This window comes from Streptomyces colonosanans (genome assembly GCF_001866645.1).
GTDB lineage: Bacteria > Actinomycetota > Actinomycetes > Streptomycetales > Streptomycetaceae > Streptomyces > Streptomyces colonosanans.
This window is the reverse complement of the sequence record NZ_MLYP01000039.1, coordinates 1-115,343: the sequence shown is the minus strand read 5'-3', so window position 1 is coordinate 115,343 and position 115,343 is coordinate 1. Positions and strand designations below refer to the sequence as shown.

At 68.8% G+C, this 115,343-nt stretch carries 103 protein-coding genes, 3 tRNA genes and 1 pseudogene (1 of these 107 running past the window's edge); 65 read left to right on the top strand and 42 right to left on the bottom strand.

Annotated features, from left to right (window positions below; translation table 11 throughout):
• A protein-coding gene (locus tag BIV24_RS14500) for a DUF5326 family protein (RefSeq protein WP_071366705.1) crosses the window boundary here: on the bottom strand, positions 1-152 show its 5' portion. 61 nt of this gene lie to the left of the window's left edge; only the first 152 of its 213 coding nucleotides appear in the window; the start codon lies at positions 150-152; its stop codon lies beyond the left edge, outside the window.
• Between the two features lie 164 nt (positions 153-316).
• Entirely contained in the window at positions 317-634 is a 318-nt protein-coding gene (locus tag BIV24_RS14495; RefSeq protein WP_071366704.1) for a cupin domain-containing protein, read from the bottom strand.
• A gap of 60 nt (positions 635-694) precedes the next feature.
• Between BIV24_RS14495 and BIV24_RS14490 the strand changes: the two genes are divergently transcribed.
• The 5 genes from BIV24_RS14490 (at position 695) to BIV24_RS14470 (ending at position 4,539) form a co-directional block, all read left to right on the top strand.
• Positions 695-1,075 (top strand): phage holin family protein, encoded by a 381-nt coding sequence (locus BIV24_RS14490; RefSeq protein ID WP_071366703.1) that lies wholly within the window; start codon positions 695-697, stop codon positions 1,073-1,075.
• Between the two features lie 13 nt (positions 1,076-1,088).
• A complete protein-coding gene (locus tag BIV24_RS14485; protein ID WP_071366702.1) occupies positions 1,089-1,583 on the top strand; it encodes a low molecular weight protein-tyrosine-phosphatase in 495 nt (164 codons plus the stop codon).
• Positions 1,580-2,734, top strand: a complete 1,155-nt coding sequence (locus tag BIV24_RS14480) for a cystathionine gamma-lyase (RefSeq protein WP_071366701.1) — start codon at positions 1,580-1,582, stop codon at positions 2,732-2,734. Before BIV24_RS14485 ends, BIV24_RS14480 begins: the two co-directional genes overlap by 4 nt.
• A gap of 258 nt (positions 2,735-2,992) precedes the next feature.
• Positions 2,993-3,898, top strand: coding sequence for a LysR family transcriptional regulator (locus tag BIV24_RS14475; protein WP_071366700.1), 906 nt, complete (start codon positions 2,993-2,995; stop codon positions 3,896-3,898).
• A 158-nt stretch (positions 3,899-4,056) separates the two neighbouring features.
• Positions 4,057-4,539 (top strand): NUDIX domain-containing protein, encoded by a 483-nt coding sequence (locus BIV24_RS14470; protein WP_071366699.1) that lies wholly within the window; start codon positions 4,057-4,059, stop codon positions 4,537-4,539.
• A gap of 163 nt (positions 4,540-4,702) precedes the next feature.
• Here BIV24_RS14470 and BIV24_RS14465 read toward each other — a convergent pair whose 3' ends face one another.
• A complete protein-coding gene (locus BIV24_RS14465; protein ID WP_071366698.1) occupies positions 4,703-5,344 on the bottom strand; it encodes an HAD family hydrolase in 642 nt (213 codons plus the stop codon).
• A gap of 216 nt (positions 5,345-5,560) precedes the next feature.
• On the opposite strand from BIV24_RS14465, the gene BIV24_RS14460 reads away from it, so the two are divergent.
• Together BIV24_RS14460 and BIV24_RS14455 are read left to right on the top strand one after the other, a co-directional pair.
• On the top strand, positions 5,561-6,427 hold the full coding sequence (locus BIV24_RS14460) for a GNAT family N-acetyltransferase (RefSeq protein WP_071366697.1): 867 nt from the start codon (positions 5,561-5,563) through the stop codon (positions 6,425-6,427).
• Positions 6,428-6,666: 239 nt separating this feature from the next.
• The gene (locus tag BIV24_RS14455; protein ID WP_071366696.1) at positions 6,667-7,119 is read left to right on the top strand and encodes a GNAT family N-acetyltransferase; all 453 of its coding nucleotides are present in this window, start codon (positions 6,667-6,669) and stop codon (positions 7,117-7,119) included.
• A 63-nt stretch (positions 7,120-7,182) separates the two neighbouring features.
• On the opposite strand, the gene BIV24_RS14450 is transcribed toward BIV24_RS14455, so the two are convergent.
• Together BIV24_RS14450 and dnaB are read right to left on the bottom strand one after the other, a co-directional pair.
• On the bottom strand, positions 7,183-8,568 hold the full coding sequence (locus BIV24_RS14450) for a serine hydrolase domain-containing protein (RefSeq protein ID WP_071366695.1): 1,386 nt from the start codon (positions 8,566-8,568) through the stop codon (positions 7,183-7,185).
• A gap of 72 nt (positions 8,569-8,640) precedes the next feature.
• On the bottom strand, positions 8,641-10,116 hold the full coding sequence (gene dnaB, locus BIV24_RS14445; protein WP_071366694.1) for a replicative DNA helicase: 1,476 nt from the start codon (positions 10,114-10,116) through the stop codon (positions 8,641-8,643).
• Positions 10,117-10,564: 448 nt separating this feature from the next.
• Between dnaB and BIV24_RS14440 the strand changes: the two genes are divergently transcribed.
• Complete coding sequence (locus tag BIV24_RS14440; protein ID WP_071366826.1) at positions 10,565-11,902, top strand: MATE family efflux transporter; 1,338 nt, start codon at positions 10,565-10,567, stop codon at positions 11,900-11,902.
• A 144-nt stretch (positions 11,903-12,046) separates the two neighbouring features.
• Here the strand turns inward: BIV24_RS14440 and rplI are convergent, their stop codons facing one another.
• From rplI to rpsF, 4 genes are all read right to left on the bottom strand, one after another.
• The gene (gene rplI, locus BIV24_RS14435) at positions 12,047-12,493 is read right to left on the bottom strand and encodes a 50S ribosomal protein L9 (RefSeq protein ID WP_071366693.1); all 447 of its coding nucleotides are present in this window, start codon (positions 12,491-12,493) and stop codon (positions 12,047-12,049) included.
• Between the two features lie 18 nt (positions 12,494-12,511).
• Positions 12,512-12,748 (bottom strand): 30S ribosomal protein S18, encoded by a 237-nt coding sequence (gene rpsR / locus BIV24_RS14430; RefSeq protein WP_003949403.1) that lies wholly within the window; start codon positions 12,746-12,748, stop codon positions 12,512-12,514.
• An 82-nt stretch (positions 12,749-12,830) separates the two neighbouring features.
• A complete protein-coding gene (locus BIV24_RS14425; RefSeq protein WP_071366692.1) occupies positions 12,831-13,412 on the bottom strand; it encodes a single-stranded DNA-binding protein in 582 nt (193 codons plus the stop codon).
• A gap of 76 nt (positions 13,413-13,488) precedes the next feature.
• A complete protein-coding gene (gene rpsF / locus BIV24_RS14420; protein WP_014673750.1) occupies positions 13,489-13,779 on the bottom strand; it encodes a 30S ribosomal protein S6 in 291 nt (96 codons plus the stop codon).
• A gap of 264 nt (positions 13,780-14,043) precedes the next feature.
• Between rpsF and BIV24_RS14415 the strand changes: the two genes are divergently transcribed.
• From BIV24_RS14415 to BIV24_RS14405, 3 genes are all read left to right on the top strand, one after another.
• Positions 14,044-14,358, top strand: a complete 315-nt coding sequence (locus BIV24_RS14415; protein ID WP_071366691.1) for a hypothetical protein — start codon at positions 14,044-14,046, stop codon at positions 14,356-14,358.
• 162 nt (positions 14,359-14,520) lie between these two features.
• Positions 14,521-15,639 carry a peptidoglycan bridge formation glycyltransferase FemX gene (gene femX / locus BIV24_RS14410; protein WP_071366690.1) on the top strand — a complete coding sequence of 373 codons (1,119 nt, stop codon included), beginning with the start codon at positions 14,521-14,523 and terminating at the stop codon, positions 15,637-15,639.
• 130 nt (positions 15,640-15,769) lie between these two features.
• Positions 15,770-16,801 (top strand): alanine racemase, encoded by a 1,032-nt coding sequence (locus BIV24_RS14405; RefSeq protein WP_071366689.1) that lies wholly within the window; start codon positions 15,770-15,772, stop codon positions 16,799-16,801.
• A gap of 82 nt (positions 16,802-16,883) precedes the next feature.
• Here the strand turns inward: BIV24_RS14405 and BIV24_RS14400 are convergent, their stop codons facing one another.
• Both BIV24_RS14400 and BIV24_RS14395 read right to left on the bottom strand, forming a co-directional pair.
• On the bottom strand, positions 16,884-18,392 hold the full coding sequence (locus BIV24_RS14400; protein WP_071366688.1) for a glycosyltransferase family 87 protein: 1,509 nt from the start codon (positions 18,390-18,392) through the stop codon (positions 16,884-16,886).
• Between the two features lie 129 nt (positions 18,393-18,521).
• On the bottom strand, positions 18,522-21,233 hold the full coding sequence (locus BIV24_RS14395; protein WP_071366687.1) for a transglycosylase domain-containing protein: 2,712 nt from the start codon (positions 21,231-21,233) through the stop codon (positions 18,522-18,524).
• Between the two features lie 375 nt (positions 21,234-21,608).
• On the opposite strand from BIV24_RS14395, the gene BIV24_RS14390 reads away from it, so the two are divergent.
• The 4 genes from BIV24_RS14390 to BIV24_RS14375 all read left to right on the top strand — a co-directional run bounded on the left by BIV24_RS14390 (position 21,609) and on the right by BIV24_RS14375 (position 25,369).
• Positions 21,609-22,289 carry a PadR family transcriptional regulator gene (locus BIV24_RS14390; RefSeq protein ID WP_071366686.1) on the top strand — a complete coding sequence of 227 codons (681 nt, stop codon included), beginning with the start codon at positions 21,609-21,611 and terminating at the stop codon, positions 22,287-22,289.
• 44 nt (positions 22,290-22,333) lie between these two features.
• Positions 22,334-23,416 carry an inositol-3-phosphate synthase gene (locus BIV24_RS14385; RefSeq protein WP_071366685.1) on the top strand — a complete coding sequence of 361 codons (1,083 nt, stop codon included), beginning with the start codon at positions 22,334-22,336 and terminating at the stop codon, positions 23,414-23,416.
• A 77-nt stretch (positions 23,417-23,493) separates the two neighbouring features.
• Entirely contained in the window at positions 23,494-24,756 is a 1,263-nt protein-coding gene (locus BIV24_RS14380; RefSeq protein WP_071366684.1) for an MFS transporter, read from the top strand.
• A 118-nt stretch (positions 24,757-24,874) separates the two neighbouring features.
• Complete coding sequence (locus tag BIV24_RS14375) at positions 24,875-25,369, top strand: LppU/SCO3897 family protein (protein WP_071366683.1); 495 nt, start codon at positions 24,875-24,877, stop codon at positions 25,367-25,369.
• Between the two features lie 104 nt (positions 25,370-25,473).
• On the opposite strand, the gene BIV24_RS14370 is transcribed toward BIV24_RS14375, so the two are convergent.
• Positions 25,474-26,943, bottom strand: coding sequence for a CCA tRNA nucleotidyltransferase (locus BIV24_RS14370; RefSeq protein ID WP_079168260.1), 1,470 nt, complete (start codon positions 26,941-26,943; stop codon positions 25,474-25,476).
• Positions 26,944-27,184: 241 nt separating this feature from the next.
• Here BIV24_RS14370 and BIV24_RS14365 point away from each other — a divergent pair, with 241 nt between their 5' ends.
• The 7 genes from BIV24_RS14365 (at position 27,185) to trxA (ending at position 36,979) form a co-directional block, all read left to right on the top strand.
• Positions 27,185-29,626 carry a DUF6049 family protein gene (locus BIV24_RS14365; protein WP_071366681.1) on the top strand — a complete coding sequence of 814 codons (2,442 nt, stop codon included), beginning with the start codon at positions 27,185-27,187 and terminating at the stop codon, positions 29,624-29,626.
• 46 nt (positions 29,627-29,672) lie between these two features.
• Positions 29,673-31,955 carry a murein biosynthesis integral membrane protein MurJ gene (gene murJ, locus BIV24_RS14360; protein WP_071366680.1) on the top strand — a complete coding sequence of 761 codons (2,283 nt, stop codon included), beginning with the start codon at positions 29,673-29,675 and terminating at the stop codon, positions 31,953-31,955.
• A gap of 117 nt (positions 31,956-32,072) precedes the next feature.
• Positions 32,073-33,791 (top strand): protein kinase family protein, encoded by a 1,719-nt coding sequence (locus BIV24_RS14355; RefSeq protein ID WP_071366679.1) that lies wholly within the window; start codon positions 32,073-32,075, stop codon positions 33,789-33,791.
• Positions 33,792-33,817: 26 nt separating this feature from the next.
• Positions 33,818-34,528 carry an RNA polymerase sigma factor SigM gene (sigM, locus tag BIV24_RS14350; protein ID WP_071366678.1) on the top strand — a complete coding sequence of 237 codons (711 nt, stop codon included), beginning with the start codon at positions 33,818-33,820 and terminating at the stop codon, positions 34,526-34,528.
• Complete coding sequence (locus tag BIV24_RS14345; protein ID WP_071366677.1) at positions 34,525-35,466, top strand: anti-sigma factor family protein; 942 nt, start codon at positions 34,525-34,527, stop codon at positions 35,464-35,466. Before sigM ends, BIV24_RS14345 begins: the two co-directional genes overlap by 4 nt.
• A gap of 176 nt (positions 35,467-35,642) precedes the next feature.
• Complete coding sequence (gene trxB, locus BIV24_RS14340; RefSeq protein WP_071366676.1) at positions 35,643-36,614, top strand: thioredoxin-disulfide reductase; 972 nt, start codon at positions 35,643-35,645, stop codon at positions 36,612-36,614.
• 32 nt (positions 36,615-36,646) lie between these two features.
• Entirely contained in the window at positions 36,647-36,979 is a 333-nt protein-coding gene (trxA, locus tag BIV24_RS14335; RefSeq protein ID WP_071366675.1) for a thioredoxin, read from the top strand.
• A gap of 100 nt (positions 36,980-37,079) precedes the next feature.
• Here the strand turns inward: trxA and BIV24_RS14330 are convergent, their stop codons facing one another.
• The 9 genes from BIV24_RS14330 to rpmH all read right to left on the bottom strand — a co-directional run bounded on the left by BIV24_RS14330 (position 37,080) and on the right by rpmH (position 44,098).
• On the bottom strand, positions 37,080-37,697 hold the full coding sequence (locus BIV24_RS14330; protein WP_071366674.1) for a GNAT family N-acetyltransferase: 618 nt from the start codon (positions 37,695-37,697) through the stop codon (positions 37,080-37,082).
• A 313-nt stretch (positions 37,698-38,010) separates the two neighbouring features.
• A complete protein-coding gene (locus tag BIV24_RS14325; protein ID WP_071366673.1) occupies positions 38,011-39,099 on the bottom strand; it encodes a ParB/RepB/Spo0J family partition protein in 1,089 nt (362 codons plus the stop codon).
• Positions 39,096-40,169 (bottom strand): ParA family protein, encoded by a 1,074-nt coding sequence (locus BIV24_RS14320; protein WP_079168270.1) that lies wholly within the window; start codon positions 40,167-40,169, stop codon positions 39,096-39,098. The genes BIV24_RS14325 and BIV24_RS14320 overlap by 4 nt, the downstream gene beginning before the upstream one ends.
• A 359-nt stretch (positions 40,170-40,528) precedes the next feature.
• Positions 40,529-41,245 (bottom strand): 16S rRNA (guanine(527)-N(7))-methyltransferase RsmG, encoded by a 717-nt coding sequence (gene rsmG / locus BIV24_RS14315; RefSeq protein WP_071366671.1) that lies wholly within the window; start codon positions 41,243-41,245, stop codon positions 40,529-40,531.
• 157 nt (positions 41,246-41,402) lie between these two features.
• Entirely contained in the window at positions 41,403-41,915 is a 513-nt protein-coding gene (locus BIV24_RS14310; protein ID WP_071366670.1) for a Jag family protein, read from the bottom strand.
• Between the two features lie 15 nt (positions 41,916-41,930).
• Complete coding sequence (yidC, locus tag BIV24_RS14305) at positions 41,931-43,214, bottom strand: membrane protein insertase YidC (protein WP_071366669.1); 1,284 nt, start codon at positions 43,212-43,214, stop codon at positions 41,931-41,933.
• 3 nt (positions 43,215-43,217) lie between these two features.
• A complete protein-coding gene (yidD, locus tag BIV24_RS14300) occupies positions 43,218-43,571 on the bottom strand; it encodes a membrane protein insertion efficiency factor YidD (RefSeq protein WP_071366668.1) in 354 nt (117 codons plus the stop codon).
• Complete coding sequence (rnpA, locus tag BIV24_RS31895) at positions 43,568-43,942, bottom strand: ribonuclease P protein component (RefSeq protein WP_079168259.1); 375 nt, start codon at positions 43,940-43,942, stop codon at positions 43,568-43,570. The genes yidD and rnpA overlap by 4 nt, the downstream gene beginning before the upstream one ends.
• An 18-nt stretch (positions 43,943-43,960) precedes the next feature.
• A complete protein-coding gene (gene rpmH, locus BIV24_RS14295) occupies positions 43,961-44,098 on the bottom strand; it encodes a 50S ribosomal protein L34 (RefSeq protein WP_003956500.1) in 138 nt (45 codons plus the stop codon).
• A 424-nt stretch (positions 44,099-44,522) separates the two neighbouring features.
• Here rpmH and dnaA point away from each other — a divergent pair, with 424 nt between their 5' ends.
• From dnaA to BIV24_RS34395, 10 genes are all read left to right on the top strand, one after another.
• The gene (gene dnaA / locus BIV24_RS14290; protein ID WP_071366667.1) at positions 44,523-46,364 is read left to right on the top strand and encodes a chromosomal replication initiator protein DnaA; all 1,842 of its coding nucleotides are present in this window, start codon (positions 44,523-44,525) and stop codon (positions 46,362-46,364) included.
• Between the two features lie 1,259 nt (positions 46,365-47,623).
• Complete coding sequence (gene dnaN, locus BIV24_RS14285) at positions 47,624-48,754, top strand: DNA polymerase III subunit beta (RefSeq protein ID WP_071366666.1); 1,131 nt, start codon at positions 47,624-47,626, stop codon at positions 48,752-48,754.
• A gap of 93 nt (positions 48,755-48,847) precedes the next feature.
• Positions 48,848-49,804, top strand: coding sequence for a phosphogluconate dehydrogenase (NAD(+)-dependent, decarboxylating) (gnd, locus tag BIV24_RS14280; RefSeq protein ID WP_483883272.1), 957 nt, complete (start codon positions 48,848-48,850; stop codon positions 49,802-49,804).
• A gap of 51 nt (positions 49,805-49,855) precedes the next feature.
• A complete protein-coding gene (gene recF, locus BIV24_RS14275; protein WP_071366664.1) occupies positions 49,856-50,977 on the top strand; it encodes a DNA replication/repair protein RecF in 1,122 nt (373 codons plus the stop codon).
• Positions 50,974-51,507, top strand: coding sequence for a DciA family protein (locus BIV24_RS14270; RefSeq protein ID WP_071366663.1), 534 nt, complete (start codon positions 50,974-50,976; stop codon positions 51,505-51,507). The genes recF and BIV24_RS14270 overlap by 4 nt, the downstream gene beginning before the upstream one ends.
• Before the next feature lie 362 nt (positions 51,508-51,869).
• Entirely contained in the window at positions 51,870-53,954 is a 2,085-nt protein-coding gene (gene gyrB, locus BIV24_RS14265; RefSeq protein WP_071366662.1) for a DNA topoisomerase (ATP-hydrolyzing) subunit B, read from the top strand.
• Positions 53,955-53,997: 43 nt separating this feature from the next.
• Positions 53,998-56,595 carry a DNA gyrase subunit A gene (gene gyrA / locus BIV24_RS14260; protein ID WP_071366661.1) on the top strand — a complete coding sequence of 866 codons (2,598 nt, stop codon included), beginning with the start codon at positions 53,998-54,000 and terminating at the stop codon, positions 56,593-56,595.
• Positions 56,596-56,614: 19 nt separating this feature from the next.
• Positions 56,615-57,337 (top strand): DUF3566 domain-containing protein, encoded by a 723-nt coding sequence (locus BIV24_RS14255; RefSeq protein WP_079168258.1) that lies wholly within the window; start codon positions 56,615-56,617, stop codon positions 57,335-57,337.
• 187 nt (positions 57,338-57,524) lie between these two features.
• Positions 57,525-57,598 (top strand) — tRNA-Ile (locus BIV24_RS14250).
• A 271-nt stretch (positions 57,599-57,869) separates the two neighbouring features.
• The gene (locus BIV24_RS34395; RefSeq protein ID WP_177198719.1) at positions 57,870-58,046 is read left to right on the top strand and encodes a hypothetical protein; all 177 of its coding nucleotides are present in this window, start codon (positions 57,870-57,872) and stop codon (positions 58,044-58,046) included.
• 250 nt (positions 58,047-58,296) lie between these two features.
• On the opposite strand, the gene BIV24_RS14240 is transcribed toward BIV24_RS34395, so the two are convergent.
• Complete coding sequence (locus tag BIV24_RS14240) at positions 58,297-58,665, bottom strand: DUF6344 domain-containing protein (RefSeq protein WP_071366659.1); 369 nt, start codon at positions 58,663-58,665, stop codon at positions 58,297-58,299.
• Between the two features lie 349 nt (positions 58,666-59,014).
• On the opposite strand from BIV24_RS14240, the gene BIV24_RS31885 reads away from it, so the two are divergent.
• Positions 59,015-59,143, top strand: a complete 129-nt coding sequence (locus BIV24_RS31885; RefSeq protein WP_003999697.1) for a DLW-39 family protein — start codon at positions 59,015-59,017, stop codon at positions 59,141-59,143.
• A 437-nt stretch (positions 59,144-59,580) separates the two neighbouring features.
• On the opposite strand, the gene BIV24_RS14235 is transcribed toward BIV24_RS31885, so the two are convergent.
• The gene (locus tag BIV24_RS14235) at positions 59,581-60,129 is read right to left on the bottom strand and encodes a DNA-binding protein (protein ID WP_071366658.1); all 549 of its coding nucleotides are present in this window, start codon (positions 60,127-60,129) and stop codon (positions 59,581-59,583) included.
• A gap of 180 nt (positions 60,130-60,309) precedes the next feature.
• On the opposite strand from BIV24_RS14235, the gene BIV24_RS14230 reads away from it, so the two are divergent.
• Positions 60,310-60,382: transfer RNA gene (locus tag BIV24_RS14230), tRNA-Ala, on the top strand.
• A 442-nt stretch (positions 60,383-60,824) separates the two neighbouring features.
• On the opposite strand, the gene BIV24_RS14225 is transcribed toward BIV24_RS14230, so the two are convergent.
• Positions 60,825-61,523 carry a DUF5324 family protein gene (locus BIV24_RS14225; RefSeq protein WP_071366657.1) on the bottom strand — a complete coding sequence of 233 codons (699 nt, stop codon included), beginning with the start codon at positions 61,521-61,523 and terminating at the stop codon, positions 60,825-60,827.
• A 459-nt stretch (positions 61,524-61,982) separates the two neighbouring features.
• Here BIV24_RS14225 and BIV24_RS14220 point away from each other — a divergent pair, with 459 nt between their 5' ends.
• Positions 61,983-62,516 (top strand): peptidylprolyl isomerase, encoded by a 534-nt coding sequence (locus BIV24_RS14220; protein WP_071366656.1) that lies wholly within the window; start codon positions 61,983-61,985, stop codon positions 62,514-62,516.
• 96 nt (positions 62,517-62,612) lie between these two features.
• Entirely contained in the window at positions 62,613-63,524 is a 912-nt protein-coding gene (locus BIV24_RS14215) for a rhomboid family intramembrane serine protease (RefSeq protein ID WP_071366655.1), read from the top strand.
• 295 nt (positions 63,525-63,819) lie between these two features.
• Here BIV24_RS14215 and crgA read toward each other — a convergent pair whose 3' ends face one another.
• A complete protein-coding gene (gene crgA / locus BIV24_RS14210; RefSeq protein ID WP_071366654.1) occupies positions 63,820-64,074 on the bottom strand; it encodes a cell division protein CrgA in 255 nt (84 codons plus the stop codon).
• A gap of 228 nt (positions 64,075-64,302) precedes the next feature.
• On the opposite strand from crgA, the gene BIV24_RS14205 reads away from it, so the two are divergent.
• From BIV24_RS14205 to BIV24_RS14190, 6 genes and pseudogenes are all read left to right on the top strand, one after another.
• The gene (locus BIV24_RS14205) at positions 64,303-65,019 is read left to right on the top strand and encodes a DUF881 domain-containing protein (RefSeq protein ID WP_071366653.1); all 717 of its coding nucleotides are present in this window, start codon (positions 64,303-64,305) and stop codon (positions 65,017-65,019) included.
• 12 nt (positions 65,020-65,031) lie between these two features.
• Positions 65,032-65,300, top strand: a pseudogene (locus BIV24_RS35370) (sortase family protein); the annotation flags it as partial.
• A 52-nt stretch (positions 65,301-65,352) separates the two neighbouring features.
• The gene (locus BIV24_RS31880) at positions 65,353-65,514 is read left to right on the top strand and encodes a hypothetical protein (protein ID WP_177198717.1); all 162 of its coding nucleotides are present in this window, start codon (positions 65,353-65,355) and stop codon (positions 65,512-65,514) included.
• The gene (locus tag BIV24_RS14200) at positions 65,511-66,185 is read left to right on the top strand and encodes an aminodeoxychorismate/anthranilate synthase component II (protein WP_071366652.1); all 675 of its coding nucleotides are present in this window, start codon (positions 65,511-65,513) and stop codon (positions 66,183-66,185) included. Before BIV24_RS31880 ends, BIV24_RS14200 begins: the two co-directional genes overlap by 4 nt.
• Positions 66,182-67,375 (top strand): class E sortase, encoded by a 1,194-nt coding sequence (locus BIV24_RS14195; RefSeq protein ID WP_071366651.1) that lies wholly within the window; start codon positions 66,182-66,184, stop codon positions 67,373-67,375. The genes BIV24_RS14200 and BIV24_RS14195 overlap by 4 nt, the downstream gene beginning before the upstream one ends.
• A gap of 45 nt (positions 67,376-67,420) precedes the next feature.
• Positions 67,421-68,185 (top strand): class E sortase, encoded by a 765-nt coding sequence (locus BIV24_RS14190; protein ID WP_071366650.1) that lies wholly within the window; start codon positions 67,421-67,423, stop codon positions 68,183-68,185.
• Positions 68,186-68,621: 436 nt separating this feature from the next.
• Here the strand turns inward: BIV24_RS14190 and pknB are convergent, their stop codons facing one another.
• From pknB to BIV24_RS14160, 6 genes are all read right to left on the bottom strand, one after another.
• Positions 68,622-70,577 carry a Stk1 family PASTA domain-containing Ser/Thr kinase gene (pknB, locus tag BIV24_RS14185; RefSeq protein ID WP_071366649.1) on the bottom strand — a complete coding sequence of 652 codons (1,956 nt, stop codon included), beginning with the start codon at positions 70,575-70,577 and terminating at the stop codon, positions 68,622-68,624.
• A 170-nt stretch (positions 70,578-70,747) separates the two neighbouring features.
• Positions 70,748-72,232: a peptidoglycan D,D-transpeptidase FtsI family protein gene (locus BIV24_RS14180; RefSeq protein ID WP_071366648.1), complete on the bottom strand. Its 1,485-nt coding sequence runs from the start codon at positions 72,230-72,232 to the stop codon at positions 70,748-70,750.
• The gene (locus BIV24_RS14175) at positions 72,229-73,674 is read right to left on the bottom strand and encodes an FtsW/RodA/SpoVE family cell cycle protein (RefSeq protein WP_071366647.1); all 1,446 of its coding nucleotides are present in this window, start codon (positions 73,672-73,674) and stop codon (positions 72,229-72,231) included. Before BIV24_RS14175 ends, BIV24_RS14180 begins: the two co-directional genes overlap by 4 nt.
• Positions 73,675-73,701: 27 nt before the next feature.
• The gene (locus tag BIV24_RS14170) at positions 73,702-75,189 is read right to left on the bottom strand and encodes a Stp1/IreP family PP2C-type Ser/Thr phosphatase (RefSeq protein WP_245766805.1); all 1,488 of its coding nucleotides are present in this window, start codon (positions 75,187-75,189) and stop codon (positions 73,702-73,704) included.
• Between the two features lie 120 nt (positions 75,190-75,309).
• Entirely contained in the window at positions 75,310-75,834 is a 525-nt protein-coding gene (locus BIV24_RS14165; protein WP_071366645.1) for an FHA domain-containing protein FhaB/FipA, read from the bottom strand.
• Positions 75,835-75,844: 10 nt separating this feature from the next.
• On the bottom strand, positions 75,845-76,681 hold the full coding sequence (locus tag BIV24_RS14160; protein WP_071366644.1) for an FHA domain-containing protein: 837 nt from the start codon (positions 76,679-76,681) through the stop codon (positions 75,845-75,847).
• Positions 76,682-77,279: 598 nt separating this feature from the next.
• Here BIV24_RS14160 and BIV24_RS14155 point away from each other — a divergent pair.
• From BIV24_RS14155 to BIV24_RS14145, 3 genes are all read left to right on the top strand, one after another.
• Positions 77,280-77,363, top strand: a tRNA-Leu gene (locus tag BIV24_RS14155).
• 970 nt (positions 77,364-78,333) lie between these two features.
• Positions 78,334-79,218 carry a J domain-containing protein gene (locus BIV24_RS14150; RefSeq protein ID WP_071366824.1) on the top strand — a complete coding sequence of 295 codons (885 nt, stop codon included), beginning with the start codon at positions 78,334-78,336 and terminating at the stop codon, positions 79,216-79,218.
• Positions 79,219-79,300: 82 nt separating this feature from the next.
• On the top strand, positions 79,301-79,630 hold the full coding sequence (locus BIV24_RS14145) for a rhodanese-like domain-containing protein (RefSeq protein ID WP_071366643.1): 330 nt from the start codon (positions 79,301-79,303) through the stop codon (positions 79,628-79,630).
• Between the two features lie 217 nt (positions 79,631-79,847).
• On the opposite strand, the gene BIV24_RS14140 is transcribed toward BIV24_RS14145, so the two are convergent.
• From BIV24_RS14140 to paaA, 5 genes are read right to left on the bottom strand one after another with little or no spacing between them, the layout of a single operon-like run.
• Positions 79,848-80,909, bottom strand: coding sequence for a 2Fe-2S iron-sulfur cluster-binding protein (locus BIV24_RS14140; protein WP_071366642.1), 1,062 nt, complete (start codon positions 80,907-80,909; stop codon positions 79,848-79,850).
• Entirely contained in the window at positions 80,909-81,451 is a 543-nt protein-coding gene (gene paaD, locus BIV24_RS14135) for a 1,2-phenylacetyl-CoA epoxidase subunit PaaD (protein ID WP_071366641.1), read from the bottom strand. The genes BIV24_RS14140 and paaD overlap by 1 nt, the downstream gene beginning before the upstream one ends.
• On the bottom strand, positions 81,445-82,164 hold the full coding sequence (paaC, locus tag BIV24_RS14130) for a 1,2-phenylacetyl-CoA epoxidase subunit PaaC (RefSeq protein WP_071366640.1): 720 nt from the start codon (positions 82,162-82,164) through the stop codon (positions 81,445-81,447). Before paaC ends, paaD begins: the two co-directional genes overlap by 7 nt.
• Entirely contained in the window at positions 82,161-82,448 is a 288-nt protein-coding gene (gene paaB / locus BIV24_RS14125) for a 1,2-phenylacetyl-CoA epoxidase subunit PaaB (RefSeq protein WP_071366639.1), read from the bottom strand. Before paaB ends, paaC begins: the two co-directional genes overlap by 4 nt.
• Positions 82,449-82,450: 2 nt before the next feature.
• Positions 82,451-83,506, bottom strand: a complete 1,056-nt coding sequence (paaA, locus tag BIV24_RS14120; protein ID WP_245766804.1) for a 1,2-phenylacetyl-CoA epoxidase subunit PaaA — start codon at positions 83,504-83,506, stop codon at positions 82,451-82,453.
• A 290-nt stretch (positions 83,507-83,796) separates the two neighbouring features.
• On the opposite strand from paaA, the gene BIV24_RS14115 reads away from it, so the two are divergent.
• The 3 genes from BIV24_RS14115 (at position 83,797) to BIV24_RS14105 (ending at position 86,778) form a co-directional block, all read left to right on the top strand.
• Positions 83,797-84,663: a DUF5819 family protein gene (locus BIV24_RS14115; RefSeq protein ID WP_071366638.1), complete on the top strand. Its 867-nt coding sequence runs from the start codon at positions 83,797-83,799 to the stop codon at positions 84,661-84,663.
• Positions 84,663-85,886 carry an HTTM domain-containing protein gene (locus BIV24_RS14110; RefSeq protein ID WP_071366823.1) on the top strand — a complete coding sequence of 408 codons (1,224 nt, stop codon included), beginning with the start codon at positions 84,663-84,665 and terminating at the stop codon, positions 85,884-85,886. Before BIV24_RS14115 ends, BIV24_RS14110 begins: the two co-directional genes overlap by 1 nt.
• A gap of 124 nt (positions 85,887-86,010) precedes the next feature.
• A complete protein-coding gene (locus BIV24_RS14105; RefSeq protein ID WP_071366637.1) occupies positions 86,011-86,778 on the top strand; it encodes a TrmH family RNA methyltransferase in 768 nt (255 codons plus the stop codon).
• 7 nt (positions 86,779-86,785) lie between these two features.
• On the opposite strand, the gene paaN is transcribed toward BIV24_RS14105, so the two are convergent.
• Positions 86,786-88,477, bottom strand: coding sequence for a phenylacetic acid degradation protein PaaN (gene paaN, locus BIV24_RS14100; protein ID WP_071366636.1), 1,692 nt, complete (start codon positions 88,475-88,477; stop codon positions 86,786-86,788).
• A 148-nt stretch (positions 88,478-88,625) separates the two neighbouring features.
• Between paaN and BIV24_RS14095 the strand changes: the two genes are divergently transcribed.
• A complete protein-coding gene (locus BIV24_RS14095; protein WP_071366635.1) occupies positions 88,626-90,140 on the top strand; it encodes a 3-hydroxyacyl-CoA dehydrogenase in 1,515 nt (504 codons plus the stop codon).
• Positions 90,137-90,727, top strand: coding sequence for a TetR/AcrR family transcriptional regulator (locus BIV24_RS14090; RefSeq protein WP_071366634.1), 591 nt, complete (start codon positions 90,137-90,139; stop codon positions 90,725-90,727). Before BIV24_RS14095 ends, BIV24_RS14090 begins: the two co-directional genes overlap by 4 nt.
• 24 nt (positions 90,728-90,751) lie before the next feature.
• On the opposite strand, the gene BIV24_RS14085 is transcribed toward BIV24_RS14090, so the two are convergent.
• Positions 90,752-91,237, bottom strand: a complete 486-nt coding sequence (locus BIV24_RS14085; RefSeq protein WP_071366633.1) for an Lrp/AsnC family transcriptional regulator — start codon at positions 91,235-91,237, stop codon at positions 90,752-90,754.
• A gap of 189 nt (positions 91,238-91,426) precedes the next feature.
• Here BIV24_RS14085 and pdhA (BIV24_RS14080) point away from each other — a divergent pair, with 189 nt between their 5' ends.
• From pdhA (BIV24_RS14080) to BIV24_RS14050, 7 genes are all read left to right on the top strand, one after another.
• Positions 91,427-92,572, top strand: a complete 1,146-nt coding sequence (pdhA, locus tag BIV24_RS14080) for a pyruvate dehydrogenase (acetyl-transferring) E1 component subunit alpha (protein WP_071366632.1) — start codon at positions 91,427-91,429, stop codon at positions 92,570-92,572.
• Positions 92,569-93,573, top strand: a complete 1,005-nt coding sequence (locus tag BIV24_RS14075) for an alpha-ketoacid dehydrogenase subunit beta (RefSeq protein ID WP_071366631.1) — start codon at positions 92,569-92,571, stop codon at positions 93,571-93,573. Before pdhA (BIV24_RS14080) ends, BIV24_RS14075 begins: the two co-directional genes overlap by 4 nt.
• A complete protein-coding gene (locus BIV24_RS14070) occupies positions 93,573-95,087 on the top strand; it encodes a dihydrolipoamide acetyltransferase family protein (protein ID WP_071366822.1) in 1,515 nt (504 codons plus the stop codon). The genes BIV24_RS14075 and BIV24_RS14070 overlap by 1 nt, the downstream gene beginning before the upstream one ends.
• 96 nt (positions 95,088-95,183) lie before the next feature.
• Positions 95,184-96,116 (top strand): NTP transferase domain-containing protein, encoded by a 933-nt coding sequence (locus BIV24_RS14065; protein ID WP_071366630.1) that lies wholly within the window; start codon positions 95,184-95,186, stop codon positions 96,114-96,116.
• Positions 96,113-97,600 carry a molybdopterin molybdotransferase MoeA gene (locus BIV24_RS14060; protein WP_079168256.1) on the top strand — a complete coding sequence of 496 codons (1,488 nt, stop codon included), beginning with the start codon at positions 96,113-96,115 and terminating at the stop codon, positions 97,598-97,600. The genes BIV24_RS14065 and BIV24_RS14060 overlap by 4 nt, the downstream gene beginning before the upstream one ends.
• Before the next feature lie 36 nt (positions 97,601-97,636).
• On the top strand, positions 97,637-98,734 hold the full coding sequence (locus BIV24_RS14055; RefSeq protein WP_071366629.1) for a potassium channel family protein: 1,098 nt from the start codon (positions 97,637-97,639) through the stop codon (positions 98,732-98,734).
• Between the two features lie 54 nt (positions 98,735-98,788).
• Positions 98,789-99,769 carry an NAD(P)H-quinone oxidoreductase gene (locus tag BIV24_RS14050; protein WP_071366628.1) on the top strand — a complete coding sequence of 327 codons (981 nt, stop codon included), beginning with the start codon at positions 98,789-98,791 and terminating at the stop codon, positions 99,767-99,769.
• A 56-nt stretch (positions 99,770-99,825) separates the two neighbouring features.
• On the opposite strand, the gene BIV24_RS34390 is transcribed toward BIV24_RS14050, so the two are convergent.
• Positions 99,826-100,650: a hypothetical protein gene (locus BIV24_RS34390; RefSeq protein ID WP_177198716.1), complete on the bottom strand. Its 825-nt coding sequence runs from the start codon at positions 100,648-100,650 to the stop codon at positions 99,826-99,828.
• Between the two features lie 528 nt (positions 100,651-101,178).
• Here BIV24_RS34390 and BIV24_RS14030 point away from each other — a divergent pair.
• Entirely contained in the window at positions 101,179-101,724 is a 546-nt protein-coding gene (locus tag BIV24_RS14030) for a bacterial proteasome activator family protein (protein ID WP_071366624.1), read from the top strand.
• Positions 101,725-102,125: 401 nt separating this feature from the next.
• On the opposite strand, the gene BIV24_RS14025 is transcribed toward BIV24_RS14030, so the two are convergent.
• Positions 102,126-103,754, bottom strand: a complete 1,629-nt coding sequence (locus tag BIV24_RS14025; RefSeq protein WP_071366623.1) for a protein kinase domain-containing protein — start codon at positions 103,752-103,754, stop codon at positions 102,126-102,128.
• Between the two features lie 378 nt (positions 103,755-104,132).
• On the opposite strand from BIV24_RS14025, the gene BIV24_RS14020 reads away from it, so the two are divergent.
• From BIV24_RS14020 to BIV24_RS14005, 4 genes are all read left to right on the top strand, one after another.
• A complete protein-coding gene (locus tag BIV24_RS14020) occupies positions 104,133-105,710 on the top strand; it encodes a protein kinase domain-containing protein (protein ID WP_071366622.1) in 1,578 nt (525 codons plus the stop codon).
• A gap of 691 nt (positions 105,711-106,401) precedes the next feature.
• The gene (pdhA, locus tag BIV24_RS14015; RefSeq protein ID WP_071366621.1) at positions 106,402-107,616 is read left to right on the top strand and encodes a pyruvate dehydrogenase (acetyl-transferring) E1 component subunit alpha; all 1,215 of its coding nucleotides are present in this window, start codon (positions 106,402-106,404) and stop codon (positions 107,614-107,616) included.
• 1 nt (position 107,617) lies between these two features.
• On the top strand, positions 107,618-108,595 hold the full coding sequence (locus BIV24_RS14010) for an alpha-ketoacid dehydrogenase subunit beta (RefSeq protein WP_071366620.1): 978 nt from the start codon (positions 107,618-107,620) through the stop codon (positions 108,593-108,595).
• 10 nt (positions 108,596-108,605) lie between these two features.
• Positions 108,606-110,000 (top strand): dihydrolipoamide acetyltransferase family protein, encoded by a 1,395-nt coding sequence (locus BIV24_RS14005; RefSeq protein ID WP_071366619.1) that lies wholly within the window; start codon positions 108,606-108,608, stop codon positions 109,998-110,000.
• Between the two features lie 81 nt (positions 110,001-110,081).
• Here the strand turns inward: BIV24_RS14005 and BIV24_RS14000 are convergent, their stop codons facing one another.
• Complete coding sequence (locus BIV24_RS14000; protein ID WP_071366618.1) at positions 110,082-110,975, bottom strand: D-alanyl-D-alanine carboxypeptidase family protein; 894 nt, start codon at positions 110,973-110,975, stop codon at positions 110,082-110,084.
• 205 nt (positions 110,976-111,180) lie between these two features.
• On the opposite strand from BIV24_RS14000, the gene BIV24_RS13995 reads away from it, so the two are divergent.
• Together BIV24_RS13995 and BIV24_RS13990 are read left to right on the top strand one after the other, a co-directional pair.
• Entirely contained in the window at positions 111,181-111,864 is a 684-nt protein-coding gene (locus tag BIV24_RS13995) for a GntR family transcriptional regulator (protein WP_071366617.1), read from the top strand.
• Positions 111,861-113,165: an MFS transporter gene (locus BIV24_RS13990; RefSeq protein ID WP_071366616.1), complete on the top strand. Its 1,305-nt coding sequence runs from the start codon at positions 111,861-111,863 to the stop codon at positions 113,163-113,165. The genes BIV24_RS13995 and BIV24_RS13990 overlap by 4 nt, the downstream gene beginning before the upstream one ends.
• Positions 113,166-113,393: 228 nt before the next feature.
• On the opposite strand, the gene BIV24_RS13985 is transcribed toward BIV24_RS13990, so the two are convergent.
• The gene (locus BIV24_RS13985) at positions 113,394-114,212 is read right to left on the bottom strand and encodes a carbon-nitrogen family hydrolase (protein WP_071366615.1); all 819 of its coding nucleotides are present in this window, start codon (positions 114,210-114,212) and stop codon (positions 113,394-113,396) included.
• A 179-nt stretch (positions 114,213-114,391) separates the two neighbouring features.
• Here BIV24_RS13985 and BIV24_RS13980 point away from each other — a divergent pair, with 179 nt between their 5' ends.
• A complete protein-coding gene (locus tag BIV24_RS13980) occupies positions 114,392-115,216 on the top strand; it encodes a maleylpyruvate isomerase family mycothiol-dependent enzyme (RefSeq protein ID WP_071366614.1) in 825 nt (274 codons plus the stop codon).
• Positions 115,217-115,343: the final 127 nt, after the last annotated feature.

The window sequence follows — 115,343 nt, the reverse complement described above, 5'->3', positions numbered from 1 at the left end:
CCGACCAGCGCGACGAAGAGCAGTGCCTTGAAGAGGAGGCTGACGACGAAGCCGATAATGCTCGCTATGACGCCACCGAACACGACGAGGGCGATGACCGGCACCGCGACCCACTTCACCCACCACGGCAAACCCGCGAAGATCTCTCGCATCGCTTAGTCCTTGTCTCTCCGCCCGTCGCCCCGCGTCCCGTTCGGGGGCTCTGCTCCGGGCCCGATGTCCTGCCTTCGATGCTAGGGCCGCCGAGGGGCGGAACGGATCCCCCACACCCCTTGTCCTCCCCTGATCGTCCCCCTAGGGAACCCCGAGACGGGCCTCAGTTCTCGGGCGGAGAGAACACCACCAGAACCCTCAAGTCCTCAGTGATGTGGTGGAACTTGTGGGTGACCCCGGCGGGCACGTAGACGACGCTGCCGCGCGCCACCTGGGTGGTCTCCATACCGACGGTGATCGCGGCGCGACCGCTGACGACGAAGTACACCTCGTCCTGCTGGTGGGGCTTCTGGGGGTCCAGGGCACCCGCGTCGAGTGCATATAGACCCACCGACATGTTCCGCTCCCGCAGAAACTGCAGGTAGGCACCGTCATTGGCGGCTCGCTCCGCCTCCAGTTCGTCCAGTCGGAATGCCTTCATCGCCCTTGTTCCGCCCTTGCTCGCTACTGCCCGGTGATCCCGTCTGCCACGATCAGACACATGAAGAATTTCGTAGTCAAGACGATCGCCAACGCGGGGGCTCTGGCCGTCGCCGTCGGGCTGCTCGACAAGATCACTCTGACGGGTTCCAGCACCGGCAAGAAGGTCGGCACCCTGATCGTCGTCGCGTTGCTCTTCGGCTTGGTGAACTTTCTGGTCAAGCCGATCGTGAAGGTTCTGACCTTCCCGCTGTTCATCCTGACACTCGGCCTGATAACCCTGGTCGTCAACGCCCTGATGCTGCTGCTCACTTCATGGGCGGCGAGCAAGCTGGACCTGAGCTTCCATGTCGAAGGCTTCTGGACCGCCATGGTGGGCGGCCTGATCGTCTCGATCGTCTCCTGGGCCCTGAACGTCGTCCTGCCGGACGACAAGGATTGATCGAGTGAGCCGTATGTCCTATCGGATCTGCTTCGTCTGCACCGGCAACATCTGCCGCTCCCCGATGGCCGAGTCGGTCTTCCGCGCGCGCGTCGAGGAGGCCGGTCTCGACGACCTGGTCGAGGTCGACAGCGCCGGCACGGGCGGCTGGCACGAGGGGGACGGCGCCGATCCGCGTACCGTAGCCGTCCTCGAGGAGAACGGCTACGACAGCAATCACATCGCACGACAGTTTGCGTCCTCCTGGTTCTCCCGTCTCGACCTCGTGATCGCCCTCGACTCCGGCCATCTCAAGGCCCTGCGCCGCCTGGCACCCTGCCCGAAGGACGCGGCGAAGGTCCGGCTCCTGCGCTCGTACGACCTCACCGCCACCGACGACGACCTCGACGTTCCCGACCCGTATTACGGAGGGATGGACGGTTTCGAGGAATGTCTTGAGATGGTGGAGGCGGCGAGCATCGGCCTGATAGCCGCGGTGCAGGACCACGTGGAAGGACGGGCAGCATGACGGCAGCGGATTTCGACGCCTCCGGCGCGGGGCCCGGTGACGGCACGCGCGCGGTGAGGGCGGGGCTGCCCGAGCCGGCCAAGTACGAGCCGACACTGCCGGGTCCCGTCTTCGCCGCGCACTACCACCTGCCCGGCGAGCCGACGGGTCCGTACACCTACGGCCGTGATGAGAACCCCACCTGGACCCATCTGGAGCGCGCCATCGGTGAGCTCGAGGCACCCGGCCAGGACGGGGTCGAAACGCTCGCCTTCGCCTCCGGCATGGCCGCGATCTCGGCGGTCCTCTTCTCCCAGCTGCGCGCCGGCGACACCGTTGTGCTGCCCGACGACGGCTACCAGGTACTGCCTCTGGTCCGCGAGCAACTGACCGCGTACGGCATCGAGGTGCGCACCGCGCCGACCGGCGCCGACGCTCAGCTCGGCGTCCTCGAGGGTGCGAAGCTGCTGTGGATCGAGACCCCCTCGAACCCCGGACTGGACGTCTGCGACGTGCGGCGGCTCGCTGCCGCGGCGCACGCGCAGGGCACCCTGGTCACCGTCGACAACACCCTGGCCACGCCGTTCGGCCAGCGGCCGCTGGAGCTGGGCGCCGACTTCTCCGTGGCCAGCGGCACCAAGATGCTCACCGGGCACGGGGACCTTCTGCTCGGCTACGTGGTGTCCCGGAACGCCAGGCCGATGGCCTCCGTACGGCGCTGGCGCAAAATCGTCGGGGCGATCCCGGGGCCCATGGAGGCCTGGCTCGCGCACCGCTCGCTGGCCACGCTCCAACTGCGTGCCGACCGGCAGACCGCCAACGCGCTCGCTGTCGCGAAGGCGCTGCGCGGTCGGCCCGAGGTGAGCGGGCTGCGGTATCCGGGGCTGCCCGACGATCCCTCCCACAAGATCGCTGCGCAGCAGATGCGCCGCTTCGGGTGCGTGGTGTCGTTCGCGTTGCCCACACGCGCACATGCCGACCGTTTCCTGAACGCGCTACGCATCGTCGACGATGCGACGAGTTTCGGAGGGGTGCGGTCCACCGCCGAGCGGCGTGGGCGCTGGGGCGGTGACGCGGTGCCGGAAGGCTTCATCCGCCTCTCGGCGGGCGCCGAGGACCCCGAGGACCTGGTGGCCGATGTGCTGCGCGCGCTCGACGAGTCGGCGGAATGACAGGCCCTGAGCCATGGCCACCGCTTGGGGCCTGCACCTCCGGCGCAACGGTCCTCTGGCCCTGAGATCATTGCTTCGGACAGCGGGCGGTCCGAGCCTCCCCCCTCGTGGCTCGGACCGCCCCGGTTCCGCGCGCGAAGAACCGTGCACCCAAGGCTAGTTGACTCTGTGTCAGTGTCCAATCACAGTAGCGACAGAGACCTATCGACTTATTTATAGTTGAGCACGGCCGGGGGTGCGGGGAGGGGAGGAAGCGCCATGGACGTGGCCCTGTTGCGCACCTTCGTGACCGTGCACCGGGCCGGTTCCTTCACGCGTGCCGCGGCGCTGCTCGGCCTCTCGCAGCCGGCCGTCACCTCCCAGATCCGTACCTTGGAACGGCAGCTGGGCCGCCCTCTCTTCCTGCGCCGGGCCCGCGGGGTGACCCCCACGACCATCGGCGACGAACTCGCGCACAAGGCAGCGCCCCATCTCGACGCCCTTGTGGAAATCGCCGAGACGGAACTCGATGAGCACGCTTCGCTGCGCACCCTCCATCTCGCAGGCCCGCCCGAGTTCACCGCCGAGCGCGCCCTGCCCGCCCTTGCGGAGCTGACCGACGATGACGGCCAGGGGCTCGCCCTGCGCGCCTCTTTCGGGAACGCCGACGAAACGCTGGAAGGGCTCGCCGCCGGGCACCATGACCTGGCCATCACCACGGCTCGGCCGCATGGCGCCCTGCTCACCGCGACCCCGCTCTGCGACGAGGAGCACGTCCTGGTCGCCGCTCCGCGCTGGGCTTCCCGCATCGGTCCCGGCGGGCTGCGCCGTAAGGGCGCACACGCGCTGGAGAGCTTCCCGTTGGTCGAGGTGCACGAGTCACTGCCGTTCGTCGCCCGCTACTGGGCGTCCGTCTTCGACTCCCGCCCGACCGCCGTCGGCACCGTCGTCGTCCCCGATCTGCGTGCGGTCCTCGCCTGCGCCGCCACTGGTGCGGGGCTGGCCGTGCTGCCGCGTTATCTCTGCGCCCTCGCGCTGGAGCGTGGCGAAGTGGTGGCCCTCCATGAACCGGCGATACCTCCGTTGAGGACGTACTTCCTCGTGGTCCGCACCGGCACGATGGCCATGCCGCACATCGCACGGGCGCACGAGTGGCTGCTGCGGACGGCGGCGGACTGGGGCTGATCGCCGGCTGAGGGCCGCGGCGCTGCGGACCGGCTTCCGGCCGATGTCCACGGCGAGGGAAGGTGCACCATGAGGCGAAACCCGGAATTCACTCCGGGTTCGATGCCGTGTGGGGTGTGCCATGTTTCACGTGGAACAAGCTGGGCCACATTTCACCCATGACCGTTCGCCCCGTGGTCAAGCGCACCGCCCGCGCCATCCTGCTCGACGGTGACGACCTGATTCTGATCAAGCGGACCAAGCCCGGCGTCGATCCCTACTGGCTCACACCGGGGGGAGGGGTCGAGCCGTCGGACACGACCGTTGTCGACGCGCTCCACCGCGAAGTGCACGAGGAACTCGGCGCCAAGATCACTGATGTGGTGCCCTGCTTCGTGGACACCGTCGAGCACATCGGCGCGGACCGCGGCGCGACCGGCGTGAAGGTCCAGCACTTCTTCGTCTGCCGCCTCGAGTCCATGGACGAACGCCTGCGGCACGGCCCGGAGGTGGAAGAGCCCACCGGCGAGTACGAGATCGTGCGAGTGCCCTTCACCCGGGTCGGCATCGCATCCGTCCATCTCGTTCCCCTGTCACTGCGGCACTACCTCGACGGGAACATCGAAGGCGTGCGGGCCATGCACGCGCCCGACCTGGGCTGACCCCGGACGAGGGCCTTCCCTATGAGCCCCGGGCCCCGACCCCCGGCAGCAACCAGTCCCTCCACCACGGTGGCTGCGCCGCTCACCAACCGAGAGATCGTCGTGTACGCGCGCACCCGGGCAGCCTCAGTCTCCTTGCCCCAGAGCGCGGAGGCATACGTACTCAACGCGCCGATGAGGCGCTCACGACCAGTTCATAGGCCTCCCACAGATCCCGCCCGACGTAGGAGTGAGTCACGCGGTCCGCCAGGTACTGGTCCGCATCGACCGCGACGGATACCGGAACTGCGTTGAACAGGTCCTTGTCCGACAGCGAGTCGCCGTAGGCGACGCAGTCGGCGCGCCCGACGCCGAACTTCGTGCACAGTCCGTCTGCAATCCGCACCTTGGCGGCGGCACTGAGGATCCCCGCCGGATCCACCGGTTCTGTGAAGGGCAGTGCGGGAAAGCGCGATCCGTACGCCGCATGCGCGCCCCACTGCGTCAGCCGCTCCACGAAGAAGGAGGGGGAGAGCGAGATAACGGCACAGTAGTCACCGTTCTCGCGGATCGCTGTCCACACATCCTCGATCCGGGACAGCCAGGGGGCCGCCGTGAAGGCCGCCTCCACATGCGCGTCCGTGAGCTGCGCCCACAGGGCGCGCACCTGTCTCGCATACTCCGGGGGGCCGATGCGGCCGGCCGCGATCGCCCGGTCCAGCGCCACGGCCTCGGCCTCCAGACCGAGTTGCCGTGAGATCTCCACCGGCGCGGACGTCCCGTGCAGCAACGTTCCGTCCAGATCGAAGAGATGAAGCCTCGTCATGTGCGAGGAGGCTAGTGCCCCAACAGGGGGGCACTCCTCCAGGCTCGGGATGTAGGACATGCCCAGGCCCCTGATCGGACACGCTCAAGCTGCTCGCTGTTTCACGTGGAACATCTGTCCCCCTGCTCTGCGGCAACACATGACATGGCCAAAAGGCGGTACGTCGGTCCGCAAACGAGTGGACGCCAGTGCCTCCGGTCGGACAGCCTGACCTGCGTGTCGACACCTTCCCTCGCTGCTCTGCCCATCCGCCGTCTGACGCCCCGCGATCTCAGCGCCTGCGCCGACCTGTCCGAGGACCGGGGCTGGCCCCGCGAGCAGCACAAGTGGGGGCTGCTCCTTGCCGCGGGGAAGGGCTACGGTATCGACGACCCCGAAGGCGGCCTTGTCACCGCCTGTGTCGTGACCGAGTACGGGTCCCGGTACCGTCCGGAACTGGGGGGCATCGGCATGGTGCTCGTCGCCGAACGGCATGCCCGTCAGGGCGTCGGCCGCAGGCTGATGCGGCATGTGGTGGCGGAGATGGCCGCCACCCCCCTCACGCTGTACGCGACGCCGTACGGCCGTCCCCTGTACGAGGAACTCGGCTTCAAGGTCATTGGCAGTTCCGAGATGGTGCGTGGGCACTTCACGGCGGGTGGACCGCATCCCGCCGTCGCCACCCGCACGGCCACCGCCGAGGACCTTGCCACCCTCGTCCGGCTCGACGCGGAGGTCTTCGGCGTCGATCGCACGCATATGATCACGCGACTGCCCGCCTTCGCCGACGAGTTGCGTGTCGCCGAAGAGGACGGGCGCATCATTGGGTACGCGGCCGCCTGGCCCAACATGGACACCCATGTCGTGGGCCCGCTCATCGCTCGCGACACGGAGACGGCGAAGGCACTCGTCGCGTCCCTGGCCGCCCATACCAACCGCCCATTGCGCACCGACGTCGATACACGGCACGAGGATCTGCTGACATGGCTGAAGGACCACGGGCTCCTCTCCGTCGGCTTCAACGCGGTAATGACGTATGGCATCCCGGACCTGCCCGGTGACTGGACGCGGCGCTTCGCTCCGCTGACGGTGGCGGCGGGCTGACCCCCACCGCCACGACGGCCGCGTCGTCCCCGCAATGCCGGAGACACGCGGCCGGCTCAGCCGGCAAGTGGCAACATCCCGCAGTGGTGGGACTCGACGACCGCGAAGAAGCCCGAGCCGGAGTTATTGGTCCGTGTGGTCGAGCCCGGAACGGGCCTGCCTCGCGTCCTGTCCGGGAGGGCCGTACAACCCGGACGCTGCCCGTGCACAGGTAGCACATGCCCGCGTAGGGTGCGGACATGGGAGATCTTGAGATACGCCCCGCCGTCGCGGATGACGTCCCGGCGATCGTCGCCATGCTCGCCGACGACCCTCTCGGCGCCCAGCGCGAGTCCCCGGACGACCTGACGCCGTACCTGAGGGCGCTGGAGAGGCTGAGCGGCGATCCGAACCAGCATCTCGTGGTCGCCGTACGCGAGGGACGTATCGTCGGCACCCTCCAGCTCACGGTCATCCCAGGACTGTCCCGCAAGGGTGCGACCCGCTCGATCATCGAGGGCGTACGCATCCACGCGGACGAGCGCGGTGGCGGCCTCGGAACGCGGCTCATCGAGTGGGCGATCGACGAATCCCGGCGCCAGGACTGTCAATTGGTCCAGCTGACCTCCGACGCCACACGCACCGACGCCCACCGCTTCTATGAGCGCCTGGGCTTCGAGGCGTCGCACGTGGGTTTCAAGCGGTCACTCTGAGACCATTCACGAACAAAAGGGCATGTTTCACGTGAAACATGCCCCTTCCGGCAGCGACAGGGGCTATCGGATTCCGCTCCACCCTTCCGGGTCCACGCCACCGGGCACAGGAGCCCCTTCGTCGTACGGCTGACGTGTGAACACGAACGACCCCAGGTCCAGATGACTTACGGAGCCGTCGGGCCGCCGTACGGCCTTCAGAAGCTCCCCCGCGTAGTAGCCGTCGAGCCCCGTCCAGGTGCCATCTCCGTTGGGTCGCAGGCGGGAGCGACGGCCCACACCGGACAGTGGCTCCAAAGAAACCCCCCCGTCTGCCGTCAGCCGCAGTGCGACGCCCTGCGTCCCCCAGTACCACTGCCCCGCCAGCTCCAGCACCGCCTGATCCACATCAGGCAGCGGCCGCCACGGTTGGGGGATCCGGGGTTCCGCCTCGGCCACGATGCCGACGAGATCGGCGGCGACGGCGGAGAGCACGGGCCCGGAGGTGCAATTGGCCAATACGACGGCCGCCACATCGTCCTCGACGCTGAAGCTGAGGCTCGCGAGAAAGCCGGGCAGGGAGCCGGTGTGCCCGACCAGGAGGCGACCGTCCCGGTACCGTGTCTCCAGACCGAGGCAGTAGGCGTAACCGGCCGCCACATCCGCGGCCTCGGGCGGCGCGGCGGGCGTGCGCATCTCCTGGACGGACTCCGCGCTCAGGACCCGGTCGCCACCCCGCGAGAGGAAGATGGCGAAGCGGGCCAGGTCAGCCGTGGTCGACCACAGCTGACCGGCGGGTGCCATCCTCCCCAGATCCTCGGCAGGCTCCGGCAGCATCACATCCGCCCACGGATGCACGGCCCAGCCGCCGACATGCGGAGCCTGCGGTCGGACACTCGTGCGATGCAACCCCAGGGGTTCAAGCACCTCACGCAACAGAACGTCCTCCCAGGGAGCCCCGCGGACCTCCTCGACCAGCGCGCCCAGGAGCGTATAGCCGGGGTTGGAGTAGTGGAACCTGCGACCAACCGGGTGCCGCAGGGGCTGCTCGCCCAGCACGTCCGAGAGTTCGGGGCGCAAGGTGCCGGGCGTGCGCTCCCACCACGGCGCGGGCGACTCGGCTGCCAATCCGCCCGTATGCGCGAGGAGTTCGGCGATGGTGGCCTCCCCCGCCCCGGTGCCGGGCAGATGCTTCTCCAGGGGGTCACCGAGGTCCAGGAGGCCCTCGTCGCGCAGCCTCAGCACGAGGACCGCAGTGAAGGTCTTGGTGATCGAGCCGATCCGGTACTGCACGTTCTCGTCCGGCGCATGTCCGTCCACGCAGGTACGGGAACCGTGCCACACCGTCTGCCCGTCCCGGACGACCGCCGCCACCAGCGACGGCGCCCGTCCCTCGGTCTGTGCTACGGCGATGCGATGCAGCAGGGCCCGGCGCGTGGCCGGAAGCAGCTCTTCCTGAGATGTCGTCATGGGCCCAGTCCACCCGACCACGCATCTCACGTCGAGCCTATTCTCTGGGCGCCACTGCCCCGGGAACACCGGTCAGGTCTGCGCCATGTCCACGAAGCGTGAGTAGTGGCCCTGGAAGGCGACTGTGATCGTCGCCGTCGGGCCGTTTCGGTGCTTTCCGACGATGATGTCCGCCTCGCCCGCGCGCGGCGACTCCTTCTCGTACGCGTCCTCACGGTGCAGCAGGATCACCATGTCCGCGTCCTGCTCGATCGAACCCGACTCACGCAGATCGGACACCATGGGCTTCTTGTCCGTGCGCTGCTCTGGGCCTCGGTTGAGCTGCGAGAGCGCGATCACCGGCAGCTCCAGCTCCTTGGCCAGCAGCTTCAGGTTCCGGGACATCTCGGAGACTTCTTGCTGCCGGCTCTCGGACCGCTTGGAGCCGGATTGCATGAGCTGCAGATAGTCGATGACGACCAGCTTCAGGTCGTTGCGCTGTTTGAGGCGGCGGCACTTGGCACGAATCTCCATCATCGACAGGTTCGGCGAGTCGTCGATGTAGAGCGGAGCGGCCGACACATCCGGCATGCGGCGTGCGAGCCGGGTCCAGTCCTCGTCCGTCATCGTGCCGGACCGCATGTGGTGCAGGGCCACCCGCGCCTCGGCGGACAACAGGCGCATCGCGATCTCATTGCGGCCCATTTCGAGCGAGAAGATCACACTCGGCAGGTTGTGCTTGATGGAGGCCGCCCGTGCGAAGTCCAGGGCCAGTGTCGACTTACCCATGGCGGGGCGGGCCGCAATAATGATCATCTGACCGGGATGCAGGCCGTTGGTGAGCTGGTCGAGATCGGTGAAGCCGGTCGGCACACCGGTCATCTCCCCCGATCGCGAGCCGATCGCCTCGATCTCGTCGAGCGCCCCCTCCATGATCTCGCTGAGCGGCAGATAGTCCTCGGCCGTGCGCTGTTCGGTGACCGCGAAGATCTCGGACTGGGCGCTGTTGACGATCTCGTCGATATCGCCGTCGGCCGCATACCCCATCTGGGTGATGCGTGTCCCCGCCTCGACCAGGCGGCGCAGCACCGCGCGCTCGTGCACGATCTGCGCGTAGTACTCCGCGTTCGCCGCGGTCGGGACCGTCTGCACCAGCGTGTGCAGATACGAGGCTCCGCCGACCTTCGTGATCTCGCCGCGCTTGGTCAGCTCGGCGGCAACCGTGATGGGGTCGGCCGGCTCGCCCTTCGCGTACAGGTCGAGGATCGCCTGGTAGATCGTCTCGTGCGCGGGCCGGTAGAAGTCGTGGCCCTTGAGGATCTCCACGACGTCGGCAATCGCGTCCTTGGAAAGGAGCATGCCACCGAGAACGGACTGCTCCGCGTCGAGGTCCTGCGGCGGGACACGCTCGAAGGAGGAGCCCGCCCCGTCCCATGCCTCGCTGTCCCGGCCGCGGTCGTGCTGCTCGTCGCGACTTTGGCCGCCCTCGTGGCGTCGGCGGGAGGCGGGTACACGACCGCTGGGACCGCTATCGGCCCACGGGTCGTCCAAGGGCTCGGAAATGCTCACCGGGCCACCTCCTCCCGTCCGCCTGAGCGGACTTCGTCGTGCACCTCGTTTTTAGGGCACGACACTGACAAAGTGCGAGTCCCAGCTCCGGTTCAGACGCATGGTGTTGCACGTTCTCCAAGGGCGCGCGCGGAGCGGGCGCCGGACCACGTTAGGCCTGTCGGCACCGTCAGCCAATCTGGTTATCCACAGGGCATGTGGACGACGGCCCCTACACTGTGGACAACTCCGCAAAACCTGTGCACGACACGGTGGACAGCCCTGTGAACAAGCCCTCAGACACCTCACTGAATCGACTCTGACCTGCTCTTTTCCCATCCACTGGCTGTGCAGAAGAAAAACTTCCCCAGCAGGATCAAGATCGTCACGATTGGTGCGCAGCGCCGCACAGAAGTAAGGGGCTCAGTGGTGTTGCATCTCTTACTTGTGGACGGTTAGATTGGCGGTCATGACACAGGCTCCCGCGACACCCCGCGCCTTCCGACGCCGGCACGACCGGGAGATCGTCGCACTGGCCGTTCCGGCCTTCGGCGCACTCGTCGCAGAGCCCCTCTTCCTGATGGCCGACAGCGCAATCGTCGGCCACCTCGGCACCGCGCAACTGGCCGGGCTCGCGGTCGCCTCGGCACTCTTGACCACCGCCGTGAGCGTCTTCGTCTTCCTCGCGTACGCCACCACGGCCGCGGTCGCCCGCCGGGTCGGCGCGGACGATCTGCGGGCCGCCCTCCGCCAGGGGATGGACGGCATCTGGCTGGCGCTTCTGCTCGGAGCGGCCGTTATCGCCGTCGTCCTACCCACGGCGCCCGGAATCGTGGACCTCTTCGGCGCCTCACAGACCGCCGCCCCATACGCGACGACGTATCTGCGGATCTCGGCACTCGGCATCCCCGCAATGCTCGTCGTGCTCGCCGCGACTGGTGTCCTACGCGGCCTGCAGGACACGAGGACACCGCTGTACGTAGCCGTCGCGGGCTTCGTCGTGAACGCAGCCCTCAATGCGGGCCTTGTCTACGGCGTCGGCCTGGGCATCGCCGGTTCCGCCTGGGGCACCGTCATCGCCCAGTGCGGCATGGCCGCCGTGTACCTGTACGTCGTCGTCCGCGGTGCCCGCCGCCACGGCGCCTCACTTCGCCCGGACCTAGCTGGGATACGTGCCTGCGCACAGGCGGGAACTCCCCTGTTGGTCCGCACGCTCTCGCTGCGGGCGATCCTGATGATCGCCACCGCTGTCGCCGCCAGGCTCGGGGACGCGGACATCGCAGCCCATCAGGTCGCCCTGTCGCTGTGGAACCTGCTCGCCTTCGCCCTGGACGCGATCGCTATCGCCGGTCAGGCCATCATCGGGCGCTATCTCGGCGCGGACGACCCTCAGGGTGCCCGCGCAGCGTGTCACCGCATGGTCCAGTGGGGCTTCATCGCCGGGGTCGTGCTCGGACTTCTGGTTCTCATGGCCCGCCCGCTGTTCCTGCCCCTGTTCACCAGCGACGCGACCGTCCACCGTGCGGCCCTGCCCGCCCTGATGCTCGTGGCCCTCGGGCAGCCCATCTGCGGCATCGTCTTCGTCCTGGACGGTGTCTTGATGGGGGCCGGGGATGGGCCGTATCTGGCCTGGGCGATGTTGCTGACGCTGGCGGTCTTCGCTCCCGTAGCTTTGCTCGTTCCGGTCCTCGGTGGTGGACTGACCGCCGTGTGGGCAGCGATGACGCTGATGATGACCGTACGGATGCTCACGCTGTGGCTGCGCACCCGCTCGGGCCGCTGGCTCGTAACGGGCGCGACGCGCTGACGGACCGACGGCCTCGGCTCGGCTCCGCGCCGTTTCACGTGAAACACCACGTCAGTGAAACGGCACGCATGACTGCCACTCACGAAGAAGGGCCGTACCCCTCGGGTACGACCCTTCTCTCAGCTGTTCAAGCCAAGCGCGGCGTCAGGCCGCGACGACCTCGACGTTGACCTTGGCGGCAACCTCAGGGTGCAGACGCACGGACGTCTCGTGAGAGCCCAGCGTCTTGATCGGCGCGCCCAGCTCAATGCGCCGCTTGTCGACCTCGGGGCCACCGGAGGCCTTGATCGCCGAGGCGATGTCGGCCGGGGTGACGGAACCGAACAGACGGCCGGCGTCGCCGGAGCGGACGGCCAGACGGACCTTCACGCCCTCGAGCTGGGCCTTGATCTGGTTGGCCTGCTCGATGGTCTGGATCTCGTGGATCTTGCGAGCACGACGGATCTGCGCGACGTCCTTCTCGCCACCCTTGGTCCAGCGGATCGCGAACTTCCGCGGGATCAGGTAGTTGCGAGCGTAACCGTCCTTGACGTCAACGACGTCGCCCGCGGCACCGAGGCCGGAAACCTCGTGGGTGAGGATGATCTTCATGAGTCGGTCACCCTTCCCTTAGCGCGCGGTGGAGGTGTAGGGCAGCAGCGCCATCTCACGGCTGTTCTTGACAGCCGTGGCGACGTCACGCTGGTGCTGCGTGCAGTTGCCGGTCACGCGGCGGGCACGGATCTTGCCGCGGTCGGAAATGAACTTCCGCAGCATGTTCGTGTCCTTGTAGTCCACGTACGTGACCTTGTCCTTGCAGAAAGCGCAGACCTTCTTCTTCGGCTTGCGCACAGGCGGCTTCGCCATGGTGTTTCTCCTGTGTGATCAAGAAGTTTGGGTAACGACCCACCCTCGACCCGGCCGGTCCGAAAGGACCCGGCGCCGAGGCCTAGAAGGGGGGCTCGTCCGAGTAGCCGCCGCCACCGCCGGAGCCACCGCCGGAGCCACCGCCCCAGCCACCGCCCTGCTGGCCGCCGGCCGGAGCGCCGGACGCCCACGGGTCGTCGGCCGGAGCACCGCCGCCCTGCTGGCCGCCACCGGGGCCACCGCCCCAGCCGCCGCCCTGCTGGCCGCCCCCGCCGCCGTAACCGCCCTGGCCACCGCGACCGGAGGTCTTGGTGACCTTGGCCGTGGCGTTACGCAGGCTCGCGCCGACCTCGTCGACGTCGAGCTCGAAGACCGTACGCTTGACGCCCTCCCGGTCCTCGTAGGACCGCTGCTTCAGCCGGCCCTGCACGATGACGCGCATGCCTCGCTGGAGCGACTCGGCGACGTTCTCCGCCGCCTGACGCCAGACCGAGCAGGTCAGGAAGAGGCTCTCGCCGTCCTTCCACTCGTTCGTCTGACGGTCGAAGGTGCGGGGAGTGGACGCGACGCGGAACTTCGCGACCGCCGCACCGGACGGGGTGAAGCGCAGCTCGGGGTCATCGACAAGATTGCCGACGACCGTGATGACGGTCTCGCCTGCCATGGGGGAACCTCTCGGCGGGTTTGCTGCTGGCTGCTTGTGCTGCTACTCGAATCCCGAGATCAGCTGAGCGGAGGGCTCAGTGGGTCTCGGGGCGGAGGACCTTGGTCCGGAGGACCGACTCGTTCAGGTTCATCTGGCGGTCGAGCTCCTTGACGACCGCAGGCTCGGCCTGCAGGTCGATGACCGAGTAGATGCCCTCGGGCTTCTTCTTGATCTCGTACGCGAGACGACGACGGCCCCAGGTGTCGACCTTCTCGACCTTTCCGCCACCGTCACGGACGACAGAAAGGAAGTTCTCGATCAGCGGGGAGACAGCGCGCTCCTCGAGATCGGGGTCGAGGATGACCATCACCTCGTAGTGACGCATGTGGAACCCACCTCCTTTGGACTCAGCGGCCACGGTCGTTCCGTGGCAGGAGGGTTGTGATGCGTACGCAACGGTATCGGCCGCCACTGACAATCGGGGGCCAGTCGACGGATTCCCCGGCTCAGCCTGGGCAGACACCGGTGCAGACGGTACAGAGTACCTGCACACGAGCTTCCGGTTGAAATCCGGCCGTGAGGCCCGTCAATCTGTACACATCGGGTGTGTACGGCGCTACGATGCGCCGCCTTCCGCAGGAGGTGCCCCATGGCACAGGTATTGCGACCCAACACCACCGGATCCCTCTTCGCCACGGACGGCAAGGCCCATCCCCTCCAGACCACCCTGCTCGTGGTGACCCTGGTGCTGGGGGTCACGGCCTTTGTCACGGCGATGATCGGCGGCCTGCATCTGATCAGCTCCTGGACCGGCCTGGTGGGGATCTTCACCGGCGCGTACGGACAGCTCGTCTCCGTCACGACCCGTGAGCGCTTCGGATTGATCCTGGGGCTCGGGGCCTCCGCCATCGGCTTCTTCCTCGGCATGGCCAACGGCGGCCTCTTCGGAGGGATCATCGGCTGACCCGTCAGGTCGCCAGCCGGGCCCACGGGGTCCGCCGGAAGACCTGACGGGCCCACAGGTCCCATACGGCCAGACGGGGCGCTCACAGGGCGCAGTAGGCTTCGGCGCGAGAGCCGGAGCCCCTGTACCCATGGGGACACACCAGCCCGAGGAGCGCCCCGAATGAGCCTGACCCTGAGGACGATCAGCCGCGAGCAGCATCTGGCGTACATCCAGAGCCTGCCGGCGGCGAGCCACATGCAGGTCCCGGCCTGGGCGGACGTCAAGGCGGAGTGGCGCTCCGAGAGCCTCGGTTGGTTCGACAGGAACGGCCAACTGGTGGGCGTCGGACTGGTCCTCTACCGCCAGCTGCCCAAGATCAAGCGCTACCTCGCGTACCTCCCCGAGGGTCCGGTCATCAACTGGTTCGCACCGAACCTGGACGACTGGATCCAGCCGATGCTCGCTCACCTCAAGCAGCAGGGCGCCTTCTCCGTGAAGATGGGACCGCCGGTGATCATCCGGCGCTGGGAGGCCAGCTCCATCAAGCAGGGCATCCAGAACCCGGACGTGAAGCGCCTGCGCGACATCGAGGCGGACTTCATCGAGCCGCGCGCCTTCGAGGTGGCCGACAAGCTGCGCCGTATGGGCTGGCAGCAGGGCGAGGACGGCGGCGCCGGCTTCGGCGACGTCCAGCCCCGCTACGTCTACCAGGTACCGCTCGCGAACCGCTCCCTGGAAGAGGTCCACAAGAACTTCAACCAGCTGTGGCGCCGCAACATCAAGAAGGCCGAGAAGGCCGGTGTCGAGGTGGTCCAGGGCGGCTACCACGACCTCGAGGAATGGCAGCGGCTGTACGAAATCACGGCCGTGCGCGACCACTTCCGGCCTCGCCCGTTGTCGTACTTCCAGCGCATGTGGACGGCCCTCAACACCGAGGACCCCAACCGCATGCGCCTCTACTTCGCCCGGCACAACGGAGTGAACCTGTCGGCGGCGACCATGCTGGTCGTCGGCGGACACGTCTGGTACTCCTACGGCGCCTCCGACAACATCGGCCGTGAGGTACGGCCCTCGAACGCCATGCAGTGGCGGATGCTGCGCGACGCCTACGCGCTCGGCGCCACCGTCTACGACCTGCGCGGCATCTCCGACTCGCTGGACGAGACCGACCACCTCTTCGGCCTGATCCAGTTCAAGGTGGGCACGGGCGGACAGGCCGCCGAGTACCTCGGCGAGTGGGACTTCCCGCTCAACAAGCTGCTTCACAAGGCGCTCGACATCTACATGTCCCGCCGCTGACCCCGCCGCAGGCCCGTGCCGGGCCGATCAGAAGACAGCCTGGCACCGCCCCGTCGGCCCGACGGATCCGTCACAATTCCTCTCAGACCCCCGACACACCGCAGTCACGAGAAAGGTTCCGGGACCGGCCATGGCGCTCACGCTCTACGTCGACACCGCGCGCTGGCGAGCACACCACAAGCATGTGCAGGAGCAGTTCCCGGGGCTCGTCCCGGTCTGCAAGGGCAACGGCTACGGCTTCGGCCACGAGCGGCTGGCGGAGGAGGCCACGCGCCTGGGCGCGGACGTCCTCGCCGTGGGCACGACGTACGAGGCAGCCCGCATCAAGGACTGGTTCAGCGGCGACCTGCTGGTGCTGACGCCGTTCCGCCGGGGTGAGGAGCCCGTGCCGCTGCCCGACCGTGTCATCCGCTCGGTGTCGTCCATCGACGGCATCTACGGGCTCGTGGGCGCCCGGGTGGTCATCGAGGTGATGTCCTCCATGAAGCGGCACGGCGTGAGCGAGCAGGAACTGGCGCAGCTGCACGCCGCCATAGAGAATGTCCGCCTCGAGGGCTTCGCCATCCACCTGCCGCTGGACCGCACCGACGGCTCCGACGCCGTCGAGGAGGTCATCGGCTGGATGGACCGGCTGCGCGCGGCCCGGCTGCCGCTGCACACGATGTTCGTCAGCCACCTCAAGGCCGAGGAACTGGTCCGGCTCCAGCAGCAGTTCCCGCAGACGCGTTTCCGCGCCCGCATCGGCACCCGGCTGTGGCTGGGGGACCATGAGGCCACCGAGTACCGCGGGGCCGTCCTGGACGTCACGCGCGTCTCCAAGGGCGACCGCTTCGGCTACCGGCAGCAGAAGGCGGCTTCCGACGGGTTCCTGGTCGTCGTGGCGGGCGGAACGTCGCACGGAGTGGGCCTGGAGGCCCCCAAGGCCCTCCACGGCGTCATGCCCCGCGCCAAGGGTGTCGCCCGGGCCGGCCTCGCGACGGTGAACCGGAACCTGTCGCCGTTCGTCTGGGCTGGCAAGCAGCGCTGGTTCGCCGAGCCGCCGCACATGCAGGTCTCGATCCTCTTCGTACCGGCGGACGCCACCGAGCCGACGGTCGGCGACGAGCTGGTGGCGCATCTGCGCCATACCACCACACAGTTCGACCGGCTCGTCGACTGCTGAGCCCGGGGCGTAAGCGCGAAAGGCCGTACACAGCACCCGTGTAGGGCCTTTCGCCGGCCGCCGTCCGGTCAGCTCTGTTCGCTCAGAGCGAATCGTTCTCCGTGGGCTCTGTGCCGCGGCTGCCCCAGTCCACCTGCGGCCCGTCGACGTGTGCCGCGTGCCGCGGCGGATGGGCGGCGGCGCCCAGCACGAAGGCGTCCGGCGCACCGTCCAGCACCCCGCCGGACGGGTCGTCGTCACCGGCCCGCCGCACCACGTCCCGTTCCGGCATGAAGATGTCGCGTACGACGACGGCACACAGGTAGAGCGTCCCCAGCAGATGGACGGCGATGGCGACTTGATAACCGTCCGTCGGCAGGCCCTTGTGAGCGTCCCCGCTGGTCGTGTACGCGAGATACATCCAGATCCCCAGGAAGTACGCAACCTCGCAGGCCTGCCAGATCAGGAAGTCCCGCCAGCGCGGCCGCGCAAGCGCAGCCAGGGGAACCAGCCACAGCACGTACTGCGGCGAGTAGACCTTGTTGGTGAGGATGAACACCGCGACGATCAGAAACGCGAGTTGCGCGAAACGCGGGCGGCGCGGCGCCGTCAGCGTGAGCGCGGCGATACCGACACAGGCGGCCACCATCATGATCATCGCGCAGGTGTTGGCGGTGTCCGGGGTGATCTCGATGTCGAACCAGCGCGAGATGAACAGGAAGACCGAGCCGAAGTCGACCCCGCGTTCCCTGCTGAAGCTGTAGAACTTCACCCAGCCCTCGGGAGCGAGCCACATCACGGGCAGGTTGACCACCAGCCATGAGCCGACGGCGCCCAGAAACGCGGTCCCGTACTCCCGCCACTTGCCCGCCCGCCAGCACAGCACGAGGAGCGGCCCAAGCACCAGGAACGGGTAGAACTTGGCGGCCGTGGCAAGCCCGACCAGGATGCCGAAGGCGAGGGCCCGACCACGTGACCACATAAGCATCGCGGCGGCCAGCAGGGCCACGGCGAGCAGGTCCCAGTTGATGGTGGCCGTCAGCACGAAGGCGGGTGCGAGGGCGACCAGAAGGCCGTCCCAGGGGCGCCGACGGTGAGTGCGCGCGGTACACACGGCGATGACCGCGGCGCACACCATGAGCATCCCGGCATTGACCATCCAGTACATCTGCTCACGGCCCTGGAGGGCACCGCTGCCCGGGGTCAGCCAGGAGGCGACCTCCATGAACACACCGGTGAGCACCGGATACTCGAGGTAGTTCATGTCGCCGGGGAGCTTGTCGAAGTAGGGCACGAGCCCGTCGGCGAAACCACGTCCCTGGTAGAGGTGCGGGATGTCCGAGTAGCACGCGTGCGTGTACTGGGAACTGGCTCCGAAGAACCAGCCGCTGTCGTAGCACGGCAGCTTCTGAACCATCCCCAAGGCGAACATGCCGATCGCTACGAGCGCCACGATCCGCACGGGGGTCCACCAGGACGTCCCGAGCAGTACGCGTCGCCCGACAGGGCCACCGATCAGCTCGCTGCCGGCCGCGGCGACCTCGTCCTCCCTGGTCGGCCGCACGGAATCCGGCTCGTGCACGCTCGCTCGCATCGTCTCTGCACTGGGCATGAGGCTCATCCTGCCGCATCCACCCGGGGGAACGCCGAGGGCCGCCATACCTGATTGGTATGACGGCCCTTCTGTAGTCGATGTTTCACGTGAAACGGAGCGTTTCACATGAAACACGCTCGATAACAGCTATCCGAGCGGAGGGAAGCCCCCTCCGGTGCCATTGCCCTTGCCGCCGTTGCCATTGCCCCGGCTGCCTCCCTGGCTGGTCGTATCAGTCGGCAAGGGGGTCACATCGCCGGTTCCACCGGTTCCACCGGTTCCACCGGGTCCACCAGGTCCACCAGTGCCGCCGTTGCCGCCGTTGCCGCCGTTGCCGCCGTTGCCGTTGCCGCCGTTGCCACAGTTCCAGCCGAAGTAACCACAGCTGTCACTCGGCGACGGCGAGGGCGAGGTGGTCTCCTTGCTCGGCGACGAGCTCGGTGTCGGGCTCGTCTCCTGGCTCGGGGTGGCCGACTGCGAGGGTGGCGGGCTGGGGCGGGCGTTGACGACCTTGCCGATGGGCTGCGGGGTCGGGAACGCCTCCACCGGCATGCCCTGCATCGCCTCGGACATGTAGTCGCGCCAGATCTCTGCCGGGAACGAGGCGCCGTGGATCTTCTCCTGGCCACCCGTTCCGAACATCGACAGGAACTTCTTGTTCTTCGCGTCCGCGTTGTCGTCCATCCGGAACATGCCGATCGCGGTGGACAGCTGCCGGGTGTAGCCGACGAACCACGCGGATTTGTTTTCGTCGGTGGTACCGGTCTTGCCGGCCACATCGCGGCCGGGAAGCTGGGCGTGGGTACCTGTGCCCTTCTCGACCACGGTCTTCAGGATGTCCGTGACGTTGTCGGCGACCGCCGGCTCGAAGGCCTGTGTGGGCTTGGCCTTGTGTGTGAAGACCGTCCCGTCCTTGCTGGTGACCTTCTCGACGGAGTACGGCTCGTTCTGCTTGCCGCTGGTCGCGAAGGTGGCGTACGCGCCGGCCATGCGGATCGCGCTGGGGTCGGAGATACCGATGGAGAACGCCGGGTAGGTGGCACCGGTCAGCTGTTCGTTCTTCAGGCCGGCCTCGATCGCAGCCTCCTTGACCTTGTCCAGGCCGACGTCCATGCCCAGCTGCACGAAGGCGGAGTTCACGGACTCCCTCATGGCCTCACGAAGGTCGATCTGGTAGTCCGGCGGGGGGCCGACGGAATCGCCGCCGTCATTGGTCTGCAGCCACTCCTCGCCCTTCTCGTTCTTCCAGACCTCCCCGTTGTACTTCTTGATCTTGAGCTTGTTCTTGCCGCTGAACAGGCTCTTGGGGGAGACGATCGTGCGCTGGTCCAGCGACTGCTCCACTCCGAGGTCGGGGTCACGGACACCCCACTTCATCGCCGCTGCGAGCACGAACGGCTTGAACGTCGAACCGACCTGGGCGCCAGTCACGTCGGCGTTGCTGGTGAAGTGCTTGGTCGCGTCCTCGCCGCCGTAGATGGCCTTGATGGCACCCGTATCCGTGTCCACCGAGGCCCCGCCGAACTGGACGAACTTGTCGGTCCTCGGGTGCTCATTGGGCTTGATGCTGGTCTTCTGGACCTTCTTGACCGCAGCCTCGAGCGCGTCGACCTTCTTCTTGTCGAAGGTCGTGTAGATCGAGTACCCACCCCGCTGCAGATCGTCGGCGGTGATATCCGTGTTGTGGATCACGTAACCCTTGGCGAGGTCGACGAGATAGCCGACCTGGCCGCTCAGACGGCCGTTCGACCGCGGGTTCTGAATCTTGGGCAGAGTGGTGTGCTTCGCCCGCTCCTGGGGGCTCAGATGGCCGTACTGGACCATCTTGTCGAGGGTGTCCTGCATCTGGCGCGTGGCCCGCCGCGTGTTGGCCTCCGGTGTGGCGGCGGGGTCGACGGAGGTCGCACCCGCCGGGTCGTAGTACACGGGACTCTTGAGCGTCGCCGCCAGAAGGGCACACTCGCCCGGGTTGAGGTCGGTGGCTTCCTTGCCGAAGTAGGCGTGCGCAGCCGCCTGTAGGCCGTAGGCCCCGCGGCCGTAGTACGCGGAGTTCAGGTACCCGGCCATGATCTGTTCCTTGGGGACCTTGGCGCCCACCTTGATCGAGACGAAGATCTCCTTGAACTTCCGTGAGATCGTCTGCGACTGGTCGTTCAACATCGCGTTTTTGACGTACTGCTGGGTGATGGTGGAACCACCCTGTGTCTCGCCGCCGCTGGCCATGTTGAAGAAGGCCCGCGCGATGCCCTTGGGGTCGATACCGCTGTCGGTCTCGAAGGTCTTGTTCTCCTGCGAGATGACGGCGTATCGCATCTCCTTGGGGATCTGGGAGTAGTTGATGTTCTGCCGGTTGACCTCACCACCGGTGGAGACCATCGGGGAGCCGTCGGACCAGTAGAAGACGTTGTTCTGCGCGGTCGCCGTCTTGTCGACGTCCGGGACGCTCACCATGGCGTACCCGATGCCCGCGACCGCCACGAGGCTTCCTATGAAGCCGACGAACAGCCCCGTCACCAGCTTCCAGGAGGGCAACCAGCGCCCGACTCCGTACTTGCCCGCGCGCGGGTAGTCGATGAAGCGCTTGACGGGAGGGGCACCCCGCCCTCTGCCCTGCCCGCGCCCGCGGTCGACTCCGTCGGTCGCTCTGCGCCGACCGCCTCCATTTCTCTGTGTTGCCCGCCGGGCCGCGGCGCGGCCACCGTACGGGCGGTCCTCACCTCCCGCTTCGTAGGAATCGGCAGGTGACCCAGTGGCGCCTCGCGGGGCCGCACGGCGACCGGAGGGCGCCGACTGGCCGCGTCGGGCAGCGGCACGTCCGCCTCCCTGCGGCTGCGGCGGTTTGCGACGGTGCTCGCTCATCGAACGACTACTCCTCGGGCAGGCGCATCCTCGCGCGCCTGGAAACGGCGGCTGGCTTCCGGTCCCCCCGATGTACGGATGCGGTCGCCTTGGCATTCACCCGTACTGCACCGGGGACGAGGACGTTCCCAGGCGCCACTCCGGTTCCCGGTGGTGTGCATGGCGCACAGACTACGCACCGTCAAAACTCACCTAGCCCCGAACTTCACCTTAAAAAGGGCAACTTGCTTCCTACGAATCAGTGATGTGACCCCGTTCACCGTGCAACCTCTTGTCGCGCCGGGAGGTGCGTTCTATCGTCTTGATGTATCGAGTCGATACATCAGCTCGGCATAAAGACCGTGCGGACGAGACAGCGGCAGGAAGGAGGCGGACATGAACCGGCGTTCCGGGATCCTCGAGTTCGCCGTCCTCGGCCTGCTCCGCGAGTCCCCTATGCACGGCTATGAGCTGCGCAAACGACTCAATACATCGCTGGGTGTGTTCCGCGCGTTCAGCTACGGGACGCTCTACCCGTGCCTCAAGACGCTGGTCGTCAATGGCTGGTTGACCGAGGAGTCGGGCAGCGCTTCCGAGGACGTCGTCGCCGCCCCGCTCGCGGGGCGCCGCGCCAAAATCGTCTATCGGTTGACGGCGGAAGGTAAGGAGCGCTTCGAGGAGTTGCTCTCGCAGACGGGTCCCGACGCGTACGAGGACGAGCATTTCGCCGCTCGCTTCGCCTTCTTCGGGCAGACGTCCCGCGATGTACGCATGCGCGTGCTGGAGGGACGCCGAAGCCGACTGGAGGAACGCCTGGAGAAGATGCGCGCCTCCCTGGCACGCACCCGGGAGCGCCTTGATGACTACACCCTTGAGCTCCAGCGCCACGGGATGGAGTCCGTGGAGCGCGAAGTGCGCTGGCTGAACGAGCTCATCGAGAGCGAGCGGGCCGGACGGGACCTCAGGGGTTCCGCCGCCGACGGCTCCACTCGAAACAGCACATCTGGAGAGACGGGCGGCCTGCCCCGGCACCGGGACAGCACCCGGCCGGATCCGTCCGACGACACCACCACGTGAGGTCCAGTCGGGGCTTCACCTCGTACACACAGGGAGCAACCGAAATGGGTTCGGTTCGCGTAGCCATCGTCGGCGTGGGCAACTGCGCCGCGTCGCTGGTGCAGGGAGTCGAGTACTACAAGGACGCCGACCCGGCGTCCAAGGTCCCGGGTCTGATGCACGTCCAGTTCGGCGACTACCACGTCCGTGACGTCGAGTTCGTCGCCGCCTTCGACGTGGACGCCAAGAAGGTCGGCCTCGACCTGGCCGACGCCATCGGCGCCTCCGAGAACAACACCATCAAGATCTGCGACGTCCCGTCCACCGGCGTGACGGTCCAGCGCGGCCACACCCACGACGGTCTCGGCAAGTACTACCGCGCCACCATCGAGGAGTCGGCCGAGGAGCCGGTCGACGTCGTCCAGATCCTGAAGGACAAGCAGGTCGACGTCCTCGTCTGCTACCTGCCCGTCGGCTCCGAGGACGCGGCGAAGTTCTACGCGCAGTGCGCCATCGACGCCAAGGTCGCCTTCGTCAACGCCCTTCCGGTCTTCATCGCCGGCACCAAGGAGTGGGCCGACAAGTTCACCGAGGCGGGTGTCCCGATCGTCGGTGACGACATCAAGTCGCAGGTCGGCGCCACCATCACGCACCGCGTCATGGCGAAGCTGTTCGAGGACCGGGGTGTCATCCTGGACCGCACGATGCAGCTGAACGTCGGCGGCAACATGGACTTCAAGAACATGCTCGAGCGTGAGCGCCTGGAGTCCAAGAAGATCTCCAAGACGCAGGCCGTCACGTCCCAGATCCCCGACCGGGACCTCGGCGAGAAGAACGTCCACATCGGCCCGTCCGACTACGTGGCCTGGCTCGACGACCGCAAGTGGGCCTACGTCCGCCTCGAGGGCCGCGCCTTCGGTGACGTTCCGCTGAACCTGGAGTACAAGCTCGAGGTCTGGGACTCCCCGAACTCCGCGGGTGTCATCATCGACGCCCTGCGCGCCGCGAAGATCGCCAAGGACCGCGGCATCGGCGGCCCGATCCTGTCGGCGTCCTCGTACTTCATGAAGTCCCCGCCGGTCCAGTACTTCGACGACGAGGCCCGCGAGAGCGTCGAGAAGTTCATCAGGGGCGAGGTCGAGCGCTAGGACCATCGACCTCCGGTCCTGACGGGTCCCCGGGCCGCGTGCCCGGGGACCCGCATGCGTATGTGAGGCTGTGCCTCATGTCCGTCGTGCGCGACCTGCGTGTCCTCCTCCGCTTCCGGAGCTTCAGACGCCTGCTCGCCGTGCGGCTGCTGTCCCAGGGAGCCGACGGCGTCTACCAGGTCGCGCTCGCCGCATATGTCGTCTTCTCGCCGGAGAAGGAGGCCTCGGCCGCGGCCATCGCCTCCGCGATGGCCGTGCTGCTCCTTCCCTACTCCCTCGTCGGCCCGTTCGCAGGCGTTCTGCTGGACCGCTGGCGGCGCCGCCAGGTCTTTCTCTACGGCAACCTGCTGCGCGCCGTGCTGGCCTGCGCTACGGCCGTCCTGATGGTGAGCCGGGTACCGGACTGGCTCTTCTATGTTTCCGCGCTGTGCGTCACCGCGGTCAACCGTTTCGTCCTCGCGGGCCTGTCCGCGGCGCTACCCCGGGTCGTCGACGTCGACCGCCTGGTGATCGCGAACTCGCTCTCCCCAACTGCCGGTACGCTCGCCGCGACCGCCGGCGGCGGACTCGCCTTCATCGTGCGCCTGGTGGCCGCGGACTCCGACGCGTCGGTGGTGTTGCTGGGCGCGGCCCTGTATCTGGGCGCGGCGCTCGCCTCACTGAGCCTGGCGCCGGAACTGCTGGGCCCTGACCTGAGGTCGGCGCCTCCGCGGCTGGGCACGGCCCTCGTCGGCACCGCGCGCGACCTGGTGGCGGGCATACGGCATCTCGCCGAACCCGCGAGGCGGGAAGCCGCCTGGGCACTGACCGCGATGACGCTGATGCGGTTCTGCTATGGCGCGCTGCTGGTCCTGGTGCTGATGCTGTGCCGGTACGCACTGTCCTCGACCCCGGAACGCGGACTCGCCCTGCTGGGGCTGGCCTTGGGGTTCTCCGGTGCCGGCTTCTTCACCGCGGCCGTGGTGACGCCGTGGGCGGCGGGACGGCTCGGCCCTGTCCGCTGGATCGCGGTGTGCGCAGCGGTCGCTGCGGTTCTGGAGCCCGCGCTCGGCCTGCCGTTCGCCACCGCACCCCTACTGATCGCGGCGTTCGTTCTGGGCCTGATCACGCAGGGCGCGAAGATCTCTACAGACACGATCGTCCAGTCCGCGGTCGAGGACGGATTCCGCGGCCGGATCTTCTCCGTGTACGACATGCTCTTCAACGTCGCTTTCGTCGGCGCGGCCGGGGTCGCCGCCCTGATGCTGCCCCCTGACGGCCGCTCAGCCGTCCTGGTGGTCACTGTCGCCGTCATCTACGCCGTGATTGCTGCGGCTATGTCCCGCTTCGAACACCAGTAAGTGTCACATCAGTACTACGGAACCTCACTGGGCTTCAGAGTTGTCAGTGGAGGCCGGTAACTTACGAGCGTCTTATTCCGCGCCATGCGCACCCGCAATCGAGGGGGGACCTCACCAAGTGACCACTCCGCCGCCCCAGGGCCCGAATCCATACGCCCAGGACCCCACCATGCCCACGGGGCAGCAGCCCGGCCAGCCGGGAGTTCCGCCGCAGGCGCCCTACGCACCGTTCCCGAATCAGGGAGCTCCCGCTCCGGTACCGCCGCAGGCTGGTCCGGGGAAGCGCTCCAGCAAGAAGGCGGTGCGCCTCATAGGCGGGATCGTCGTCGCTGTCATCGTCATCGGCCTGAAGTTCGGCGCGGGCTGGTTCCTTGACCGCAGTGACGCGGAGACCACATCGGTGGGTGCCTGTATGCACAAAAAAGGCACGGACTCCAATCCCGACCTCAAGGAGGTCGACTGCTCGTCCAGCGATGCCCAGTACAAGGTCGTCGAGAAGTTTGACGGCAGCAAGGACCAGGACAAATGTGAGAACGTCAAGGACGCGGAGTTCTCTTTCGTCCAGTACGGCGGCGGCCACGACGTGGTGCTCTGCCTGAAGGAGAACAAGTAACGCACTGGTCCACCCGTGCCGAAGGGGCGATGTTTCACGTGAAACATCGCCCCTTCGTTGTCCCCGCGGTCGTGTTTCACGTGAAACACGACCGCGTTTCCGTCTCAGGAGCCTTGCTCCGTCCACCACTCCTTGAGTGCCGCCACCGCCGCGTCGTGTGCCATCGGGCCGTGCTCCAGGCGGAGTTCCAGCAGGAACTTGTACGCCTGGCCGACGACAGGACCGGGGCGAACACCGAGGATCTCCATGATCTCGTTCCCGTCCAGGTCGGGGCGGATCGCGTCCAGCTCCTCCTGCTCCTTCAAGTGGGCGATACGCCTCTCCAGGCCGTCGTACGCACGGGAGAGCGCCGTCGCCTTGCGCTTGTTGCGGGTCGTGCAGTCGGAGCGGGTCAGCTTGTGGAGGCGGTCGAGGAGCGGACCTGCGTCACGGACGTAGCGACGTACCGCGGAGTCCGTCCACTCACCGGTGCCATAGCCGTGGAAGCGCAGATGGAGTTCGACCAGGCGTGAAACGTCCTTCACCAGGTCGTTGGGGTACTTCAGCGCTGTCATGCGCTTCTTGGTCATCTTGGCGCCCACCACCTCGTGATGGTGGAAAGAGACCCGGCCGTCCTGCTCGAAGCGGCGTGTCCTCGGTTTGCCGATGTCATGCAGCAGCGAGGCAATCCGCAGGGTCAGGTCGGGGCCGCCCTCCTCCAGCGCCATCGCCTGCTCCAGCACGATGAGCGTGTGGTCGTAGACGTCCTTGTGCCGGTGATGCTCATCCCGCTCCAGCCGCAGCGTGGGAAGCTCCGGCAGGACATGGTCGGCGAGCCCGGTGTCGACCAACAGCGTCAGTCCCTTGCGCGGGTGCGTGGACAGGATCAGCTTGTTCAACTCGTCCCTCACACGCTCAGCCGAGACGATGTCGAGGCGGCCGGCCATCTCGTTCATGGCCGTGACGACCTCGGGAGCGACCTCGAAGTCGAGCTGGGCCGCGAACCGTGCAGCCCGCATCATCCGCAGCGGGTCGTCCGAGAACGAGTCCTCGGGGGTACCCGGGGTACGCAGAACCCGGGCGGCAAGGTCGCCGAGCCCTCCGTGTGGGTCGATGAACTCCTTCTCGGGCAGGGTCACGGCCATCGCGTTGACCGTGAAGTCGCGACGGACCAGGTCCTCCTCGATGGAGTCGCCGTACGACACCTCGGGCTTGCGCGAGGTGCGGTCGTACGCCTCTGACCGGTAGGTCGTCACCTCGATCTCAAAGCGCTGAACAACGTCTCCGACGCGGGCAACCTTCTGAGCACCGACGGTCCCGAAGGCGATCCCTACGTCCCACGTGGCATCCGCCCACGGCCGCACAATCTTCAGGACGTCCTCGGGGCGGGCATCGGTCGTGAAGTCCAGGTCGTTGCCGAGCCGGCCGAGGAGAGCGTCCCGCACCGAGCCGCCGACGAGGGCGAGCGAGAAGCCTGCATCCCGGAAACGGCGGGCGAGGTCGTCGGCGACAGGGGACACCCGCAGCAGTTCCGTCACCGCGCGGTGCTGCACCTGACTCAGGGCACTGGGATTGTCTTCGTTGGCGTTCGGCACAACAGAAAAGGGTACGTGGCCCAGGCGGCGATGAGTGCCTGCATTAAAACGTACACAAGCGTTACGTACACGTTCATAAGCGTTCCGTATCCGCTTTCCTCTCGATACACGGAAATACAGGACAGCCGTACCCTCAGTCTTGATCTTGTGGTGCGGACCGCGGCACTTCGCCTTCGCGGGCATCGTTACCATGCGGGGACGCACATTCCGACGACACTGACGACGAGGGACGGGCGAGCGCGTGGCCGAGGCGGCAGACTTCCAGGGGATGAGTCCCTCACCTGCCCGCCGGTGGCTCCGGCGCACTGGAACGCTGCTAGCGGGCGCACCCCTGCTGGCCGGCCTGCTGCAGCTGCCCACCGGCCCGGCGGCCCACGCGGCCGAGAAGAGCACCGCGGTGGCGGCCGGCGGCTCTCGCACGGTCGCCGTCTCCCTCAACTCGCTCAGCCCCAGCGTGCCGGACGACGGCGACACCCTCACCGTCTCGGGCACGGTCACCAACAACAGCAAGCAGCCGATCACAGGTGCCCATGTGGGCCTGCGCGTGGGCCCGTCCCTGACCAGTCGCACATCCATCGAGGACGCCGCCCGGCACACCGGATACCTGCCGGGCGTCGACGGCTCCGAGGTCGGCGGCAAGTACGTCCAGAATTTCACCCGGCTCGCCCCAGGCGTCGCACAGGACTTCAGCATCTCCGTACCCGTCAAGAAACTGAACCTGGGCTCCGACGGTGTCTACGAGCTCGGCGTCTCGCTCTCGGGCCGGACCTCCGCGCAGCCCTCCTATGAGCAGGTGCTCGGCATCCAGCGGACGTTCCTGCCCTGGCAGCCCGACGGCGCCGCCGCCAAGACGAAGACGTCGTTCCTCTGGCCGCTGATCTCCTCGGTCCACCTGGCTTCGGAAACCCTTCCCAACCAGGAGCAGACACCCGTCTTCCAGAACGACGATCTGGCCAAGGAGATCTCTCCTGGCGGCCGCCTCTCCCAGCTCCTGTCACTGGGCAAGGACCTCGATGTCACCTGGGTGATCGACCCCGACCTGCTCGCCTCCGTGGACGCGATGACGGACAGCTACAGCGTCAAGGGAGACGGCGACTCCGTCACCGCGGGCAAGGACCAGGCGGTCGCCAAGCGGTGGCTCGCCGACCTTGAGAAGGCGGTTCAGAACAAGGAGGTCGTCGCCCTCCCCTTCGCCGACCCCGATCTGGCCTCCCTCGCCCACAACGGCAAGAACGTCACCGGCTCCCTCAGTCACCTCAAGGACGCCACGGACGTCGCCGCAAGGACCGTGGAGACCATCCTCCACGTGAAACCCGACACAGACTTCGCCTGGCCGGTGAACGGCGCGATCGACCCCTCGATCATCAAAGTCGCCACCTCCGCGGGCGCCGACAAGGTGATCGCCCGCAGCGACAGCCTCAAGGAGACGGGCGGCCTGTCCTACACGCCCACCGCGGCGCGCCCCATCGGCGGCGGCACCACGGCGGTGGTCGCGGACTACGGGCTCTCGACCGCGTTCGAGGGCGACATGACCTCGGCCGGCAACTCCACGCTCGCCGTGCAGGAGTTCTTGGCCCAGAGCCTGATGATCAATCTGGAGGAACCGCAGAAGCAGCGCAGCATCGTGGTCGCGCCGCAGCGGATGCCGTCCGCCGGCCAGGCACAGTCGATGGCGCAGGCACTGACCGCACTCCAGAGCAGTAGCTGGTCGCAGTCGAACGAGCTGTCCGCGGCCGTCAAGGCCAAGCCGGACCCGAATGCCACGACGAAGGTGCCCCCCGCATCCAGCTACCCCTCGTCCCTACGCAAGGCGCAGCTGTCGCGGTCGGCGTTCCAGCAGATCGAGGACACGCAGGAGAAGCTCGACAACTTCAAGGTGATTCTCACCGACCCCGCACGGGTCGTCACCCCCTTCGGGCGAGCCATAGACCGCGCCATGTCCACCTCCTGGCGGGGGCGTGCCACGGAGGCGTCGACCTTCCGCCAAGGTGTGGAGTCGTACCTCGATGTGCTGGCCGACCGGGTCCGACTGATCGAAAAGTCCGAGACGAAGCTCTCGGGCCGCAGTGCCACGATTCCCGTGACGGTGCAGAACAATCTCGTGCAGGGGGTCGACCACCTGGTGCTGCGGCTCACCTCGCAGCAGCCGACCCGTCTGAAGATCGGCGACGGGCCGTACACCGAGCAGCCCATCACCATCTCGGGCGGCCACAGCCAGTCGGTGAAGTTCACCACGACGGCCAACGCCAATGGCCGGGCCACCGTGGTCGCCCAGCTCTTCACGGAAGAGGGCCGGGCGTACGGCCCCGCCGTCACCTTCGACGTGAACGTTACCGAGATCACACCGACGGTGATGCTCGTCATCGCAGGTGGTGTCCTGCTCCTGGTGCTCGCCGGGTTCCGCATGTACACCCAGCGCAAGCGGTTGGCCGCACAGCAGGCCGAGGAGGAGTCGCAGAGCGGGCCGGAGGGCCCGGGGTCCACCGCGGAGGGAAGGGGGCTGAATGAGGCCGCGGACGACGCCGTAGAGACTGGGGACACTGCAGGATCTGCGACGGCACCCGCCGAGGAGTCAGCCGCCCAGGCCGGGGAAGACGACCCGGAGCACGCGAGTGACCCGGCACCGGACACCGCACCGGAAAGCCCCGACCCGTCCGGCACGGGTGAGAAAGTGGACCGTTGAGCGATGTCGTGGCCGGTGGGCCAGGGGACGATGAGGTGGGGTATCCATGAACGCGCCGTACGACGGTGACCGCGGACAGGGCGCCGCGGGCAGCTCGGGCTACCCCGAGGGCCCACCGCCGCACGGGCCCGGTCAGGCGCCGTGGCAGCCCCCCGCCGACACGTATTTCCAGGACGCCTACGCCCAGAACCCCTACCCGGCACAGGACCTGCCCGCGCAGGATCCGGTGACCGAGGCGGTCTACGACCGTGCCGCGCACCCTCCGCCGCCCCCGGGCACGTACCAGCCGCAGCAGCCGGTGTACGGGCAGCCGCCGACGCCCCAGTACACCCCTGACCCGCGTGTATGGGCCCCGCCGCCGGCACCCGAGCCGGCCGGTCCCACGCGGCACCTACCGTACGGGGACAACCCCGCGCAGTTCGCGGGCGTCGACGACCTGGCCATCCAGGCAGGCGAGGAGCAGCACACGCCGGACGCCTTCGCCCATCTCTTCCGGGACCAGCAGCAGAGCGGCGGACAACCCTCCATGCAGTCGCCGCCCGTATCCGGCCCGGCCCCCGTGCCGGCCCCGGGCCAGGGCCCGGGGCCGTACCCCGGCCCGGCCTACGCTCCCGTGCCCCCCTCGGCCGCGGCGTACGCTTCCACCCCTGCGCCGGCAGACGCACCTGCCGCCGCTCCCGCGCCGGCGGCGAAGAAGGGCGGGCGGGCCTCGGGCCTGCTGAAGTCCAGCGCTGTGATGGCAGCGGGCACGATGGTCTCCCGCCTCACCGGCTTCATCCGCTCCGCCCTGATCGTCTCCGCGCTGGGCGTCGGCCTGCTCGGCGACACCTTCCAGGTCGCTTACCAGCTGCCGACGATGATCTACATCCTCACCGTCGGCGGCGGCCTCAACTCCGTCTTCGTGCCACAGCTCGTGCGCGCCATGAAGGAGGACGAGGACGGCGGCGAGGCGTACGCCAACCGGCTGCTGACCCTGGTCATGGTGGCACTTGGCGGACTCACCGTAATCGCGATTGCAGCCGCGCCCCTCCTGGTCCACCTGCTGTCCCCGTCGGTGGCGGCCGATCCGGCGGCCAACCAGGTCGGCATCACATTCGTCCACTACTTCGTGCCCTCGATCTTCTTCATGGGCATCCACGTGGTGATGGGACAGGTTCTGAACGCCCGTGGGAAGTTCGGCGCGATGATGTGGACTCCGGTCCTCAACAACATCGTCATCATCGTGACGCTGGGCATGTTCATCTGGGTCTACGGCACCGCGGCCAATTCCGGGATGAAGGTGTCGAACATCCCGCCCGAAGGCCAGCGGCTGCTTGGCATCGGCATCCTGTTGGGCCTCGTCGTCCAGGCCCTCGCGATGATCCCGTACCTTCGGGAAACCGGGTTCCGTCTGCGGCTGCGCTTCGACTTCAGGGGCCACGGTCTCGGCAAGGCGGTGACGCTCGCCAAGTGGACCATCCTCTTCGTTCTCGCCAACCAGGCCGGCGCGATTGTCGTAACGCAGCTCTCCACCGCAGCAGGCAAGCACTCCCCGGTCGATGGCACCGGCTTCGCCGCCTACGCCAACGCCCAGCTGATCTGGGGCCTCCCGCAGGCGATCATCACTGTCTCCCTGATGGCCGCCCTGCTGCCGCGTATCTCGCGCTCAGCCTCCGAGGGCGACGGCGGCGCAGTCCGCGACGACATCTCCCAGGGTCTGCGCACAACCGCCGTCGCGATCGTGCCGGTCGCCTTCGGGTTCGTCTCGCTCGGCATCCCGATGTGCACCCTGATCTTCGGCTCCTCGGGCACCAGCGAGGCCACCAACATGGGCTACATGCTGATGGCCTTCGGACTCGGCCTCATCCCGTACTCCGTGCAGTACGTCGTGCTCCGCGCCTTCTACGCGTACGAGGACACCCGCACCCCGTTCTACAACACGGTCATCGTGGCCGCCGTGAACGCAGGCGCCTCGATCCTCTGCTACCTCGTGCTCCCGGCCCGCTGGGCCGTGATCGGCATGGCGGCCTCGTACGGCGTCGCGTACGCGATCGGTGTGGGCGTCGCCTGGGCCCGGCTGCGCAAGCAACTGGGCGGCGACCTGGACGGCGCCCGAGTGCTGCGCACGTACGCGCGGCTCGGGATCGCCTCGGTGCCGGCGGCTCTGCTGAGCGGAGCGGCCTGCTACGGAATCGGCCACACAGTGGGCCAGGGCGTAGGCGGCTCGCTCGCCGCCCTGCTCGGCGGTGGCGTCCTTCTCCTCGGTGTCTTCTACGTCGCCGCACGCAAGATGCGCATCGAGGAACTCAACTCCATGGTCGGCATGGTCCGCGGGCGCCTGGGGCGCTGAGACGGGGGTAGCGCACAACCATCGTCCGCCGCCGTGTGTCGTGCATAGCGGCGGACTGTGGGCACAATTGGTTTCTGCGTCGGACAGCACGCAACGGATGGGGAGGCAGGAACGACGGTGGCGGAACGGAGCAGGGCTGCCGTCGACGTGGCAGACAACAGCGGCGACGAGCCGCTGACCGCCAAGGCGGACCAGTCCACGTCCGACGGGGTGACCCAGGACCGGGAGCGGGATACGGACAGCGACGAGGCGCAGGGGAGCGGCGGGCCCGAGCGGCCCGGGAATGCCTCACCGCCGGAGCTGCACAGCGGCCACAAGCTGGCCAGACGCTACCGCCTCGAAGAGTGCGTCACCCGTCTGGACGGATTCAGCAGTTGGCGCGCGGTGGACGAGAAACTCCGCCGTGCCGTCGGGGTGCACATCCTGCCCGCGAACCATGCGCGAGCCCGTTCCGTGCTAGCCGCGGCCCGTTCCTCCGCGCTGCTCGGTGATCCCCGTTTCGTGCAGGTCCTGGACGCCGTCGAGGAGAACGATCTCGTCTATGTCGTCCACGAGTGGCTGCCCGACGCCGTTGAACTGACCACGCTGCTCGCTTCCGGGCCTCTCGAGGCCCACGACGCCTACCAGATGGTCACCCAGGTCTCCCAGGCGATGGCCGCCGCCCACCGCGAGGGCCTCTCCCATCTGCGCCTGACCCCGGGCACCGTCCTGCGCACCTCCACCGGTCAATGGCGCATCCGCGGCCTCGCGGTGAACGCCGCGCTGCGTGGCATCAGCTCCGACACCCCGCAGCGCACCGACACGGAGGCCATCGGCGCCCTCCTGTATGCCGCCCTCACCCAGCGCTGGCCGTACGAAGACGACGCCTACGGTTTGTCCGGACTGCCCAAGGGCGTGGGCCTGATCGCTCCCGACCAAGTGCGCGCCGGCGTCCACCGCGGCCTGTCCGAGCTGGCCATGCGCGCACTCGCCAACGACGGCGCCACCGCCTCTCGCCATGAGTCCCCGTGCACCACGCCGGAGGAGCTGGTGAAGGCGATCGGCGAGATGCCCCGCATCCGCCCGCCGGAGCCCACGTTCACCGCGCCGCCCGAGTACCAGCGCACGACGTACCAGCAGGGCACATATGGCCGCCCCGCGCCCCACCCGGGTGTCACGCAGCCGGTGCCGACCCCGCCGCCGCCTCTGCAGAGCCGCACCGGCAAGGCCCTCAAGTGGGCCGTCTCGGCGCTGCTGATTGCGGCACTGGGCCTGGGCAGCTGGCAGTTGGCGGACGCCCTGATGGACCACGGCGGTAAGTCCACCAAGGACAGCCAGACGCAGACACAGGACGGCAACGACAAGAAGGACAAGCAGTCGAAGTCGGCCAGGCCGATCCAGATCCAGGGGGCTCGGGAATACGTCGCGAGCGGAGAAGCCCAGGCACGCGAAGATGTCGGCAACACCTACGACGGCAACAGCTCCACGTACTGGCGGACCAAGAAGTACAACGAGGGACCGAGACTTGCCCCCTACAAACCAGGGGTGGGCATCGTCTACGACCTCGGTTCGGCCAAGGAGATCTCAACGGCATCGATAGGACTCCGCTACCCCGGCGACCACACCACGATCCACCTCTACGCCACGGACTCGCTGACCCCCTCCACCGGAGTCGACGGCATGAAGGAGATCGGAAACGCGACCACCAGTGGGACCTCTCTCACGGTGAAGGCAACGAAGTCGTTGAAGACGCAGTACGTGCTGCTTTGGATCACGGATGTGCCCATGGCGCCCAGTGACGGCTACAGCAGCGCGGGGTACAAGCAAGCCATCACCGACGTGAAGTTCACCGGCTGAGCACCTGCTGAGGGGGAGGGGGTCCGATGGCCGATGACGCCGTGTACGGCGAAGCAAGCGATCAGGACCTCCTCGCACGCCACGTGGAAGGCGACCCCGGCGCCTTCGGTGAACTCGTGCGGCGGCATCGCGACCGCTTGTGGGCAGTGGCGCTACGGACGCTGGGGGACCGCGAGGAGGCCGCCGACGCCGTCCAGGACGCCCTCGTCTCCGCTTACCGGGCCGCCCACACCTTTCGCGGTCAATCGGCCGTCACCACCTGGCTCCACCGGATCACGGTGAATGCCTGCCTGGACCGCGCCCGCAAAGCGGCATCCCGAAGGACCTCGCCGGTCGACGACGCGGAACGGCTGGAGCAACTCCTGGAGCCGCACGAGTCGGCGTCCGCACCCGCCGAGCGCAATGATCTGCACCGCGAGTTACTGAAAGCCCTGGGCACCCTTCCGCCCGACCAGCGAGCCGCCCTCGTCCTCGTGGACATGCAGGGCTACCCGGTGGCAGAGGCCGCCCGCATCCTCGACGTACCGACCGGAACGGTGAAGAGCCGCTGTGCCCGGGGTAGAGCCAGACTGCTGCCGCTACTCACGCACCTGCGTACGGAGGGCGACGAAGAAGGCGAGAAGTCGGGCGGCGGGCGGAACCGTACGCAGGGGGCATCCGTCCCACCCGCAGCAAGACCACGAGACGCGGGGCCAAGCGATTCAGCTGCTGTGAAGGGCGGAGGTGGGCGAGCGTGACAGCCACGACCGACACGGCCGGGCACCCGGAGGTCGAGGAACTCTCCGACCTCAGCGAAGGTCTCCTCCCGCCTTCCCGGACTGCGGACGTGCAACAGCATCTGGACACGTGCGTCCTCTGTGCCGACGTGTACAACTCCCTGGAGCAGGTCCGTGACCTCCTGGGCACGCTGGCGGACCCGCCACGCATGTCCGACGACGTGGCGGAGCGCATCGACGTCGCGCTGGCCGCAGAGGCATTCCTGGACGCGTCCGCGCCCGACGCCGCCACCGCGGACGTTTCCTCCGTCACGTACTCTGCCGAGCCCGCCATTGCGCATGTTTCACGTGAAACATCACCTCCTTCCCCGTCCGACCGTCCCTCAGGGCACGCCCGTGCGACCACAGGGCCGGGTCGCACGAACCGCACGCGACGTGCTGGTCGCAGGACCGTTGCCCTGGGAACCGCCTTCACCGCCGCCGCCCTGGGACTGGGCACGCTGCTGGTGCAGGCCCTGGGCGACGACGCGGGCACCGCACCGACGGCCACACGGCAGCACACCGATGCGGCGCACACCTATTCCGAGGGCACCCTGCAGAGCCAGGTGGCAAACCTGCTTGCCACAAGCAAGACGAGCCAGGGCCGTTCCGGCAGCGCCAAGCCCTGGGGCATCGAGTCCGACTCCGGCACGACGGGGTCCACCGAGCAGCAGAACACGACGTCCCAGGACACCCCCGCCCCTGTACCGAATTGCATAGAACAGGGGATCCACAGCAACGAGACGGTGCTGGCCGCCGACAAGGGTGTGTACCGGGGGACGGCCGTCTATCTCGTGGTCACCCCCGATGCCTCCGACACCTCGAAGGTCACGGCCTACATCGTCGATGCGGCATGTCTGAAGAACGCCTCTGCATCGCCGGGCAAGGTTCTGCTGACCCACTCGTACGCCCGCTCCTGAGGCCTCCCTCACCGGACGATTCCTGGCCAAGTGCCGCTTGGTGTCTGTGTCTGGTGCGGCATCTCCGTGTGCCCCGCCACACCGGGAATGCGGGCCCCTTAGGATCCGTTGGGTGGGGTGAGGAGAGAGGCTCCCACCGGCAGTAGCAGTAGTCTGCAGAGACGAGGAATCAAGCCGTGAGCGACGTTCGTAACGTGATCATCATCGGCTCCGGGCCCGCCGGCTACACGGCGGCGCTCTACACCGCGCGCGCGTCGCTGAAGCCGCTGGTGTTCGAGGGCGCTGTCACCGCGGGCGGCGCGCTGATGAACACCACCGAGGTGGAGAACTTCCCCGGCTTCCAAGACGGCATCATGGGTCCCGAGCTCATGGACAACATGCGCGCGCAGGCCGAGCGTTTCGGTGCCGAGCTGATTCCGGACGATGTCATCGCCGTCGACCTCTCTGGTGAGATCAAGACCGTCACCGACACCGCCGGCACGGTCCACCAGGCGAAGGCCGTCATCGTCACCACCGGCTCCCAGCACCGCAAGCTGGGCCTGCCGAACGAGGACGCCCTGTCCGGACGCGGCGTCTCCTGGTGTGCCACCTGCGACGGCTTCTTCTTCAAGGACCAGGACATTGCCGTGATCGGCGGCGGCGACACCGCGATGGAAGAGGCCACCTTCCTCTCCCGCTTCGCCAAGTCCGTGACGATCGTCCATCGCCGCGACACCCTGCGCGCCTCCAAGGCCATGCAGGACCGCGCCTTCGCCGACCCGAAGATCAAGTTCGTCTGGGACAGCGAGGTCGCGGAGATCAAGGGCAACCCGAAGCTGGAGGGTCTCACGCTGCGCAACCTGAAGACCGGAGAACTGACCGAGCTGCCAGTGACCGGCCTGTTCATCGCCATCGGTCACGACCCGCGCACCGAACTCTTCAAGGGGCAGCTCGACCTCGACGAGGAGGGCTACCTCAAGGTGGACACCCCCTCCACGCGCACCAGCCTCACCGGCGTCTTCGGCGCCGGTGACGTGGTCGACCACACGTACCGTCAGGCGATCACTGCGGCTGGTACTGGCTGCTCCGCTGCCCTCGACGCCGAGCGCTTCCTCGCCGCTCTCGCCGACAGTGAGCAGCAGGCCGAACCCGAGAAGACCACTGTCTGACCCTCCCTTCCCCCACAGTTAAGGAGCCCCCCGTGGCCGGCACCCTGAAGAACGTGACCGACGACTCCTTCGAGCAGGACGTCCTCAAGAACAACAAGCCCGTCCTGGTGGACTTCTGGGCCGCCTGGTGCGGTCCGTGCCGTCAGATCGCCCCGTCCCTTGAGGCCATCGCTGCCGAATACGGTGACAAGATCGAGATCGTCAAGCTCAACATCGACGAGAACCCGAGCACGGCCGCCAAGTACGGCGTCATGTCCATCCCGACCCTGAACGTCTACCAGGGTGGCGAGGTCGCCAAGACCATCGTCGGTGCCAAGCCGAAGGCCGCGATCGTCCGTGACCTCCAGGACTTCATCGCCGAGTGAGCTGCGAAGCGACGCGGCGACGTTCCACGTGAAACACGAATGGGCCAGCCCCCGAGGGGCTGGCCCATTCGCATGATGCAAGCGGACATGAGGGGAGCGGTCACAGCGGCCGCAGCGCCGGTTCCTTCTGCACAGCTCCGAGGAGACGGTCCAGTGCCAGCTCCACGTCTTCCTTCCAGGAGAGCGTCGTGCGCAGTTCCAGCCGCAGTCTCGGGTACGTGGGGTGCGGGCGCACGGTCTTGAACCCCACCGCCAGAAGATGGTCGGCGGGCAGCAGGCACGCAGGCTCTTTCCAGCGCGCGTCGCCGAAGGCCTCGATCGCCTTGAAGCCGCGGCGCAGCAGATCCTTGGCTACCGTCTGAACCATCACACGGCCGAGCCCCTGCCCCTGATAGCCCGGCTTGATGAAGGCGGTCATCAACTGGACCGCGTCCGGCGACACCGGGCTCGTGGGGAACGCCGTGGAGCGTGGGACGTAGGCGGGCGGGGCGTACAACACGAAGCCCACCGGTACGTCGTCCACATAGACCACCCGGCCGCAGGACCCCCAGTCCAGCAGCACAGCGGAGATCCACGACTCCTTCTCCAGGGCAGGCGTGCCGGCCTTTACCGCGGCTTCACCACTGACCGGGTCCAGTTCCCAGAAGACACACGAGCGGCAACGCTTGGGAAGGTCCGGAAGGTTGTCCAGCGTGAGCGGTACGAGCCGACGCCCCATGAAGGCAGTTCCTCGCTTCCTTCGCCCGCAGCATCACGGGCGGCTGTCAGAGCGCTCCGCTCCCAGAGCAGACTACCGACGAACCCGCCGACCACCCCCAGGCTCAGGCCCGTGGTCACCAGACCGGTAGAACTCATGGTTCGCACGGCCCCCGCCCCCCGGTCAAGGTACTGCCTGGTGGATGCGCCATACCTGATCGCATCGTATCCAGGATGCGATTCCCTCGATACCGCCTGAAAGCAAAGAGCGGGCCGTGTTCCGGTACACCGGACACAGCCCGCTCTGACGGTCGGAGACCGTCACGCTGGGGGGATCAGTCCTCCGAATCGTCGGAGCCACCGTCCAGAAGGCTCTTCTGAAGGACCGGCCCCTCGTCAGGAGCGAACGTGCCCAGGATCCTCTCCAGGTCCTCCATCGAGGCGAACTCGACGGTGATCTTGCCCTTCTTCTGGCCGAGGTCGACCTTCACCCGGGTCTCGAAACGGTCCGAGAGCCGGGTTGCCAGCTCACTGAGCGCGGGAGAGACCCGGGCACCGGCACGCGGCCTCTTGGATCGGGGGGCGCTCTGCGACCGTGACCCCATGAGGGTGACGATCTCCTCGACAGCCCGCACGGACAGCCCCTCGCGCACGATGCGCTGCGCCAGCCTGTCCTGCTCCTCCGAGTCCTCGACGGACAGCAGGGCCCGGGCGTGGCCCGCAGACAGGACACCTGCGGCCACCTTGCGCTGCACTGCCGGCGACAGCTTCAGCAGCCGCAGCGTGTTGGAGACCTGCGGACGCGACCGGCCGATACGGTCCGCCAGCTGATCATGGGTGCAGTTGAAGTCCTCGAGGAGCTGTTCGTAGGCGTTCGCCTCTTCGATGGGGTTCAGCTGGACCCGGTGCAGGTTCTCCAGAAGGGCGTCCAGGAGGAGCTTCTCGTCCTCCGTCGCCCGCACAATCGCCGGGATAGCGTCCAATCCGGCCTCTCGGCAGGCACGCAAGCGCCGCTCGCCCATGATGAGCTCGTAGCGCGCCGGACCCACTTGCCGTACCACGATGGGCTGAAGAAGCCCGACCTCCTTGATGGAGGTGACCAGCTCGGCGAGCGCGTCTTCGTCGAACACCTCACGGGGCTGCGCCGGGTTCGGGGTGATGGAGTTGAGAGGCAACTCGGCGAAGTGGGCGCCAAACGGGGGTGCGGGCGTCCCCGCGGGGCCGTTCGGCGACGACACCTCGGTTTCACGTGAAACAGGCGGGGGCGCGGTGGCCAACTTCCCGGCTGCCACTCCCCGGTCCGTCGTCAGTACGGACGCCGCCGAGGCGCCCAGACCAGCCGGGGCTGCCGCCTTCTCCCCTGTCGGGGCGGCAGGGATCAGTGCGCCGAGGCCACGACCCAACCCTCTCCGTCGCTCGCTCACTGGATCCCCTCCGCCATGCTCTGTTCCGTCTGGGCGCCGAAGTGGGCGTGCTGCGCGTCGTACCGGACGCCGACACCCCTCAGCGCGATTTCACGTGCCGCCTCAAGATACGAGAGTGCGCCGCTCGACCCTGGATCGTAGGTCAGCACCGTCTGTCCATAGCTCGGCGCCTCGGAGATGCGGACAGAGCGCGGGATGCTCGTCCTTAGCACCTCGTCGCCGAAGTGGCTGCGCACCTCCTCCGCGACCTGGGACGCCAGTCGCGTCCGACCGTCGTACATGGTGAGCAGGATGGTCGACACATGCAGAGCGGGATTGAGGTGCCCCCGCACCAGGTCGACATTGCGCAGCAGTTGCCCCAAGCCCTCCAGCGCGTAGTACTCGCACTGGATCGGGATGAGAACCTCCTGGCCGGCAACAAGCGCATTGACTGTCAGCAGGCCGAGCGAGGGCGGGCAGTCGATAAGGATGTAGTCCAACGGCTGCTCGTAGGACTGGATCGCCCGCTGCAGCCGACTCTCCCGCGCCACCAGAGACACCAGCTCGATCTCCGCACCGGCGAGATCGATCGTGGCGGGGGCACAGAAGAGGCCCTCGACATCGAGGACCGGCTGGACGACCTCCGCGAGCGGCTTGCTCTCGATCAACACATCGTAGATGGATGGGACTTCGGCGTGATGGTCGATCCCCAGCGCCGTGGATGCATTGCCCTGAGGGTCGAGGTCGATCACCAGGACGCGACCACCGTGCAGGGCGAGAGAGGCAGCAAGATTGACCGTCGTCGTGGTCTTTCCCACCCCGCCCTTCTGGTTGGCCACCACGATGACACGGGTCTGGCCAGGCCGTGGCAGGCTGTCGCCAGCTCGGCCCAGCGCCTCCACCGCAAGTTGGGCAGCACGACCGATGGGTGTGTCGTCCATCGGGGGCGGTGTTTCACGTGAAACATCCTCCCCCGTCGACTCGGTACGGGGACCGGGGACCGGATCGGTCATCGGTCCCGCGATGTTGGCGTCGGACCGCAAGGATTCACTCTCCTCGACTTCAGGCTCGCAATGAACAGAGCCTCCCATGCCTTCGGGGCCGTGAACCAGTGAGGTCTGGTCTTCTGTGGAGAAATCCACCTCTGTGGACAAGTCCGTGCCCTCCACGGGGGATACGGCGCCAAGGGTGGACGGTTCTCTGAGGGATCCGAGAGGCTTACGGTCGCGGGGTTCGGCCGCAGCCCGGCCGCGACTAATGATGCCGTGCAGCAGTGAGCGACGTTTCACGTGAAACACGATGCACAGCAGCTACGGCCGGACCGCCGCGACACTCCGAGTTGCATGGGTTTGGCTGCTTGTGTGGAGTACGAAGGACCTCTTAGGGCTGATCAGCCAACCGCCACGTCAATCACGTCGACGCGCCCGGCCCATCCCCCGGACACACTCCTTCAGCGACGTCGACGCGCCCGCCCTGTCCGGGCTGCCTTCGCTCGCTTCGCCGCGAAGCGCACACCGCCGGGGCTCTCCCCGACCTCCACTCGCACCACGGTCGACAGCGGTTCCACGATCCCCTCACCGACATGCAAGATGGACGTCTCCACGGCGCCGAGCTTGCTCAGAGCGGAGGCGGCGCTCTTCAGCTCCTCCTCCGCTGTGTCGCCCTTAAGGGCGAGCATCTCCCCATAGGGACGCAGCAGAGGAATTCCCCAGGTGGCCAGACGGTCCAGTGGAGCCACGGCGCGTGCGGTCACCACGTGGACCGGCGGAATCTTGCCCATGACCTCCTCCGCACGGCCGCGGACGACGGTCACATGGTCAAGCCCCAGCAGCTCGACGACCTCCACGAGGAAGTTGGTGCGCCGCAGCAGTGGCTCAAGCAACGTGATCTTCAGGTCGTCACGGACGAGCGCGAGCGGGATGCCGGGCAGTCCAGCACCGGAACCGACATCGCACACGGTCACTCCCTCAGGCACGACCTCCGAGAGCACCGCGCAGTTCAGCAGGTGCCGCTCCCACAGGCGGGGAACTTCCCGCGGTCCGATCAGACCGCGCTGTACACCTGCCTCGGCAAGCAACTCCGCGTAGCGGACTGCGTCCGCGAAGCGATCGCCGAACACCTCGCGCGCCTGCTCGGGAGCAGGGGGAAGCGCTGCTGCTTCCGTCACGGGGACCGTCCTTCCGTACCGCATGAGCGCACTGAGCGCAGAACCAGGACTATCAGGGCTACCGGCTGCCATGACCACAGCCGTGAGGAACTACCAGGCTGACAAAGTTCGGCCCCGCCTGCGCAACAGACGGGGCCGGAAAAACGTACGGACCGAATCAGGCGGGCAGCACGACGACGAAGCGCTGCGGCTCTTCGCCCTCGGACTCGCTACGCAGGCCCGCGGCCTTGACCGCGTCGTGCACGACCTTGCGCTCGAAGGGCGTCATCGGCTTGAGCTTTACGGGCTCGCCCGAGCTCTTGGCCTCAGCCGCTGCCTTGGCGCCGATCTCCGAGAGTTCCTCGCGCTTGTTGGCGCGGTAGTCCGCGATGTCCAGCATCAGCCGACTGCGGTCGCCGGTCTCCCGGTGCACGGCCAGGCGCGTGAGCTCCTGGAGCGCCTCCAGCACCTCACCGTCCCGGCCGACCAGCTTCTGCAGGTCTCGGCTGCCCGTGTCACTGATGATCGACACGGACGCGCGGTCGGCCTCGACGTCCATGTCGATGTCGCCGTCGAGGTCGGCGATGTCGAGCAGACCCTCAAGGTAGTCCGCCGCGATCTCGCCCTCCTGCTCCAGGCGGGTCAGGGTGTCTGCGCCCTCGGCAGCGGCGGAGGTGGTGCCTTCCGTCACGGGATGGACTCCTTCTTACTTCTTGGACGGGGACTTGGGCCGCTGCGGACCCTTGCGCTGGCCGGACTGGGCCTTGCTGCGGGTGCCTGCGCCCGGCTGGGGCGTCGCCTTCTTGGCGGTACCGGCCGGCTTGGCGTCCTGCGGCTCGTCGGACTCGCTCAGCGAAGGCGCCGAGGAGGAGTCAGGCTCGGTGCCACCCGCGGGCTTGGGACCGCCGGACTGGCGCTGCGCCTTGGTCTGCCGCCTGGGCTGCTGGCGCTTGGGGGCGCCCATGGGCGTACCGTCCTCGGTGGCGGCGACGGCCGCGGCCTCGCTCTTCACTACGGTGCCATCGGGCTGGGCCGCGAGACCTGCCTTGCTCAGACCGTTGATGAACTTACGCTCGAACTCGTTACGGTCACGGCCCTTGGCGACGATGGCCTTGACGATGGCCTTGTCACCCCGCTTGTGGGTCTTGCCATGGTGCGTGACGTGCTTGTGCAGGCGCTCCAGGTAGGCGGCCTGGGCCTTGGAACCCGGAGTCGGGTTGTTGTGGATCACGTACATCTGCTGGCCCATGGTCCACACGTTGGTGGTCAGCCAGTAGATGAGGACACCGACCGGGAAGTTGATACCGAAGACGGCAAACATGATGGGGAAGACGTACATCAGCATCTTCTGCTGCTGCATGAACGGCGTCTTCACCGTCGTGTCGACGTTCTTCGTCATCAGCTGACGCTGCGTGTAGAACTGCGACGCCGACATCAGAACGATCATGACCGCGGTGACGACCCGGACGTCGGTCAGCGAGGCACCAAGCTGGGTGACCTTGCCAACGCTGTCCGTGAACTTGGCGGCCAGCGGGGCGCCGACGATATGGGCCTTCTGCGCGCTGGCGAGCAGCTTCTCGTCGATGACGCCGATGGTCGTGCCCGACGCGATGCCGTTGAGCACGTGGTACAGGGCGAAGAAGAACGGGGACTGCGCCAGGATGGGAAGGCACGAGGAGAGCGGGTTGGTACCCGACTCCTTGTACAGCTTCATCATCTCTTCGGACTGACGCTGCTTGTCGTTCTTGTAGCGCTCCTGGATCTTCTTCATCTCGGGCTGGAGCGTCTGCATGGCCCGGGTCGCCTTGATCTGCTTCACGAAGAGCGGGATCAGGCAGATACGAATCAGGATCACCAGGGACACGATGGACAGGCCCCAGGCCCAGCCCGTGTCAGCGCCGAAGATCGCGCCGTACACCGTGTGGAACTGGACAATGACCCAGGAGACGGGTGTCGTGATGAAGCTGAAGAGGCTGGCAATCGTGTCCACTAATCATGCTCCTTGGGCATGGGACGAGGTCTCTGCGGCCGGGCTCGAAGGGACGTCCCCCTCGATGGCCGGTTCGGCGGCGGAGGGCCCGCCCTTGCGTGCACGCCAGGCATTGCGCACCATTTCGTGCCATCGCGGACGCTTGCGCGGCGGGACATGGTCCACGCCGCCGAGCGACCACGGATTGCACCGCAGGATGCGCCAGGCGGTAAGTGCCGTCCCCTTGATCGCACCATGGCGGTCAATGGCTGTGTAGCCATAGTGGGAACATGACGGGTAGTACTTGCATACCGGTCCGAGTAGTGGACTGATCGTCCACTGATAGAGCTTGATCAGAGCCAGCAGCGGGTACTTCATCGCGCGCCCCCTCCTCCCAGCAGCCGCTGAATGGCGGCATCCAGGTCTCGGGCCAGCTGTGCATGGTCGGCGTCGCCCGCACCGGGCAGCGCTCGTACGACTACCAGGCTACCGGGGGGCAACAGGGCCACTCGGTCACGCATCAGATGGCGAAGTCTGCGCTTCACCTTGTTGCGTACGACCGATCCGCCCACAGCCTTGCTCACGACGAAACCCGCACGCGTCGGAGGAGCGCTCTCCCCAGGCGCGTGCGGGTCCGTGGCACCGCTACGAAGATGGACGACGAGAAGCGGGCGTCCGGCCCGGCGTCCTCGGCGTACCGCGGTCGCGAAATCCTCGCGCCGCCTCAGCCGATGCTCGGTAGGCAGCACGTCATGACCTGTACGCGATCAGGCGGACAGGCGGGCGCGACCCTTGCTACGGCGGGACGCCAGGATGGCGCGGCCGGCACGGGTGCGCATACGCAGCCGGAAGCCGTGGGTCTTCGCGCGACGACGGTTGTTCGGCTGGAAGGTGCGCTTGCTCACTCGGGGGCTCCAGTAATGATTCGGTGGGTGGCGGGGTGCCGCCTGGCTGTCACCGTGCGCCCACGAGTAGCTCGTATTACGCCCGAGTGCACCGCTTTCCGATCACCGAAATGTGCCCTGGCAGAGGCACTGGTGCGTGATCTGTGCCCATCGGAGGCAGGCGGCAGCAGCCATCGACAACTCGACCTGGTTACGGTACGCGGGGCGGCACCATCCGGTCAAACCAATGACCGATGGGGGACACTTGTCCACAGGCTGGGGACAACGACTTGAACCACGCCGGTCGCCCTGACTACCGTGGCTGAACTCCGATTCGTTCCGTTGTCCCCGCTCCGGCGGATCTGCCCGCCTCACCCCAACCCGATGAACACCCCAACCCGTCCCGCAACCACATGTTCGTGGGACCTGCGAGAGAGCGTGCCCTGTGGCTGACGTACCTGCCGATCTTGCCGCAGTGTGGCCCCGCGTACTCGAGCAGCTTCTCGGCGAGGGGCGTGGGCCGGGTGTCGAGGCCAAGGACGAGCACTGGATCAGGCGCTGCCAGCCGCTGGCGCTGGTCGCCGACACCGCCCTGCTCGCCGTTCCGAACGAATTCGCGAAAGGTGTTCTCGAGGGTCGGCTCGCGCCGGTTGTCAGCGAAACCCTGAGTCGCGAGTGCGGCCGCCCGATCCGCATCGCGATCACTGTCGACGACTCCGCGGGCGAGCCCGCCGCCCCCCAGCCGCGCTACGAGGAGCCTGAGCTCACCCCCCAGCGCCGTGACCGTGACGCGTACGACACCCAGGGCGGCTACGAGGGATACGGCCGCCACCACGCCGACGACCACCGCACGGCGCGCCCTGACCAGCTGGCCACCGGCCCCGGCGACCGGCTCCCCGGTGTCCGCCCCGCCTACCCGGGCGAATACCAGCGCCCCGAGCCCGGCGCCTGGCCGCGCCCGTCCCAGGAGGACTACGGCTGGCAGCAGCACCGGCTCGGCTTCCCCGAGCAGCGCGACCCCTACGCCACGCCGACACCGGACTACCGTGCGCAGTCGCTGGAGCGGCCCCCGTACGAGCAGCAGCGCCCGGACTACGAGAGCGCACGCCCCGACTTCGACCAGCACCGCCCCGCCCGGCGCGAGCTCCCGGAGCCTGCCTCCGGCGACGGCCAGGTGCACCGAGGCGGTGCGGCCACCGGCGCCCCCGGCCCGCTGGCCGCGCAGCCCGCGCCGGCGACCGGTCCGGGCGAGCCCACCGCGCGCCTGAACCCGAAGTACCTCTTCGACACGTTCGTCATCGGCGCCTCGAACCGCTTCGCGCACGCAGCCGCGGTCGCCGTCGCCGAGGCGCCGGCGAAGGCGTACAACCCCCTGTTCATCTATGGCGAGTCGGGGCTCGGCAAGACGCATCTGCTGCACGCGATCGGCCACTACGCGCGCAGTCTCTACCCCGGCACGCGCGTGCGGTACGTGAGCTCCGAGGAGTTCACCAACGAGTTCATCAACTCCATCCGCGACGGCAAGGCGGACGCGTTCCGCAAGCGCTACCGCGACATGGACATCCTGTTGGTCGACGACATCCAGTTCCTGGCACAGAAGGAGTCGACGCAGGAGGAGTTCTTCCACACCTTCAACACGCTCCACAACGCCAACAAGCAGATCGTGCTGTCCTCGGACCGGCCGCCCAAGCAACTGGTCACTCTGGAGGACCGGCTGCGCAACCGTTTCGAGTGGGGCCTGATCACCGACGTCCAGCCTCCCGAGCTGGAGACGCGCATCGCGATCCTGCGCAAGAAGGCGGTGCAGGAGCAGCTCAACGCGCCGCCGGAGGTGCTGGAGTTCATCGCCTCCCGTATCTCACGCAACATCCGTGAGCTGGAGGGCGCGCTGATCCGGGTGACGGCGTTCGCGTCGCTCAACCGCCAGCCGGTGGATCTCGGCCTGACGGAGATCGTCCTCAAGGATCTGATCCCCGGCGGCGAGGACGCAGCACCCGAGATCACCGCGACCGCCATCATGGGCGCCACCGCCGACTACTTCGGGCTGACGGTGGAGGACCTGTGCGGCACCTCGCGCGGCCGCGCCCTGGTGACCGCCCGCCAGATCGCGATGTACCTGTGCCGTGAGCTGACCGACCTGTCGCTGCCGAAGATCGGCGCGCAGTTCGGCGGCCGGGACCACACGACCGTGATGCACGCCGACCGCAAGATCCGCGCGCTGATGGCCGAGCGGCGTTCCATCTACAACCAGGTCACCGAGCTGACGAACCGCATCAAGAACGGCTGACGGTCACAGGCCCCACGAGCGCCCTCGGGACGAACTTCCCGGGGGCGCTTTCGCTGTCGCGGCCCACGGCCTGCGGCCGCGGCCCCGCGTCCCGGTCCACACGGCCGGCAGGACGGCGTGGCCGCCAGGGTCGGCCGGACCGCCTCGGTGCATCTGGCCATCGCCGGAGGGCGGATCCAGGAGCTCGCCGACCGGGTCGGTGGTCGTCTCAGGCGAAACACAGCACGACTTCGAACGCGCTCCGAGCCCTCGGCGGCCCGCACCCTCACAGACCGGTCGCCCCTCACGCCCCGCCAACCGCTCCAGGCACACGCGTCCAGCACCGCCCTGCCGCCCCACCCGCGTAAACCGCCGAGCCACGACCCGACGGGCGCCACCGCGAGTGCTCAGCCCGGTTCCCGGCACCGCCCCGCCCCCGCCGCATGCCTCTCGTTGCCGCCCGCGCACACGTCGCCAGGCTGCTTCGGCGATGCCCGGTGTTCGAATACCTGCGGCGTTACGGTCATTCTCCACAGATCTGGTGACTTTCTTCCGTCCACATGCTGGGGACTGTGAAGTTGTCCAGATCGCATCCACAGGCTGTGCTGTTGAACGACGATCAGCCCAGCTCAGCCGGTTGTGGATTGGTGGACGAACGATCTCCACAGGTTGTGGACAGGGAGAAGATCCACAACCTGTGCACCTGGTTGTCCACCGGCAACCCACAGGCTGGGGCCGGTTGTCCCCAGTGATCTCCGGCTTCTCCACACCCCTGTCCACTGTTCGGCAACATGAGGTGTCTCCTCACCGGGGCGAGTGAAAGGCGTCACACCGAGACGCCGGACTGGGCTGTGGGAAAGGCGGGTAAAGCTGGGGACAGCGCTGGGGAGAAGTGCCCCGAGGCTGTGCACGGGGTGTGCAGAACTTTCCGTTCTCCACAGAGACCCCCGGTTGTCCACCGCTTCCACCCACAGGGCCGGTGGACAAAATCTCGCTGCTGAGCTGGGAAAACGTGGTTATCCACGGTATCCACAGGCCCTACTACTACTCCCACTCAGAGAGACCAGGGAATTCGTCTGGAAGTGGGCCCTGTGCACAACTCGGTCTCCGGTTCCCGGCTGCCCCTCATCGCGACTTGACCCCGAGAGGCACCTACTGTCAGTGCGGTGCGTCAGACTGGACCCCTGGTGTCCTGCCCCTCCCAGGGAGCCGCGACACCGAGTCAGACGACGAAGGCCAAGCAGGGCGAGAGCGCCGGCAACAGCAGGAGGCGGCTTACGGTGAAGATCCGGGTGGAACGCGACGTACTCGCGGAGGCAGTGGCCTGGGCGGCGCGCAGCCTCCCGGCCCGTCCGCCGGCGCCTGTCCTCGCCGGCCTGCTGCTGAAGGCCGAGGACGGCCAGCTGAGCCTGTCCGGCTTCGACTACGAGGTCTCGGCGCGCGTGTCCGTGGACGCGGAGGTCGAGGAGGAGGGCACGGTCCTCGTCTCCGGCCGTCTCCTTGCCGACATCTGCCGCGCCCTCCCCAACCGTCCGGTGGAGATTTCCACAGACGGTGTACGGGCGACGGTGGTCTGCGGCTCCTCGCGGTTCACCCTCCACACCCTTCCTGTGGAGGAGTACCCGGCGCTGCCGCAGATGCCGAGCGCGACGGGCACGGTCCCCGGCGAGGTGTTCGCCGCGGCCGCCGCCCAGGTCGCTATCGCCGCCGGCCGCGACGACACGCTGCCCGTCCTCACCGGTGTGCGCATCGAGATCGAGGGCGACACGGTGACGCTGGCCTCCACCGACCGCTACCGTTTCGCGGTCCGCGAGTTCCTGTGGAAGCCGGAGAACCCGGACGCGTCCGCGGTCGCCCTGGTGCCCGCCAAGACGCTCCTGGACACCGCCAAGGCGCTGACCAGCGGTGACAGCGTCACCCTGGCGCTCTCCGGCTCGGGCGCGGGCGAAGGCCTGATCGGCTTCGAGGGCGCCGGACGGCGCACGACGACGCGCCTCCTGGAGGGCGACCTCCCGAAATACCGCACGCTGTTCCCGACGGAGTTCAACTCGGTCGCCACCATCGAGACCGCCCCGTTCGTGGAAGCCGTCAAGCGCGTTGCTCTGGTTGCCGAGCGCAACACCCCGGTGCGGCTCAGCTTCGAGCAGGGCGTGCTCATCCTGGAGGCCGGCTCCAGCGACGACGCACAGGCTGTGGAAAGGGTCGATGCCCAGCTGGAGGGCGACGACATCTCGATCGCCTTCAACCCCACCTTCCTGCTGGACGGCCTGAGTGCGATCGACTCGCCGGTGGCCCAGCTGTCCTTCACGACGTCCACGAAGCCCGCGCTGCTGGGCGGCAAGCCTGCCGTGGACGCCGAGGCGGACGAGACGTACAAGTACCTGATCATGCCGGTGCGGCTGAGCGGCTGACGACCGTCCACAGCGCTTCTGGGCCCGGTGACTCACCAGGCCCAGAAGCGAAGCCACAGGTCGGGGTGCACGAGTGAGCGCGTACACCCACAGGTGTGGGCGACGGCCCGGGTTTACGCTCGGACGCGGGTACGAAAGTGCCCTCACGCCACATCGCAACCTAAGGAACACTTGATGGAGCTCGGTCTCGTCGGCCTCGGCAAGATGGGCGGCAACATGCGCGAGCGGATACGCCGCGCAGGCCACACCGTCATCGGATACGACCGCAACCCGGACCTCGCCGATGTCCACAGTCTGGAAGAGCTTGTGGGCAAGCTCGAGGGCCCCCGCGTGGTGTGGGTGATGGTCCCGGCCGGCGCTCCGACACAGTCCACGATCGACGAGCTGGCCGAGCTCCTGGAGCCCGGTGACATCGTCGTGGACGGCGGGAATTCCCGCTGGACGGACGACGAGAAGCACGCCGAGGAGCTGGCGGCCAAGGGCATCGGCTTCGTCGACTGCGGTGTCTCCGGCGGCGTCTGGGGCCTGGAGAACGGCTACGCGCTGATGTACGGCGGCGACGCGGAGCACGTCGCCAGGGTGCAGCCGATCTTCGACGCCCTCAAGCCCGAGGGCGAGTTCGGCGCGGTGCACGCGGGCAAGGTCGGCGCGGGCCACTTCGCGAAGATGGTCCACAACGGCATCGAGTACGCGATGATGCAGGCCTACGCCGAGGGCTGGGAGCTGCTGGAGAAGGTCGACTCGGTGGAGAACGTCCGCGAGATCTTCCGCTCCTGGCAGGAGGGCACGGTCATCCGTTCCTGGCTGCTGGACCTGGCGGTCAACGCCCTCGACGAGGACGAGCACCTGGGCAAGCTGCGCGGCTTCGCGCAGGACTCCGGTGAGGGCCGCTGGACCGTCGAGGCGGCCATCGACCACGCCGTGCCGCTCCCGGCCATCACGGCGTCCCTCTTCGCCCGCTTCGCCTCCCGTCAGGACGACTCCCCGCAGATGAAGATGATCGCCGCCCTGCGCAACCAGTTCGGCGGCCACGCGGTCGAGAAGAAGTAATCCACAGGACCGCCCGGCGGTCCACAACCCCGGAGAGATCGGCGAACGACCATGCACGTCACGCATCTGTCGCTGGCCGACTTCCGCTCGTACGCCCGGGTCGAAGTCCCGCTCGACCCGGGCGTCACCGCCTTCGTCGGACCCAACGGCCAGGGCAAGACGAACCTCGTGGAGGCGGTCGGCTACCTCGCCACCCTCGGCAGCCACCGCGTTTCCTCCGACGCCCCCCTCGTCCGCATGGGCGCCGACCGCGCCATCATCCGGGCCGCGGTCCGTCAGGGCGACCGTCAGCAACTGATCGAGCTGGAGCTGAACCCGGGCAAGGCCAATCGCGCCCGCATCAACAGGTCCTCGCAGGTCAGACCGCGTGATGTGCTTGGCATCGTGCGGACGGTGCTGTTCGCGCCGGAGGACCTCGCCCTGGTCAAGGGCGACCCCGGCGAGCGCCGCCGCTTCCTGGACGAGCTGATCACCGCCCGCTCCCCACGCATGGCCGGCGTCCGCTCCGACTACGACCGGGTCCTCAAGCAGCGCAACACCCTCCTCAAGACGGCCGCGCTGGCCCGCCGGCACGGTGGGCGCTCCATGGACCTGTCCACGCTCGACGTCTGGGACCAGCACCTCGCGCGCGCCGGTGCCGAACTGCTCGCCCAGCGCCTCGATCTGATCGCCGCGATCCAGCCACTCGCCGACAAGGCGTACGAGCAGCTCGCCCCCGGCGGCGGTCCGGTCGCCTTGGACTACAAGTCGTCCGCGCCCGGCGAGGCCCACACCCGAGAAGCCCTCTACGAGCAGCTGATGGTCTCTCTCGCCGACGCCCGTAAGCAGGAGATCGAGCGCGGTGTCACCCTCGTGGGACCCCACCGGGACGATCTGCTGCTCAGCCTCGGCCGGCTGCCCGCCAAGGGATACGCCTCCCACGGCGAGTCCTGGTCCTACGCGCTGGCCCTGCGCCTGGCGTCCTACGACCTCCTTCGCGCGGAGGGCAATGAGCCGGTGCTCGTCCTCGACGACGTCTTCGCCGAGCTGGACGCTCGCCGCCGCGAGCGCCTGGCGGAGCTGGTCGCGCCCGGCGAGCAGGTTCTGGTGACCGCCGCGGTCGACGACGACGTACCGCATGTCCTGACGGGGACGCGGTACGCCGTGTTCGAGGGCACGGTGGAGCGCGCATGAGCACCGACGAACCCGCAGCGAAGAAGACCCCGGAGCTCTCGGGTGTGGACCTCGCGCGCGTGGCGCTCAGGGCCGCGAAGGAACAGGCGCGGGCGCGTGGGGACGCGGCGCAGCAGAAGAAACAGGCGCGGCGCGGCGGACTGCGCTCCGGTGCACGCGCCGACGGCCGTGACCCGATGGCGCTCGGCGCGGCCATCAACCGGCTGATCACCGAACGCGGCTGGGAGACCCCGGCCGCGGTGGGCGGTGTGATGGGGCGCTGGCCGCAGATCGTCGGCGATGACCTCGCCAAGCACTGCGTCCCCGAGCGGTATGACGAGGACGAGCGTGTCCTGGCCGTGCGGTGCGACTCCACGGCGTGGGCGACGCAGCTGCGGCTGCTGGCCCCGCAGCTGGTCGCGCGTCTCAACGAGGACCTGGGGCACGGCACGGTCCGGCTGCTCAAGGTCCACGGCCCCGGCGGTCCCGCCCGCCGCTTCGGTCCCCTGCGTGCTCCTGGGAGCACGGGACCCGGTGACACCTACGGGTGACGGACATCACTAAAGGGCCGTCGAGACAGGCTTCGGCGGCCCTTTCGCCGTGCCTGCGCGCGGTCACGAAGATCGATGTGACTCCGAAGTAGCCAAGGGTTGACAGCTGGAAGCGCTGAGTGCCTCTCAGAGGCTCTTGGAGCCCCGCTCCGCATATAGGGAGTCGGCTGAGACCGATTGAGGGCGGCACATGCGTACTCAGGTACCGGCAAACCCCCATCACTGTCGGCGCTACCGGTAGACTGGAAGCCAATCCCGCCCCAAACGTGGGGACCGCCCGGGAAAAGCTGAGCAACGCTGATCAAGGCTTACCAACGCAACATGCCGCAGCCGCTCCGGCAACCCGCCGACGAGCCTGGCTCGTGCTGTGCCAGAAAGGGCGCTTCGTGGCCGATTCCGGCAACCCCAACGAGAACATCCCGTCCATCGGCGCCGACGTGAACGGCGCGACGACCACCTCGAACAGTGAGGTCAACGCGTCGTACGACGCCAGTGCCATCACCGTCCTCGAGGGTCTGGACGCGGTCCGCAAGCGACCCGGCATGTACATCGGCTCCACGGGTGAGCGTGGCCTGCACCACCTGGTGCAGGAGGTCGTCGACAACTCGGTCGACGAGGCGCTCGCGGGCTACGCGGACACCATCGACGTGACGATCCTCGCCGACGGCGGCGTCCGCGTCGTCGACAACGGCCGTGGCATCCCGGTGGGCATCGTGCCCTCCGAGGGCAAGCCGGCCGTCGAGGTCGTGCTGACCGTGCTGCACGCGGGCGGCAAGTTCGGCGGCGGCGGCTACGCGGTCTCCGGCGGTCTGCACGGCGTGGGTGTCTCCGTCGTGAACGCCTTGTCCACGAAGGTCTCCGTCGAGGTCAAGACCGACGGGTACCGGTGGACACAGGACTACAAGATGGGCGTCCCGACGGCCCCGCTGGCCAAGCACGAGGCGACCGAGGAGACCGGTACCTCGGTCACCTTCTGGGCCGACCCGGAGATCTTCGAGACCACCGAGTACTCCTTCGAGACGCTGACCCGCCGTTTTCAGGAGATGGCCTTCCTCAACAAGGGCCTGAAGATCCGGCTCACCGACGAGCGCGAGTCGGCGAAGGCCACCAGCGGCGCGGACGAGGCGGGCGCCGACGAGAAGGCCGAGGTCAAGTCGGTCACCTACCACTACGAGGGCGGCATCGTCGACTTCGTGAAGTACCTCAACTCCCGCAAGGGAGAGGTGGTGCACAACACCATCATCGACCTGGAGGCCGAGGACAAGGACAAGAGCCTGTCCCTCGAGGTCGCGATGCAGTGGAACAGCGGCTACAGCGAGGGCGTGTATTCCTTCGCCAACATCATCCACACCCACGAGGGCGGTACGCACGAGGAGGGCTTCCGTGCGGCGCTGACCTCGCTGATCAACAAGTACGCGCGCGACAAGAAGCTGCTGCGCGACAAGGACGACAACCTCACGGGCGACGACATCCGCGAGGGTCTGACCGCGATCATCTCGGTCAAGCTGAGCGAGCCGCAGTTCGAGGGTCAGACGAAGACCAAGCTGGGCAACACGGAGGCGAAGACCTTCGTGCAGAAGGCGGTCTACGAGCACCTCAACGACTGGCTGGACCGCAACCCGAACGAGGCCGCGGACATCATCCGCAAGGGCATCCAGGCGGCAACCGCGCGCGTGGCTGCCCGCAAGGCCCGTGACCTCACCCGTCGCAAGGGCCTCCTGGAGTCGGCGTCCCTGCCGGGCAAGCTCTCCGACTGCCAGTCGAACGACCCCACCAAGTGCGAGATCTTCATCGTCGAGGGTGACTCCGCCGGCGGCTCGGCCAAGTCCGGCCGCAACCCGCAGTACCAGGCGATCCTCCCGATCCGAGGCAAGATCCTCAACGTCGAGAAGGCGCGGATCGACAAGATCCTGCAGAACCAGGAGATCCAGGCGCTGATCTCCGCCTTCGGCACGGGCGTGCACGAGGACTTCGACATCTCCAGGCTCCGCTATCACAAGATCATCCTGATGGCGGACGCCGACGTCGACGGTCAGCACATCAACACCCTGCTGCTGACCTTCCTGTTCCGCTTCATGCGGCCGCTGGTCGAGGCCGGGCACGTGTTCCTCTCCCGCCCGCCTCTCTACAAGATCAAGTGGGGCAGGGACGACTTCGAGTACGCGTACTCGGACCGCGAGCGCGACGCCCTGATCGAACTGGGGCGCCGCAACGGCAAGCGGATCAAGGACGACTCGGTGCAGCGCTTCAAGGGCCTCGGCGAGATGAACGCCGAGGAGCTGCGCGTGACGACCATGGACATCGACCACCGCGTCCTCGGCCAGGTCACCCTCGACGACGCCGCCCAGGCCGACGACCTGTTCTCGGTCCTCATGGGCGAGGACGTCGAGGCACGCCGCGCGTTCATCCAGCGCAACGCCAAGGACGTTCGCTTCCTCGACATCTGACGTCGGTCTCAGCTGACCGCACCAGGAAGGATCTTCACCAGCAATGGCCGACGAGAACACTCCGACCACCCCTGAAGAAGAGGGCGGCGAGACCACCGTCCGCATCGAGCCCGTCGGGCTCGAGACGGAGATGCAGCGCTCGTACCTCGACTACGCGATGTCCGTCATCGTCTCGCGTGCGCTGCCCGACGTACGGGACGGTCTCAAGCCCGTGCACCGCCGTGTCCTGTACGCGATGTACGACGGCGGTTACCGGCCCGAGAAGGGCTTCTACAAGTGCGCCCGCGTCGTCGGCGACGTCATGGGCAACTACCACCCGCACGGCGACTCCTCGATCTACGACGCGCTGGTCCGCCTCGCGCAGCCGTGGTCGATGCGGATGCCGCTGGTGGACTCCAACGGCAACTTCGGCTCCCCGGGCAACGACCCCGCCGCCGCCATGCGCTACACCGAGTGCAAGATGGCGCCGCTGTCCATGGAGATGGTCCGCGACATCGACGAGGAGACCGTCGACTTCACGGACAACTACGACGGTCGCTCCCAGGAGCCGACGGTCCTGCCGTCCCGCTTCCCCAACCTGCTGATCAACGGTTCGGCCGGTATCGCGGTCGGCATGGCGACCAACATCCCTCCGCACAACCTCCGTGAGGTCGCGGCCGGCGCCCAGTGGTACCTGGAGCACCCGGAAGCCTCGCACGAGGAGCTGCTGGACGCCCTCATCGAGCGCATCAAGGGCCCCGACTTCCCGACGGGCGCACTGGTCGTGGGCCGCAAGGGCATCGAGGAGGCCTACCGCACCGGCCGCGGCTCGATCACCATGCGCGCGGTCGTCGAGGTCGAGGAGATCCAGAACCGCCAGTGCCTGGTGGTCACCGAGCTGCCGTACCAGGTCAATCCCGACAACCTTGCGCAGAAGATCGCCGACCTGGTGAAGGACGGCAGGATCGGCGGCATCGCGGACGTCCGCGACGAGACGTCGTCCCGCACCGGTCAGCGCCTGGTCATCGTGCTCAAGAGGGACGCGGTCGCCAAGGTCGTCCTGAACAACCTCTACAAGCACACCGACCTGCAGACGAACTTCGGCGCCAACATGCTGGCGCTCGTCGACGGTGTGCCGCGCACCCTCTCCCTGGACGCGTTCATCCGTCACTGGGTCACGCACCAGATCGAGGTCGTCGTCCGCCGCACGCGCTTCAGGCTGCGCAAGGCCGAGGAGCGCGCCCACATCCTGCGCGGCCTGCTGAAGGCCCTGGACGCCATCGACGAGGTCATCGCGCTGATCCGGCGCAGCGACACCGTCGAGATCGCGCGCGACGGCCTGATGAGCCTCCTGGAGATCGACGAGATCCAGGCGAACGCCATCCTCGAGATGCAGCTGCGTCGCCTGGCCGCCCTGGAGCGCCAGAAGATCGTCCAGGAGCACGACGAACTCCAGGCGAAGATCACCGAGTACAACGCGATCCTCGCCTCGCCGATCCGCCAGCGCGGCATCATCAGCGAGGAACTGACCGCGATCGTCGAGAAGTACGGTGACGACCGCCGCAGCAAGCTGGTGCCCTTCGAGGGCGACATGTCCATCGAGGACCTCATTGCTGAGGAGGACATCGTCGTCACGGTCACCCGGGGCGGCTACATCAAGCGCACCAAGACCGACGACTACCGTGCCCAGAAGCGCGGCGGCAAGGGCGTGCGCGGCACGAAGCTCAAGGAAGACGACATCGTCGACCACTTCTTCGTGTCCACGACGCACCACTGGCTGCTGTTCTTCACCAACAAGGGCCGCGTCTACCGGGCGAAGGCCTACGAGCTGCCCGACGCCGGCCGGGACGCGCGTGGTCAGCACGTCGCGAACCTGCTCGCCTTCCAGCCGGAGGAGTCGATCGCCCAGATCCTCGCGATCCGCGACTACGAGGCCGCGCCGTACCTGGTGCTCGCCACCAAGGGCGGTTTGGTCAAGAAGACGCCTCTGAAGGATTACGATTCGCCGCGCTCCGGCGGCGTCATTGCGATCAACCTCCGGGAGATGCCGGACGGTTCGGACGACGAACTGATCGGCGCCGAGTTGGTCTCCTCGGAGGACGATCTGCTCCTGATCAGCAAGAAGGCACAGTCGATCCGGTTCACCGCGACCGACGAGTCCCTGCGCCCGATGGGCCGCGCCACCTCGGGTGTGAAGGGGATGAGCTTCCGCGAGAGCGACGAGCTTCTCTCGATGAATGTTGTCCGACCGGGTACGTTCGTGTTCACTGCCACCGACGGTGGGTACGCGAAGCGGACCGCCGTTGACGAGTACCGCGTCCAGGGTCGCGGCGGCCTCGGAATCAAGGCTGCCAAGATCGTCGAGGACCGCGGCTCACTCGTCGGCGCGCTGGTGGTCGAGGAGAGCGACGAGATCCTCGCCATCACATTGTCAGGCGGTGTGATTCGTACACGAGTCAGTGAGGTCAGGGAGACGGGCCGTGACACCATGGGCGTCCAACTGATCAACCTGGGCAAGCGCGATGCCGTGGTCGGCATCGCTCGTAACGCCGAGGCGGGACGCGAGGCGGAGGAAGTCGACGGCGACGAGGCCGTGGACGAGACCGCCGAAGGTGCCGCGAGCACCGGCACGGACGAGGGTGAGGCGCCCTCGGCCGAGTAGCACGAGGAAGTGAGTCAGCGTGAGCGGAGCCACGGGCGCCGGATCGACCGGTAGGGACACGGACGGCGGCGGCCGTGGCTTCGTCACGGACTCGACGAACTCCTATGGCTTTCATGGATCCCAGGGGGGAACTGTGACGGAGAACCGAGGCCCGCAGACCCAGTATGCGGCTGGAGCGGGCTCGGCCGCCCCCGGCGCACAGCCGGCAGCGGCCCCGGCGGGTGACACGTCGCCCGCCTCCCCGCTGCCGGGGGAGCGCCAGCCGCAACCCGCGGGGCCATACCATCCGCCGCAGGCCTACCAGGCGAAGCCGCCGACGGGGGCCGTGCGCCGTCCGCGGACCGGCGCGCGCACCACACCCCGCACCCGCAAGGCTCGCCTGAGGGTGGCGAAGGCCGACCCGTGGTCGGTGATGAAGGTCAGCTTCCTGCTCTCCATAGCCCTCGGCATCTGCACGATCGTGGCGTCGGCGGTGCTGTGGATGGTCATGGACGCGATGGGCGTCTTCTCGACGGTCGGCGGCACGATCTCGGAGGCCACCGGCTCGAACGACGCGAACGGCTCGAACGGCTTCGACCTCCAGTCGTTCCTGTCCCTGCCGCGCGTCCTGACCTTCACGACGATCATCGCGGTCATTGACGTCGTCCTGGCCACTGCTCTCGCGACGCTCGGTGCGTTCATCTACAACATCTCGGCGGGCTTCGTGGGCGGTGTCGAGCTGACCTTGGCGGAGGACGAGTAGCCGCCCGCCGGCGTCCTCCGGACGCAGGCCCGAAGCGACGTCGGGCCTGAGAGCGCATCCCGGTCAGGGGTGCGCTCCACTCATGTCCGGGCGGCCGTAGCCCGGCTCCGGCTATCGATTTTGGGACTTCCCACGTCGTGCGCTAATCTTCAGGAGTCAGCGCGCGGGACACACCGCAAAGCGCGGCGGGGCTATAGCTCAGTTGGTTAGAGCGCATCCCTGATAAGGATGAGGCCACAGGTTCAAATCCTGTTAGCCCCACAGATGAAGATCGCAAAGAGCGGGCGTCTCCCCAGGTGGGAGGCGCCCGCTCTGCGTTTCGGGCTGGGGTGGGGTGCGGGCTGCCTCGGTGAGGTGGTTCATACGAGGTGACGCCGCGCCGTGACCGTCTCTCGCCGGCACCTCGCCCCAGCCGAACTTCAGGTCACCGAGTACGGCCCCGGCTTGATGGGCGCGGCGCAGAGCCGGCTGCTCTCGCTCTGCTGCCGTCCAGGGAGGAGCATGAGAGGTGAGTGACCAAGGGAGGCCCACCATGAAAACCGGAGCCTCGGATTACGACGCCGGGCTGTACTCTCACACCCCCTCCCAGGCCGAAGGCGAGCGCGACGAACCAGCCGAGCGTACGGCCATGGAGCAGCACCCGGACGTTCCCAGGACCGAGCCGTCCCAGGCGGAGGGTGAGAGGGCGGACGACACTGGGACCGCATAACCACGACAGGCGATCAGCGAACGGCGCACGCGGCGGAGCCCCGGCGCCGCGCGCAACGCGGTCCGGGCTCGACGCGACGGTATGGCCGCGGCTGTCGCGGATGTCCTCGACGTGCTGGTGACACGGGCCAAGTCCAACATCAACGGCCCGGCACCTTGAGGTGCCGGGCCGTTCGCCGTGCGGGGCTTGGTACGCAAGTTCGCCGGTGGAGTATTGCGGGTCCCCCGGGTGGGGGGAGCGGGGGGCCGGGTCAGGGCTGGAAGCGCGGGGTCCGCTTGAAAGGGATGACGGGTTCGGTGCGGGGCCTGGGGACCGAGGGGGTGAGTGGGTCGGCTGCGGCGGTGTCCGTGCGTGGGCGGTGGCGGCAGCTCGGGGAGGCGTTGTGGGCCTCCGCGCGGATGCGTTGCTTCATCGTGGGGGGCAGGGCCCGTTCGCGGGCCGCTCTGCGGTGCACCGGCTTCGGCTTCGGCGGCGTCAGGCGCGTGCTGCTGTTGCGAGCCGACTCGGGCTGGGGTACGGCCGCCGCAGCGGTCGTGGTGACGAGTCCGAGCGCGGTGCACAGTGCAAGGAAGGCGGTGACGATGGCGGTCCACAGCTTCATGACCTTGTTCGCGGCCATGGCCCCTCACTTTCGGGTACGGACGATTTGCGTACTTTGCTCATGATGTGTATGTGGGCTGTGATGTGGTGGACCGACGCCCGTGGCGCATTGATCTTCGGATGAACACCACTCGGATGGGCGTAAGAGCGCCGGAAAACTCAGGAAAAGCAGGGGAGAGCGGCGAACATCACAGTCTGTGATGTGGGACCACCTGGAGATCGAGGCGGCATCTTCTGGTCGTCGTGCGCCGTAATGCGCTGTGCCAGGCCGGAGTTGAGGAGCAGATGCAGGTCACCGATCGATATCGATCGGTGTGTATAGTCGGGCGACAGAGGTCCTCTACGTCAAGGAAAGACGAGGTCGCGCGGTGAAGAAGCTTCTCCTGGTCGCACTGGCCGCCATCGGCGGGCTCCTCGTGTACCGCCAGATCCAGGCGGATCGCGCCGAGCAGGATCTGTGGACGGAGGCGACTGACTCCGTGCCCACGGGTTCGTGAGTTCCGACAGACGCCACAGACAACTGGTTCAGAGCAGGCCCCGACCGCCGCTGCGGTCGGGGCCTTGTGTTGTCCCGGTGGCATAGGGCGCACTCGCGGGAGGATCGCCCGCTCCGGGTTCCGGCCGGAGGGCGGTGTCGCCCCCTTCCGTCAGGAACACCGCCGGCCGCGCCCGGCGCCCTGCCTCCCGCCTCCGTGGGCCCCGCCGGCGCCGTGCCGGCCGTCGGAGCGGGATGGGTCAGGGCCATGGCCGCGGTGGGCGGCGCAGGAGGCCGCTCCGCGGCCGCGGCAAGCGCCCTGCGCGCCTTTGTGGCGGCGCGGAACCGCGCGGCCGGGCCTCGGGCTGCAACAGCGTCGCCACGACCTTTCACGACGGCCACAGGGGTGCCGTGCGACCCTCGGTGAGACAGTCGCCGACGGTCGGGACGCCGGAACGATCAGCTCTGATGGGACTGGTAGTGGGTGACCGCGTCGGAGGTGCGGCCTGCGCCGTACACCCGGAGGAACTCCGCCAGTTCCGGATGGGTCGGGGCGAGGGAGTCCGCCGCCTCGATGATGTCCCCGGCCGCCGCCACCGAGCGCAGCAGCGACTGGATCTCGCGGACCACCCGCTTGACCGTGGGAGCGCCCGAACTGTGCGTCGAATGCGTGGTGTTGTTGAGCACGGAGCCCCCCTGCGACTTTTTGATCTCGTCCATCCGCTCGGTCGCCTCGGCGGCGCTCACACTGCCGTCCGCGACCTGCCCCGCCAGCTCCTGCAGCAGTTGTACCCGCTGGACCACCGCGGGGTTGCCGATCTTGGCACGCTGACCGCTCATCAGCTGCGACAGCATCGGAGCGGACAGTCCCAGCACACCGGCAAGACGGGCCTGGTTGAGACCGAGATCGTCGATGAGCTTACGGAAGAGCACCCCCAACGGCTCCCCGTACCAGTTCCGCTGCAGCTCCCGCGCCCGTGCGGTGGCTTCCTGCTGTGCGGCGTCCATTGCGTCTCCCCATCGCTTCCCCAAATACCGGGTTCGCTGTAGCGAACCACGACGAGCATCTTACGGAGCGTGGTTGTTCACGGGGACCCCCCTCTTTTTGTGAGATCCCGGGGGTGACCCGGTACGCTGGTCGGCAGCGCCCGGCGGCTCGCTTCCGCGTCGGCCGGACGCATCTCCTCCGGGGCCTTAGCTCAGTTGGTAGAGCGCTGTCTTTGCATGGCAGATGTCAGGGGTTCGACTCCCCTAGGCTCCACAACCCGGACCGGTCAGGTGCCCTCGTGGCGGCTGACCGGTCTTTCGTGTGCGGTGACCCGCGTCACACAAGATTCTTTGCAGTCGTTGCAATTCTTTGCGCAAACGACGCGCGGGTCCGAGGCCGCCGCAACCTTCGCACAGGTGTCCGGTGCGGCCGGGGGGTGGTGTGGGGTGGCGTGAAGGACCCCATATGGACCGGTATGTCCGAGGATGCGTAAGCAAAAGGATGCATTCCGTAAAGGCGGTCTCCATGGAACTCGCACATGCCATGCGTTGCAAACGTCATCGAGAGGGGAAGGCGTAAACGCTCCCATGGCAGCGGCCGATTCCAGGGAGGTCGCGGGGTTCCACGTGACACGACGCCGTGGGGAAGGAGACGTCAAGTCTCCTTCCCCACGGCGTCGTTGGAGCCCGGTCAGGTCCGGGCGTCGGGAACGGGCTCAGCGGCGGTCGCCGTTCCCCCCTTCGTCCTCGGCCTGCTTCGTCTGCATCTCGGGGTCCAGTGCGCTCGGCCCGCTGCCGTCCACCGACGCCAGACGGTCGCTCTGTGAGACCTCGGTCGCGGCCGGCGGCTCGACCAGCCAGTCGGGATTGGCCTGCTTGTCCCACCACTTCCAGGCGGCGAAGGCGCCGCCGACCAGCACGCCCAGCACCGCCAGGCCCTTCACGACGCGGCAGGCCCTGTCCCGCCGCTCCTGCCGGCGCACCAGCTGCTGGATCTGCTTCGGCGTGACCTGGCCGCGCAGCGCGGCCAACGCCGCGGCACTGCGGGCCGCAGCCTCCTCCCGCATGGGACCGGCGGCGGCGACCGCCTGCTCGATCCTCGGGCGGGAGTACTCGGCCGCCTGCCGCGCAGCCGTGCGGGTGTAGGTGGCAGCGCCCTGGGCGGCCTGATCCACCCTGGGCGGCACATGGGTGCGGGCCTGTACCAGGCGGGGGGCGAGATAGGCGCCATATTGGACGCGGGCCTGTTCGGCGGCCTGCGACACCTTCGGCGCGAGGCGGACGCGTGCCTCGTGCGCATAGTGCGCCGCCATGTCCTTGGCCGTGTCGGCGTAGGGCGCCACCACTTCCGCGGCGTGCAGCACGCTGTCTTTCGCCGAGCCGGTCGCGGCGCGCACGCTGTCGATGCGGGTCACGGCTTCCTCCTCCTCGGTGGCGTACGGTATTTCGACTTTCCGGCCTTTTCAGCCTTTTACGGATCATGCCCCGCGTAGGGCCCCCGGGCATGCGAGAGCGGGCATCCGGGTCATAGGGGTCTTCACAGGGCAAATCCGCTCCGAATCCGGGTGGGGGACGATCGGGATGACGCGTATGGGTCGATCACGTACGAGAGCAGATGAATACGGGGCGATAGGACCTTTATCGACGACACTGCCACGGATCGCCGCGCCGCGCTCCGCGACGGGACGACTCGACCGGACTTCCACGCCCCCCGGATCCCTGACCAGGCCACCGGCGGACCCGGAACCGGCGCCCTTCCCTCGTGCACACCACGGGATCACCACCGGATGTGTGCCGAGGGGTCGTGGCCGGGCGACGCACGGTCCGTCCCATGCGAGGATCGGGGAGTCACAGAGGACAACGGAAGGCAGATCGTGGCTGAGCAGCTTTACGCCACCCTGAAGACCAACCACGGCGACATCCAGATCCGGCTCCTGCCGAACCACGCGCCCAAGACGGTCCGTAACTTCGTCGAGCTCGCCAAGGGCGAGCGTGAGTGGACCAACCCCGCGACCGGCGAGAAGTCCACGAAGAAGCTCTACGACGGCACGGTCTTCCACCGGGTGATCAGCGGTTTCATGATCCAGGGCGGTGACCCGCTGGGCAACGGCACCGGCGGCCCGGGGTACCAGTTCGAGGACGAGTTCCACCCGGACCTCGCCTTCGACAAGCCGTACCTGCTGGCCATGGCCAACGCCGGCCCCGGCACCAACGGCTCGCAGTTCTTCATCACCGTCGCGCAGACGGCCTGGCTGAACCGCAGGCACACCATCTTCGGTGAGGTCGCCGACGCGGCCAGCCAGAAGGTCGTGGACTCCATCGCCGCCACCCAGACCAACCCGCGCACGGACCGCCCGGTCAACGACGTCGTCATCGAGTCCGTCGTCGTCGAGACCCGCGAGAGCTGAGCCTCACGAGGCACACCGCACGAGGGAACAAAGCGCCCCGCCCATCCGTACAAGGAAGGGCGGGGCACCCCGTTGTACGGAGAGTGAGAGGACCCCATGGAGCAGGCGCCAGGCAGCCCGCAGGACCCGCAGAACCAGGGACCGCACGGCGCTCGGGAACTGCCGACGTGCTACCGGCACCCGGACCGCGAGACCGGCATCCGCTGCGTCCGCTGTGAGCGCCCCATCTGTCCGGAGTGCATGGTCGACGCGGCAGTGGGCTTCCAGTGCCCGCAGTGCGTCCGCGGCGGCTCCGGCACGGGCCACTCACCGGCCGCCTCCCGGCCCCGTACGCTCGCGGGCGGCACCGTCACCGCCGACCCCCGGCTGCTCACCAAGCTGCTGATCGGCATCAATCTGGCCGTCTTTCTGGTCCAGCTCTCCGTGGGCGACCGCTTCACCGAGCGGTTCGTACTCCTCGGCCACGCCTACGTTCCGCAGCTCGGCTCGATAGAGGGCATTGCGCAGGGCCAGTGGTACCGGCTGCTGACCGCGATGTTCCTGCACGGCAGCTACATCCACATCCTGTTCAACATGCTCAGCCTGTGGTGGGTCGGTGCCCCGCTGGAGGCGGCCCTGGGGCGCGCCCGCTATCTCGCGCTGTACTTCTCCGCCGGGCTGGCGGGCAGTGCGTTCACCTATCTGATCGCCGCGCCCAACCAGCCCTCGCTGGGCGCCTCCGGTGCCATCTTCGGCCTGTTCGGCGCCACCGCCGTGCTGATGCGCCGGCTCAACTACGACATGCGCCCGGTCATCGCGCTGCTGGCGATCAACCTGATCATCACCTTCGGGCTGAGCGGCATCGCCTGGCAGGCGCACATCGGTGGACTCGTCGGCGGTGTCGTGGTGGGGTACGCGATGGTTCACGCGCCCCGCGAGCGGCGGAACCTCGTCCAGTACGGGACGTGCGCGCTGGTGCTGGCCGCAGTGGTCGTCATGACCTTGTTGAGGACCGCTCAGCTCACCTGAGTGGCGGGTAAGCACAGGTCGTAGCCCGAGGTTGTACCCAGCGTTGTCCACAGTCCAAATTGGATCTTGTGCATGCCACGGAGAACGCGCGTGCCCCCTGTCACCGACCGGAGTTTTCCCAGGTGGGACAGGGGGCGAACAGGTTTGCGAGGTCCGGTGATTCCGTCATACCGGCGTCAATGCTGCGGTGAGTTATCCACAGATCGTCGTTCTTTTTCCACCGCGCCCTCCACAGGGCTGTGGATAACTCGGTGTGCGGTCCGGGGCAGCACCGGCCGAGGACGGAGTGGACCCGCTACTTCCACTGCGTGGAGACGCCGAACCCTGCCGCGATGAATCCGAAGCCCACGACGATGTTCCAGTTGCCCAGGGCGTGGATCGGCAGGGAGCCGTCGGTCACGTAGAAGACGACGATCCAGGCAAGGCCGATGAGGAACATGGCCAGCATGACCGGTACGACCCAGCCGCGGCTGCCCAGATTGATATTCGTCGCCTGCTTCGACGGCGGCGGTGTGTAGTCGGCCTTCTTGCGGATACGTGACTTCGGCACGAGGGTCTCTCCTGTCGATGCGCTGCGTGGCCGCGCAGAGAACGGTGGCGGGCCCCGGGGCAGCGTACAAGGGGACACTGAGCACTCCCCCGGGCGTCCGTTAGCGTAGTGCTTCCGCGGCGCCGAAGGAGATAAGGGTACGTGAGCGATACGGCCGACACCCTCCAGAGGGGTTCCGGATCCCCGGAAACGGAGCCCACGCCTTCCCCCGCGCGCCGGTTCCGGCCCGTGCGCGTGCTCACCGCGGGCGTCTTCGCCCTCGCCGGGCTGATCTTCTTCATGAGCTTCGACACGGCCAAGGGCACCAACATCCGCACGGATTCCTCGCTGCTGAAGCTCTCCGACCTCATTCATGAGCGCAGCCACAAGAACGCCCGCCTCGACGAGTCCAACGCCGCGCTGCGCCACGACGTCGAGGCCCTGGCCAAACGCACCGGCGGCGGCACCGGCAAGGCCGAAGAGGCACGGCTCGCGGCGCTGGAGAAGAACGTGGGCACCCAGACGCTCACCGGCAAGGCCGTCACCGTCACCCTCAATGACGCCCCGCCGAACGCCACCGCCAAGCTCCCCGGCTACCCCGAGCCCCAGCCCGACTACCTGGTCATCCACCAGCAGGATCTGCAGGCCGTGGTGAACGCGCTGTGGCTGGGCGGCGCCGAGGGCATCAAGGTCATGGATCAGCGGCTGATCTCCACCAGTGCCGTGCGCTGCGTAGGCAACACCCTGATCCTCCAGGGGCGCGTCTACTCACCCCCGTACAAGATCACCGCGATCGGGAACCCGGACGCGCTCCAGCAGGCGCTCGCCGCCTCGCCCGCGATCCAGAACTACATGGTGTACGTCAACGTCTACGGCCTCGGCTGGAAAGTCACCGAGGACGGGACGGCGACCCTTCCCGGCTACTCGGGCACGGTGGATCTGCAGTACGCGAAGCCCGTGCAGTAGAAGGCCGAGCGGCGCCCCGGCGACGCGGTCGTTCTCGCCGACGCAACCCCCTGGTTCTCGTATCGGATCGACAAAGGCCCTCACAAAACCGTGCCGCCGGATGTCGCGGTGATCGACGCTGTGCCTGGTGGTCGGGGGGTACACGCGCCCGGGCCGCCGTCTGACACCGGCCGGCCACGCGCGATCCGGAAGGGGAGCGCGGTCACCGGCCGGTCGTCCGGGTGCATCTCGATTCCACACAGCCTGTGGAGGCAGGGAAATCGACGCCTGTGCGCCGTTAGTCTGGTGGCGTACGGCGTGTGTCCGGTGCCGTGGTGAGACGGAAGGGACGGCATGTACGGCTGGATCTGGCGGCATCTGCCGGGGAACGCTTGGGTGAAGGCGCTGATGTCGGCCGTGCTGGTGCTGGCCGTGGTCTACGTCCTGTTCCAGTACGTCTTCCCGTGGGCCGAACCGCTGCTGCCCTTCAACGATGTGACGGTGGACAACCAGTGAGTGTGCGCATTCTCGTCGTCGACAACTACGACAGCTTCGTCTTCAACCTGGTGCAGTACCTGTACCAGCTGGGCGCCGAGTGCGAGGTGCTGCGCAACGACGAGGTGACGACCGCGCATGCCCATGGGGGCCCCTCCCGCTCGAGCGAAGCCGGGAGTGGGGGAGGGTTCGACGGCGTGCTGCTGTCCCCCGGGCCCGGCACCCCTCAGAAGGCGGGCGTCTGCGTCGAGATGGTGCGGCACTGCGCCACGACCGGTGTCCCCGTCTTCGGCGTCTGCCTGGGCATGCAGTCGATGCAGGTGGCTTACGGCGGTGTCGTCGACCGTGCGCCCGAGCTGCTGCACGGCAAGACCTCGCTGGTCGAGCACGAGGGCAAGGGCGTCTTCGCCGGACTGCCCTCCCCGTTCACCGCGACCCGCTACCACTCCCTGGCCGCCGTTCCGGAGACGGTGCCGGCCGAACTGGAGGTCACGGCGCGTACGCACGACGGGATCATCATGGGGCTCAGGCATCGTGAACTTCCCGTCGAGGGCGTGCAGTTCCACCCCGAGTCGGTGCTCACCGAGCACGGCCACCGGATGCTGGCCAACTGGCTGGTGGAGTGCGGTGACCGGGGGGCCGTGGCGAGGTCGGCGGGGCTTGCCCCGGTGGTGGGCAGGGCCACGGCGTGACCGCGCTGCGCCCCGAGCGCGAGTCCGGCGCCGCCTATGGGGACGCTGCGGACGACGGGGTCTCGTACGGGCAGCAGCCGTACGAGGGCTCCGGCGCGTGGCAGGGGCAGCAGTGGTACGAGGGCGCGGGGCACGGCCCGCCGTCGTACGGGCAGCCGTCGGGCGAGGCGACGGCGGTGTTTCCCGTGTACGAGGGGCCCGAGGTGGTTTCCCCGTACGAGGACCCCGTGGCCGTCGCGGCGTACGACGTACCGGCTCAGGGGGGCGGCTACGCGTCCTTCGAGGCCCCCGTGGACAGCGAGGCCGTCGCGCGCGCCATGGACGCCAGGGGGGCGCTGCGGGCCGTGGACCGTGCCGGTGAGCCGCCCGCGCCAGGCGGCCGGGCCGCGCGGCGCAAGGCGGCCAGGAGGCACGGACGGCACGCAGGCAGGCCGCAGACGGCCGAGAAGCCCGCTGGGAGCGCCGGGGCGGCGCCCCTGTCCCGTGTGGAGGCCCGACGGGCCGCACGGGCGCGGAAGCCGGGTGCGGCGGTCATCGCGAGCCGGGTGCTCGGCGAGCTGTTCATCACCACCGGTGTGGTGATGCTGCTCTTTGTGACCTACCAGCTGTGGTGGTCGAACGTGCGGGCGCACCAGGAGGCAGGCAGCGCCGCCAAGCACCTCCAGCAGGACTGGGCGAGCGGCAAGCGTGAGCCGGGGGAGTTCGCGCCCGGGCAGGGTTTCGCCATCCTGCACATCCCGAAGCTGGACGTGGTGGTGCCGATCGCGGAGGGCATCAGCAAGCCGGCGGTGCTCGACAAGGGCATGGTCGGGCACTACGGGGAGGGGGGCCTGAAGACGGCGATGCCGGACGCCAAGACGGGCAACTTCGGGCTCGCGGGCCACCGCAACACGCATGGTGAACCGTTCCGGTACATCAACCGTCTCCGGCCGGGTGACGCGGTCGTGGTGGAGACGCAGGACGAGTACTACGTCTACAAGATGGCGTCGGTCCTTCCGGCGACGTCACCGTCGAACACGAGCGTCCTCGATCCCGTTCCGAAGGGGTCGGGTTTCACCAAACCGGGCCGCTACATCACACTGACCACCTGCACGCCGGAATTCACCAGCAAGTACCGGCTGATCGTCTGGGGCAAGATGGTCGAGGAACGGCCGCGCAGCAAAGGCAAACCGGACGCGCTCATTTCGTGAGGGCATGTGGACGCACGGGCACGTGGAACAGACGGGGCAGATGCAGTGGGAGTGACGACCGACCGGGACGAGCAGACCGACGCGCTGTCGCCGCGCTCCGCCTCCCCCGCCGTAGCGCGGCGCCGCGGGCGCAGCAAAATCGCGCTGGCGGTCAGTGTCTTCGGGGAGCTGCTGATCACGGCGGGCCTGGTGCTCGGCCTGTTCGTCGTCTACTCGCTGTGGTGGACGAACGTCCTCGCGGACCGCAAGGCCGACCGGCAGGGTGACAAGGTGCGCGACCACTGGGCGGCGGGCGAGAAGGACAGTGGTCCGGGTGCCCTGGACGTCAAGGACGGCATCGGCTTCCTGCACGTGCCGGCGATGCACAACGGCGAGGTGCTGGTCGAGAAGGGCACGTCGGAGAGCATCCTCAACGACGGCGTGGCCGGTTACTACACGGACCCCGTCAAGGCGACGTTGCCGACGACGGGGAAGACCGGCAACTTCACGCTGGCCGCGCACCGGGACGGACACGGCGCGAAGTTCCACAACATCGACAAGCTGAAGAACGGCGACCCGGTCGTCTTCGAGACGAAGGACGACTGGTACGTCTACAAGGTCTTCGCGATCCTCCCGGAGACCTCGAAGTACAACGTGGAGGTCCTCACCGCCGTCCCGAAACAGGCGGGCGTGACGAAGCCTGGCCACTACATCACACTGACGACATGTACTCCGGTCTACACGTCGGAGTACCGGTACATCGTGTGGGGCGAACTGGAGCGGGTGGAGAAGGTGGACGGCAAGCGGACGCCGCCGAAGGAGCTGGGCTGAGCAGGATGCCCGAGGGCCCGAAGTCGCAACTTGTGCTTGCGACTTCGGGCCTTTCGATGTGCTGCGTCCAGCGGAGGGCTTTGAGCCGCACTCGACGTTCTCGATGTCCTCGCGGAGGGCGCTTTCACCCTGTCGAGCACGTCCGTGCGGTCCAGCACGCTGCTGCGTAGGGCTTTCGATTCCAGCAGACGGCTTCATCGATCACTTCTACTGCCCCTTCCACGTGTGCCGTTGTGGTGTGACTGGGCAGAGATCCGTTTGCTGCCCCACCCGTACAGCGAGTCAGGGCATATGAAGGTACGTCGAAGTTCGCATAACGGGCTGGACGCCCGGGCCTTCTCGTAGCGAACGAGCAACCCCGAACACGTCGAAGGGCCTGGAATCCGTTTCGGATTCCAGGCCCTTCGACGAACTTCTGGTTGTCCTTGCTGTCGTTCTACTGCTGCCCGCCGCCGCCGAGCGCCATGAGCTTGACCTCGTCGCCCTTCTTGACGGGGTCGCCCTCCGACGGGTCGCTCGCTATCACCATGGCGTTGTCGTCGTTCGAGCCGGGGCCCCCGACATTCTTGAGTGTCAGGCCGTTACTGGCGAGGACTTGCTTGGCCTCGCCGAGCGTCATCCCAGTCACCTTGGGCATCGGGAACTCCTGCTGCTCCTGCGGTGCCTTGGCGATCTTGATGTCGATCGTGGTGTCGCGGGCGACCTCCGAGCCGGCCGACTGGCTCTGCCAGAAGATCAGGCCCTCGGACTGGGCGTCCGACTCCTCCTGCGTCTGGTTGCCCAGCACCAGGCCCTTGGATTGCAGGTACGTCTTTGCCTGTTCGGGCGACTGGCCCGACAGGTCGGGCACGATGACCCGGGACGGCTCCTGCGCCACGGTGAGAGTGATGGCGGAGCCCTTCTCCACCTTCTGGCCGGACGGCGGGTTGATCCCCAGGACCGTTTTCGGGGAGGCCTGTGCGGACTCCTGGTACTTGAGTTCGACCTTGAACTGGTAGTCGTCGCCCTCGAGCTTCGCCTTGGCGTCGTCGGCGTTCTGCCCGCTGACGTCGGGCACCTCCACCTTCGGGGCGCCCGTGGACACCACCAGAGTGACCGTGTCGCCCTTCTTGACCTCGGTCGGCGCCTTGGGGACCTGGGAGCAGACGTAGCCCTTCTGCTGGTCCTCGCACGGCTTCTTCGAGATGGACAGTTTCAGCTCGGAGTTGGTGGCCATGTTCTGGGCCTCGGTCTGCGAACGGCCGACGAGGTTGGGTACCGGAAGCGTGTCGCTGTTCGTGCTGTGGCCACTGCTGATCCACTTGCCGATGAGGATCGCGCCGACCAGCACTATCACCGCTGCGACGACGAGCAGGATCGTCGACAGGTTCGACTTCTTCTGCCGGCGGCGGTCCGGGCGGTCGTCGTAGCCGTAGCCGCCGTCGTCCGGGTTCATCGGCGGCAGCATCGTCGTGGCTCCGGCGCCCGCCTCGGGGCGCAGGGCCGTCGTCGGCTGGTCGTCGGGGTAGCCGCCGTAGCCCACCGCGCCCATCGCCGCCGTCGCCGCGACGGGCTGGCCGTCGAGGCAGGCCTCGATGTCCTGGCGCATCTCGTCGGCGCTCTGATAGCGGTAGTCCGGGTCCTTGACCAGCGCCCGCAGCACGATCGCGTCCATCTCGGGCGTGATCTCGGGGTCGAAGACGCTCGGGGGCTGGGGGTCCTCGCGGACGTGCTGGTAGGCGACCGCGACCGGGGAGTCGCCGACGAAGGGGGGACGGACCGTCAGCAGCTCGTAGAGGAGGCAGCCCGTCGAATACAGGTCGGAGCGCGCGTCGACCTGCTCGCCCTTCGCCTGCTCCGGTGAGAGGTACTGGGCCGTGCCGATGACCGCCGCCGTCTGCGTCATCGTCATGCCGGAGTCGCCCATGGCGCGGGCGATGCCGAAGTCCATCACCTTGACCTGGCCGTTGCGCGTCAGCATGACGTTCGCCGGCTTGATGTCGCGGTGGACGATGCCGTTGCGGTGGGCGTACTCCAGGCCTTGGAGGATGCCGATGGTCATCTCCATGGACCGCTCGGGCAGCAGCTTGCGGCCGCTGTGCAGAAGCTCACGGAGCGTGGAGCCGTCCACGTACTCCATGACGATGTACGGGATCGAGACCCCGTCGATGTAGTCCTCGCCCGTGTCGTACACCGCGACGATCGCGGGATGGTTGAGCGAGGCGGCCGACTGGGCCTCCCGGCGGAACCGGGCCTGGAAGGAAGGGTCGCGCGCCAGGTCGGCGCGCAGCGTCTTCACTGCCACGGTGCGGCCGAGGCGGGTGTCATGTGCGAGGTAGACCTCGGCCATGCCACCACGACCGAGCACCTGGCCCAGCTCGTACCGGCCGCCGAGGCGACGCGGCTCTTCCATAGCTTCCTACCAGCCCTCTCCGTCGGTCCCGGCCACACCCGCGTGTGGTCGGGCGGTGTGCTGTCCGGGCATACGGTACCCGGCTAGCTGTGCGTGACCTGGCCACATCCGCCACCCGATACAGGACCGGTATCGCAACGTGCACCGATGTGAAGGGGACGTGACAGGGGTCACTGCCTGCTGTTGACGACCGCCTGCATGACGCTCTTCGCGATGGGGGCGGCCAGGCCGCCACCGGAGATGTCGCCACGATTGGCGTTCTCGTCCTCGACCACCGCGGCCACGGCGACCGGCGAGCTGCCGTCGCTCATCTTGGCGTAGGAGATGAACCAGGCGTACGGCTTGCCGGCGTTGTTGACGCCGTGCTGGGCGGTACCGGTCTTGCCGCCCACGGTGACGCCGTTGCCCATCTGCGCGTTCTTGCCGGTGCCGTCCTTGACGACCGTCTCCATCATCGACTGCAGGATCTGCGCGTTCTTCTCGGACAGCGGGCGGCTCATCTCCTCCGGGTCGGTCTGCTCCAGGGTGTCGAGGTTGGGCGACTGGAGCTTGTCGACCATGTACGGCTTCATCAGCTTGCCGTCGTTGGCGATGGCCGAGACGACCATCGCCATCTGCAGCGGGGTCGCGGCGGTGTTGAACTGGCCGATCGAGGACATCGCGGTCTGCGACTTGTTCATGTCCTTGGAGAACACCGAGGCGTTGGAGCGGACCGGGGTGAACTGCTCCTTGTTGAAGCCGAACTTCTCCGCCTCCTCGAGCATCTTGTCGTTGCCGAGGTCCGCGCCGATCTTGCCGAAGACGGTGTTGCAGGACACCCGCAGCGCTTCACGCATGGTGGCGTTCTCGCAGGGGAGGTTGCCCTCGTTCTTCAGCTCGGTGTTGGTGCCGGGCATGGTCCACGGCAGCGGGGATTTGGTGTGCTGCTCGGCCGATGTGTACAGGCCGTTCTCCAGTGCGGCGGCCGCGGTGACCACCTTGAAGGTGGAGCCCGGCGGGTAGGTCTGGCGCAGCGCCCGGTTCAGCATCGGGTCGTTGGGGTCGTTCTGCTTCTGCAGCTTGTTCCAGGCATCGGCGTCCGCGTTGGTGTTGCCGGCGAACGACGAGGGGTCGTACGACGGGTAGGAGGCCAGCGCGAGGATCTTGCCGGTGGACGGCTCCAGGGCGACGACGGCGCCCTTGCCACGGCCCTTGAGCCCGTCGAACGCGGCCTTCTGCGCCGCCGGGTTCAGCGTGGTGACCACGTTGCCGCCCTGCTTCGGCTTGCCCGTGACCATGTCCAGGGTGTTGCGGAAGAAGAGCCGGTCGTCGTTGCCGGTGAGGATCTTGTCGTCGATCTTCTCCAGCTGCGAGGCGTCGAAGGCCTGCGAGGCGTAGCCGGTGACGGGCGCCCACATGGGGCCGTCCTTGTACGTGCGCTTGTACTTCAGGTCGTTGAGCCCGTTGCTCTTGGTCTCCGTCGACCCGGTGATCGGGTCGCCGCCGACGAGGATGTCGCCGCGCGGGGTGGAGTAGCGGTCGATGGTGACGCGGCGGTTGTGTTCGTCGTTCTTCAGGCTGTCCGCCTTGACGTACTGGAGCCAGTTGTCGCGGACGAGCAGCGCGAGGACGAGGAACCCGCAGAAGATCGCGATCCGGCGCAGGGGCTTGTTCACGGGCGGACCACCTGGGTCATCTCGGCGTCGGGGTTGGGGGCGGGAGACGGAGCCGGTCTGCGGGCCGTGTCGCTGATGCGCAACAGGATGCCGATCAGTGCCCAGTTGGCGATGACGGAGGATCCTCCGTAGGCCAGGAAGGGCATCGTCATACCGGTCAGCGGGATGAGCCCCATGACACCGCCGGCGACCACGAAGACCTGGAGCGCGAAGGCGCCGGACAGGCCGATGGCCAGCAGCTTGCCGAACGGGTCGCGGGCGGCGAGGGCGGTACGCACGCCGCGCTCCACGATCAGGGCGTAGACCAGCAGGATCGCCATGAGGCCGGCCAGGCCGAGCTCCTCACCGAAGGTGGCGAGGATGAAGTCGGAGTTGGCGGCGAACCGGATCAGATCGGAGTGGCCCTGGCCGAGGCCGGTGCCGAGGGTGCCGCCGGAGCCGAACGCCCACAGGGCCTGCTGCAACTGCTCGGAGTGCATCACGCCGTCGTGGACCCCGGACCGGCTGAGATTGAACTCGCGCATCGGGTCGAGCCAGGCCTGCACACGCGTCTGGATGTGCGGTTCGAAGCTTGCCACGCCGACGGCGCCGACCGCGGACATCAGCAGACCGAAGACGATCCAGCTGGTCCGCTCGGTGGCGACGTACAGCATGATGACGAACATTCCGAAGAACAGCAGCGACGTACCGAGGTCGGTCTCGAAGACCAGGATGACGATCGAGATCCCCCACACGACCAGGATCGGACCGAGGTCACGGCCGCGAGGCAGGTACAGCCCCATGAAGCGACGGCTCGCGAGCGCGAGCGCGTCCCGCTTCACCATCAGATAGCCGGCGAAGAAGATCGCCAGCACGATCTTCGCGAACTCACCGGGCTGGATGGAGAATCCGGCGACCGAGATCCAGATCTTGGCGCCGTAGATGTTGGCGCCGAGGCCCGGCACCAGGGGCAGCAGCAGCAGGATCAGCGCGCCGACCATGGAGATGTACGTGTAGCGCTGCAGGACCCGGTGGTCCTTGAGGAAGATCAGCACGACCACGAACAGCGCGATGCCCATCGCGGTGTAGAGCAGCTGGCGGGGCGCCGCCGAGCCGGCCTGGTCGATGGACTGCAGCAGTTTGGACTGGTCGAGCCGCCAGATGACCACCAGGCCGAGCCCGTTGAGCAGGGTGGCCAGCGGCAGCAGCAGCGGGTCCGCGTACGGAGCGAACTTCCGTACGACGAGATGGCCCACGCCGGCCAGCAGACCGAGGCCGACGCCGTAGGCGAGCAGGCCGGGCGGCACCGTGTTGTTGATGGCGAGGCCCACGTTGGCGTAGGCGAACATCGGGATGGCGACTGCGAACACCAGCATCGCCAGTTCGGTGTTGCGGCGGCTCGGCGCGCCGATCGCGCCGATCGTGGACGTGTGGTGCGTCGTCGATTGCGTGCTGCTGCTCATAGTGTGACAGGGCCTCTCACGGCTCGCTCAATGCTTACCGCACAGTGAGACGACCTTCTGCTCTTCCTCCGAGAGGCTGGGGCCGGGTGTGGAAGCGGGTGCGGTCTGGGTCTTGCCCGCCGACGCCGACGGGTTCGGGGTCGGCGTGGCCTTGGACGTCGGGGAGGTCGTGATGTGCTTGTCCTGGCTCTCCGCGGCTCGGTGCTCGGCGTTCTTCTTGCACGCGGACGCCTGCACGGCCAGCTCGGAGACCTTCGTCTGGGCCGCCTTGAGATTGCCCTCGGCGATGGTCGCCTTGACCTGCTTCTGCTGATACGGCGGCAGGTACTTGAGTTCGATCTCCGGGTGGTCCTTCGTCACCTCCGACAGCGACACCCAGGCCAGGTCCTGGCTGATGCCGCGGTACAGCGCGACATGCTCGCCCTCGGCGCCGACGTAGTACTGCGTCTGCGTCCACCGGTAGCCGCCGTACAGCCCGCCGCCGACGACGGCGAGCGCCAGGGCCGTGTAGAACGAACCCTTCAGCCACTTACGGCTCTTCTTCGGCTTGACGAAGTCCTCGTCGCCGTAGGAGTCGTAGCCGTCCTCCGCGATGTACCCGGCGCTGTCACCGCTGCCGGGAGGCCCGAACTCGCCCCCGCCGCCCTGTCCGTGCACCGGGCGACCGAGGCCCGAGGCACGGCCCGCGGGCGTCTGCATGATGCCGTTGTCGTGCGGGTGATGCTGGTTCTCGGCGACCGCGCCCACCACGACCGGGGTGTCGGACAGCTGCCCGGCGAGGGTGTCCCCGATGTCCAGGTCGAGGACATCGGCCACGATGACCGTGATGTTGTCGGGGCCGCCGCCGCGCAGCGCGAGCTGGATCAGCTCCTGCACGGTCTCCTGCGGGCCCTGGTAGCTGGCGAGGGTCTCCTCCATCGTCTGGTGGGAGACGACCCCGGACAGTCCGTCCGAGCAGATCAGATAGCGGTCGCCGGCGCGTACCTCACGGATCGACAGATCGGGCTCGACGTGGTCACCGCTGCCCAGTGCCCGCATGAGAAGCGACCTCTGCGGATGGGTGGTGGCCTCTTCCTCCGTGATCCGGCCCTCGTCCACGAGCCGCTGGACCCAGGTGTGGTCCTGCGTGATCTGCGTCAGGACACCGTCGCGCAGCAGATACGCGCGGGAGTCGCCGACATGGACGAGCCCGAGTCGCTGGCCGGTCCACAGCAGCGCGGTGAGTGTGGTCCCCATGCCTTCCAGCTGGGGGTCCTCCTCGACCATCGCGCGCAGCTGGTCGTTGGCGCGCTGGACCGCGGTGCCGAGCGAGGTGAGGACGTCGGAGCCGGGGACGTCGTCGTCGAGCGCGACGATGGTGGAGATCACCTCGGAGGAGGCGACCTCACCGGCGGCCTGGCCGCCCATCCCGTCGGCGATCGCGAGCAGACGCGGACCGGCGTAGCCGGAGTCCTCGTTGCCCTCACGGATCATGCCTTTGTGCGATCCGGCGGCGAAGCGCAGTGACAGACTCATGCGCACCTCGCCCGTCGGCTCCGGGTACATCCGCACGGTGCCCACCCTCCGGTCGGGAGCGCGCCGAGGCCCATCGTCCGGGCCGCTGCCGCGTGCTCGCTCCGCTCGCTCATTGTCGTACTACTTCCGCAGCTCGATGACGGTCTTGCCGATGCGGATCGGCGCGCCCGGCGGAATCGGTGTGGGGGTCGTCAGCCGCGTCCGGTCGAGGTAGGTGCCGTTGGTGGACCCGAGGTCCTCGACGATCCACTGGCCGTCCCGATCGGGGTAGATCCTGGCGTGCCGGCTGGAGGCGTAGTCGTCGTCCAGCACGATGGTGCTGTCGTGCGCCCGGCCGAGCGTGATGGTCTGGCCCTGCAGCGCGACTGTCGTGCCCGTCAGGGAACCCTCGGAAACGACCAGCTTGGTGGGGGCGCCGCGACGCTGACGACCGCCGCCCGACTGCTGGCGCTGCGGCGGGGGCGTCGCCTGGCGGGCCTGCCGGGGGGCCTGCTGCTGCGGCCGCCCCCCGTCCCGGCGCGAGCCGCGCTGTGTGACACGCGTGCCGAACAGGTCGCTACGGATGACCTGCACGGCCACGATCACGAACAGCCACAGTACGGCCAGGAAACCCAGCCGCATGACCGTGAGGGTCAGCTCTGACATTGCCCCCGCTTCACCCTTCGGCTTGCCGGTAAATGATGGTGGTGCTGCCCACGACGATCCGCGAGCCGTCGCGGAGCGTAGCGCGGGTGGTGTGCTGCCCGTCCACCACGATGCCGTTGGTGGACCCGAGATCCTGGATCGTCGAGGGCGTGCCGGTCCGGATCTCACAGTGCCGGCGCGAGACGCCGGGATCGTCGATCCGCACGTCGGCGTCGGTGCTGCGGCCCAGTACCAGCGTCGGGCGGGAGATCTGATGGCGGGTGCCGTTGATCTCGACCCAGTAGCGCATGCGCCCGCCGGCCGTCGGCGCGGCCGGGGGCCGCTGGCCGTAGGGCGCGGTGCCGGGGCGTCCGCCGGGCGGCGGTGTGGACGGCATGGGGGGAGCGCCCACGGGTGCGGCGGCCGGCGGGTAGCCGTAGCCGCCGGGGCCCTGCCGCCCGGCCGGGGCGGACCCGGGAGCCTGCTGGTCGGTGGAGGAGGCCAGCGTGCGGCTGCGTACTCGGTACAGGCCGGTGTCGAGATCCTCGGCCTTCTCCAGGTGGACCTTGATGGGGCCCATGAAGGTGTAGCGCTGCTGTTTGGCGTAGTCGCGCACCATGCCGGCGAGCTCGTCGCCGAGCTGGCCCGAGTAGGGGCTGAGGCGCTCGTAGTCCGGCGTGCTCAGCTCCACGATGAAGTCGTTGGGGACGACGGTCCGGTCGCGGTTCCAGATGGTCGCGTTGTTGTCGCACTCCCGCTGGAGCGCACCGGCGATCTCCACTGGCTGGACCTCGGACTTGAACACCTTGGCGAAGGTGCCGTTGACCAGACCTTCGAGACGCTGCTCGAACTTCTTCAGGACTCCCATGGGGCACCTCCTCCTTTGCTGCCGCCCTGCGTACTGCCTACCTGGTACTGCTTACTGATCGTATCTACGCGCCGGAAAATCGGCTGGTTCCCCCTGTCGCCCCTGTCGACGGGTGTCGACGCCTCCGGAGTTCCCTCCGGACGCCCCCTTCGAACTCCTCCTGCACGTACTCCTTGCATGGATCGTAGAGGCGGCTGCAGACCAGTGTCCCGCACCGGACTGTGGACCTCGTCTCCCTTCTGTAGAGATGGGCGGGACCGGTACGAGGTTGATACGTGAACCGGTTCACGTCGAGATGTTGCCGAGCCGTTGCCGATGCGGTGGGGGCGCGGGGGACCGCCCGCCGGTCCCGCGGGCCCGGCGCCGGGCGGTGGTCCGCCGGCCCCGCCCGTCGGCTTCCGGGCCCGGATCCGCGGGCGCTCGGCCGGCGGCCGCTGCCCCGCTTCCCGGGTCGTGGCTGGTCGGACGGGGGTTTCCGCAGGCGGGCGAGGGGCCCGGGGGAAAAGGGATGTGAAGCCACCCTGTCCAGCGTGCTAATGTTCTCGATGTCGGAAGGCGCCAGCACCGCAAGAAGCAGAAGCCGGAAGACACACCCAATGCGCGGGTGGCGGAATAGGCAGACGCGCTGGATTCAGGTTCCAGTGCCCGCAAGGGCGTGGGGGTTCAACTCCCCCCTCGCGCACAAGAGATACCGATGAAACGGGTCTCTGCCGGTGACGGAAGTCACGGCAGGGGCCCGTTTCTCGGTTTGCGTGGCATGAGGCGTCGCGCAGCCCGGAGAAGGATGTCGTCGGCCCTGGTCGTGAGCTATCTCACGGCCGGGGCGGGCTTCATTTCTGTGCGTCGTGCCGTGCTCGGGGCGCTCCGGCTGAGAGGCGAGCGGCTGCGGTGCCTGGTCGGGACGCCGGTCCGTACGTCCGGTGGTGTGGGGGGAGGGTCGGGCGGTTCGGTTCTCCTTCTACTCGACCGTCCCGCTTCCTCTGCGGCCGGAAGGCCCGTCGGGTGGTCGTCAGGAGTGCACCTTCGCTGGTGTTGATCAGCATGCCGACGGTGACCGGTGACCGGTGGCAGCGTGCCGGCGTGCGGCAGTGCGGACGGGGCGGACTGCGGGTCCCGGCATGTGAGCCATCTCATAGGCGCGGCCTGTCTTCGTCGTGCTGTGCTGCGGTGTCGGGAGTCGTTGTGGGCCGACCCATGCGGCCGGTGTCAGGTGGCCGGTCGGGGTGCAGGACGTCGGTTCTTCGGCCGGGCGGTGGTGGTGTGCGGGGTGGGGGTGCCCGGCAGAGCGAGTACGCCGCAATCGCAAAGACAGCGGCGACTTGCGTTCCCGGTTGCCGACCGGACCGGCGACTGTGCGCGTATGACCGGAGCGCTCCTGGCCGCGCCCGCCTGACAGCGCCGATCCACGCCTGATCTCGGGCTTCTGTGGCAAGAACGAGGAACTGGACGAGGCGATGGCCACGTTCGCCGGGACGTACGCCTGCATGGAGGCGGGCCATGCGGAGTTGGTGACGGCGGTGCGGAGTGGGCGTCGCGGGGAACCGGGGGTTCGAGGGAGCGGGGGAGGCCCGCTCCCTGTGCGGAAACTCGTGCCCTGTTGTCTGGCCGGCACATGAGCCTGGCCCGCCCCCGTCGTGTCATACGCTGGTCCGGTGACGACGCCCGAAGCCGAACAGAGCGAGTCCGTGTCCGCTGCCGAGGAGCCGGTCGCCGAGGGTGGCGGCTCCGGCGAAACCCCGGATGCCGGGGCGGACGGCGCCCAGGCGCGTCCCGAGGAGCGGCTGGAGCGGGCCGTGCGGGCCGCCGAGCAGGCGTTGATCGAGTACGAGATCGCCCTGGAGACCTTCCGCGTCGAGGTCGAGAACTTCTCGCGGCTGCACCACCAGAGGCTCGGGCCGATGTACACACGCCTCGACGAACTGGAAGCGGAGATCGCCGAGGCGAAGGCCGCTCGCACCAGTGACCCCGAGGACATACGCCACGCCCACGAGGCACGCGCCCGGGTCATGCCGATGCCGGGCGTCGAGGAACTGTTCCACGGCTGGATGGACTCCGACGGCCTGTTCCCGGAGGCCCAGGCCATGCTGACGGACCTGCCCGTGCGGCCCCCGCAGCGCGTCCGCCCCAGCGAGGAGGCGCGCAGGCTCTACCGGGAACTCGTCCGCAAGGCCCACCCGGACCTCGCCCAGGACGAGGACGAGCGCACGCGGCGCGATGAGTTCATCGCCCGGGTCAACGCCGCATACGCCCGCGGTGACGAGGCCCTGCTGCAGGAGCTCTCGCAGGAGTGGGCCGCCGGGCCCGCCCCCGCGGACCGCAGGCCGAGCCCCAGCGAGGACCTGTACGCCCGCCTCGAATGGCTTGCCCAGCGCAAAGAACTGCTCACACTCGTCGCCCGGGAGCTGGAGGAGAGCGCGATCGGCTCGATGCTCCGGCTCGCCCCTGACGACCCCGACCGTCTCCTGGAGGAGATCGCGGAGCAGCTGCTGGCCCAGGTCGCGCAGAAGGAAGCCGAGCTGGAGGCGCTGCGCGGCTGAGCCGCCGCGTACGGCATCCATCAGGCCCCAGCACGTCCGCGTAGGCGTCGGGTAGCGTCGGAGTATGCATTTCGGAGCTGGTGTGCCCACGGTCGAGGTCGCGGACCTCAAGGACGGCGATTTTCTGCTGGACGTCCGCGAGGACGATGAGTGGCAGGCGGGTCACGCCGAGGGGGCGTTGCACGTTCCCATCAGTGAATTTGCCGCGCGATACGGCGAGTTCACGCAGGCGGTGCCGCAGGACGGACGGATCCATGTGATCTGCCGCTCCGGTGGCCGGTCGGCCCAGGTGGCGATGTACCTGGTCCAGCAGGGCATCGACGCGGTGAACGTCGACGGCGGCATGCAGGTGTGGGCCGCGGCGGGTCGCCCTGTCGTGGACGCCAAGGGCGAACCGGGCTCCGTGCTCTAGCCCACGAGGCCCGGTCGAAGTCGTCGGCGACGACGCCTGTGGTCAGCGCGGGACTGGGTACTTCGTCTGACGCGGCCCAGGCGAACGGGGCCTTCGCCGCTGTGACCCCCGCTTGCTGCTCCCCGCTGAAGGTGGCGCTTCGTTGAGGAAGGGGCGGCCGTTCGGGCTGGTGCATCGGCAAGGGAACCGCCGGACGATATCCGTCGGCGGAGTCCCCTCACCGGTCGAAGTCCAGCTTCACCGTCTCCGTCAGCGGATGCGACTGGCATGCCAGTACGAATCCTGCGTCGGTCTCCTCCGGTTCCAGTGCGAAGTTACGGTCCATCCGTACCTGACCTGAGACCAGGAAGGCCCGGCAGGTCCCGCACACGCCGCCCTTGCAGGCGTAGGGCGCGTCGGGCCGGTTGCGCAGCACCGTCTCCAGCAGCGACTCGCCGTCGTGGACCGGCCAGGTTCCGCCGCGTCCGTCGAGCCGCGCGGTCACCGTGCTGTGCGCGGGGGACGGCATGGACGGTGCGGTCACAGTGTCGTCCACGTGGAAGATCTCCTCGTGGATAAGGGATCGCTGCACCCCGAGCCCGCGCAGCGCCCGTTCAGCCGACTGCACCAGCCCGAACGGCCCGCACAGGAACCAGCCCGCAATCCTCTCCACCGGCAGCATCGTCGGTAGCAGCCCGGACAGCCGCTCCTGGTCGAGCCGCCCGGACGGCAGGCCCGCCTGCTGTTCCTCCCGGGAGAGCACGGTGACCAGCTGGAACCGGTCGGGGAAGCGGTCCTTCAGGTCGGCGACTTCCTCCAGGAACATCGTCGAGGCGGACGTCCGGTCGCTGCGGATGAGGCAGAACCGTGCCCCGGGCTCCCTTGCCAGCAGAGTCGCCACGATCGACAGTACGGGCGTGATTCCGCTGCCGCCCACCACGGCCGCGTACAGCCCCGGTGCGGGCTCCAGCGTGAACCGTCCCGCCGGGGTCATCACCTCCAGCTCGTCGCCGACGGCGATCTCCTTGAGCGCGTACGGGGAGAAGGCACCTCCCTCGACCAGCCGCACCCCGACCCGCAGGGTGCGCGGCCCCTCTTCGTCCGGCGCCGGTGCGGGGGAGCAGATCGAGTAGGTGCGCCGTATTTCCGTGCCGTCGGCAGTGCGGCGCAGGGCGAGGTGCTGGCCGGGCGTGTGCCGGTACTCCTCGCGGAGCGCGGGCGGGACGGCGAAGGTCAGGGCCACGGAGTCGTCGGTGAGCCGGTCGATCGCGGTCACCGGGAGCAGGTGGAACCGGGCCATCACAGCTCCTTGAAGTGGTCGAACGGTTCGCGGCAGTCCAGACAACGGCGCAGGGCCTTGCATGCGGTGGACGAGAAACGGCTCAGCAGTTCGGTCTCGGCGGACCCGCAGTACGGGCAGCGCACGGGGTCGCCCGGCGCAGGGGAGCCGGCGACCGTACGTGTCGGGCTCAGCTCCACCGCCACGGGTCCGGACGCCTGCGGGTGGCGTATGCGTGGTGGCGCGATGCCGAACTCCCGCAGTTTGCGGCGGCCTTCGGCGGAGATGTCGTCCGTCGACCAGGCGGGGGTGAGCACCGTGCGGACGACGACCTCGCGCATGCCGTGCTGGTGCAGTACCCGCTCTATGTCCAGGGACATCGCCTCGAGCGCGGGGCATCCCGTGTAGGTCGGGGTCAGCTCGACCTCCACCGCGTCCGTGCCGCGCACATGGACCGCCCGTAGGACGCCCAGCTCCCCCAGAGTGAGCACGGGCAGCTCCGGGTCGGGGACGGAGCCGGCGATCCGGCGCAGTTCCTCTTCGAGGGCCGTGACCGTCACCATGACGCCCCCGGGTGACTGCGGTGCAGATGCTGCATCTCGGCGAGCATCCGCCCGAAGGATTCGGTGTGCAGTCCCTGCCGTCCTGCGCCCGCGGTCCACGCCCCGGACTGCGGCCCCTCGGGGACCTCCAGGGTGGCGCGGCGCAGTACGTCGCCCACCGTCTCCAGCCAGGTGGCCTTCATCCCGGCCCAGTCGACATCGACGCCTTCGACCGGCTGGAACATCTCTCCCGTGAACCGCCACAGTGCCTCGCACGCGCGGCGCATCCGCTCATGGCTCAGGTCCGTGCCGTCGCCGAGTCGCAAGGTCCACTGCTCGGCGTGGTCCTGGTGGTAGGCGACCTCCTTGACCGCTTTGGCCGCGAGGCCCGTGAACTCGCTGTCTCCGGCGGCGAGCTGGGCGTAGAGCAGCCGCTGGTAGGTGGAGAAGTACAGCTGGCGGGCGATGGTGTGGGCGAAGTCGCCGTTGGGCTGTTCGACCAGTTGCAGATTGCGGAAGGCGCGTTCCTCGCGGAGGTAGGCCAGTTCGTCCTCGTCGCCCGCCAGGGACAGCAGCACCCGGGCCTGGCCCAGCAGGTCCAGTGCGATGTTGGCGAGGGCGACCTCCTCCTCCAGCACCGGAGCATGGCCGGCCCACTCCCCCAGGCGGTGCGAGAGCACCAGGGCGTCATCGCCGAGGGCCAGGACGGCCCCGGTGCGCACGGTGACGGTCACAGGTGCTTCACCCCTTCCGGGATCTCGTAGAACGTCGGGTGCCGGTAGGGCTTGTCGGCGGCCGGTTCGAAGAACGGGTCCTTCTCGTCAGGGGAGGACGCGGTGATCGCGGCGGACGGCACGACCCAGATCGAGACGCCTTCGCCGCGCCGGGTGTACAGGTCGCGGGCGTTACGCAGGGCCATTTCCGCGTCCGGGGCGTGCAGACTGCCCGCGTGGGTGTGCGAGAGGCCGCGGCGCGAGCGCACGAAGACCTCCCACAGAGGCCAATCCTCGGTCGTCATCGTCACGCCTCCCCGCTCATGCCGGCCTGTTCCGCCGACGGTCCGACGGCAACGTCGGCGTGGCCGTCGGCCGCACCTGTCGCGCCGTTGTGCTTCGCCGCATACGCCGCGGCAGCCTCCCGTACCCATGCGCCCTCGTCGTGCGCCTGCCTGCGCTGGGACAGCCGCTGCTCGTTGCAGGGGCCGTTGCCCTTGAGGACCTCCCAGAACTCCGTCCAGTCGATGGGGCCGAAGTCGTAGTGCCCGCGCTCCTCGTTCCATCGCAGATGCGGATCGGGGAGGGTGAGGTTCAGCGACTCCGCCTGCGGGACGCAGATGTCCACGAAGCGCCGGCGCAGGTCGTCGTTCGAGTGCCGCTTGATCTTCCAGGCCAGCGACTGCGCGGAGTGCGCGGACTCGTCGTCGGGCGGACCGAACATCATCAAGGACGGCCACCACCAGCGGTCCACCGCGTCCTGCGCCATGGCGTGCTGCTCCGCAGTGCCCTGGCTGAGGGCCAGCAGCAGCTCGTACCCCTGGCGCTGGTGGAACGACTCCTCCTTGCAGACGCGGACCATCGCGCGCGCGTACGGGCCGTAGGAACAGCGGCACAGGGGCACCTGGTTGGTGATCGCGGCGCCATCCACCAGCCAGCCGATGGCGCCGACGTCCGCCCAGGTCAGAGTGGGGTAATTGAAGATCGACGAGTACTTCTGGCGGCCTGTGTGCAGCTTGTCGAGCAGATCCTCGCGGCTGGCGCCGAGCGTTTCCGCGGCGCTGTACAGGTACAGCCCGTGGCCCGCCTCGTCCTGGACCTTGGCCATCAGGATCGCCTTGCGGCGCAGTGAGGGCGCGCGCGTGATCCAGTTGGCCTCCGGCTGCATGCCGATGATCTCGGAGTGTGCGTGCTGGGCCATCTGCCGGATCAGGGAGGCGCGGTAGGCGTCGGGCATCCAGTCGCGCGGTTCGATGCGCTCGTCGGCCGCGACGGCGGCGTCGAAGACGGCCTCGTATCTCGCCGCGTCAGCCTCTGCCATGTCGTCCGCGCGGGCCGTCCGGTGCGCTGCTGCTGTCGCCATGCGGTCCCCCTCGGTCACTCACTGTCACCCGACCGATCGTTCGGTCCGGTCGATTCCATGGTGGGACGAGCTGCGTAGGGTGTCAACCGCTGTGGACAACCTCCGAGCCGCTGTCCGGCCGCTGTGACCATCGGGCTGTGCGGGGCGGCTGGGCCTGAGTACCGTTCCCGGTGCGAACGCCGCTGTGCACTGCGAACGGGTGATGCGCCCCGAGCGGCCCGTGGCGCAGACAGCAGGCAGACAGAGCCCGGTGGCGCCGGGGCCACGGGAAGCTCGGGAGACGGGGCGGGATGGACGCGTACGACGAGGGACCGGGTGCCCGGCGAGAGCCGGGCGGCTTGGACGACCCGGCGCCCCCGCTGCCCGAGGGCGCCGCGAACGACATCCCCGGAGATCCGCCGCGCGCGGGGGCCGCAGGCTTGCCGGACAGGACGGGTCCCGCCCCTGATGCGCCGGCCCCGTCCGGGCCCCTGCCCGTTCCGGCGGCCCAGCAGCCGGAACCCGCCCCCCGCACTGGCATAGCCGCCCTCTCCCTGCCCTACCAGATCGCCGCCGCGCTGGTGCTCGCGGTGGTCGCCGTCGTCGCCTGTGTGCACCTCGGCATGGTGTTCCTGCACGTCGCCCCCGCGAACACGGTCACCAAGGAGCACGGCAAGGCGATCGACGACTGGATCTACCCGGAGTTCGAGCAGAACTGGAAGCTGTTCGCGCCCAACCCCCTGCAGCAGAACTTCGACGTCCAGGTCCGTGCCGAGATGCTCGCCGGGGACGGCGGCGAGCGGACGACCGGCTGGTACGACCTGTCCGCGCTGGACGGCGCCGCCATCGCCGGCAACCCGCTTCCGAGCCACACCCAGCAGAACGAGCTGCGCCGTGCCTGGGACTTCTACGTCGCCTCGCACGACGGCGAGAACCGCCCCCAGGGCCTGCGCGGCGCCCTGTCCGAGGGCTATCTGCGCCGCGTCGTCGTGTTGCGCCTGGGTCGCGAGCACCCCGCCCGACACGGCGAGACCGTCCAACGCGTCCAGGTCCGCTCCCGCACCACCAATGTGCCGTCCCCCCGGTGGAGCCACGAGCAGGTCCCCACCACGCCCGTGTACCGGCAGCTGCCCTGGTGGTCGCTGCCCGAGGGTGAATGGGCGGGGGCAGGCGCCTGATGAACCGCATCGCCCGGCCCGTCACGCACGGCATCGCCCGCGTCACCGAGGCCGCCCTCGGCCCGTACCAGACCGCGGTCGTCCGCATCGGCTTCGCCGCCACCTGGCTGCTGTTCCTGCTGCGTGAGTTCCCGCACCGGCAGGAGATGTACGGACCCGACGGCCCCTGGAGCTGGGACCTGGCCCGGCAGCTCGTCGCGACCAATCACGCCTTCACGGTCCTGATGTGGTCCGACAGCCGGGTGTGGTTCGAGGCGGTGTACCTCCTCGCCATGCTGTCGAGCGTCCTGCTGCTGGTCGGCTGGCGTACCCGCACGATGTCCGTGCTGTTCATGGTGGGCGTCCTGTCGCTGCAGAACCGCAGCGTCTTCTTGGGGGACGGCGGTGACAACGTCATCCATCTGATGGCGATCTACCTGGTGTTCACGCGCTGCGGGCAGGTGTGGTCGCTCGACGAGCGGCGCGCCCGGCGCGCTCGCGCGGCATGCGCGCGGGGCGAGCGGCCCCGTCCGGACCGGGTGGGACCGGCCCTGTGGGGTGCGCTCGGCTTCGCACTGGCACTGGCGGCGGGCGCGGACCGGATGAGCAGCGGCTGGCTGACGCTGTTCTGGGGGCTGTGGGCCATGCAGGGGCTGTGGTGGTACCTCGGTCGGCGCGCCCTCCACGCGGAGCCGCGCCTCCTGCTGGACGTCGTCGCCAACCTCGTCCACAGCGCCGCTCTGCTGGTGATCATGGCCGAGGCGTGTCTGATCTACTCGACCGCCGGCTGGTACAAGGTCCAGGGATCGCGCTGGCAGGACGGCACCGCCGTCTACTACCCGCTGCACCTCGACTACTTCTCGCCCTGGCCCGCTCTGTCCGACCTGCTGTCCTCGCACGGTGTGATCGTGCTGCTGGTGACGTACGGGACGGTCGCCGCGCAGGTCGCCTTCCCGTTCACCCTGCTCAACCGGCGGGTGAAGAACGTGCTGCTGGCCTTCCTCATGACCGAGCACGTGGTCATCGCCGTGGTCCTCGGGCTGCCGTTCTTCTCGCTCGCGATGATCGCAGCGGACGCGGTGTTCCTGCCGACGTCCTTCCTGCGGCGGCTGGGCGGACGGGTGGCACGCGTGTGTGGGCGGCCGGCTGCTGCGCGCGCACACCGAACTCCGCCCGCCCCGCGCGGGCAGCAGCCGCCTACCGGGGAGGCGGCCGGGCACACGCAGGTGGGCTCGAGGGCATGAGCCCCGCGTGGGCTGTTTGCTGCGAGAGGTGTCGCCGCACGGCGTGGGCCCGCACAGCCCCCGGCGTGAGCCGCGCAGGGACCTCACGGCCCGCATGGCCTGCGGCGCACGTAGGCTGCAGGACATGACGGACCCGTCCCGCAGCACCGACCCGCTGAGCATCTGGCACAGGCTCGCCGACACCTCGGTCCTGCTCGACGGCTTCCACGCGCTCAAGCACGCGCTGCGCTTCGACGCGCGCGTGCCCGTCGCCGTCACCACCGACCGGCGGGCTGCGCTCGCCCTGGCCGATGAACTGGCCCCCGACGTACGGGACGCCCTGGACGTGCTCCTGACGGAGGTCCCGGAGGCCGCGTACCGCACACTCGTGCCGCGCCCGCATCCCACCGGGGTCGCCGCCCTGGCCGTGCGCCCCTCGCGCGAGGCCAATCTGGAGACCCTCCGGCGCACACCCCGAATCGCCCCGGTCGTCGTCCTCGACAACCCGCGCAACCTCGGCAACGCGGGGGCGGTGATCCGGCTCGCGGCCGGCTTCGGCGCGACCGGAGTCGTCACGACCGGCACGCTCGACCCCTGGCACCCCACGGTTGTCCGCGGCGGGGCCGGGCTGCACTTCGCCACCGCCGTGGAGCGGTTGGCCGTGGCCGAGTTGCCGCCGGGCCCGGTGTTCGCACTGGACCCGGAGGGCGACGACATCCGCGGGCTGAAGCTTCCGGACGACGCCGTGCTCGCGTTCGGCTCCGAGCGCACCGGTCTGTCCGCCGATCTCCGTGCCCGCACCGACCACCTGGTGTCGCTGCCGATGCGCCCTCAGGTCTCCAGCTACAACCTCGCGACCAGCGTGGCCATGACGCTGTACCACTGGAGCGCCACCGGGGGCGCACCGGCCTGAGCCGCGTTCACGCCTCCCGGCGCACCTCCACCACCCGGAAGCGGTTCGCCACGAACGCCCCGTCGCACAGGGCCGCGTTGGCCGCCGGGTTGCCACCCGAGCCATGGAAGTCGGAGAAGGCGGCCGTCTGGTTGACGTACACCCCGCCGGTCAGGTTCAGCGAGAGCTGGGCACACTCCTCCAGGCAGACCTCCTCGACCGCCCGCCCGACCTCCTCGGAGACGGTGTACGCCCCGACGGTCATCGCGCCCTTGTCCCTGATGGTGCGCCGCAGCAGCTCCACCGCGTCCTGGGCCGAGTCGACTGCGACGGCGAAGGACACCGGGCCGAAGCACTCGCTCATGTAGGCGGCCTCCGCGTCCGGCTTGGCGCCGTCGAGCTTCACGATCAGTGGCGTGCGGACGACCGCCTTCGGGAAGTCCGGGTTGATGATCTCCCGTGAGACCAGGGCGACTTCGCCGAGCCCGGCGGCCGCCTCCAGACGGGCCTTGACGCCCGGGTTCACGATCGCGCCGAGCAGGGCGTTCGCGCGCGCGTCGTCGCCCAGCAGGCCGTCGACCGCCCGCGCGAGATCGGTGACCAGCTCGTCGTACGACTTGGGGCCCTCGTCGGTGGAGATGCCCTCCCGAGGGATCAGCAGGTTCTGCGGGGTGGTGCACATCTGGCCGCTGTACAACGACAGGGAGAAGGCCAGGTTCGACAGCATCCCCTTGTAGTTGTCGGTCGACTCCACGATCACCGTGTTGACGCCGGCCTTCTCCGTGTACACCTGGGCCTGGCGGGCGTTGGTCTCCAGCCAGTCGCCGAACGCCGTCGAACCCGTGTAGTCGATGATCCGGATCTCCGGGCGCACGGCCAGGGCCTTCGCGATGCCCTCGCCGGGGCGCTCGGCGGCCAGCGCCACCAGGTTCGGGTCGAAGCCCGCCTCCGCCAGCACCTGACGCGCCACCTGCACGGTGAGCGCGAGCGGCAGCACCGCGTGCGGGTGGGGCTTCACCAGGACCGCGTTGCCCGTGGCGAGGGACGCGAACAGGCCCGGGTAGCCGTTCCACGTCGGGAAGGTGTTGCAGCCGATGACCAGCGCGATGCCGCGAGGGACGGGCAGAAATGTCTTGGTGAGGGCCAGCGGGTCGCGCTTGCCCTGGGGCTTGCTCCACTCGGCGGTGCCGGGCGTGCGGACCTGCTCGGCGTACGCGTACGCCACCGCCTCCAGGCCGCGGTCCTGTGCGTGCGGGCCGCCCGCCTGGAACGCCATCATGAAGGCCTGGCCGCTGGTGTGCATGACCGCGTGCGCGAACTCGTGCGTCCGGTCGGCGATGCGCTTGAGGATCTCCAGACACACCACCGCGCGCGTCTCCGCGCCCGCGTCGCGCCACGCCCGCTGTCCCGCGCGCATGGCGGGCAGCAGGACGTCGACGTCCGCATGGGGATAGCTGATCCCCAGCTCGATCCCGTACGGCGACACCTCGTCGCCGGTCCAGTCGTCCGTGCCGGGCTGGCCGAGGTCCAGACGGGAGCCGAGGAGGGCGTCGAAGGCGGCTTTGCCCGCCGCGGCGTCCAGGCTGCCGTTCTCCCCGTAGGCCTTGGGGTGCTCGGGGTGCGGGGACCAGTACGCGCGAGTCCGGATCGCTTCCAGTGCCCGGTCGAGGGTGGGCCGGTGCTGGGCGATCAGCTGGTGCGCGGTGAGTTCGGCGGCCATGCGGGACCAACTCCTCGTCTTGTGAGCTCTCCCTTGAGCTCGTGACCTGGGCAGGAACAGCCGGACAGAGTTAGAGTAACCGAACGATCGGTCGGGACAAGGGGGTCCGCCGCATCTGTGGAACACGTCGTGCGGGAGGATCGCGCACATGACAGCACTCGACCTCAGCAGCCCCGTGGCCGTCGTCGGCAGCGGCACCATGGGCCAGGGCATAGCCCAGGTCGCGCTGGTCGCGGGCCACCCGGTGCGGCTGTACGACGCCGTGCCCGGGCGCGCCCAGGAGGCGGCCGGTGCGATCGGCGCCCGCCTCGACCGGCTCGTCGAGAAGGGCCGGCTCAGCGGTGCCGAGCGGGACGCGGCCCGTGCCCGCCTGCTGCCCGCCGAGAGCCTGGCCGAGCTCGCGGACTGCTCGCTCGTCGTCGAGGCGGTCCTGGAGCGCCTCGAGGTGAAACAGCAGCTGTTCAGGGAGCTGGAGGACATCGTCGGCGACGACTGCCTGTTCGCCACCAACACCTCGTCCCTGTCCGTGACCGCCATCGGCGGGGCCCTGCGCAACGCCGGCCGCTTCGTCGGCCTGCACTTCTTCAACCCGGCGCCGCTGATGCCGCTCGTGGAGGTCGTCTCCGGGTTCGCCACCGACGTCACATCGGCCACGCGCGCGTACGAGACGGCCCGCGCCTGGGGCAAGACGCCGGTCGCCTGCGCGGACACCCCCGGGTTCATCGTCAACCGCGTCGCGCGGCCCTTCTACGCCGAGGCGTTCGCGGTCTACGAGGCACAGGCCGCCGCCCCGGCCACCATCGACGCGGTCCTGCGCGAGTCGGGCGGCTTTCGGATGGGCGCCTTCGAACTGACCGACCTGATCGGGCAGGACGTCAACGAGTCCGTCACCCGCTCGGTGTGGGAGTCCTTCTTCCAGGACGTGCGTTTCACGCCCTCGCTCGCCCAGCGGCGGCTGGTCGAGTCGGGCCGGCTCGGCCGCAAGACCGGACAGGGCTGGTACGCGTACGGGGACGGCGCCGAGCGTCCCGAACCGCACACCGCGGAGAAGGCGCAGGCGCCCGCGTACGTCGTCGCAGAGGGCGACCTCGGCCCCGCCTCCGAACTTCTTGCGCTGATCCGCGAAGCGGGCATATCCGTGCGTGAGGATGAGGAGGACCACGGGACGCGCCTGATACTGCCGAGCGGCGGGCAACTGGTCCTCGCCGACGGACAGACCTCCGTGGAGTTCCGCGACGTCGTCTACTTCGACCTGGCGCTCGACTACCGCAAGGCGACCCGCATCGCCCTGTCCGCCTCCCAGGACACCGCCCCGCAGACCCTTGCCGAGGCCACCGGGCTCTTCCAGGCGCTGGGCAAGGACGTCAGCGTCATCGGGGACGTGCCCGGCATGATCGTCGCCCGTACGGTGGCCCGGATCGTCGACCTGGCGCACGACGCCGTCGCCAAGGGTGTGGCCACCGAGGAGGACATCGACACCGCGATGCGCCTGGGCGTCAACTACCCCCTCGGTCCCCTCGAATGGAGCCGCAGGCTCGGCCACAGCTGGGCCTACGACGTCCTCGACGACCTGCACCTGCGCGACCCCTGCGGACGGTACGCCCCATCCCTCGCGCTCTACCGCCACGCGTACGCCTCCGAGAAGCGGGAGGGCACCTCATGACCACGGCCAAGCGCGACACGTACACCCCGGAGAGTCTGCTCTCGGTCGCCGTACAGGTCTTCAACGAGCGCGGCTACGACGGCACGTCCATGGAGCACCTCTCCAGGGCGGCCGGCATCTCCAAGTCGTCGATCTACCACCACGTCGCGGGCAAGGAGGAGTTGCTGCGCCGCGCGGTCAGCAGGGCGCTGGACGGCCTCTTCGGGATCCTCGACGAGGAGCACGCGCGCGGGGGGCGTGCCGTGGAGCGGCTGGAGTACGTCGTGCGGCGCATGGTCGAGGTGCTCACCGCCGAACTGCCGTACGTGACACTGCTGCTGCGCGTGCGTGGCAACACCGGCACCGAGAGGTGGGCCCTGGAGCGGCGCCGCGAGTTCGACCACCGGGTCGCCGGGCTGATCAAGGCGGCGGCCGATGACGGGGACGTGCGCGCCGACGTGGAGGTGCGACTCGCGACGCGGCTGGTCTTCGGGATGATCAACTCGATCGTGGAGTGGTACCGGCCGGACGGGCGGGGCATGGGGGAGCGTGAAGTCTCCGACGCCGTCGTGCAGTTGGTTTTCTCGGGGCTGCGCAGGGACCAGTGAGGCCGGGCGGTTCGCCCTTCGGGGTCAGCCTTCCGGGTCCAGGTCTTCCTCCTCGAAGACCAACAGCGTGCGTGTGCTGAGCACTTCGGGGATCGCCTGCAGCCGGGTGAAAACCAGCTCGCGCAGTGCCCTGTTGTCGGGAGTGTGCACCAGCAGCAGCACGTCGAAGTCGCCGCCCACCAGGGCGATGTGGGAGGCACCGGGGAGCATGCGCAGCTGGTCGCGGACCGTGCGCCACGAGTTCTGCACGATCTTCAGGGTGATGTACGCCGACGTGCTCTGACCCGCGCGTTCGTGGTCCACACGGGCCCCGAAACCGCGGATCACGCCGTCCTCGATGAGCCGGTTGATCCGCGCGTACGCGTTGGCCCGCGAGACGTGGACACGCTCGGCGACCGACCGTATCGAGGCGCGGCCGTCCGCCTGGAGTATCTGCAGGATGTCCTGATCGATGGCGTCGAGGGGGCGTGGGGGCGGTGTCAGAGGGCCGTGCTCCGACGGCTCGGCCATTTGTTCAGGTGCCATGTCCCCCCACCTCTCTACCATGGACGTACTGCGTCCATCTCAGGTTGTGGAGAACCGTTTGTCCACAGCCTGAAGGCACCTGTAGCCAAAATGTGCCGTCGACCGAACAATCGGTAGGTGAGGCGCATCACTCCCGTGGCGCGCCAGAAGCCGCTCCCACGAGGAGGTGCCGTCATGACGGTCATGGAGCAGCGGGGTGCCTACCAGCCGACCCCGCCGCCCGCCTGGCAGCCCCGCACTGACCCCGCTCCGCTGCTGCCCGACGCGCAGCCGTATCGCGTACTCGGCACCGAGGCGGCCGCGAAGGCCGACCCCGAGCTGCTGCGTCGGCTGTACGCCCAGCTGGTACGTGGCCGCCGGTACAACGCGCAGGCGACGGCGCTCACCAAGCAGGGCCGTCTGGCCGTCTACCCCTCCAGCACCGGGCAGGAGGCGTGCGAGGTCGCCGCGGCGCTCGTCCTCGAGGAGCGCGACTGGCTCTTCCCCAGCTACCGCGACACGCTTGCCGCCGTCGCCCGCGGCGTCGACCCCGTCGAGGCCCTGACGCTGCTGCGCGGCGACTGGCACACCGGCTACGACCCGTACGAACGCCGTGTGGCGCCCCTGTCCACCCCGCTGGCCACCCAGCTCCCGCATGCGGTGGGCCTTGCGCACGCCGCGCGTCTGAAGGGCGACGACGTGGTCGCGCTCGCGATGGTCGGCGACGGCGGTACCAGCGAGGGCGACTTCCACGAGGCCATGAACTTCGCCGCGGTCTGGCACGCACCGGTCGTCTTCCTCGTGCAGAACAACGGCTTCGCGATCTCGGTCCCGCTCGCCAAGCAGACCGCGGCGCCCTCCTTGGCCCACAAGGCCGTCGGCTACGGCATGCCGGGCCGTCTGGTCGACGGCAACGACGCGGTGGCCGTACACGAGGTCCTCGGCGAGGCCGTACGGCACGCGCGCGCGGGCGGCGGCCCCACACTCGTCGAGGCGCTGACGTACCGCATCGACGCTCACACCAATGCTGACGACGCGACCCGCTACCGCGGCGAGGACGAGGTCGAGGCCTGGCGCGATCACGACCCGATCCTGCTGATGGAGCGGGAGTTGACGGAACGCGGGCTACTGGACGAGGACGCCGTACGGGCCGCGCAAGAGGACGCGGAGGCGCTGGCGGCGGACCTGCGGACGCGTATGAACCAGGACCCGGTGCTCGACCCCATGGATCTCTTCGCCCATGTGTACGCACAGCCCACCACTCAGCTTCTGGAGCAGCAGGCCCAGCTGAGGGCGGAGCTGGACGCGGAGGCCGCAGGGCCGGAAGGAGCCGGGCGATGACGACCGTTGCCCTCAAGCCGGCCACCATGGCGCAGGCCCTCACGCGTGCGATGCGCGACGCTCTGGCGGCCGACCCGTCCGTGCACGTCATGGGCGAGGACGTCGGCACGCTCGGCGGCGTCTTCCGGATCACCGACGGGCTCGCGAAGGAGTTCGGCGACGACCGCTGTACGGACACGCCGCTGGCCGAGGCGGGCATCCTGGGTACCGCTGTCGGCATGGCGATGTACGGCCTCAGGCCGGTCGTGGAGATGCAGTTCGACGCCTTCGCCTATCCCGCGTTCGAGCAGCTGGTCAGCCATGTCTCGCGCATGCGCAACCGCACGCGTGGCGCTATGCCGCTGCCGATCACCATCCGCGTCCCCTATGGGGGAGGCATCGGCGGCGTCGAACACCACAGCGACTCCTCCGAGGCGTACTACATGGCGACTCCGGGGCTCCATGTCGTCACGCCCGCGACCGTCGCCGACGCGTACGGGCTGCTGCGCGCCGCCATCGCCTCCGACGACCCGGTGGTCTTCCTGGAGCCGAAGCGGCTGTACTGGTCGAAGGACGCCTGGAACCCCGAGGAGCCCGAGGTTGTCGAACCCCTGGGCCGTGCGGTGGTGCGGCGCCCGGGCCGCAGTACGACGCTCATCACCTACGGCCCGTCGGTGCCCGTCTGCCTGGAGGCGGCCGAGGCGGCGCGTGCCGAGGGCTGGGACCTTGAAGTCGTAGACCTGCGCTCCCTGGTGCCGTTCGACGACGAGACGGTGACCGCCTCCGTGCGGCGTACGGGCCGGGCCGTGGTGGTGCACGAGGCGACCGGGTTCGGCGGGCCGGGCGGGGAGATCGCCGCACGCGTGAGCGAGCGCTGCTTCCACTATCTGGAGGCGCCGGTGCTGCGGGTGGCCGGGTTCGACATCCCCTATCCGCCGCCGATGCTGGAGCGGCACCATCTGCCGGGCGTCGACCGGATCCTGGACGCCGTGGGGCGTCTGCAGTGGGAGGCGGGGAGCTGATGGCGCAGGTGCTGGAGTTCAGGCTGCCGGACCTCGGCGAGGGGCTGACCGAGGCGGAGATCGTCCGCTGGCTGGTGCGGGTCGGGGACGTGGTCGCGGTCGACCAGCCGGTCGTCGAGGTGGAGACGGCCAAGGCGATGGTCGAGGTGCCCTGTCCCTACGAGGGCGTGGTCACGGCCCGATTCGGTGAGGAGGGCACGGAACTACCCGTCGGCGCACCGCTGTTGGCAGTTGCTGTCGGCGCCCCCGCGGAAGCGGCCGCGGAGCCCTCCGGGAACGTGCTGGTCGGGTACGGCACTTCGGCGGCCCCGGCCCGACGCCGCCGGGTGCGGTCGCCTCAGCCGGGTGTGCGGCTCGCGAACGCGGCAGCGCGGGAGGCCGAACCCGCCGGAGTGGTGGCCCCAGCCGCCCTCGGTACCGCCTCGGCCGCCGCGGTACCGGCGTCCGCAGTCCCGTCCCCCCCGCCCCACACGGCCGTCCCGCAGCCCGCGGCTCTCGGCCGGACACCCCACGAGGCCGACTCCGGGCAACCCGACGGGCCCGTCCCGGTGATCTCCCCGCTGGTGCGCCGGCTCGCCCGTGAGAACGGTGTGAATCTGCGGCAGCTGGCGGGCTCGGGACCCGACGGGCTGATCCTGCGGGCGGATGTCGAGGATGTCCTCAAGGCGACCCGCGGACGGCCGGCAGGCACCCCAGCGGTCACGGCGACCTCGCCGTCCGCGGCCGGACCCATGGCGAACTCCCACACGCCGGGAGCACCTGCCACCACGCCCGAGGCGGCGTCCGTGGCCGGAGCGGACACCGGCACGCGCGGGGTGAGCGGATCCGGCACCCGGGTCCCGCTCCGCGGAGTGCGCGGGGCCGTCGCCGACAAGCTGGCCCGGAGCCGGCGCGAGATCCCCGACGCGACCTGCTGGGTGGACGCCGACGCCACGGAACTCCTGCACGCGCGAACGGTCATGAACGCCACCGGAGGTCCCAGGATCTCCCTGCTCGCGCTGCTCGCTCGCATCTGCACCGCCGCGCTCGCCCGCTTCCCCGAACTCAACTCCACCGTCGACATGGAGGCCAGGGAGGTCGTCCGACTCGACCGGGTGCACCTCGGGTTCGCCGCGCAGACTGAGCGGGGGCTCGTCGTCCCCGTCGTACGGGACGCGCACACGCGGGATGCCGATTCGCTGACCGCGGAGTTCGCGCGGCTGACCGAGGCGGCGCGCGCCGGAACCCTCACACCGGGGGAACTCACCGGCGGGACCTTCACGTTGAACAACTACGGAGTGTTCGGCGTCGACGGCTCCACACCGATCATCAACCACCCCGAAGCGGCCATGCTCGGTGTCGGCCGTATCGTCCCCAAGCCCTGGGTGCACGAGGGCGAGCTGGCGATACGGCAGGTCGTGCAGCTCTCGCTGACCTTCGACCACCGGGTGTGCGACGGCGGCACGGCGGGCGGCTTCCTGAGGTACGTGGCGGACTGCGTGGAACAGCCGGCGGTGTTGCTGCGCACACTCTGAACAGGTAGCGGTGCCCGGGCACCCGCCGAACGTGCGAGGGAGCCGTCGCCCAGGGCCGAGGTGTGCGTTGATCCACACGGCGCCCATACTCGGGGCATGACCGCGTATGAGCCGCCCGCCGACCCCGGCGCCGAGGTGTACGACGCCATCGTGCTCGCCGGTGGTGCCGCCCGGCGGCTCGCCGGGGCCGACAAACCCGGTGTGCGTGTCGGCGGGCGGGCCCTGCTCGACCGCGTGCTGGCGGCCTGCTCCGGCGCGGCCACCACGGTGGTCGTGGCCGAGCGCAGGTCCACCGTGCGCCCTGTGGTCTGGGCCCGCGAGGAGCCGCCGGGCGCCGGTCCGGCCGCCGCGCTCGACGCGGGCCTGCGACGGACCACGGCGGCGCACGTGGTCGTGCTCTCCGCCGACCTGCCGTTCCTGGAGCAGAGGACGGTGCGACGGCTGCTGGGCGCCCTTCGGGCGAGCGCTGCAGAAGGCGCACTGCTCACTGATCCCGAGGGCCGCGACCAGCCGCTTGTCGCCGCCTACCGGAGAACCGCGCTGCGCCGGGAGCTGGACCGGCTGGCCACCGGGAACCCCGGCCATTCCCGCTGCGGTGGGCGCGATGAAGGCGCCGGGCAGAGCGGGCTCACCGGTCTTCCGCTGCGGCGCCTGGTCACCGGCCTCGACCTCACCCGTATCTGCGACCCCGTCGCATCCTTCGACTGCGACACCTGGGACGACATCGCCACTGCCCGGTCACGTATCAGGGAGCATGTGCACGTGCTGGATGAATGGATTTCCGCAGTCAAGGACGAGCTGGGCATCGACCTCGACATCGACACCGGTGCCCTGCTCGACCTCGCCCGCGATGCCGCGCACGGTGTCGCACGCCCCGCGGCCCCGCTGACGACCTTCCTCGTCGGCTACGCCGCCGCGCAGGCCGGGGGCGGACCCGAGGCGGTCGCCGAGGCCGCCCGTAAGGCCGTCGCGCTGGCCGTGCGCTGGGTGGACGAGGGCGCCGCCGAGTCCCAGCCGGACGCCGGATGACCCGTCGGGGCGTCCCGGGACGCCCGGACACCGAGGAACGCGGCGTGGAGGAGGCCGTGGCCGTGGCCGACGACAGCGGCGGGCCCGGCCGTCGGCAGGAGGTCCGCCCCGGCCGCCGGTCCGAGGAGCAGCACGACCTCGACTTCGAGGAGGCCCTCGCGCTCGTGCGGGACCCGGGCCCGCGCACCACGCGGTACCCCGGCATCCAGGACCTCGTTCAGGAGCACTCCACCACGTCCACGTCCGGGCACCACGCTCGCCACAGGGCCACCCCTTGGCCCGAGGCCCGCACCGTAGCCCGGCACGCCGCACGGTCAGTGCCGCGGCGCGAACCCGTCGGCGTCCCTCTCGACGCCGCCCTGGGCCTGGTGCTCGCCGCGCCCCTGACCGCACTCACCGACCTCCCCTCCTTCGACACCTCGGCCATGGACGGCTGGGCCGTCGCGGGTCCCGGACCCTGGGCCGTACGGGGAGAGGGGGTCCTTGCCGGGCACGCGGAACCTGCGCCCCTCGGGGACGGCGAGGCGGTGCGGATCGCCACCGGAGCGCGTGTCCCGCCGGACACCACGGCCGTCCTGCGCAGCGAACACGGGCGCACCGACACCAAGGGGCGGCTGCACGCCACCGTCCCCCAGGCTCCGGGCTCCGACCGAGCAGCGGGGACCCCCACGGTCGCGCACGGGCAGGACATCCGGCCCCGCGGCCAGGAGTGCCATGCCGGTGACCAGCTGCTTCCCCCGGGCACCCAGGTCACCCCGGCCGTGCTGGGGCTCGCCGCGGCCGCCGGGTACGACAGCCTCCGCGCGCTGCCGCGTCCGCGCGCCGAAGTCCTGGTGCTGGGGAACGAGCTGCTGACCCGGGGGTTGCCCGAGGGCGGTCTGATCCGGGATGCGCTCGGCCCGATGCTGCCGCCGTGGCTGCGCGCGCTCGGCGCGGACGTGGTCGCCGTCCGCGGACTCGGTGACGACGCCGCGGCGCTGCACCAGGCGGTCACGTCCTCCACGGCTGACCTGATCGTCACCACCGGCGGCACGGCTGCGGGGCCCGTCGACCATGTCCACCCCACTCTGTGCCGCATGGGCGCCGAGTTCCTCATCGACGGCGTGCAGGTGCGCCCGGGGCACCCCATGCTGCTCGCCCGCACCCGAGAGGACCAGCACCTCGTCGGACTGCCCGGCAATCCCCTGGCGGCCGTCTCCGGCCTGCTGACGCTCGCCGAACCGCTGCTGCGCACCCTGGCGGGCCGCGTCGCCCCGGAACCGTACATACTGCCGTTGAAGGACTCCGTCCACGGTCACCCGCACGACACGCGGCTCATCCCCGTCGCCGTACGCGACGATCGGGCCGTGCCGCTGCGCTACCACGGCCCGGCCATGCTGCGCGGCATCGCCGCCGCCGATGCCCTGGCGGTCGTGCCGCCGGGCGGTGCCCGCCCCGGAGAGGACGTGGAACTCCTCGAACTGCCGTGGGCGTTGACGGGGTGAGCGTGGACGGGTGAGTCAGATCGGGGAGTGTTTCACGTGAAACTTCCGGGCCGGGACGCCATCGCCCGACAACCGGACGAACAGCTCGTCAGGAGTCGGGTGAGACTCCCGAGGAAGGTCGTTCATCGGCCGATACAGCAGGTCGGCAAACGGCTGGCGATGGCGCTGCTCACCCTTGTCGTCACCGCCCTCATCGTCTGGGCGGACCGTGACGGCTACCACGACAGCTCAGGCCACAAGGTCAATCTGCTCAGCTCCTTCTATTACGCGACCGTCACCCTTTCCACGACCGGATACGGCGATATCACCCCGGTCAGTGACTCCGCCCGGCTCACCAACATCTTTGTCATCACGCCTCTGCGCGTGCTGTTTCTGATCATCCTGGTCGGCACCACTCTCGAGGTCCTCACCGAACGCACCCGGGAGGAGTGGCGGCAGAACCGCTGGAGGGCGGCTTTGAGGGACCACACCGTCGTTGTCGGCTTCGGCACCAAGGGGCGGTCGGCGATCCAGACCGTGTGTGCGACGGGCCTGAAGAAGGACCAGATCGTGGTGGTGGATCCCAGCTCCAAGGTCGTTGACGTGGCGGTTGCCGAGGGCTACGCGGGCGTGGTCGGCGACGGGACCCGCAGCGACGTGCTGCGGCGGGCCGAGGTGCACAAGGCGCGGCAGATCATCGTCGCCACGCAGCGGGACGACACAGCTGTCCTGGTCGCGCTGACCGCCCGTCAGCTCAACCGCGCGGCGAAGATCGTGGCGGCCGTACGGGAGGAGGAGAACGCGCCGTTGCTGAAGCAGTCCGGCGCCGACGCGGTGATCACCAGTGCCAGCGCCGCCGGACGGCTCCTCGGGCTCTCCGTGCTCAGCCCCGCCGCCGGCATGGTGATGGAGGACCTCATTCAGCAGGGCAGTGGGCTCGATCTGGTGGAACGGCCCGTCACCAAGGCCGAGGCGGGCCGTGGGGTGCGGGAGACGGACGATCTGGTGGTGAGCGTGGTACGCGGCCACCGGGTGCTCGGATACGACGATCCGTCCGTCGGCAAGCTCCAGTTGACGGATCGTCTGATCACGATCGTGCGGGCGTCGCCGGGTACCCGGGTGACACCGGACATCCGTCCGTTGCCACGGGACTGAGGCGCGCCCCGCGCGGCGTCCTGAGCGCCCGCTGTGAGGAGTAGCGTCCCCCTCATGTACGCGATCACGATTCCTGAACCCGGTGGGCCCGAGGCGCTGGTGTGGGCCGAGGTCCCCGATCCCGTACCCGCCGAGGGCGAAGTGCTCGTCGACGTGGTGGCCAGTGCGGTCAACCGCGCCGACCTCCTCCAGCGGCAGGGTCTCTACAGCCCGCCTCCCGGCGCGTCCCCGTACCCCGGACTCGAGTGCTCCGGACGGATCGCCGCGCTCGGCCCGGGTGTTTCGGGATGGGCGGTCGGCGACGAGGTGTGCGCGCTGCTCTCGGGCGGCGGATACGCCGAGAAGGTCGCCGTCCCGGCCGGGCAGCTGCTGCCCGTGCCCGACGGGCTCGATGTGCGGAAGGCGGCCGCCCTGCCGGAGGTGACCTGCACGGTCTGGTCCAACGTGTTCATGGTCGCCCATCTGCGCCCGGGCGAGACGCTGCTGGTTCACGGCGGCTCCAGCGGCATCGGCACGATGGCCGTCCAGCTGGCCAAGGCGGTGGGCGCGAGGGTGGCGGTCACGGCGGGCACCAAGGAGAAGCTGGAGCGCTGCGCGGAACTGGGCGCGGACGTGCTGATCAACTACCGCGAGCAGGACTTCGTGGAGGAGATCCGGCAGGCCACGGCCGGGGCGGGCGCGGACGTCATCCTCGACAACATGGGCGCGAAGTACCTGGACCGCAATGTCCAGTCGCTTGCGGTGAACGGTCGGCTCGCGATCATCGGTCTTCAGGGCGGTGTGAAGGGCGAGTTGAACATCAACACGCTGCTGCGCAAGCAGGCGGCGATCACCGCGACCTCGCTGCGGGCGCGGCCGCTCGGTGAGAAGGCGGCGATCGTGGCGGCGGTGCGGGAACATGTCTGGCCGCTGATGGCCTCCGGGCACGTCCGTCCGGTCATCGACCGCGAACTCCCGATGAGTGAAGCGGCCATGGGCCACCGGCTGCTGGACGAGAGCGGGCACATCGGAAAGGTGCTGCTGCTGACGCCGTGAGCCGCACGACGGTCGGTCCGCCGGCCTGCGCGGGGCGGTTCCCGTGGTGGCGCCGCCTATCCCCGTCGCAGCCGCAGGCCGAGGAGTATGAGCCCCAGTCCCAGACCTACGAGGATCAGGCCGCTCCCGAGAGGCAGGATCTCCAGGGTGGGTTTCGAGGCGGTGTTCTGCCGGTGGGGAGTGGCGGAGCCCTTCGGCGGAGTGGGGGAGTCCTCCACGGGGTCGAACGCACCGGCGGACGCGTCGGCGTTCGGGCGGGGATCGTCGGTGCCGAGGCCGGGGGCCGTGGTGTCGCGGTCCTCCGGCGTCATTGTCTCGTCCGACGGCGGTGTCGGGGCCTGTCCGGTGTACGGCGGGTCGTCCGTCTCGCCCTCCGTCTCGCTCTCTGGCTCGGGCTCCGGACGGCCGGGCCGTTTGCGCCCTTCACCGGCCCGGCTGCCGGCCAGGGAGCGATCGGGCGAGGGCTGGGCGGAGGAGGAGGATGCCGGGGGCCGCGCGGGGGCGGTGGGCGTCGTGAGTCCGGAGGAGGAGGCGCGCAGGGGCGCGGGGGACACCATGTGCCCGGAGGCCCGGGAAGGGGCGGCGGATGGCGATACGGACGAAGCCGTGACGGGCGCTGTGGAGGACGTGGCGGTGTCCGTCGGCCGGATGACGTACTTCGGCCGGCCGGCCGGGTGCGGGACCCGGACGCCGTACCCGGGCTGAACCGCATAGGTGGCGGGCCGGATGCCGGGCGCCGAACGTATCTCGTAGCCGGGAGGCACCCCGTACGCGGCGGATATGCCGCACGCGCCGATGACGGCTGTCGTGGTGAGGACCGGTGGCAGGACGGCTACGCGGAACAGACGCAACGTGGACGGCGTACCGGGCCATGGAGTCACGCGGGATATGCGGAACGTCGACGGTGTACGAAGCCATGGAGTCACGCGGGTGACCCCCTCCCGTGCTCGGGCGGCAAGATCAACGGCACCAGCGTCACACGGACCCCGGCGGCCGGCATCCCGGGCCGCACGGCCCGCGCGCCCGAGAGGGCCGCGGCGAACTCCCCGGCGAACTTCCCGGCGGCACTCTTCCGCCCCGTCCGCCACGGATACGGCCCCCTCGCCATGCCGCAGACGGTCGGCGCTGGTGGAGCGGCACGGGCGGGGGTCGTGCGTGCGGCCGGAGACACTCTGGTGCGCATGTCGCACGGGCTCAGTGGTGAGGGGTGCGCCGGCCTGCGGGGGCGGTACGTCCGTCCGATGGAACGCACCGGTCCGCCGTGCGACGGGCCTCCTTCGGCTGAGGGAGACGTGCGGGAGATCTGCGGGAGGGCGGGCCGGTCGGGAAAACGGCGGTGGTTCAGGGTGTATCACCCCTCGCCGAGGGCACCTGGGTGATGAGGCGTACGCGTGCGAGAGAATGGCGGCATGGAGATGCCGAGGAACGAAAGGTCGTCGGAGAACGCCCGGAAAATCCTGGTCGTGGGCCAGGACGGAATGGCTCTCGGCGGCACCGCAGACGATGACTCCCGCGAGATCCCTGTCACCGAACAGGTGGAGCAGCCCGCGAAGGTCATGCGTATCGGCAGCATGATCAAGCAGCTGCTGGAGGAGGTGCGCGCCGCTCCTTTGGACGAAGCGAGCCGACAGCGCCTGAAGGAGATCCACGCCAGCTCGGTGAAGGAGCTGGAGGACGGTCTCGCCCCCGAACTCGTCGAGGAGCTCGAGCGGCTGTCGCTGCCCTTCATGGACGAGGTGATTCCGAGCGACTCGGAACTGCGTATCGCGCAGGCCCAGTTGGTGGGCTGGCTGGAGGGCCTCTTCCACGGGATCCAAACCACGCTGTTCGCCCAGCAGATGGCCGCGCGGGCCCAGCTGGAGCAGATGCGCCGCGCCCTCCCGCCGGGCGTCGGCTCCCTCGACGGCGAAGAGGACCACCGCACGGGCGGCCGCTCGGGCGGGCCGTACCTGTAGGGGCTTTCATACGCGGAACAGATGAGGGCCTGCGCCACAGCACGCGTGGCGCAGGCCCGTCGCGTCAGACACCCTCGACCGATGGTGACGCGCGCCACAAAAGAAGCGGGTGCAGCGATGGCGTGCCTTTCGATGCCGCTCGTCGCCTCGCCGGCCTCAGCTTCGTCTCAAGTGGCAGTGGCACCACTGCACCTCGACCGGCACGTCTGCCGGCGGGTCTGCCACCCGGAAGACTTCGGCCAGGGATCTGAACGGGATCACGGGCTTGAAGATCGAGGCCGCGAGGTTCAAGGGAAGCACGTACATCGACGGCTGCACTACGTTCCCCGAGTCGAACCCGTACTGCTGATCACGAAGTGGCGGCGGGGCTCAGGCTGTTGCTCGGTGCACCGTCGCTCGGCTTACGAAGGGTCCCCGGTGGAGATGGTGATCTGCATCTCAGGTGGGTTCTTCGGGTCGAAATCCGTACCGGCCAGGGGGGACTGGTTCATCACCGTATCCTGGCCGAACGTGTTCTCGTTCACGTAGATCTTTTTGTACCTCCACCCAGAAGCCTGGAGGCAGGAAAGAACCGAGCCCCAGTTCTTGAAGTGGAAGTCCGGCATCTTCACCTGCTCCGGGTCGTTGTACGACTTGTCCGGCTCGGTGCACTTGGTCGTCTCGATCGTCTTCGTCGTGTCCGGGCCCCGGTGACCGGCGACCACCGTCGGGGACGGGCTCGCGCTGCTGCCGCCCCCGGCGTCTTTGCCGCGGTCGGGCAGTGTCAGCGCCGTGATCACGCCGCCTATCGCCACCAGGGCGACCACGATCGAGCCGATGATCACGGCCCGGTTCTTCTTCCGCCCGCCCGAGGGACCTGTGACCGGCGCCGAGGACTGTGGCGTGACGGCGTAGGGCGGCGGGGTCGACGCGTACTGCTGGGGCGCGTACGCGGCGGTCTGCGGCGGCGGCTGGTAGCCGCCCTGCTGCGGATAGCCGTACGCGGCCGACGGGGCCGGAGTGGGGCTGCCGTAGGGGCCGGGTTGGTACGGCGTCTGCACGGGGCCCGTCGGACCCGGCGCCGACTGGTCGACCGGCGGGAAGACCGCCGAGCTCACGCCCGCGCCGCTCGACGTCTGCGCGCCCGGCACGATGCTCGGCGCCGCGGCCGTGAGGGACGCGGCCACGCGCAGGCACTCGTCGCGCATGGCCTCGGCGTTCGGGAAGCGTTCGTTCGGGTTCTTCTTCAGCGCGCGGGCGACCAGCGCGTCCACCGCGGGCGGCAGCGAGCGGTTGACCGACGAAGGAGCCACCGGCTCCTCCTGCACATGCGCGTACGCGATCGCGAGCGGCGAGTCCGCCTCGAACGGAAGCCGCCCGGTGACCAGTTGGAAGAGCATGATGCCGACCGAGTACAGGTCGCTCCGTGCGTCCACGCCCCGGCCGAGCGCCTGCTCCGGCGACAGGTACTGCGGGGTGCCGACCACCATGCCCGTCTGGGTCATCGACGTGACGCCGGACTGCATGGCGCGGGCGATGCCGAAGTCCATCACCTTGACGACGTTCCGCTTCGTCATCATCACGTTGCCCGGCTTGATGTCCCGGTGGACCAGACCCATTTCGTGGCTGATCTCCAGGGCTGCCAGCACATCCGCGGTGATCTTCAGCGCTTTGTCGGCCGGCATCGCACCGTACTGGCGGATGTCCACGTCGAGGACCGAGCCGAGCGGCTTGCCCTCGATGTACTCCATGACGATGTACGGGGTCGTCAGCCCGTCGAACTCGTCCTCACCGGTGTCGAACACCGAGACGATGTTCGTGTGCGTGAGTTTCGCCACGGACTGGGCCTCGCGCCGGAACCGCTCGCGGAAGGCCTGTTCGCGGCCCAGTTCGGTGTGCAGCGTCTTGATCGCGACCTGGCGGTCGAGCACCGTGTCGTACGCCAGGTGCACCGAGGCCATGCCGCCCTCGCCGAGCAAGTCGCGCAGCTGGTAGCGGCCGCCGGCGAACGAGCGCCCCCCGTACCGGCCCTGTGCGCCGTCCTGGCTCATGTTCTGCGTCCCCCATCGGCGCGGCGGCAGCAACTGGCTGTGCTCCCGCGGTCCGTGATCGGTGTCATGTCTTCGACGATCGACAGCGATTGTTCCGTGATCGACTGGCCCATTCTCGGCCAAGTCTGCCCCAGGGTGGTGAGACGTCAAGCTCGGTGCCCGTTCCGTGACCGTACGCGAAAGAAGCGTCGCGGAAGCGTTACAGGGGACGTACGGCCGGTACACGGGATTTGCGTGCGGATCCCGCGGAGGGATTGGATGACCGCTCCCTCACGATTCCATCTCGGACCGGCGCCTTGCGCGAAGCCTGTAGCGTGACCCGTCGGAGACCGTGACAACCACCGCGCGGACCGCGGGTAGAAACGACGGCGAGGACTGATGGCACAGACGCAGCGCGCCCAGGGCCCGTCCGACCCCGAGGCGTCTGGCGGCGGGATGTCGGACGCGCCGGAGAGTTGGGGCAATAGCGGACTGGTCGGAGACGGCCGGTACCGGCTGACCCGCCGGCTCGGCCGAGGCGGTATGGCCGAGGTGTTCGCGGCCGAGGACGTACGCCTCGGCCGGACTGTCGCGGTCAAGCTGCTCCGCTCCGACCTCGCCGAGGACCCGACCTCCAAGGCCCGCTTCACGCGCGAGGCCCAGTCTGTGGCCGGGCTCAACCACCATGCGATCGTGGCCGTGTACGACTCCGGCGAGGACCACGTGGGCGGTCAGTCGGTGCCGTACATCGTGATGGAGCTGGTCGAGGGACGCACGATCCGCGAGCTGCTGCTCAACGCCGAGGCGCCCGGCCCCGAACAGGCCCTGATGATCACCTCGGGCGTTCTGGAAGCACTCGCGTACTCGCACCAGCACGGCATCGTGCACCGCGACATCAAGCCGGCGAACGTCATCATCACCGACAACGGCGCCGTGAAGGTCATGGACTTCGGCATCGCCCGCGCCCTGCACGGGGCGTCCACGACGATGACGCAGACCGGCATGGTCATGGGCACACCGCAGTACCTCTCCCCGGAGCAGGCCCTCGGCAAGGCCGTCGACTACCGCTCCGACCTGTACGCGACGGGCTGCCTGCTCTACGAACTGCTCGCGCTGCGGCCCCCGTTCGTCGGCGAGACCCCGCTGTCCGTGGTCTACCAGCACGTCCAGGACACCCCGGTGCCGCCGTCGCAGGTCTCGGACGGACCGCCGCCGGAGCTGGACGGGCTCGTCATGCGCTCGCTGGCGAAGGACCCGGACGACCGGTTCCAGACCGCCGAGGAAATGCGCGGGATGGTCCAGTACGGCCTGCAGATGCTGTACGACCAGGGCAGCCACACGGGCACCTGGAACACCGGCCCGGTGGAGACGCACGACGGCCGGCACACCCCGGCGGCGGGCTTCGCCAGTACGACGGCTATGCAGCACCCCCGCGAGACCGGCACCACGCAGATCCCGCAGCCGATCCTGCCCTCGAGCTACGGCCACGGGGACGACGGCGGCTTCGAGGGGCACGGCAACAAGGGCAGTGGCCGGGGCAAGCTGTGGATCCTCGCGGTCCTCGCGGTCATCGCCATCGCCGGCGGCGTCGCGCTGGCGATCAACAACACCGGCGGGGACGGCGGCCACCCCACTACGACGCAGTCGCCGAGCGTCACGACGTCCCCGGAGGACAAGCAGCCCAGCGAGACGCCGACGCAGGAGGCGACCACCGGCACGTCCACGGACGACAACTCGGACACGGGCGGCAACTCGGACTACCGGCCCACGTACAGGCCGACGCAGCGCCACACCCAGCAGCAGCAGCCGCCGCCGGCCCAGTCGTCGGCGACACAGGAGCAGCCGACCGACCAGGCCACGGAGCAGCCGACGCCCACGGACGAGCCGACGGACACGCAGCCCACGGGCGGCGGTGCCCCGGATCCGACGGCGACGGACGGGGCCGGGGACAGCGCGGGCGGTTCGACGGGGCCCTGACGGGCCGGCGCCACCCTCTGTTCGGAAACGGCCTCCACGCGCGCGTGTGTGTGCCGTTCACGGGGCGATTCCGGAGGCCTGGAAGGCTCTGGAGCGCCCCCTCGGCCGCGCGCACTGCACGGTCGTGAGCCGGCCGCCGGGCCGGTGCCGTCCGTCGATCCGTGGGGCAAGGCGTACGCGTGGCCGTCGATGCCCGCGCCCGTCCGAGCTGGGCGTCGTCACCGAACGTGGCACATGAGCACCGTACGCCTTGGCGGTCTCGCGGTCGCCGACGAGCGACCAGTGCCGTATGCGGTGATTTCTTCTTCTTTGCGCATGATGTGAGCGACACGGCCTGCCGTCAGAACGGCCCTGGATGATGTCTTCCCGTGCTCCAGGTGAGCGGGATAACGTGCCGTTGTCCCGGCTGCCTGCAAGGCTGTGACCAGCACCTGTTCCCGGGTTGCGCGGTTTTACTTGGAAATCCAAGCAAAATCCCAGCTCAGGAGGGGTTTCACAGAAATGTGGAGCACTGGGTAACGTGCCTACCGCAGGACGCTCGCCGGGGCACCTGTCACGCCTGCTCCCCATGGGCCGCACCCACCCTGTGCGTCCGTGCGCCGCAGGCGAGCCGCTCTCCCAGGCCCGGAACGGGCATGGGGGACCCCAGGCACCCGGCGAACCCGGGGGCCGGACCGACGGAGGAGCACACGTGACCGTGGAGAGCACTGCCGCGCGCAAGCCGCGACGCAGCGCCGGAAGTAAGGCCAGTACCACCGGCACCAAGCGCACCACCCGCACCACGCCCAAGAAGGGCGGCGAACCCGACGTCATTCAGCTGCTGACGCCTGAGGGTAAGCGGGTCAAGAACCGCGAGTACGACCCGTACGTCGAGGGCATCACCCCCGAGCAGCTGCGCGGCCTGTACCGGGACATGGTGCTGACCCGCCGCTTCGACGCCGAGGCGACCTCGCTGCAGCGTCAGGGCGAACTGGGCCTGTGGGCCTCGCTGCTCGGCCAGGAGGCCGCCCAGATCGGCTCCGGCCGGGCCCTGAACGACGGCGACTACGTCTTCCCGACCTACCGCGAGCACGGCGTCGCCTGGTGCCGCGGGGTCGATCCGACCAACCTGCTCGGCATGTTCCGCGGTGTGAACAACGGTGGCTGGGACCCGAACAGCAACAACTTCCACCTCTACACGATCGTCATCGGCTCGCAGACGCTGCACGCCACCGGCTACGCGATGGGCGTGGCCAAGGACGGTGCCGACTCGGCCGTGATCGCCTACTTCGGCGACGGCGCCTCCAGCCAGGGCGACGTCGCGGAGTCGTTCACCTTCGCCGCGGTCTACAACGCCCCGGTGGTGTTCTTCTGCCAGAACAACCAGTGGGCGATCTCCGAGCCCACCGAGAAGCAGACCCGCGTGCCGCTGTACCAGCGTGCGCAGGGCTTCGGCTTCCCGGGCGTGCGCGTCGACGGCAACGACGTCCTGGCCTGCCTGGCGGTCACCAAGTGGGCGCTGGAGCGGGCACGCAACGGCGAGGGCCCGACCCTGGTCGAGGCGTTCACCTACCGCATGGGCGCGCACACGACCTCCGACGACCCCACCCGCTACCGCCACGACGACGAGCGGGCCGCCTGGGAGGCGAAGGACCCGATCGCACGGCTGCGCGCGTATCTCGAGGCATCGAACCACGCGGACGAGGGATTCTTCGCGGAACTCGAGGCGGAGAGCGAAGCGTTGGGAAGGCGAGTGCGCGAAGCGGTCCGCGCCATGCCGGACCCGGACCACTTCGCCATCTTCGAGAACGTGTACGCGGACGGGCATGCGCTCGTCGACGAGGAACGGGCCCAGTTCGCCGCCTACCAGGCGTCGTTCGTGACGGAGTCCGACAGCGGCGTCGCCGCGGCAGAAGGGGGACGGTGACATGGCCGAGAAGATGGCGATCGCCAAGGCGATCAACGAGTCGCTGCGCAAGGCCCTGGAGGCGGACCCCAAGGTCCTGGTGATGGGCGAGGACGTCGGCAAGCTCGGCGGCGTGTTCCGGGTGACGGACGGCCTGCAGAAGGACTTCGGCGAGGAGCGGGTGATCGACACCCCGCTCGCCGAGTCGGGCATCGTCGGCACGGCGATCGGCCTGGCGCTGCGGGGATACCGCCCGGTGGTGGAGATCCAGTTCGACGGGTTCGTCTTCCCCGCCTACGACCAGATCGTCACCCAGCTTGCGAAGATGCACGCCCGCTCGCTGGGCAAGGTCAAGCTCCCGGTCGTCGTCCGTATCCCGTACGGCGGCGGCATCGGGGCGGTGGAGCACCACAGTGAGTCGCCCGAGGCGCTGTTCGCGCATGTGGCCGGCCTGAAGATCGTCTCTCCGTCCAGCGCGTCGGACGCCTACTGGATGATGCAGCAGGCCATCCAGAGCGACGACCCGGTGATCTTCTTCGAGCCCAAGCGACGTTACTGGGACAAGGCCGAGGTCGACCCCGAGGCGATTCCCGGCCCCCTGCACAAGGCGCGGGTGGTGCGGGAGGGCGCGGACCTGACGCTCGCTGCCTACGGGCCGATGGTGAAGGTGTGCCAGGAGGCCGCGGCCGCGGCCGCGGAGGAGGGCAAGTCCCTCGAGGTGCTCGACCTGCGCTCGGTCTCCCCGCTCGACTTCGACTCCATCCAGGCGTCGGTGGAGAAGACCCGCCGACTGGTGGTGGTGCACGAGGCGCCGGTGTTCTTCGGCTCGGGCGCGGAGATCGCCGCCCGCATCACGGAGCGGTGCTTCTACCACCTGGAGGCGCCGGTGCTGCGCGTGGGCGGTTATCACGCCCCGTATCCGCCGGCGCGGCTGGAGGAGGAGTACCTGCCGGGCCTGGACCGGGTGCTGGACGCCGTCGACCGCGCCCTGGCGTACTGAGGAGAGGGTCGTGACGACGATGACTGACGCGTCCGTACGCGAGTTCAAGATGCCCGACGTGGGCGAGGGGCTCACCGAGGCCGAGATCCTCAAGTGGTACGTGCAGCCCGGTGACACGGTCACCGACGGGCAGATCGTCTGCGAGGTGGAGACGGCGAAGGCGGCCGTCGAACTACCCATCCCCTACGACGGGGTGGTCCGCGCGCTGCACTTCGACGAGGGCACCACGGTGGACGTCGGCACCTCGATCATCGCGGTCGATGTGGCCGGGGGCGCCCCCGCCGAGGAGGCACCCGCGCCGGCCGAGAAGCCGTCGCTTCCGCAGCCCGCCACCGAGGAGCCGAAGCAGCAGGGCCGCAAGCCGGTTCTCGTCGGCTACGGGGTGGCCGAGTCGTCCACCAAGCGCCGTCCCCGCAAGGGAGTCCCGGCGGCCACCGGGGAGACCCTCTACGCGGCCACGGCGCTCCAGGGCGAGCTGAACGGTCACGGCCAGCAGGCCCGTCCGCTCGCGAAGCCGCCGGTGCGCAAGCTCGCCAAGGACCTCGGTGTCGACCTGGCGACCGTGACGCCGTCGGGTCCGGACGGCGTCATCACGCGCGAGGACGTGCACGCGGCGGTGGCGTCCGCGCCGGCAGCGGCTCCCGCCCCGGCCGAGGTGCCCGCCGCCGTCCAGGCGCCGGCGCCGGTGGTGACGTACGACGGCCTGCGGGAGACCCGTGTCCCCGTCAAGGGCGTGCGCAAGGCCACCGCGCAGGCGATGGTCGGCTCGGCGTTCACCGCGCCGCATGTCACGGAGTTCGTGACGGTCGATGTCACGCGCACGATGAAGCTGGTCGAGGAACTCAAGCAGGACAAGGACCTCGAGGGCCTGCGCGTCAATCCGCTTCTGCTTATCGCCAAGGCCCTGCTGGTGGCGATCAAGCGGAACCCGGACGTCAACGCGTCCTGGGACGAGGCCAACCAGGAGATCGTGCGCAAGCACTATGTGAACCTGGGCATCGCGGCGGCCACGCCGCGCGGTCTGATCGTGCCGAACATCAAGGACGCGCACGACAAGACGCTCCCGCAACTGGCCCAGGCCCTGGGTGAACTGGTGGCCACCGCCCGCGAGGGCAAGACCTCCCCGGCGGCGATGCAGGGCGGCACGATCACCATCACGAACGTGGGCGTGTTCGGCGTCGACACGGGCACGCCGATCCTCAACCCGGGTGAGTCGGCGATCCTCGCGGTCGGCGCGATCAAGCTCCAGCCCTGGGTCCACAAGGGCAAGGTCAAGCCCCGCCAGGTCACGACCCTGGCGCTCAGCTTCGACCACCGCCTTGTCGACGGCGAACTGGGCTCCAAGGTCCTCGCCGACGTGGCGGCCGTCCTGGAGCAGCCCAAGCGGCTGATCACCTGGGGCTGACGTTCGGCAGCGTTCGTACAGATGACGAAGGGGCCGGCCGCATTCGAGCGGCCGGCCCCTTCGCGCCGTGAGTGATGCGGCTCAGACGGCGAAGCCGTAGTTCAGCAGCTTCTTGGCGTCGTCGGTGCGGTTGGCGACCGACGTGGACGCCAGGACCGTACCGATGATCGTCTTGCCGTTGCGGGTGGCGGCGAAGACCAGGCAGTACTTGGCCTGCGGGCCGGAGCCCGTCTTCACGCCGATCGCGCCGCTGTAGGTGCCCAGCAGCGGGTTGGTGTTGGCCCAGTTGTAGTAGCGGTAGCCGCCGCTCTTGGTGGTCACCTTCTGGCTCGTGGACTTCGTGTTCACGATGGTGCGGAAGGTCGAGTTCTTCATTGCGTTGCTCGCGAGTTTCGTCAGGTCGCGCGGCGTGGAGTAGTTGCTGCCATTGCTGATGCCGTCGAACGAGTCGAAGTGCGTGTTCGTCATGCCGAGGCTCTTGGCAGTGCTGTTCATCTTGCCGAGGAACGACTTCACGCGCGCGGCCCGGGTGGTGCCGGCGCCGAACTTGTCCGCGAGCGCGTAGGCCGCGTCGCAGCCGGACGGCAGCATCAGCCCGTACAGCAGCTGGCGGACGGTGACCTTGTCACCCACGATCAGGTGGGCCTGGGAGGCGTTGTTCGCCACGACGTAGTCGCTGTACGCCTTGTCGACCGTGACCTTCGTGTCCAGGTTCAGATTCGACTGGGACAGCACCACCTTGGCGGTCATGATCTTGGTGGTGGAGCCGGTGGACAGCCGTGTGTCCGCGGCCTTGGTGTACAGGCTCTTGCCAGTGCCGTTGTTCATCACGAAGCCGCCCTTGGCGGTGATGGAGGGCTGCGTCACGGCCTGTGCGGGCGCCGCGGTGAGGGCGCCGGTGGCGAGTACGGCTCCGGTGGTGACCACTGCCGCGACTGCCCTGCGCACCCGTGCGCCCTTAATGCCGGTATTCAAATTGAATGCTCCGATTGCGTCTCTGATGCTTCTGAATGCATCCATATGCCCCTGAACGGCGGCCGGATGAACGGACCGCCTTCTGGTGAGACACGCGAGGAGTGCAAAAGGATGTGCGGTCGCCGGGTGAATGTGGCGGCGGAAGTGTCAGTCCGCATCGTGGATGGTTGTCGGCATGTGTACGTGTTGTATCTATGCTGTACGCATGCCTTCAGCTCCCTCCGCCGTCCCCGCTCCCGAGAGGCCGCCCGTCAAGCGACCGCCCGCCGCCGACCGCGTGTACACGCACGTCAAACAGGGTCTCCTGGAACGCAGGTACGAAGGCGGTACCCTGCTCACCGAGGGCGAGCTGGCCGACGAGGTCGGGGTCTCGCGGACGCCGGTGCGCGAGGCGCTGCTCCGGCTGGAGATGGAAGGGCTGATCAAGCTCTACCCGAAGAAGGGGGCCCTCGTCCTGCCGGTCTCCGCCCAGGAGATCGCGGACGTGGTGGAGACACGTCAGCTCGTCGAGGAGTACGCGGCCCGCAAGGCCGTGGACGCACCGCCCGGATTGGTCGCCCGCCTGGAGGAACTGCTCGCGCGGCAGAAGGAACAGGTCGCCGCCGGGGACCTGGCCGGAGCTGCGGCCACCGACCGTGCCTTCCACGCCGAGATCGTGCGCAGCGGCGGCAACGAGATCCTCTCCCGGCTCTATGACCAACTCCGCGACCGCCAGCTGCGGATGGGCGTCGCCGTTCTGCACTCGCACCCCGACCGGGTCGCCAAGACGCTCACCGAGCACGAGGAGATCCTCAGGGCGTTGCGGTCCGGTGACGCCGAGGCGGCCGTCGCCATCGTCCACCGGCACGTGAACTGGTTCTCCAACCTGGCCCGGGGTGAGGTGCGATGAGCTCCCGCTCCGTCTCCCTGCCCGGCGATCCGCCGGGCGGCCTGCGCGCGGTCGCCGTGTGGGCCATAGGCGTCTCGGTCTACTTCGTCGCCGTCATCTTCCGTACGTCGCTGGGCGTGGCAGGGCTCGACGCCGCCGACCGCTTCCATGTGGGCGCCTCCGCACTGTCCACCTTCTCGATACTCCAGCTGCTCGTGTACGCGGGCATGCAGATACCCGTCGGCCTGCTGGTGGACCAGCTCGGCACCAAGAAAGTGCTGGCCATGGGAGGCGTCCTCTTCACGGCCGGTCAGCTGGGGTTCGCCTTCTCCTCGTCGTACGGCATGGCGCTGGCCTCGCGCGCGCTGCTCGGCTGCGGCGACGCGATGACGTTCATCAGCGTGCTGCGGCTCGGCACCCGCTGGTTCCCGGCCCGTCGCGGACCGGTGGTCGCGCAGCTCGCCGGTCTGGTGGGCATGGCCGGCAACCTGGTCTCCACGCTCGTCCTGGCCCGGCTGCTGCACCAGGTGGGGTGGACTGCGGCGTTCGCCGGCAGCGCGCTCGCCGGAGTCGTCGTCCTCGTCCTGCTCCTCCTCTTCCTGAAGGACCACCCCGAGGGCCACGAGCCCGAGCCGTTGCCGCACCACGGATCGGCTTATGTGCGGCGGCAGATCGCGGCGTCCTGGAAGGAGCCCGGCACCCGCCTCGGGATGTGGGTGCATTTCACGACGCAGTTCCCGGCGATGGTGTTCCTGCTGCTGTGGGGCCTGCCGTTCCTGGTCCAGGGGCAGGGACTGTCGCGGGCGACGGCCAGTGACCTCCTCACGCTCGTCGTGCTGTCGAACATGGCCGTCGGCCTGGTGTACGGGCAGATCATCGCCCGGCACCACACGGCGCGGCTGCCGCTGGCGCTCGGCACGGTCGGTGCGACGGCCGTGCTGTGGGCGGCCACGCTCGCCTATCCCGGGGCGCATGCACCGATGTGGCTGCTGGTCGTGCTGTGCGTGGTGCTCGGCGCCTGCGGCCCGGCCTCGATGATCGGCTTCGACTTCGCGCGCCCGGCGAACCCGTCGGAACGTCAGGGAACGGCCGCCGGCATCACCAACATGGGCGGCTTCACCGCCTCTATGACGACGCTGCTGGCGATCGGTGTGCTCCTGGACGCGACGGGCGACGACTTCGCCGTGGCGTTCTCCGCGGTGTTCGCCCTCCAGGTGCTGGGGGTGAGCCAGATTCTCCGGTTGCGGGGGCAGGCCGCGCGCCGGGAGCGGGAGCGGCTGGTGGCGAGCCGGGTGGAGACGGTGCACGTGCCCACCGCCTAGTGCCCCGGCAGGCGACGTTTGCCCTTGAAGGAGCGGCGTCGTGGGGGTACCTCCCGCTCTGGGGGTACCCCCTGCTCGAAGAGCTTGGGGGAGCGTGCCGGGCGTCGCGACGGGGCGAACGTTGCCTGTCGGGGCACTGGTCGGACGCGGCCGGCGGTCTTGCCCTTGCCCCGCGTTCGACCCACGGCGAGACATGGCGTGTGGTCACCCTGTGCGGGGGCGGCCGCGTCAGTGGCGCGGCCGCTCCAGGCCGAGCACCCGGTCCTTCAGGGCCGGGAACTGCTCCCGTGTCGTCGCGACCTTCGCCGGGTCGAACTCCACCGTGAGGATCTCCTCGTCGGCTCCTGCCTCGGCGAGGACCTCGCCCCAGGGATCCACCACGATGGAGTGACCCGCCTGTGGAACTCCCGCGTGCGTTCCGGCCGTTCCGCAGGCAAGGACGTACGCCTGGTTCTCGACCGCCCGCGCCTGGGCCAGCAGCGTCCAGTGGGACCGGCGGCTCTCCGGCCAGCCCGCCGGGATCACGAGCGTCTCGGCCCCCGCGTCCACGAGCGAGCGGAACAGCTCGGGGAAGCGGAGGTCGTAGCAGGTGGCCACGCCCACGGTCGTCTGCGGCAGGCGCACGGTCACCAGCTTGTTCCCGGCGCCCATCAGGACGGCCTCGCCCTTGTCGAAGCCGAAGCGGTGGATCTTGCGGTAGGCGGCGGCCAGTTCGCCGGAGGGGGAGAAGACGAGAGACGTGTTGAAGAGGGTGCCGTCATCCGCGGCGGAGCCGCTGCCGGACCCGGACCGTTCGGGGATCGAGCCCGCGTGCAGCCACACGCCCGCGTCGCTCGCCGCCTTCGCCATCGCCTCGAACGTCGGCCCTTCGAGCGGTTCGGCCTCGGCCGCGAACCGGTCGAAGGCGAACGCCCCGGTCGTCCACAGCTCGGGCAGCACCACCAGATCGACTCCGGCTTGATCCTTTACGAGCGCGGCGGCCCGTCGTCGGCGCGAATCGAGTGATTCGTCCTCGTCTACCCGGATCTGAATGAGGGAGGCGCGCACGCTACCACCGTCCTGGCATTCGAGCTGTCTTTACGGGCCTACGATCGTCCTACGAAAGCACTGCCGGGGTGCCTCACAGCAGCGTAACTTAACGCTCCAAGACACCCGCCGACAGTCGCCTCCCGTCGACACTGCCGTCACCATCGCCCGTGCACCGACCGCTTGAGGGGTCCCGTTCCGTGAGTCTGCATCCCACTCTTCAGCCCTACGCCGACGCCTGGACCCACTCCGTCGAAGCGATATCCGAGCTGGTGCAGCCGCTCGTGGAGAGCGAGTGGAACCGGCGTACGCCCTGCCCGGGCTGGTCGGTGCGCGACGTGGTCTCCCATGTCATCGGCCTGGACTGCGAGATGCTCGGCGACCCCCGCCCCATTCACACGCTCCCGCGCGACCTCTTCCACGTCACGAACGAGCACCAGCGCTACATGGAGATGCAGGTCGATGTCCGCCGCCACCACACGGCGCCGGAGATGACATCCGAGCTGGAGTACACGATCATCCGCCGCAACCGCCAGCTGCGGAACGAGTCGCGGGACCCGGGTACCAAGGTGCGTGGCCCGCTCGGCACCGAGCAGACCCTTGAGGAGGCCATGCGGTACCGGGCGTTCGACGTGTGGGTGCACGAGCAGGATCTGCGTACGGCGCTGGGCGTCCCGGGGAATCTGGACTCGCCGGGCGCGCACATCGCGCGGGACGAGCTGCTGGCCATGCTGCCCGAGGTCGTCGCCAAGGACGCCGGAGCACCCCCCGGTTCGGCGATCGTCCTCGACGTCCACGGCGCCGTCGAGTTCCTGCGCACGGTCCGGGTCGACGCGGAGGGCCGCGGCTCGATCGACGGCGCGCCCTCGCTGGGCCCGGCGGTGTCGCTCATGCTCGACTGGGAGACCTACGTCCGCCTCGCCTGCGGCCGGGTCACCGCGGACGCCGTGGCGGACCACATCAAGGCGGAGGGCGACACGGACCTGACGGCGGCGCTCCTGCAGTCGTTCGCGGTGACCAACTAGCGCCGCGGCAGGCAACGTTTGCCCCGTCGCGACGCCCGGCACGCCTCCCCCAAGCTCTTCGAGCAGGGGGTACCCCCACTCGCCGCACCGGCCGAAAGCCCAAGTACGTCCAGTACGAGGGCTTCCG

Coding starts and splice junctions, on each gene's coding strand:
- BIV24_RS14490 (WP_071366703.1), top strand. CDS start 695: ATGAAGAATTTCGTAGTCAAGACGATCGCCAACGCGGGGGCTCTGGCC.
- BIV24_RS14075 (WP_071366631.1), top strand. CDS start 92,569: ATGACGACCGTTGCCCTCAAGCCGGCCACCATGGCGCAGGCCCTCACG.
- BIV24_RS14215 (WP_071366655.1), top strand. CDS start 62,613: ATGGAGCAGGCGCCAGGCAGCCCGCAGGACCCGCAGAACCAGGGACCG.
- sigM (WP_071366678.1), top strand. CDS start 33,818: ATGGCCGATGACGCCGTGTACGGCGAAGCAAGCGATCAGGACCTCCTC.
- yidD (WP_071366668.1), bottom strand. CDS start 43,571: ATGAAGTACCCGCTGCTGGCTCTGATCAAGCTCTATCAGTGGACGATC.
- BIV24_RS14060 (WP_079168256.1), top strand. CDS start 96,113: ATGACCCGTCGGGGCGTCCCGGGACGCCCGGACACCGAGGAACGCGGC.
- BIV24_RS14405 (WP_071366689.1), top strand. CDS start 15,770: ATGGCGCTCACGCTCTACGTCGACACCGCGCGCTGGCGAGCACACCAC.
- BIV24_RS14415 (WP_071366691.1), top strand. CDS start 14,044: ATGGCACAGGTATTGCGACCCAACACCACCGGATCCCTCTTCGCCACG.
- BIV24_RS31880 (WP_177198717.1), top strand. CDS start 65,353: ATGTACGGCTGGATCTGGCGGCATCTGCCGGGGAACGCTTGGGTGAAG.
- BIV24_RS14090 (WP_071366634.1), top strand. CDS start 90,137: ATGACCACGGCCAAGCGCGACACGTACACCCCGGAGAGTCTGCTCTCG.
- paaB (WP_071366639.1), bottom strand. CDS start 82,448: ATGACGACCGAGGATTGGCCTCTGTGGGAGGTCTTCGTGCGCTCGCGC.
- paaA (WP_245766804.1), bottom strand. CDS start 83,506: ATGGCGACAGCAGCAGCGCACCGGACGGCCCGCGCGGACGACATGGCA.
- BIV24_RS14470 (WP_071366699.1), top strand. CDS start 4,057: ATGACCGTTCGCCCCGTGGTCAAGCGCACCGCCCGCGCCATCCTGCTC.
- BIV24_RS14085 (WP_071366633.1), bottom strand. CDS start 91,237: ATGGCCGAGCCGTCGGAGCACGGCCCTCTGACACCGCCCCCACGCCCC.
- recF (WP_071366664.1), top strand. CDS start 49,856: ATGCACGTCACGCATCTGTCGCTGGCCGACTTCCGCTCGTACGCCCGG.
- BIV24_RS14020 (WP_071366622.1), top strand. CDS start 104,133: ATGGCACAGACGCAGCGCGCCCAGGGCCCGTCCGACCCCGAGGCGTCT.
- BIV24_RS14480 (WP_071366701.1), top strand. CDS start 1,580: ATGACGGCAGCGGATTTCGACGCCTCCGGCGCGGGGCCCGGTGACGGC.
- rplI (WP_071366693.1), bottom strand. CDS start 12,493: ATGAAGATCATCCTCACCCACGAGGTTTCCGGCCTCGGTGCCGCGGGC.
- BIV24_RS13990 (WP_071366616.1), top strand. CDS start 111,861: ATGAGCTCCCGCTCCGTCTCCCTGCCCGGCGATCCGCCGGGCGGCCTG.
- BIV24_RS14010 (WP_071366620.1), top strand. CDS start 107,618: ATGGCCGAGAAGATGGCGATCGCCAAGGCGATCAACGAGTCGCTGCGC.
- BIV24_RS14390 (WP_071366686.1), top strand. CDS start 21,609: ATGAACCGGCGTTCCGGGATCCTCGAGTTCGCCGTCCTCGGCCTGCTC.
- BIV24_RS14160 (WP_071366644.1), bottom strand. CDS start 76,681: ATGGGAGTCCTGAAGAAGTTCGAGCAGCGTCTCGAAGGTCTGGTCAAC.
- gyrA (WP_071366661.1), top strand. CDS start 53,998: ATGGCCGACGAGAACACTCCGACCACCCCTGAAGAAGAGGGCGGCGAG.
- BIV24_RS14485 (WP_071366702.1), top strand. CDS start 1,089: ATGTCCTATCGGATCTGCTTCGTCTGCACCGGCAACATCTGCCGCTCC.
- rpsR (WP_003949403.1), bottom strand. CDS start 12,748: ATGGCGAAGCCGCCTGTGCGCAAGCCGAAGAAGAAGGTCTGCGCTTTC.
- BIV24_RS14050 (WP_071366628.1), top strand. CDS start 98,789: ATGTACGCGATCACGATTCCTGAACCCGGTGGGCCCGAGGCGCTGGTG.
- BIV24_RS14025 (WP_071366623.1), bottom strand. CDS start 103,754: ATGAGCCAGGACGGCGCACAGGGCCGGTACGGGGGGCGCTCGTTCGCC.
- paaN (WP_071366636.1), bottom strand. CDS start 88,477: ATGGCCGCCGAACTCACCGCGCACCAGCTGATCGCCCAGCACCGGCCC.
- BIV24_RS14115 (WP_071366638.1), top strand. CDS start 83,797: ATGGACGCGTACGACGAGGGACCGGGTGCCCGGCGAGAGCCGGGCGGC.
- BIV24_RS14400 (WP_071366688.1), bottom strand. CDS start 18,392: ATGCCCAGTGCAGAGACGATGCGAGCGAGCGTGCACGAGCCGGATTCC.
- BIV24_RS14425 (WP_071366692.1), bottom strand. CDS start 13,412: ATGGCAGGCGAGACCGTCATCACGGTCGTCGGCAATCTTGTCGATGAC.
- BIV24_RS14380 (WP_071366684.1), top strand. CDS start 23,494: ATGTCCGTCGTGCGCGACCTGCGTGTCCTCCTCCGCTTCCGGAGCTTC.
- BIV24_RS14475 (WP_071366700.1), top strand. CDS start 2,993: ATGGACGTGGCCCTGTTGCGCACCTTCGTGACCGTGCACCGGGCCGGT.
- BIV24_RS14140 (WP_071366642.1), bottom strand. CDS start 80,909: ATGGCCCGGTTCCACCTGCTCCCGGTGACCGCGATCGACCGGCTCACC.
- rpsF (WP_014673750.1), bottom strand. CDS start 13,779: ATGCGTCACTACGAGGTGATGGTCATCCTCGACCCCGATCTCGAGGAG.
- BIV24_RS14455 (WP_071366696.1), top strand. CDS start 6,667: ATGGGAGATCTTGAGATACGCCCCGCCGTCGCGGATGACGTCCCGGCG.
- BIV24_RS14240 (WP_071366659.1), bottom strand. CDS start 58,665: ATGGCCGCGAACAAGGTCATGAAGCTGTGGACCGCCATCGTCACCGCC.
- BIV24_RS14095 (WP_071366635.1), top strand. CDS start 88,626: ATGACAGCACTCGACCTCAGCAGCCCCGTGGCCGTCGTCGGCAGCGGC.
- murJ (WP_071366680.1), top strand. CDS start 29,673: ATGAACGCGCCGTACGACGGTGACCGCGGACAGGGCGCCGCGGGCAGC.
- BIV24_RS14110 (WP_071366823.1), top strand. CDS start 84,663: ATGAACCGCATCGCCCGGCCCGTCACGCACGGCATCGCCCGCGTCACC.
- BIV24_RS14385 (WP_071366685.1), top strand. CDS start 22,334: ATGGGTTCGGTTCGCGTAGCCATCGTCGGCGTGGGCAACTGCGCCGCG.
- BIV24_RS14030 (WP_071366624.1), top strand. CDS start 101,179: ATGGAGATGCCGAGGAACGAAAGGTCGTCGGAGAACGCCCGGAAAATC.
- pknB (WP_071366649.1), bottom strand. CDS start 70,577: ATGGAAGAGCCGCGTCGCCTCGGCGGCCGGTACGAGCTGGGCCAGGTG.
- BIV24_RS34395 (WP_177198719.1), top strand. CDS start 57,870: ATGAAAACCGGAGCCTCGGATTACGACGCCGGGCTGTACTCTCACACC.
- BIV24_RS14070 (WP_071366822.1), top strand. CDS start 93,573: ATGGCGCAGGTGCTGGAGTTCAGGCTGCCGGACCTCGGCGAGGGGCTG.
- paaD (WP_071366641.1), bottom strand. CDS start 81,451: ATGGTGACGGTCACGGCCCTCGAAGAGGAACTGCGCCGGATCGCCGGC.
- BIV24_RS14395 (WP_071366687.1), bottom strand. CDS start 21,233: ATGAGCGAGCACCGTCGCAAACCGCCGCAGCCGCAGGGAGGCGGACGT.
- BIV24_RS14440 (WP_071366826.1), top strand. CDS start 10,565: ATGACACAGGCTCCCGCGACACCCCGCGCCTTCCGACGCCGGCACGAC.
- BIV24_RS14320 (WP_079168270.1), bottom strand. CDS start 40,169: ATGGGAGGCTCTGTTCATTGCGAGCCTGAAGTCGAGGAGAGTGAATCC.
- BIV24_RS14270 (WP_071366663.1), top strand. CDS start 50,974: ATGAGCACCGACGAACCCGCAGCGAAGAAGACCCCGGAGCTCTCGGGT.
- BIV24_RS14175 (WP_071366647.1), bottom strand. CDS start 73,674: ATGAGCAGCAGCACGCAATCGACGACGCACCACACGTCCACGATCGGC.
- BIV24_RS14465 (WP_071366698.1), bottom strand. CDS start 5,344: ATGACGAGGCTTCATCTCTTCGATCTGGACGGAACGTTGCTGCACGGG.
- BIV24_RS14495 (WP_071366704.1), bottom strand. CDS start 634: ATGAAGGCATTCCGACTGGACGAACTGGAGGCGGAGCGAGCCGCCAAT.
- BIV24_RS14235 (WP_071366658.1), bottom strand. CDS start 60,129: ATGGACGCCGCACAGCAGGAAGCCACCGCACGGGCGCGGGAGCTGCAG.
- BIV24_RS14165 (WP_071366645.1), bottom strand. CDS start 75,834: ATGTCAGAGCTGACCCTCACGGTCATGCGGCTGGGTTTCCTGGCCGTA.
- femX (WP_071366690.1), top strand. CDS start 14,521: ATGAGCCTGACCCTGAGGACGATCAGCCGCGAGCAGCATCTGGCGTAC.
- BIV24_RS14065 (WP_071366630.1), top strand. CDS start 95,184: ATGACCGCGTATGAGCCGCCCGCCGACCCCGGCGCCGAGGTGTACGAC.
- BIV24_RS14450 (WP_071366695.1), bottom strand. CDS start 8,568: ATGACGACATCTCAGGAAGAGCTGCTTCCGGCCACGCGCCGGGCCCTG.
- BIV24_RS13995 (WP_071366617.1), top strand. CDS start 111,181: ATGCCTTCAGCTCCCTCCGCCGTCCCCGCTCCCGAGAGGCCGCCCGTC.
- BIV24_RS14330 (WP_071366674.1), bottom strand. CDS start 37,697: ATGGGGCGTCGGCTCGTACCGCTCACGCTGGACAACCTTCCGGACCTT.
- BIV24_RS14105 (WP_071366637.1), top strand. CDS start 86,011: ATGACGGACCCGTCCCGCAGCACCGACCCGCTGAGCATCTGGCACAGG.
- BIV24_RS14170 (WP_245766805.1), bottom strand. CDS start 75,189: ATGAGTCTGTCACTGCGCTTCGCCGCCGGATCGCACAAAGGCATGATC.
- pdhA (WP_071366632.1), top strand. CDS start 91,427: ATGACGGTCATGGAGCAGCGGGGTGCCTACCAGCCGACCCCGCCGCCC.